The sequence below is a fragment of the Mesorhizobium sp. M1163 genome (assembly GCF_040318415.1).
Classification (GTDB): domain Bacteria; phylum Pseudomonadota; class Alphaproteobacteria; order Rhizobiales; family Rhizobiaceae; genus Mesorhizobium.
In genome coordinates this window covers 56737-141026 of the sequence record NZ_JAMYMF010000015.1, presented here as the reverse complement: position 1 = coordinate 141026, position 84290 = coordinate 56737, and the positions used below count along the sequence as shown (strand labels likewise).

At 62.5% G+C, this 84290-nt stretch carries 86 protein-coding genes, 1 tRNA gene and 2 pseudogenes (1 of these 89 running past the window's edge); 37 read left to right on the top strand and 52 right to left on the bottom strand.

Annotated elements, in window-relative coordinates; translation table 11 throughout:
* Positions 1-52: 52 nt before the first annotated feature.
* Positions 53-601, top strand: coding sequence for a three-Cys-motif partner protein TcmP (gene tcmP, locus NKH43_RS16500; protein WP_352640291.1), 549 nt, complete (start codon positions 53-55; stop codon positions 599-601).
* Here the strand turns inward: tcmP and NKH43_RS16495 are convergent.
* From NKH43_RS16495 to NKH43_RS16480, 4 genes are all read right to left on the bottom strand, one after another.
* Complete coding sequence (locus NKH43_RS16495) at positions 598-1350, bottom strand: DUF5131 family protein (protein ID WP_352859005.1); 753 nt, start codon at positions 1348-1350, stop codon at positions 598-600. The genes tcmP and NKH43_RS16495 overlap by 4 nt on opposite strands.
* Before the next feature lie 161 nt (positions 1351-1511).
* Positions 1512-2477: a substrate-binding domain-containing protein gene (locus NKH43_RS16490; RefSeq protein ID WP_023718175.1), complete on the bottom strand. Its 966-nt coding sequence runs from the start codon at positions 2475-2477 to the stop codon at positions 1512-1514.
* Positions 2474-3787: an ABC transporter permease gene (locus NKH43_RS16485; protein ID WP_352859003.1), complete on the bottom strand. Its 1314-nt coding sequence runs from the start codon at positions 3785-3787 to the stop codon at positions 2474-2476. Before NKH43_RS16485 ends, NKH43_RS16490 begins: the two co-directional genes overlap by 4 nt.
* A complete protein-coding gene (locus NKH43_RS16480; RefSeq protein ID WP_352790260.1) occupies positions 3784-5367 on the bottom strand; it encodes a sugar ABC transporter ATP-binding protein in 1584 nt (527 codons plus the stop codon). Before NKH43_RS16480 ends, NKH43_RS16485 begins: the two co-directional genes overlap by 4 nt.
* Positions 5368-5584: 217 nt before the next feature.
* Here NKH43_RS16480 and NKH43_RS16475 point away from each other — a divergent pair, with 217 nt between their 5' ends.
* The gene (locus NKH43_RS16475) at positions 5585-6604 is read left to right on the top strand and encodes a LacI family DNA-binding transcriptional regulator (protein WP_352859001.1); all 1020 of its coding nucleotides are present in this window, start codon (positions 5585-5587) and stop codon (positions 6602-6604) included.
* A gap of 254 nt (positions 6605-6858) precedes the next feature.
* A pseudogene (locus tag NKH43_RS16470) lies at positions 6859-7480 on the top strand (L,D-transpeptidase).
* 157 nt (positions 7481-7637) lie between these two features.
* Here NKH43_RS16470 and NKH43_RS16465 read toward each other — a convergent pair.
* From NKH43_RS16465 to NKH43_RS16455, 3 genes are all read right to left on the bottom strand, one after another.
* Positions 7638-8639, bottom strand: coding sequence for an LLM class flavin-dependent oxidoreductase (locus NKH43_RS16465; RefSeq protein WP_352858999.1), 1002 nt, complete (start codon positions 8637-8639; stop codon positions 7638-7640).
* A gap of 157 nt (positions 8640-8796) precedes the next feature.
* Positions 8797-9957 carry an AI-2E family transporter gene (locus NKH43_RS16460; protein ID WP_352858997.1) on the bottom strand — a complete coding sequence of 387 codons (1161 nt, stop codon included), beginning with the start codon at positions 9955-9957 and terminating at the stop codon, positions 8797-8799.
* Between the two features lie 118 nt (positions 9958-10075).
* Positions 10076-11122, bottom strand: coding sequence for an LLM class flavin-dependent oxidoreductase (locus tag NKH43_RS16455; RefSeq protein ID WP_352858995.1), 1047 nt, complete (start codon positions 11120-11122; stop codon positions 10076-10078).
* A 231-nt stretch (positions 11123-11353) separates the two neighbouring features.
* Between NKH43_RS16455 and NKH43_RS16450 the strand changes: the two genes are divergently transcribed.
* Positions 11354-11782, top strand: coding sequence for a DUF6481 family protein (locus NKH43_RS16450; protein WP_023718183.1), 429 nt, complete (start codon positions 11354-11356; stop codon positions 11780-11782).
* An 83-nt stretch (positions 11783-11865) separates the two neighbouring features.
* Here NKH43_RS16450 and sugE read toward each other — a convergent pair whose 3' ends face one another.
* Both sugE and NKH43_RS16440 read right to left on the bottom strand, forming a co-directional pair.
* Complete coding sequence (gene sugE / locus NKH43_RS16445; RefSeq protein ID WP_023718184.1) at positions 11866-12180, bottom strand: quaternary ammonium compound efflux SMR transporter SugE; 315 nt, start codon at positions 12178-12180, stop codon at positions 11866-11868.
* Between the two features lie 153 nt (positions 12181-12333).
* A complete protein-coding gene (locus tag NKH43_RS16440; RefSeq protein WP_013528464.1) occupies positions 12334-12459 on the bottom strand; it encodes a hypothetical protein in 126 nt (41 codons plus the stop codon).
* 215 nt (positions 12460-12674) lie between these two features.
* On the opposite strand from NKH43_RS16440, the gene NKH43_RS16435 reads away from it, so the two are divergent.
* From NKH43_RS16435 to NKH43_RS16425, 3 genes are all read left to right on the top strand, one after another.
* The gene (locus NKH43_RS16435; RefSeq protein WP_023718185.1) at positions 12675-13484 is read left to right on the top strand and encodes a transglutaminase-like domain-containing protein; all 810 of its coding nucleotides are present in this window, start codon (positions 12675-12677) and stop codon (positions 13482-13484) included.
* Between the two features lie 106 nt (positions 13485-13590).
* Positions 13591-14553: a cation diffusion facilitator family transporter gene (locus NKH43_RS16430; RefSeq protein WP_352548083.1), complete on the top strand. Its 963-nt coding sequence runs from the start codon at positions 13591-13593 to the stop codon at positions 14551-14553.
* A gap of 67 nt (positions 14554-14620) precedes the next feature.
* Entirely contained in the window at positions 14621-15025 is a 405-nt protein-coding gene (locus NKH43_RS16425) for a GFA family protein (protein ID WP_352484328.1), read from the top strand.
* Positions 15026-15068: 43 nt separating this feature from the next.
* On the opposite strand, the gene NKH43_RS16420 is transcribed toward NKH43_RS16425, so the two are convergent.
* Positions 15069-16331, bottom strand: a complete 1263-nt coding sequence (locus NKH43_RS16420) for a DNA recombination protein RmuC (RefSeq protein ID WP_023718188.1) — start codon at positions 16329-16331, stop codon at positions 15069-15071.
* 103 nt (positions 16332-16434) lie between these two features.
* Between NKH43_RS16420 and def the strand changes: the two genes are divergently transcribed.
* Genes def through truA form a run of 4 tightly spaced genes read left to right on the top strand, consistent with a single transcriptional unit; the run spans position 16435 to position 19191 of the window.
* Entirely contained in the window at positions 16435-16965 is a 531-nt protein-coding gene (def, locus tag NKH43_RS16415; protein ID WP_023718189.1) for a peptide deformylase, read from the top strand.
* 16 nt (positions 16966-16981) lie between these two features.
* Positions 16982-17911 (top strand): methionyl-tRNA formyltransferase, encoded by a 930-nt coding sequence (gene fmt / locus NKH43_RS16410; protein WP_352859017.1) that lies wholly within the window; start codon positions 16982-16984, stop codon positions 17909-17911.
* The gene (locus NKH43_RS16405; RefSeq protein ID WP_292662840.1) at positions 17908-18417 is read left to right on the top strand and encodes a GNAT family N-acetyltransferase; all 510 of its coding nucleotides are present in this window, start codon (positions 17908-17910) and stop codon (positions 18415-18417) included. Before fmt ends, NKH43_RS16405 begins: the two co-directional genes overlap by 4 nt.
* 18 nt (positions 18418-18435) lie before the next feature.
* Entirely contained in the window at positions 18436-19191 is a 756-nt protein-coding gene (truA, locus tag NKH43_RS16400) for a tRNA pseudouridine(38-40) synthase TruA (RefSeq protein ID WP_352640283.1), read from the top strand.
* On the opposite strand, the gene NKH43_RS16395 is transcribed toward truA, so the two are convergent.
* Positions 19173-19781: a hypothetical protein gene (locus tag NKH43_RS16395; RefSeq protein WP_023718193.1), complete on the bottom strand. Its 609-nt coding sequence runs from the start codon at positions 19779-19781 to the stop codon at positions 19173-19175. The genes truA and NKH43_RS16395 overlap by 19 nt on opposite strands.
* A 2-nt stretch (positions 19782-19783) precedes the next feature.
* Positions 19784-20983, bottom strand: a complete 1200-nt coding sequence (dapE, locus tag NKH43_RS16390; protein ID WP_352484327.1) for a succinyl-diaminopimelate desuccinylase — start codon at positions 20981-20983, stop codon at positions 19784-19786.
* Between the two features lie 129 nt (positions 20984-21112).
* On the opposite strand from dapE, the gene NKH43_RS16385 reads away from it, so the two are divergent.
* A complete protein-coding gene (locus NKH43_RS16385; RefSeq protein ID WP_352495035.1) occupies positions 21113-22144 on the top strand; it encodes a 2-dehydropantoate 2-reductase in 1032 nt (343 codons plus the stop codon).
* On the opposite strand, the gene NKH43_RS16380 is transcribed toward NKH43_RS16385, so the two are convergent.
* The 4 genes from NKH43_RS16380 to dapD form a co-directional block, all read right to left on the bottom strand.
* Positions 22134-23234, bottom strand: a complete 1101-nt coding sequence (locus tag NKH43_RS16380; protein WP_023718195.1) for a GGDEF domain-containing protein — start codon at positions 23232-23234, stop codon at positions 22134-22136. The genes NKH43_RS16385 and NKH43_RS16380 overlap by 11 nt on opposite strands.
* Before the next feature lie 233 nt (positions 23235-23467).
* Positions 23468-24256, bottom strand: coding sequence for a hypothetical protein (locus NKH43_RS16375; protein WP_352484325.1), 789 nt, complete (start codon positions 24254-24256; stop codon positions 23468-23470).
* Between the two features lie 21 nt (positions 24257-24277).
* Positions 24278-24649 (bottom strand): DUF805 domain-containing protein, encoded by a 372-nt coding sequence (locus tag NKH43_RS16370; RefSeq protein ID WP_031193743.1) that lies wholly within the window; start codon positions 24647-24649, stop codon positions 24278-24280.
* A gap of 24 nt (positions 24650-24673) precedes the next feature.
* Positions 24674-25528, bottom strand: coding sequence for a 2,3,4,5-tetrahydropyridine-2,6-dicarboxylate N-succinyltransferase (gene dapD / locus NKH43_RS16365; RefSeq protein WP_352484324.1), 855 nt, complete (start codon positions 25526-25528; stop codon positions 24674-24676).
* A 145-nt stretch (positions 25529-25673) separates the two neighbouring features.
* Between dapD and NKH43_RS16360 the strand changes: the two genes are divergently transcribed.
* Positions 25674-26513: an LOG family protein gene (locus NKH43_RS16360; RefSeq protein ID WP_023718198.1), complete on the top strand. Its 840-nt coding sequence runs from the start codon at positions 25674-25676 to the stop codon at positions 26511-26513.
* Between the two features lie 34 nt (positions 26514-26547).
* On the opposite strand, the gene NKH43_RS16355 is transcribed toward NKH43_RS16360, so the two are convergent.
* The gene (locus NKH43_RS16355; RefSeq protein WP_023677476.1) at positions 26548-27255 is read right to left on the bottom strand and encodes a pyrimidine 5'-nucleotidase; all 708 of its coding nucleotides are present in this window, start codon (positions 27253-27255) and stop codon (positions 26548-26550) included.
* Between the two features lie 161 nt (positions 27256-27416).
* On the opposite strand from NKH43_RS16355, the gene NKH43_RS16350 reads away from it, so the two are divergent.
* Complete coding sequence (locus NKH43_RS16350) at positions 27417-28178, top strand: GGDEF domain-containing protein (protein WP_352716554.1); 762 nt, start codon at positions 27417-27419, stop codon at positions 28176-28178.
* A 70-nt stretch (positions 28179-28248) separates the two neighbouring features.
* On the opposite strand, the gene NKH43_RS16345 is transcribed toward NKH43_RS16350, so the two are convergent.
* Positions 28249-28416: a hypothetical protein gene (locus NKH43_RS16345; RefSeq protein ID WP_023718200.1), complete on the bottom strand. Its 168-nt coding sequence runs from the start codon at positions 28414-28416 to the stop codon at positions 28249-28251.
* A gap of 93 nt (positions 28417-28509) precedes the next feature.
* Here NKH43_RS16345 and NKH43_RS16340 point away from each other — a divergent pair, with 93 nt between their 5' ends.
* Positions 28510-29010, top strand: a complete 501-nt coding sequence (locus tag NKH43_RS16340) for a MarR family winged helix-turn-helix transcriptional regulator (protein ID WP_352716552.1) — start codon at positions 28510-28512, stop codon at positions 29008-29010.
* Here the strand turns inward: NKH43_RS16340 and phhA are convergent.
* A complete protein-coding gene (gene phhA / locus NKH43_RS16335) occupies positions 29005-29838 on the bottom strand; it encodes a phenylalanine 4-monooxygenase (protein ID WP_352591275.1) in 834 nt (277 codons plus the stop codon). The two genes, NKH43_RS16340 and phhA, sit on opposite strands and share 6 nt — an antisense overlap.
* A gap of 140 nt (positions 29839-29978) precedes the next feature.
* On the opposite strand from phhA, the gene NKH43_RS16330 reads away from it, so the two are divergent.
* The 3 genes from NKH43_RS16330 to NKH43_RS16320 all read left to right on the top strand — a co-directional run bounded on the left by NKH43_RS16330 (position 29979) and on the right by NKH43_RS16320 (position 32725).
* Positions 29979-30455 carry an Lrp/AsnC family transcriptional regulator gene (locus NKH43_RS16330; RefSeq protein ID WP_023718203.1) on the top strand — a complete coding sequence of 159 codons (477 nt, stop codon included), beginning with the start codon at positions 29979-29981 and terminating at the stop codon, positions 30453-30455.
* 102 nt (positions 30456-30557) lie between these two features.
* On the top strand, positions 30558-32105 hold the full coding sequence (bchE, locus tag NKH43_RS16325) for a magnesium-protoporphyrin IX monomethyl ester anaerobic oxidative cyclase (protein ID WP_352591273.1): 1548 nt from the start codon (positions 30558-30560) through the stop codon (positions 32103-32105).
* Positions 32106-32326: 221 nt separating this feature from the next.
* Positions 32327-32725 carry a RidA family protein gene (locus tag NKH43_RS16320; RefSeq protein ID WP_352716549.1) on the top strand — a complete coding sequence of 133 codons (399 nt, stop codon included), beginning with the start codon at positions 32327-32329 and terminating at the stop codon, positions 32723-32725.
* Between the two features lie 132 nt (positions 32726-32857).
* Here the strand turns inward: NKH43_RS16320 and argB are convergent, their stop codons facing one another.
* Positions 32858-33751 (bottom strand): acetylglutamate kinase, encoded by an 894-nt coding sequence (gene argB / locus NKH43_RS16315; protein ID WP_023677482.1) that lies wholly within the window; start codon positions 33749-33751, stop codon positions 32858-32860.
* 96 nt (positions 33752-33847) lie between these two features.
* The gene (locus NKH43_RS16310) at positions 33848-35344 is read right to left on the bottom strand and encodes an amidase (protein ID WP_023718206.1); all 1497 of its coding nucleotides are present in this window, start codon (positions 35342-35344) and stop codon (positions 33848-33850) included.
* Positions 35345-35470: 126 nt separating this feature from the next.
* Between NKH43_RS16310 and NKH43_RS16305 the strand changes: the two genes are divergently transcribed.
* The 4 genes from NKH43_RS16305 to msrB all read left to right on the top strand — a co-directional run bounded on the left by NKH43_RS16305 (position 35471) and on the right by msrB (position 38145).
* On the top strand, positions 35471-36010 hold the full coding sequence (locus NKH43_RS16305; RefSeq protein WP_352858991.1) for a sigma-70 family RNA polymerase sigma factor: 540 nt from the start codon (positions 35471-35473) through the stop codon (positions 36008-36010).
* A complete protein-coding gene (locus tag NKH43_RS16300; RefSeq protein ID WP_352859016.1) occupies positions 36007-36711 on the top strand; it encodes an anti-sigma factor in 705 nt (234 codons plus the stop codon). Before NKH43_RS16305 ends, NKH43_RS16300 begins: the two co-directional genes overlap by 4 nt.
* Positions 36712-36915: 204 nt before the next feature.
* Positions 36916-37473 carry a fasciclin domain-containing protein gene (locus NKH43_RS16295; RefSeq protein ID WP_352858989.1) on the top strand — a complete coding sequence of 186 codons (558 nt, stop codon included), beginning with the start codon at positions 36916-36918 and terminating at the stop codon, positions 37471-37473.
* 171 nt (positions 37474-37644) lie between these two features.
* Positions 37645-38145, top strand: a complete 501-nt coding sequence (gene msrB, locus NKH43_RS16290; RefSeq protein ID WP_292655897.1) for a peptide-methionine (R)-S-oxide reductase MsrB — start codon at positions 37645-37647, stop codon at positions 38143-38145.
* A 125-nt stretch (positions 38146-38270) separates the two neighbouring features.
* Here msrB and NKH43_RS16285 read toward each other — a convergent pair whose 3' ends face one another.
* Entirely contained in the window at positions 38271-39824 is a 1554-nt protein-coding gene (locus NKH43_RS16285; RefSeq protein ID WP_352859014.1) for a DHA2 family efflux MFS transporter permease subunit, read from the bottom strand.
* A 67-nt stretch (positions 39825-39891) separates the two neighbouring features.
* A complete protein-coding gene (locus NKH43_RS16280; protein WP_352484316.1) occupies positions 39892-41070 on the bottom strand; it encodes an HlyD family secretion protein in 1179 nt (392 codons plus the stop codon).
* A gap of 143 nt (positions 41071-41213) precedes the next feature.
* Here NKH43_RS16280 and NKH43_RS16275 point away from each other — a divergent pair, with 143 nt between their 5' ends.
* Entirely contained in the window at positions 41214-41963 is a 750-nt protein-coding gene (locus tag NKH43_RS16275) for a TetR/AcrR family transcriptional regulator (protein ID WP_352858987.1), read from the top strand.
* A gap of 21 nt (positions 41964-41984) precedes the next feature.
* Here NKH43_RS16275 and yihA read toward each other — a convergent pair whose 3' ends face one another.
* The 5 genes from yihA to rpmH form a co-directional block, all read right to left on the bottom strand.
* The gene (gene yihA, locus NKH43_RS16270; protein WP_031193748.1) at positions 41985-42644 is read right to left on the bottom strand and encodes a ribosome biogenesis GTP-binding protein YihA/YsxC; all 660 of its coding nucleotides are present in this window, start codon (positions 42642-42644) and stop codon (positions 41985-41987) included.
* Positions 42641-43279, bottom strand: a complete 639-nt coding sequence (locus NKH43_RS16265) for a CatB-related O-acetyltransferase (protein WP_352490514.1) — start codon at positions 43277-43279, stop codon at positions 42641-42643. Before NKH43_RS16265 ends, yihA begins: the two co-directional genes overlap by 4 nt.
* Before the next feature lie 144 nt (positions 43280-43423).
* Positions 43424-45247, bottom strand: a complete 1824-nt coding sequence (gene yidC, locus NKH43_RS16260) for a membrane protein insertase YidC (protein WP_352495028.1) — start codon at positions 45245-45247, stop codon at positions 43424-43426.
* 13 nt (positions 45248-45260) lie between these two features.
* Complete coding sequence (gene rnpA / locus NKH43_RS16255) at positions 45261-45614, bottom strand: ribonuclease P protein component (protein WP_352495027.1); 354 nt, start codon at positions 45612-45614, stop codon at positions 45261-45263.
* Between the two features lie 23 nt (positions 45615-45637).
* A complete protein-coding gene (rpmH, locus tag NKH43_RS16250) occupies positions 45638-45772 on the bottom strand; it encodes a 50S ribosomal protein L34 (RefSeq protein ID WP_008833937.1) in 135 nt (44 codons plus the stop codon).
* 335 nt (positions 45773-46107) lie between these two features.
* On the opposite strand from rpmH, the gene NKH43_RS16245 reads away from it, so the two are divergent.
* The 4 genes from NKH43_RS16245 to NKH43_RS16230 all read left to right on the top strand — a co-directional run bounded on the left by NKH43_RS16245 (position 46108) and on the right by NKH43_RS16230 (position 50457).
* Entirely contained in the window at positions 46108-47595 is a 1488-nt protein-coding gene (locus NKH43_RS16245; RefSeq protein ID WP_352495026.1) for an ATP-binding protein, read from the top strand.
* Positions 47596-47920: 325 nt separating this feature from the next.
* Positions 47921-47997: transfer RNA gene (locus NKH43_RS16240), tRNA-Arg, on the top strand.
* 314 nt (positions 47998-48311) lie between these two features.
* Positions 48312-49214, top strand: a complete 903-nt coding sequence (locus NKH43_RS16235; protein ID WP_352859012.1) for an ankyrin repeat domain-containing protein — start codon at positions 48312-48314, stop codon at positions 49212-49214.
* A gap of 928 nt (positions 49215-50142) precedes the next feature.
* Positions 50143-50457: an antibiotic biosynthesis monooxygenase gene (locus NKH43_RS16230; RefSeq protein WP_023718222.1), complete on the top strand. Its 315-nt coding sequence runs from the start codon at positions 50143-50145 to the stop codon at positions 50455-50457.
* A 45-nt stretch (positions 50458-50502) separates the two neighbouring features.
* On the opposite strand, the gene NKH43_RS16225 is transcribed toward NKH43_RS16230, so the two are convergent.
* The gene (locus tag NKH43_RS16225) at positions 50503-51645 is read right to left on the bottom strand and encodes an alpha-hydroxy acid oxidase (RefSeq protein ID WP_352858984.1); all 1143 of its coding nucleotides are present in this window, start codon (positions 51643-51645) and stop codon (positions 50503-50505) included.
* Positions 51646-51723: 78 nt separating this feature from the next.
* On the bottom strand, positions 51724-52830 hold the full coding sequence (locus NKH43_RS16220; protein ID WP_352640269.1) for a LacI family DNA-binding transcriptional regulator: 1107 nt from the start codon (positions 52828-52830) through the stop codon (positions 51724-51726).
* Between the two features lie 456 nt (positions 52831-53286).
* Between NKH43_RS16220 and NKH43_RS16215 the strand changes: the two genes are divergently transcribed.
* From NKH43_RS16215 to NKH43_RS16200, 4 genes and pseudogenes are all read left to right on the top strand, one after another.
* Positions 53287-54249: a sugar-binding protein gene (locus NKH43_RS16215; protein ID WP_352484310.1), complete on the top strand. Its 963-nt coding sequence runs from the start codon at positions 53287-53289 to the stop codon at positions 54247-54249.
* A gap of 113 nt (positions 54250-54362) precedes the next feature.
* The gene (locus NKH43_RS16210; protein ID WP_023718225.1) at positions 54363-55907 is read left to right on the top strand and encodes a sugar ABC transporter ATP-binding protein; all 1545 of its coding nucleotides are present in this window, start codon (positions 54363-54365) and stop codon (positions 55905-55907) included.
* 23 nt (positions 55908-55930) lie between these two features.
* Positions 55931-56926, top strand: a complete 996-nt coding sequence (locus tag NKH43_RS16205; RefSeq protein WP_023677502.1) for an ABC transporter permease — start codon at positions 55931-55933, stop codon at positions 56924-56926.
* Between the two features lie 151 nt (positions 56927-57077).
* Positions 57078-57607, top strand: a pseudogene (locus NKH43_RS16200) (DUF2231 domain-containing protein).
* Positions 57608-57697: 90 nt separating this feature from the next.
* On the opposite strand, the gene phnN reads toward NKH43_RS16200, so the two are convergent.
* The 9 genes from phnN to NKH43_RS16155 all read right to left on the bottom strand — a co-directional run bounded on the left by phnN (position 57698) and on the right by NKH43_RS16155 (position 67181).
* Positions 57698-58327, bottom strand: a complete 630-nt coding sequence (gene phnN / locus NKH43_RS16195) for a phosphonate metabolism protein/1,5-bisphosphokinase (PRPP-forming) PhnN (RefSeq protein WP_023718228.1) — start codon at positions 58325-58327, stop codon at positions 57698-57700.
* Positions 58324-59463: an alpha-D-ribose 1-methylphosphonate 5-triphosphate diphosphatase gene (locus NKH43_RS16190; RefSeq protein WP_352858983.1), complete on the bottom strand. Its 1140-nt coding sequence runs from the start codon at positions 59461-59463 to the stop codon at positions 58324-58326. Before NKH43_RS16190 ends, phnN begins: the two co-directional genes overlap by 4 nt.
* A gap of 80 nt (positions 59464-59543) precedes the next feature.
* Positions 59544-60251: a DUF1045 domain-containing protein gene (locus NKH43_RS16185; RefSeq protein ID WP_352640267.1), complete on the bottom strand. Its 708-nt coding sequence runs from the start codon at positions 60249-60251 to the stop codon at positions 59544-59546.
* Positions 60252-60403: 152 nt separating this feature from the next.
* Positions 60404-61213, bottom strand: coding sequence for a 5-deoxy-glucuronate isomerase (gene iolB / locus NKH43_RS16180; protein WP_352858982.1), 810 nt, complete (start codon positions 61211-61213; stop codon positions 60404-60406).
* 2 nt (positions 61214-61215) lie between these two features.
* Positions 61216-61434, bottom strand: a complete 219-nt coding sequence (locus NKH43_RS16175) for a DUF3329 domain-containing protein (RefSeq protein ID WP_352858981.1) — start codon at positions 61432-61434, stop codon at positions 61216-61218.
* Between the two features lie 42 nt (positions 61435-61476).
* Positions 61477-62394, bottom strand: a complete 918-nt coding sequence (gene iolE, locus NKH43_RS16170; RefSeq protein ID WP_352858979.1) for a myo-inosose-2 dehydratase — start codon at positions 62392-62394, stop codon at positions 61477-61479.
* A 43-nt stretch (positions 62395-62437) separates the two neighbouring features.
* Positions 62438-64282 (bottom strand): 3D-(3,5/4)-trihydroxycyclohexane-1,2-dione acylhydrolase (decyclizing), encoded by a 1845-nt coding sequence (iolD, locus tag NKH43_RS16165; protein WP_352858978.1) that lies wholly within the window; start codon positions 64280-64282, stop codon positions 62438-62440.
* Between the two features lie 35 nt (positions 64283-64317).
* The gene (locus tag NKH43_RS16160) at positions 64318-66252 is read right to left on the bottom strand and encodes a bifunctional 5-dehydro-2-deoxygluconokinase/5-dehydro-2-deoxyphosphogluconate aldolase (protein WP_352716528.1); all 1935 of its coding nucleotides are present in this window, start codon (positions 66250-66252) and stop codon (positions 64318-64320) included.
* A 200-nt stretch (positions 66253-66452) separates the two neighbouring features.
* Entirely contained in the window at positions 66453-67181 is a 729-nt protein-coding gene (locus tag NKH43_RS16155) for an SDR family oxidoreductase (protein WP_352859011.1), read from the bottom strand.
* Positions 67182-67319: 138 nt separating this feature from the next.
* Between NKH43_RS16155 and NKH43_RS16150 the strand changes: the two genes are divergently transcribed.
* Positions 67320-68213 (top strand): AraC family transcriptional regulator, encoded by an 894-nt coding sequence (locus tag NKH43_RS16150; RefSeq protein WP_352858976.1) that lies wholly within the window; start codon positions 67320-67322, stop codon positions 68211-68213.
* On the opposite strand, the gene NKH43_RS16145 is transcribed toward NKH43_RS16150, so the two are convergent.
* Entirely contained in the window at positions 68210-69055 is an 846-nt protein-coding gene (locus NKH43_RS16145; protein ID WP_352859009.1) for a MurR/RpiR family transcriptional regulator, read from the bottom strand. The genes NKH43_RS16150 and NKH43_RS16145 overlap by 4 nt on opposite strands.
* Positions 69056-69207: 152 nt before the next feature.
* On the opposite strand from NKH43_RS16145, the gene NKH43_RS16140 reads away from it, so the two are divergent.
* Positions 69208-70317, top strand: a complete 1110-nt coding sequence (locus NKH43_RS16140) for a Gfo/Idh/MocA family protein (protein WP_352858974.1) — start codon at positions 69208-69210, stop codon at positions 70315-70317.
* 212 nt (positions 70318-70529) lie between these two features.
* Here the strand turns inward: NKH43_RS16140 and NKH43_RS16135 are convergent, their stop codons facing one another.
* The 9 genes from NKH43_RS16135 to NKH43_RS16095 form a co-directional block, all read right to left on the bottom strand.
* Positions 70530-71621: a 3-deoxy-7-phosphoheptulonate synthase gene (locus NKH43_RS16135; protein ID WP_023718240.1), complete on the bottom strand. Its 1092-nt coding sequence runs from the start codon at positions 71619-71621 to the stop codon at positions 70530-70532.
* A gap of 247 nt (positions 71622-71868) precedes the next feature.
* Complete coding sequence (locus NKH43_RS16130; protein WP_352591239.1) at positions 71869-72291, bottom strand: type II toxin-antitoxin system VapC family toxin; 423 nt, start codon at positions 72289-72291, stop codon at positions 71869-71871.
* Positions 72288-72554: a type II toxin-antitoxin system Phd/YefM family antitoxin gene (locus NKH43_RS16125; RefSeq protein ID WP_023718242.1), complete on the bottom strand. Its 267-nt coding sequence runs from the start codon at positions 72552-72554 to the stop codon at positions 72288-72290. Before NKH43_RS16125 ends, NKH43_RS16130 begins: the two co-directional genes overlap by 4 nt.
* Before the next feature lie 195 nt (positions 72555-72749).
* Positions 72750-73544, bottom strand: a complete 795-nt coding sequence (locus tag NKH43_RS16120; RefSeq protein ID WP_352858972.1) for an SDR family oxidoreductase — start codon at positions 73542-73544, stop codon at positions 72750-72752.
* Positions 73545-73567: 23 nt separating this feature from the next.
* Entirely contained in the window at positions 73568-74566 is a 999-nt protein-coding gene (gene iolG / locus NKH43_RS16115) for an inositol 2-dehydrogenase (protein WP_352858970.1), read from the bottom strand.
* Between the two features lie 66 nt (positions 74567-74632).
* Positions 74633-75400, bottom strand: coding sequence for an ATP-binding cassette domain-containing protein (locus tag NKH43_RS16110; RefSeq protein ID WP_352858968.1), 768 nt, complete (start codon positions 75398-75400; stop codon positions 74633-74635).
* A 2-nt stretch (positions 75401-75402) separates the two neighbouring features.
* The gene (locus NKH43_RS16105; protein WP_352495260.1) at positions 75403-76479 is read right to left on the bottom strand and encodes an ABC transporter permease; all 1077 of its coding nucleotides are present in this window, start codon (positions 76477-76479) and stop codon (positions 75403-75405) included.
* A gap of 114 nt (positions 76480-76593) precedes the next feature.
* Entirely contained in the window at positions 76594-77535 is a 942-nt protein-coding gene (locus NKH43_RS16100) for a sugar ABC transporter substrate-binding protein (protein WP_023718247.1), read from the bottom strand.
* Positions 77536-77844: 309 nt separating this feature from the next.
* A complete protein-coding gene (locus NKH43_RS16095) occupies positions 77845-78876 on the bottom strand; it encodes a LacI family DNA-binding transcriptional regulator (protein WP_352858966.1) in 1032 nt (343 codons plus the stop codon).
* Between the two features lie 134 nt (positions 78877-79010).
* Between NKH43_RS16095 and NKH43_RS16090 the strand changes: the two genes are divergently transcribed.
* From NKH43_RS16090 to NKH43_RS16075, 4 genes are all read left to right on the top strand, one after another.
* Positions 79011-80141, top strand: coding sequence for a fatty acid desaturase family protein (locus NKH43_RS16090; protein WP_352858965.1), 1131 nt, complete (start codon positions 79011-79013; stop codon positions 80139-80141).
* A 40-nt stretch (positions 80142-80181) separates the two neighbouring features.
* Positions 80182-80496, top strand: a complete 315-nt coding sequence (locus NKH43_RS16085; RefSeq protein WP_023718250.1) for a MocE family 2Fe-2S type ferredoxin — start codon at positions 80182-80184, stop codon at positions 80494-80496.
* Between the two features lie 2 nt (positions 80497-80498).
* Positions 80499-81728 (top strand): NAD(P)/FAD-dependent oxidoreductase, encoded by a 1230-nt coding sequence (locus NKH43_RS16080; RefSeq protein ID WP_352859007.1) that lies wholly within the window; start codon positions 80499-80501, stop codon positions 81726-81728.
* Between the two features lie 388 nt (positions 81729-82116).
* Positions 82117-82326 carry a YjiS-like domain-containing protein gene (locus NKH43_RS16075; protein WP_352495259.1) on the top strand — a complete coding sequence of 70 codons (210 nt, stop codon included), beginning with the start codon at positions 82117-82119 and terminating at the stop codon, positions 82324-82326.
* A 313-nt stretch (positions 82327-82639) separates the two neighbouring features.
* On the opposite strand, the gene NKH43_RS16070 is transcribed toward NKH43_RS16075, so the two are convergent.
* The 3 genes from NKH43_RS16070 to NKH43_RS16060 form a co-directional block, all read right to left on the bottom strand.
* Positions 82640-83287: a DUF1579 family protein gene (locus tag NKH43_RS16070; RefSeq protein ID WP_352495258.1), complete on the bottom strand. Its 648-nt coding sequence runs from the start codon at positions 83285-83287 to the stop codon at positions 82640-82642.
* A 112-nt stretch (positions 83288-83399) separates the two neighbouring features.
* Positions 83400-84002: an SDR family oxidoreductase gene (locus NKH43_RS16065; protein ID WP_352858962.1), complete on the bottom strand. Its 603-nt coding sequence runs from the start codon at positions 84000-84002 to the stop codon at positions 83400-83402.
* Between the two features lie 137 nt (positions 84003-84139).
* Positions 84140-84290 carry the end of a putative quinol monooxygenase gene (locus NKH43_RS16060; protein ID WP_023718254.1) on the bottom strand. It continues 215 nt past the right edge of the window, so only the last 151 of its 366 coding nucleotides appear in the window; its start codon lies off the right edge, out of view; its stop codon occupies positions 84140-84142.

The following is an 84290-nucleotide window of genomic DNA, read 5'->3' as shown; positions in this document are numbered from 1 at the left end:
TCCAGAAGTTCCTTCTCAATAGCCATGCGATGATTCTCTCCTTTCCATCATCATGGCCTCGCGCACAGAATTCCCGACAGTCCCGGCTTGCGAGAAACGGCTACGCGCGCTGAACGCTCCGGTCGTGGCTATCACGGGTAATGCTGTTGCCACCATCAAGACGATCGTCAGCCTTGTGAATCCTCATAGCCTGAACTTCGCATACCTGGATCCTTACAACCTGGAGACTCTCAATTTCGAGATGATTAGGACGCTGTCAGACCTCCGATACGTCGACATACTCGTACATGTCAGTCAGATGGACCTGCAGCGAAACCTCGACAAATACTCGTCGGGCGACTCGGCGGTTTTCGATGCCTTCATTCCTGGCTGGCGTAGCGCCATCAAAGCGGGAAACGCCAAGGCAACACGCCAGGCAATTTTGCGCTATTGGTCCGAGCTTGTTGGGCGACTTGGCGTGTGGCCCTCCCCGGAACCCAAGCTAATAACCGGGCCCGGCAACCAGCCGCTTTATTGGCTCCTGCTAGTCGCCAAGCATGAACTCGCTCTGGCGTTTTGGAAGGTCGCGGCTAACAAGCAGAGACAAGGCAACCTTTTCTAGGCGGTAGCTGCCGGCATTTCATCGTAGATACGACCATTGAGCGTGCGGCCGGCGGCTTTCTTGTTATTGCCTCCCCACTGCTTGAAGAAGAATGCCGTGCCCGCGCGTCGGCACATCGTTTGGATCTCGTCGACCCAGTGAGGATTCATATATCGTGCCCCTGGCCCGCTTTCACCGCCAACGATCGCCCAATGAATATCGGTGAGATTGGCACCGGCTACAGACCCGATCAACGGCTCTAGAGAAACGAACCGGATTGCTGCTGGTGCACGGCGAAGGTCATCCAGCCGACCCAGCACTCGATGATCTTCAACACTGGTCCCGAGCCAGACATTCGGCAGAACGGGAAAGTCGCCACGAGTCAGAACCTTGGCCATAACTTCCGGGCGCTTCGTCAGAATCTGATACGTATGCCGCGGCGTCTCTTCCATCACAGCCCATACCTGTCGAATGAAATCTGCCGGCACGTCGACATGAAAGAGATCAGACATCGAGTTCACGAAAACGCGGCGTGGTTTCGACCAAGTTACAGGGATCGACAGTGATTTCGGATCGGTCATTACTTTGCCGGTCCACTTCGCTCGGCCGCCCGTCTTGCGCGTCAGGCCCTGATATTTGTTCACGCCCATGGCTTCTAGCCGTGCCGCCATGCGCATCGCGTAGCAGTTCGTGCAGCCGACGGTTAGGATCGTGCAGCCGGCCACCGGGTTCCACGTCGCGTCGGTCCATTCGATTGAGGTCTCAGCCATAGGAAGATCCTCCTTCACGTTGATGGTTAATTCAAGGTGATGAAGCTTCCGTTATCGGGTTTTGACGACTGAGTAGGGTTCGGCACAGCTTTCCCACCCAAAGAGCAGGAGAGCCGTGGCCGAATCCTGAACACCGGAGCCGCCTTCTCCGGCAATAGGCTTCAGAGGCCGTTGTCCTTCAGGATCTGGGCAGCATTTTCCTTGGTGATCTTCTGCGTCGGCAGGATGATGGTCTTTTCCACCTTCTCGCCGTTCAGGAACTTGATCGCCTGCCGCAGCCCTTCGGCGCCCGGCGTCACATAAGTGAACGTCGCCGTCAGCTCGCCATTGGCGACGAGTTGCACGCCTTCATTGGGCAGGCCGTCGATGCCGATGAACTTGATGTCCTTCTCACGTCCGGCGTCCTTGGCGGCAAGATAGGCGCCATAGGCCATTGGATCATTGTGGCCGTAGACGAGATCGATCTTTTCGTTGTTGCGCAGCGCCGTGGCCATGATGTTGTAGGCCTGGTCCTGCTTCCAGTCGCCCGACTGCTGGTCGAGCAGGTTCTTGATACCCGGCTCCTTGTCGGTGAATTCATGGAAGCCGTCATGGCGGTCATGCGCCGGCTGGGTGCCCATGCCGCCCCAGATTTCGACGACGTTGCCGGCGGCCTTGCCCTTGCCGCCAAGCAGCTCGACGGCATATTCACCGGCAGCCCGGCCGATCAGCTTGTTGTCGCCGCCGACGAACTGCGTGTAGTCGTTGGTTTCGACGTTGCGGTCGAGCACGAAGACCGGGATCTTGGCATCGATCGCCTGCTGCACGACACCGGTCAGGCCGGCGGACTCTTTCGGCGACACCAAGAGCGCATCGACCTCCTGACGGATCAGGTTTTCGACATCGGCGACCTGCTTCTCGGTCTTGTCCTCGCCGTCGGTTACGATCAGCTCGACTTCCGGATGCTTGGCCGCTTCGGCCAGGATGTCCTTGTTGAACTGGGCACGCCAGGGTTCGATGGTCGTAACCTGCGAGAAGCCGATTTTCCATTTCTTGTCCTGCGCGTGGGCACCGCTGGCAAGCATCGCGGTCGTGGTCAGGAGTGCCGCTGTCAGCGCGGCAAGCTTCAACAATTCACGTCGTTTCATTTCTTGTTTCCTCCAATATTCAGAGACGCGGTCTCTTGCGACGGCCGCTTTGCCGCGGCCGTTTCCTTGTGCGCTTGCCCACCGGGCGATCGCAGATAGAAGAGAAGATCGCCGGCATTGCGCTCCTGTACGAGCACGGTACCGACGATGATCATCCCCTTCAGCACCAGCTGAAGGTTCGAATTGATGTTGTGCAGCTGCAGGATGTTAGAGAGCAGCCCGAAGATCAGCACGCCGCAGAACGTCCCGGTGAGGCTGCCGCGTCCGCCCATCAGGCTGGTGCCGCCGATGACCACGGCGGCGATCGCGTCGAGCTCCAGCCCGGCGCCGGCGTCCGGCTTGCCTTGCCGGTATTGCGCGACATAGAGCACCGCCGCGATGCCGGCCAGCAGCCCCGAAACCGCGTAGGTGGCGATCTTGACGCGGCCGGCGGCGATGCCGGACAGCCGGGCCGCTTCCTCATTGCCGCCGATGGCATAGACATAGCGGCCAAACGGCGTGAAGCGCAGCACGGCGCCGTAGATCAGGATCGCGCCGAGGAAGAACAGGCCCGGCATCGGAATCACGCCGAACACCAGCGAGCGCAGCATTTCGAAATCGGCCGTGGCGTTCGAACCGGTATAGACCGGCAGCACCGCATTGTTTTGGCCGGCGGTCAGCCGGGCGATGCCGAGCGCAGTGACCATCATCGCCAGCGTCACGATGAAGGGCTGCAGCCGCCCGGCGACGATGATGAAGCCGTTGAGCGCGCCGAACAGCAGGCCAACGCAAGGCGCCACCAGCAACACGCCGAGCACGCCGAATTTTGAACCTACCTGGGGCAGCAGGAACCACAGCACCAGACTGCACAGGATCACCCCGACAATGCCGGGGGTAACCAGCCCACGAACGCTATCCAACCTGATGTCGTGCGTGGCCTGCGCGCCGGCGCGGGATTTTTCGATGTTCAGCAGGATGAAACGAGTGACGAGAATGCCGAGGCAAAGGGCTGCCACGGCAACTGTCGGCACCCCCAGCACCACCGCCGGCGTCACGCCGGGGACCGTCAGCAGCATGGCACAGACCACCGTGCAGATCGCCATCAGCGAGCCGACGGAAAGGTCGATACCGCCAGTGATGATTACCGCCGTCATGCCAGTGGCAATCAGCCCCGTGGTCGACACCTGGCGCAGCACATCGAGCAGGTTGCCGTAGGACAGGAAGATGTTGTTGCCCTTGGAGCTGATCGGCGAGCCAAGCACGCCGATCAGGAAGATTGCGATCAGGCCCCAATAGAGCTTCGTCCGGGACAGGATATGCAAAATGCTCATGCAGCAGGCCTCGTCATGGTCCGTCGCGGCGCTGCAAGCCGCATGATGGCCTCCTCGCTGGCTTGCGCGCGGGACAGGATTCCCGTCTGGCGGCCATCGGCCATGACCAGGATACGGTCGGAAAGATGCAGCAGCTCCGGCAATTCCGAGCTGATGACGGCGATCGCCAGCCCGTCTCGCGCCAGCTTGAAGATGAGATCGTAAATTTCCCGCTTGGCGCCGACATCGATGCCGCGCGTCGGCTCGTCGAGCAGCAGCACCCGTGGCCTCGTCGCCAGCCATTTGCCGATGACGACCTTCTGCTGGTTGCCGCCGGACAGCGTGCCGGCCGGCTGCTCGACGGTTTCGCAGCGAATACCGAGCGCCTTGACGGCGTCCCGTGCCAGCCCTTGCTCGCCGGCCAGCGAGCGCAGGCCGAACCGCGCCAGCGCGCCGACCAGCGGCAGCGCGACATTGTCGGTGATCGAGGCCTCGAGATGCAGGCCTTGCGTCTTGCGGTCTTCTGTGACCAGGGCGATGCCGAGCCGGCGCGCATCGCGCGGCGAACGGATTTCTACTGCCTCGCCATCGAGCCTGATCTCACCGCCAGCACGTCCTCCGCTGGACCCGAAGATCGTTTCCAGGATTTCGGTACGGCCCGAGCCCAGCAGCCCGCCGATACCGAGGATTTCTCCTGCGGCAAGATCGAAGCTGACGCCGTCGAGCACGGTGCGCCAGCCATGGCGATTGGGCTTCGATAGCGACAGCTCGCTTACGGAAAGGATGGTGTTGCCACCGGGGATGCGGTGCTCCTGGGAGGAAGCAAGCAGGTTTCGCCCGACCATCGCCGAAATTATGGCGTCTTCGTCGAGCTTGTCCATCGTCTGCGTCAGGACGTGGCGTCCATCGCGAAACACGGTGACCCGGCTGGCCAGATGCATGACCTCGTCGATGCGGTGCGAAATGTAGACGATCGCCACGCCGCTATCGGCGAGCTGGCGGATGATGCGGAACAGCCGCTGGCATTCGGCTGGCGACAGCGCCGAGGTCGGCTCGTCCATGATCAGAATGCGCGCCGACATAGACAGCGCCTTGGCGATCTCGACCAGCTGCTGTTCGCCGACGCGCAAGGCACCGACGCGCGCATCCGGGTCGAGCTCGATGCCGAGCCTTTGCAAGAGCGCGCCGGCAGCGCGGCTGCTCGCCTTGCGGTCGACAATCAGCCCGGCGATCAGCTTCTCGCGGCCGAGAAAGATATTGTCCGCGACGCTGAGTTCGGGAACGAGGTTCAGCTCCTGATGGATGATGGCGATGCCGGCGCGCTCGGCTTCGCGGACGCCGGCAAAGCGCACCGGATGGCCATCGATACTGACCGTTCCATTATAGTCCGTATAGACGCCGGATAGTATCTTCATCAGCGTCGACTTGCCGGCGCCGTTCTCGCCCATCAGCGCATGGACCTCGCCGCGCCGCAGTTCGAAGCCGACATCGACAAGCGCGGCGATGCCGCCGAAGGACTTGGAGATGTGCTCGGCGCTCAGCACGATAGCCGAGCCGTCCGCCATAACGCCTTCCGCAGGGATGGAATTGCCGTGCTGCATGACAAGGACGGCCTCCCTCCGTCGTCACCGAACGCCTCAAACGCTAATCTAAACGTTTCGATCATGTCAAGCCAATATCTGGTGTCGAAGACTGTTCCATTTCAATTCTTGCGCAAAACCATAAGATTCCGTACGTATTGCTGCCGCGGAGTGGTGAAACGTTTCGAAAATGACAGCGTCAGGACGAAAAAAGCAGCGCAAATCCACTGCACCGACCATGCTTCACGTGGCCGAAGCGGCGCGTGTTTCCGTGGCCACCGTATCGGCGTTGATCAACGGCACCGCGACCGTCAGCCCCGAGCTCAGCCAGCGCATCGAACAGGCGATCCGCGACATCGGTTACAAGCGCAACGCCATCGCCCGCAGCCTCAAGATGGGCACCACACGCACCATCGGGCTCACCGTCCCACACATCACCAACCCGTTCTTTACCGACGTGGTTTCGGTGATCCAGCAGGCTTTCGACAGGGCCGGCTACGCCGTCATGCTGTGCTGCACCGACGAGCACCTGAACACGCAGGACGACCAGATCAGGCTGCTGCTCGACCGGATGGTCGACGGGCTGATCGTCGCGCGTGTCGGCGACGGCGCGATCCTCAAACGGATTGTCGACGACGCCAATGTGCCGGTCGTGCTACTCGACCGTATTTGCCAGGGTGTCGACACCGATGCCGTCGTTCTCGACAATCAGCGCGCGGTGTTCGACGCCATCACTTATCTGATCGATCTCGGCCATCGGCGCATCGGCTACATCTCCGGCTCGTTCGATATCTCGCCGATGCATGACCGCATGGCGGGATACCGGGAAGCCCTCCAGACCGCGGGCCTGCCGGCCGAGCCCGAGCTCGTCCGCTTCGGCAATTTCCACGAAGTCGATGGCTACAACGCCACCATGCAGCTGCTTTCGCTGCACGACCGGCCGAGCGCCATCTTTTCGGCCAACAACCCGATGGTGATCGGCACGATGAAGGCCATCCGCGATATCGGCCTGTCCTGTCCGGAGGATATTTCGGTCGCCTGCTTCGACGATTTTCCGTGGTCGGATGTGTTCCGGCCGCAATTGACCACGGTCGCACAGCCGGTGCAGGCGATTGGCGAACAGGCGGCCAATCTGCTGCTCGACCGGCTCGCCGGCAACAGGGATGCGCCGCCGCGCAAGCTGACGCTCAAGGGACGCCTGATGATCCGCAATTCATGCCGGCCACTTGGCGCGATCGCACAAAGCGTCAGCGCGTAGCGCTTGGGCTCTGTTCAGAAACGTTGTAATGCCGGACGGACAGCGCTCCCTCTGTCCTGCCGACCCCGGCCCTTCGCAGCCGCTACGGGCGTTCGTCGTTCGAAAACCGAGCAATTGAAGGACGCGGCGCCGATCGAGCCAAGTGGGCAACAATCAGCCCGCCGACAAGCAGGAAAATCTTGGCAATCGAAGCATGTCGGATTAGGAATATGACGAGATGCGGCTGATCGCCTACACGGGCGCCGGCTTGAGTCATGTGCGTGAAATCGATCCTAATCGGGCTGGTACTTGCTGGGATGGTCGCATTCTTCGGCTGCACCACCGGCGGCGCATTAAAGACTTTCCCCTCGGCCTATGGCGGCGTCACCGACGCCGGTTTTCGCGTTCCGCCGGTTCCGATCTACAAGGTTGACCAAAAGTTCCATCGGCAGACAGTGCCTTATGCGACTGAAGAGGCGCCTGGCACCATCATTGTCGATACAGGAGCGAAGTTCCTCTACTACGTGTTGGGAGACGGTCAGGCGCTGCGCTACGGAATCGGCGTTGGCAAGGCGGGCTTCGAGTGGCATGGCACTGCTCACGTTGCGAGGAAGCGCGAATGGCCGGATTGGAGCGCGCCGTCTGCGATGATCGTGCGCGAGCAGAAGCGGGGCCGCATCATACCGGCTCATATGGAGGGCGGACTCATGAACCCGCTCGGGGCGCGGGCGCTCTATCTTTTCAACGAGAAAGGTGACACTGGATCGCCTGCACGGTAGCCCTGAATGGTGGTCCATCGGCAAAGCTGTGTCGGCGGGCTGCATTCGCCTCATGAACCAGGACATCACCGATCTCTACAACCGCTCCACAATCGGCACCAAGGTGATCGTCATTTAGTAGACGCCGCGTTTCCGTCTAACAGACGAGCATGACGGATCGAAAACTCTCCGCGTAAAGCGCGCGAACTGTTCGCGATGTCTTCGCACACCTGTTCGCGATGTTCCCTGCCTAAGGCCGGCTTTGCCCGCAACAGTGCCAAGTGGCGAACCAGCTCTCAGGCAGCTTCCGACAGCGATTTGTGGGCGTCGGTCAGGATCTCGAACGAGCGCACCCGCGCCGCATGGTCGAAAATCTCCGCTGTGACCATCAGTTCGTCGGCGCCGGTGCGGCGCACGAATGCCTCGATGCCTTGCCTGACCGTTTCGGGGGAGCCGACGACGGCGCAGGAAAGCGCCTGGCCGAGCATGGTCTTGGCCATTGGATCGAGGTCGCGCTCATATCCTTCGACCGGCGGCGGCAATCGGCCGGGCCGGCCGGTGCGCAGATTGACGAAGGCTTGCTGCAGCGAGGTGAACAACAGCCGCGCCTCGGCATCGGAAGGAGCAGCGAAGACATTGAGGCCGAGCATCACATAGGGCTTGTCGAGCTGCTCCGAAGGCTGGAAGCGCGAGCGGTAGATCTCCAGCGCATGGTCGAGCTCGGCCGGCGCAAAATGCGAAGCGAAGGCGTAGGGCAGGCCGAGCGTGGCGGCAAGCTGCGCGCCGTAGAGGCTGGAGCCGAGAATCCAGATCGGCACCTTTTCGCCTTCGCCGGGCACCGCGCGGATGCGTTGGCCGTCTTCGGCTGGCTGGAAGTAACCGATCAGCTCGACGACGTCCTGCGGGAAATTGTCGGCGCCAGCGTCGAGGTTGCGGCGCAGCGCCCGTGCCGTGGGCATGTCGGTGCCGGGCGCCCGGCCGAGGCCGAGATCGATGCGGCCGGGATGCAGAGCGTTGAGCGTGCCGAATTGCTCGGCGATGACAAGTGGCGAATGATTGGGCAGCATGACGCCGCCGGCGCCGACGCGTATCGTACGGGTACCTCCGGCCACATGGGCAATGACCACCGAGGTGGCGGCGCTGGCGATGCCTGGCATGTTGTGATGCTCAGCCAGCCAGTAGCGCTTATATCCCAGCCGCTCGGCATGACGGGCGAGATCGAGCGAATTGGCGAGCGACTGCGAAGCATTGCTGCCTTCGACGATCGGCGACAGGTCGAGAACGGAAAGAGCGGTCATCGGCGGGGATTCCTGTGGACCGGACGGATGTAGGAAGCCGTTGCCGGGGCGGCAAATTCAAAATGTTGATAGAGCGCTGTGCGCCCGACGGATGTGCAACCGATGCAAGGTCGTTGATATGCACACCAATCAGTGACGCTTTTGGGCTCTTAAGCCGCTACCTTTTTGGCTCGGAAATCTCTTCATCCTCGATTACCGCCGTGTGCTGCGCCGCGAGGAAATTGCCGACATGGCTGAGACCGTCGAAATGATCGCAGAATACCTTGATGACGACCAGCAGCGGCACCGCCATCAGCGCGCCGACGAAACCCCATAGCCACGACCAGAAGGCGATGGCGATCAGGATCGCCACGGCGTTGATCTCGAGACGGCGGCCGACCACCGTCGGCGTCACGAACTGGCCTTCGACGACGTCGCATAAGAGGACGAAGGCCGGCGCCAGCAGCGCATAGGAAATCGTGTCGAAGCTGATCAGCGCGATGATCGTGACCAGCGTGATGGTGGTCAGCGCCCCGATATAGGGCAGGAAATTGAGCATGGCCGCTGCCGCGCCCCAGACCTGCGCGTTGGGCACGCCGAGTGCCCACAGGCCGAGCCCGATGACCACGCCGAGACATGTATTGATGACCGTGACAGTAAGCAGATAGTGCGAGATTTCACGCTCGACGTCATAGACTACGCGCAGCGCCCGCTTCTTTTCGCTTAGACTGGGGAAGGACTGGACGATCTTTTCATAGAACATCGTGCCCGAGGCGAGCAGGAACAGCGACAGGACGAAGACGATGGTGACGCTGGCGCTGGCCGACAGCACATTGCCGGCGGCCTGCGAGAGAATACCCGATGGCGCCATCGCCACCCTCTGAACGCCCGGCTCCTGGGACGTCTGTGTCAGGCCCTCGATCTGGCGCGAAATCTCCACGATCCGTTCGAACGGACGGCGCAGTTGTGCCAGACGTTCGGTAAGCTGCTGGCCGATCGTCGAGGTGTTGTTGATGAGGTCGATGACCGGGCCGCTGAGCAGATATCCCGCGACGGCGACGAGGCAAAACGAAAGCAGCACCAGCAGTGTCGCCGAAATGACATCGGGCATGCCATGCCTGCGCAGGAAGCGAACGATCGGCGTCAGCGTCAGCGCCAGCAGAAAAGCCAGAATGACCGGCATGAAGAAGGCGCGGGCGAAGTAAAGCGCGTAGATCGCCATGAGGATGAAGATGCCGACGAGCAGCGAACGCATCAGATGCGCATCCGCCCGCGCCTCGACGCGCGAATCCGGGCTTTCGGCAGCGCTTGCGCCCGAAGCGGCGGGTTCGGCCTTCATTCTGACCCTCGGCGGCACACCGCGATTGGTGTAGACCGTTGGCGAAAACGCCTCTGCGGCTTCAAGGTTCCGTTAGCCGGCGTCACCGGCAAGGCCGCCTCGCGGCTTTGCTGGTGAATCAGGCAACCGGCGCTGCCGCGGCGACGGCCTTCGCAGTTTCCCGGCGCACGATCGGCGCCACCTTGGTGCCGTAGAGTTCGATAGCCTTCATGACCTTGGCGTGCGGCATGGTGCCGATCGCCATTTGCAGCAGGAAGCGGTCGTTGCCGAATATCCTGTGCTGGGCAATGATCTTGTGCGCCACCTGTTCTGGATTGCCGACGAACAGGGCGCCGTTCGGGCCGCGCGATTGGTCGAAATGAGCCCGCGACGTCGGCCGCCAGCCGCGCTCGCGGCCGATGCGGTTCATCACTTCGGCCTGCGGCCTGTAGAAATCGTCGGCTGCCTGGTCGGCGATGAAGCCGTGCACGTTGAGGCTGGTGGCAAGGCTCGCCGGATCGCTGCCGGCCCGCCTGGCTGCATCCCTGTAGATGTCGAACAGTGGTGCAAACCGCGCCGGTTCGCCGCCGATGATCGCCAGAGCCAGCGGCAACCCGAGTACGCCAGCCCGCGCCGCCGATTGCGGCGTACCACCGATCGCGATCCAGATCGGCAATTTGTCCTGAAAGGGCCGGGGATAGACGCCGCGATCGTTGATCGGCGCGCGCAGACTGCCCGACCAGGTCACCTTGACATGATCACGGATGGCGAGCAGCAGGTCGAGCTTCTCGGCAAAGAGCTCGTCATAGTCGAGATTATAGCCGAACAGCGGAAAGGATTCGATGAACGAGCCGCGCCCGGCCATGATCTCGGCCCGGCCGCCGGACAGAAGATCGAGGGTGGCAAACTGCTGAAAGACGCGCACCGGATCGTCGGAGGACAAAACGGTGACCGCGCTGGTCAGCCTTATGCGCTTGGTTCGTTCGGCAGCCGCCGCCAGCGCCACCACCGGAGCGGAGGCAGCATAGTCGGGACGGTGGTGCTCGCCGAGACCAAAGACGTCCAGCCCGACCTGATCGGCGAGCTCGATCTCCTCGATCAGGTTACGCAGCCGCTCATGCGCACCGATCGCACCGGGACCCGGTTCCGGGCTGACGTCAGCGAAGGTGTGGAGACCGAGTTCCATAGTGGTGTCATCCTAGCGTTTTGTCTTGGCGCTACAGGTAGCGATCAGTCCGCTGCGCCGCCAGAGGCCTGGATGGTGAACAGTGCGGGTGGCTTTCAGCCGAATTCGATCGAAATGGCGTCTCCCGCTTGCAACAGATCAGAATTTCATGGCTGGCATACCGTTTTGGCGCTTGAACTCTCGGTTTTCACGCGTATGTAAGCCTCGCAAATTGACTCCAGGGAAGTGGACTTGGCTATCTACAGGGAAAAAGACGTTTTCGAGCGGCGCAATGCCGCAAACGAGGCAAAGAAGGCGCTTCTGGAGCGCTTCAAGGCAAAGCCGGCGGCAGATGATCCAGCGGTGCTGGCACGACAGGCCGAGCGCAAGGCAATCCTCGAGGCCCGCGCGATACGCGAGGCCGAAAAGGCCAGGCTGAAGCAGGAAAAGCTGGCGCGCGAAGCGGCCGAAAAGGCCGAGCGCGAGGCAGCTGCCGAAGCGGCACGCATTGCCGCCGAAGAGGCAGCACAGGCCGAAGCGAAGATCCGGGAAGCTGAAGAGAACGAGCGCATCGCCCGTTTTCTTGCCGACGAGGCCGAACGCAAGGCCAAGCGTGACGCACGCTATGCCGCGCGCAAGCAGCGCACCGGCAGGACGCCGCCCGGCTTCTCCGCCCGATAGCGCCTTCCGGCGCTGATCAGCCGAATTCAAGAATCAGGGCCGCCTTGCAGCGGCCCTGAAGGCGTTTGGTCTGTCGGGCCGACTTAAGCCGCGAGCTTCAGTCCCATAATGCCGCAAACGATGAGCGCGATGCAGGCCAGCCTGATCGCGGTCGCCGGCTCCCCGAGCAGCCATATCCCCAACAGCGCCGTGCCGACGGTGCCGATGCCGGTCCATACCGCATAGGCTGTGCCGACCGGCAGTGCCTTCAGCGCCAGGCCGAGCAAGGTCAGGCTGACAATCATCGAGGCTACCGTCAGGACGGTTGGCAGCGGCTTCGAGAATCCGTCGGTGTATCTTAGGCCGATCGCCCAGCCGATCTCGAACAGGCCGGCGAAGAACAGGAAAATCCACGACATCGGAACGCTCCGTTTCGATGGCTCCCGGCCGATCTCTTGAAAGCGCAAAAACTATCTTCGCCGCATCCATATGGGATGCTCGTGCGCTTAATGAACAACAATACCGGCCGCATTTGCGGCCGGTCGAAATAAGCCAAAACGGTAGCTGCGGCCCTACTTGTCCTTCAGCTTCATCGCCTTCACCGGCGGTGCCTTCAGGGCCGGCGCCGGAGCGGGTTTCTTCGCGTCCTTCTTCGGCTTGCGGGCTTCCTTGCCTGCCTTCATCGCACCTTTAGCCATGATTCGTTCCTCCGGTTGATGTCTGGCGAAGTGAAACAAGAGAAAACGCTAGACTGCAAGAGGCCGCTGCCGTGCAGTCGCCTTGGCCGATGGCTGTCAACCGGTTTCTAATTCCCTCGTAAACCGCAGCGGTCCGTGCGATGGTCCTCTTCGCACTGCAGCATCAGCCCTTGCGTTTCGCCGGCTGATGATCGCGCAGTCCGGTCAGGACGACAATGCGGATCCACATCGGTTGCCAGATGAGCTTCGACTTCCCGCAGGAAACACCGCTGATCGCGATGCTCAACGTCCATTATTCGCGCGCATCCGATCTCGAGCGGCCGGACTTCCTGACGTCGAACCCGCCGGTGCCGATCGAAAGCTATCGCGACAGTTTCGGCAATTGGTGCAACCGTCTCGTTGCGCCGGCCGGGCGCTTTGCGTTCGGCACGGACGCGGTCATCCGCGACCCCGGCTCCTTCGAGACGCGCGAGCTGACGGCATGGCAGCATGAGGTGCGCGATCTGCCGTCGGAGACGCTGCTGTTCCTGCTGCCCAGCCGCTATTGCGAGAGCGACGTGCTGGCGAACGAAGCCTGGCGGCTGTTCGGCAATACCCCGCTCGGCATCCCGCGCGTCCAGGCGGTCTGCGACTTCGTCCATAACCATATCGTCTTCAACTATTTCAATGCACGGCCGACACGCACCGCAGCCGAAGCCTATCGCGAGCAGAGTGGTGTGTGCCGCGACTTTGCCCACCTCGCAGTCGCCTTCTGCCGCGCCCTGAACATCCCGACCCGCTACTGCACCGGTTATATCAGCGATATCGGCCTGCCAAAGCCGTGGTCGGACATGGATTTCGCCGCCTGGATGGAGGTTTATCTCGGCGGCCGCTGGCACGCGTTCGACCCGCGCAACAACGCGCCGCGCATCGGCCGCATCCTGATTGCCTCCGGACGCGATGCCGCCGATGTCCCACTCACCCACATTTTTGGACCGGGCGCGCTGGCTGGCTTCAAGGTCTGGACGGAGGAGGTCATCGAATAGCCTCTCGCGCTGCCCTTTTGAACAACTCGACACTTCGGGCGTTGTTCGAGCTGTGGAGCGTGGGCGTGCTCCGCTAATCTCGGTGCATCAACCAAGGCAGCACACCATGGCGGCGCATGGCGGGTCGAAAAAAGTGATCTATGCGGCGCTCGCCGGCAATCTTGCGATCGCCCTGACCAAATTCGCCGCTGCCTTGTTCACGGGCAGCTCGGCAATGCTCTCGGAAGGCGTCCACTCGCTCGTCGATACCGGCAATGGCAGCCTGCTGCTTTACGGCATGCACCGCGCCGCCCGGCCGGCCGATCGGACGCATCCGCTAGGCCATGGTCGCGAGCTGTATTTCTGGAGCTTCATCGTCGCGCTCCTCGTCTTTGCACTGGGCGCCGGCATATCGTTCTACGAAGGCGTGACGCACATCATGGCGCCGGAGCCGATTGCCAACGCAAAGGTGAACTACGCTGTACTTGGCCTTTCCTTCCTGTTCGAAGGCACCTCCTGGCTGGTGGCGCTGAACGAGTTCCGCCACCAAAAAGGCAGCCACGGCTGGCTCGAGGCGGTGCAGCTCAGCAAGGACCCGAGTGTCTACACCGTACTCTTCGAGGACAGCGCGGCACTTCTCGGCCTCGTTGTCGCCTTCGCCGGCATATTGGCGGCGGAACTGCTGGACATGCCGAAGCTCGACGGCGCCGCGTCGATCGGCATCGCGCTGATCCTGGGCGCGACCGCGATCTTCCTGGCCCGCGAAAGCAAGAGCCTGCTGCTCGGCGAGCCGGCCTCGCCCGAGGTGCAAATGAAAGTGCTGGCCATTGTCCAGCAGGACCCGGCGGTGCAGCGGGCAAATGGCGTACTGACGCTCCATATGGGGCCTCAGGAGATCGTCGCCGCTCTGAGCATCGAGTTCGAGGACCACTTGTCGGCGCCCGAGATAGAGACCTGTGTCGAACGCCTCGAGACACGGCTGAAGGCGGAGATGCCGGAGGTCACGCGCCTGTTCGTCAAGCCGCAGACCACCGGCACCTGGGAACGGCGGAGCAAGGCCTTGGCGGCGTCCGGAGGGGAGCCGGCCTGAGGAAAATGGCTGCGCCATCGGGCAGTCCCGGTTATGATTGCGCGCAAAAGCTCCAGGAGGAACGAAGATGAAAATCGACGGCGGGTGTCATTGCGGCGCCATTACTTACGAGGCCGAGGTCGATCCGGAAAAGACCACCATTTGTCACTGCATCGATTGTCAGAAGCTAACCGGAACGGCCTTTCGCGTCACCGTGCCGGCGTCCGAGGACAATTACACGATCACCAAGGGCGCGCCGAAAATCTACATCAAGACCGGTTCGAGTGGTGCCAAGCGCGCTCAGGCATTTTGCGGTGAGTGCGGCTCGCATCTCTACGCCACGTCGGCGGGCGCGGGACCGAAGGTTTACGGCATCAGGGTCGGCACGGCATGGCAGCGCGATCAACTGGTGCCGAGAAAGCAGATCTGGCATCGCTCGGCGCTGCATTGGCTGCCGGAATTCGAAGGCACAACCATCATCGAGGAGCAGTAGCGCCAGACCGGGCGAAGCCTCGGCTCCGGTTCCGGCGTAGCTCTCAATCGTCGCCTTCGACGACCCTTAGCCTCAGCTGCCCGGTTTTCGAATCGGCAACACGCGCGCTGCTTTCCGCTTTTGCTCCGCTGCCATTCGACCCAGCGGTGTCCTCCGCCGGCTGCACGCCAAACTCCAGCGCCTCGATCTTTTGTCCGCGCCTGGTCACCTTCGATGTCGAGACGAGGATGTCCTCGATATCCTTGGCCGATTGACCGAAATGCGTCTGCAATTTGCGCACCCGCTCGTCGAGCCGAGAGACGTCTTCCATCAGCCGGATGACCTCGCCCTGGATCAGGTGCGCCTGCTCGCGCATACGGGCATCCTTGAGGATCGCCTGGATGACCTGGATCGACAGCATCAAAAGCGATGGCGAGACGATGACGATCCGCGATCGATGCGCCTTTTGGACAACGGCCTCGAAATTCTCGTGGATTTCGGCGAACACCGATTCCGAGGGCACGAACATGAAGGCAGTGTCCTGCGTCTCGCCCTGGATCAGGTATTTTTCGGAAATATCCCGGACATGCACCTCGATGTCGCGGCGGAAAGCCTGAGCGGCGGACTTCTGCAGGTCGGCGCCTTCGGCGGCACGGATGGCATTCCAGGCCTCGAGTGGAAACTTTGCATCGATGGCAAGCGACGGTGCGCCGTTCGGCATCTTCACCAGGCAGTCGGGCCGGCTGCCATTCGACAAGGTCGCCTGGAATTCATAGGCGCCGTGGGGCAATCCGTCGGCGACGATGGCTTCCATACGCGACTGGCCGAAGGCGCCGCGCGTCTGCTTGTTGGAAAGGATCGCCTGCAATTGCACGACCTGGCCGGCCAGCGACTGGATGTTGCCTTGCGCGATATCGATGACCGCCAGCCGCTCCTGCAGCTTGGCGAGGCTCTCATGCGTCGATCTCGTCTGCTCGGTCATGGTCTGGCCGAGGCGGCCGGTCATGGCGTCGAGGCGCTGGCCGATCGACTGGGTCAGTTCGGCCTGACGCGCCCCGAACACTTCGGCGATAGCGCCCATACGGCCCTGCATTTCCGCCTGGCTTGCCAAGATGCCGGCCATCCGCACCTCGGCGTCGCGGGCGTGGTCGGCGGCTTCGGCGGCCGCCATTGCACGCGCCTTGGCCGATCGCCAGAGCGCAATGACGAGCGCCACGAACAGGCCGAGGAACAGCATTGCGCCGAAACCCAGGGCATGGCCGAGCGTGATCGTGGTGGCGCCGAGGCGGGCGACAGGTTCGGACAGGATGGTGGCCAGATCGTTCATGCCGACAGCATAGATGATTCGGTCTGGCGGCACAGATCAAAACGTGAACGACCAGAAGGCGTCCCGGTTGACGCTTTTCCTGCGAGGTCTTAGGTGAGACGCCATGTCGATCAAGCCGCTTATCATCCTCCCCGATCCCGTCCTGCGTCAGGTTTCAAAACCGGTCGAGCGTGTCGACGGTGATTTGCGTAAACTGGCCGGCGACATGCTGGACACCATGTATGACGCGCCCGGCATCGGCCTCGCGGCGATCCAGGTCGGCGAACCCTTGCGCTTGCTGGTGATCGACCTCGCCAAGGAGGACGAGACGCCGGCACCGCACGTCTTCATCAATCCCGAAATCCTCGACAGCTCCGACCAGCGTTCGGTCTACGAGGAAGGCTGCCTGTCGATCCCGGATTACTATGCCGAGGTCGAGCGTCCGGCAGCGGTGCGGGTGAAGTATCTCGATCGCGACGGCAAGCTGCAGGAGATCGAGGCCGAGGGGCTGATGGCGACCTGCCTGCAGCATGAGATCGACCACCTAAACGGCGTGCTGTTCATCGACCACATCTCCAAGCTGAAGCGCGACATGGTGGTCAAGAAATTCAAGAAGCTCGCCAGGGACAAGGCGCCGGGCAAGATGGTGGGATAGGGGTCGACGAATGCCCCTGCGTGTCATCTTCATGGGTACGCCCGAATTCTCCGTGCAGACGCTGCGAGCGATCGCCGGGGCAGGGCATGAATTGGCAGCCGTCTACACGCAGCCGCCGCGCGCCGCAGGCCGGCGCGGGCTCGAGCTGACGCCGTCGCCGGTGCAGCGTGAGGCGGAGCGGCTTGGCATCGAGGTGCGGTCGCCGGTGTCGCTGAAGAGCGAGGCGGAGCAGCAGGCGTTCCGCACCTTGCGCGCCGATGTCGCCGTGGTCGTCGCCTACGGGCTGCTTCTGCCCAAACCTATTCTCGAGGCGCCGCGGCTCGGTTGCCTCAATGGCCACGCATCGCTATTGCCGCGCTGGCGCGGCGCTGGCCCTATCCAGCGCGCCATCATGGCCGGCGATACCGAGACGGGCATGATGGTGATGCGGATGGAGGAAGGCCTCGACACCGGGCCTGTGGCAATGGTTGAAAAATGCGCCATTGGACCCGACATGACGGCCGGCGATCTGCACGACCGGCTGATGATCCTGGGTGCTGCGCTGATGGTGCAAGCGCTCGAACGGCTCGAGCGGAATACGCTGACATTTACCACACAGGCGGAGGTGGGGGTGACCTACGCCAAGAAAATCGATAAATCGGAGACTCGCATAGACTGGCTGCGACCTGCCGGCGACGTGCACAACCAGATTCGCGGCCTGTCGCCCTTTCCCGGTGCATGGTGCGAGGCCGAAATCGGCGGCCGCATGGAACGGCTGAAACTGCTTCGCTCGACGCTCTCGCAAGGCGCCGGCGAACCGGGAGGAATTCTCGATGACCGGCTGACGGTTGCCTGCGGGTCAGGCGCGATCAGGCTGGTCGAAGTTCAACGTGCGGGCGGAAGGCCCATTGCCGCGCAGGAGTTTCTGCGCGGGGCCAAGCTCGAAAAAGGGATGAAATTGTCATGAGCATGATGTCCATACGCGCGGCGACGCCGCGGGACCGCGAGGCGATCCGCCTTGTCGAAGAACACGCATTCGGCCAGCAGGCGGAGGCCGGACTGGTCGACGCGCTGGTCACCGGCGGTGATGCCGTCGTCGAACTGGTGGCGGACGAAGACGGGCAAGTGGTCGGCCATATCCTGTTTTCACGGCTCTTCGTGCAGAATGGCGGCAAGAGCTTCCCGGCAGTCGCGCTGGCGCCGCTGGCAGTCGAGCCGTCGTTCCACGGCACCGGCATCGGCGGTGCCCTGGTCCGCGAGGCTCATATCCGCCTGAAAGCCGCCGGCGAGACGCTCGCTGTGGTGCTCGGCGATCCGGCCTACTATGGCCGCTTCGGCTACAGCCGCGCCCGTGCAGCGAAATTCGAGAGCGACTACCAAGGCGAGGCTTTGCAGGCGCTTGCCTGGGGCGAGGCGCCGGAGACCGGCAGGCTGGTCTACGCCTCGGCCTTCGGCTCAGCCCTCGCCGCCTGATTTCGCCTCGATCCGGGAATGCCGCGTTTTCGCCTCGACATCGAATATGACGGCAGTCTCTTCGCCGGCTGGCAACGCCAGGCCAATCAGCCTTCGGTGCAGCAGGCGATCGAGCAGGCGATCGAGAAGTTCTGCGGCGAGCAGGTCTCTCTGCGCGCCGCCGGCCGCACCGATGCCGGTGTCCATGCGACCGCTCAGGTGGCGCATGTCGATCTGGTCAAGGCATGGCCCGGCGACAAGGTGCGCGACGCCGTCAACGCGCATCTGCAAGCGGCCAAGGCGCACATCGCCATCCTGAAGGCCGCCGTCGTGCCGGATGGCTTCGATGCGCGTTTCTCGGCGATCGGCCGCCACTATCTGTACCGTATTGTCAACCGCCGCGCGCCAGCAGCGCTCGACAAGGGCAAGATCTGGTGGGTACCGAAGCAGCTCGATGCCGCCGCCATGCACGAAGCGGCAAAAGTGCTGCTTGGCCGGCATGATTTCACCACCTTCCGCTCGACCCAGTGCCAAGCCACCAGCCCGGTCCGCACGCTCGACCGGCTGGATGTCAGCCGGGCGGGCGATTTCATCGAAGTCCGCGCTTCGGCGCGGTCATTCCTGCACAACCAGGTGCGCTCGATGGTCGGCTCGCTCAAACGTGTCGGCGAAGGCGGCTGGACCATTGCCGACCTCAAGGCCGCGCTCGAGGCGCGCGACCGCGCGGCCTGCGGTCAGGTGGCGCCGCCCGACGGGCTGTTTCTAGTCGGCGTCGATTATCCGACGCCTGGCTGATCCGGCACGCTGATACCGAGCAGCGCCTGCAGGCCGAACAGGACGATCAGCGACGCCACGAACATGCCGGCAAAAACAGCGCTGCCGACAGCCGCACCCCTGCCGATGGCAACGTTGGTCATCCGCCAGGTCAATACCATTGACAGCGCGAACAGCAGCAGCGACACCAGCCCGGAGACTTCGTTGGCCGATGTCAGAAAAAGCCGGATCAACGCCGATGGCAGCATCATCCAGGCGATGATCGCCGAGGCCCAGTTGCTGGCGACGACATAATGGACGAAACGGCTGCCGACGCCGACCCGCGGCGCGACCAGGGCCAGGCCGATGAGCGGCAGCACCCAGGCGCCGATATCGACGGTGGCCAGCCGGATCAACATGCTGAAACGGCCGACGAATGCGTCGGGATCGCCGATCTCGTTGGCAATGCCGACCCAGCCGACGATCAATGCCGGCGCCGCGACGACGATGGCAAAAAAGGAGTTCCAGAAACCGTCCGCCGAAAGGTCGAGCAGGCGAAATCCATCGGCCTTGCCGAGCATCAGCCGCCAGGCGCCGGCAAGCGAAGCGTAGGTTTCATCCGCTGAAAGCATCACTAGGATATGTCCTGCGCAAACCAGTCTTCAACGAAGCGCAGATAAATCTGCGTCAGCGTCTCGAGATCGGCAATCGCCACACGTTCGTCGACCATGTGCATGGTCTTGCCGACCAGGCCGAATTCGACCACCGGACAATAATCCTTGATAAAGCGGGCATCGGAGGTGCCGCCGGAGGTGGAGAGCGCCGGCTTCCTGCCGGTCACCGCTTTGACCGAACCGCCAAGCGTCTCGATCAGCCTGTCGTCGCGTGTCAGGAAAACATGGCTCGGCCCGTCGCGCCAGACGATCTCGTAGTCGACCGGCGTCTTCTTGCCGGCGCGGTATTTCTTGCGTTTCGCCGCCCGGTCGAGGCGGTTGTGGATCTCGGCCTGGATCGTCTCGGCGGTCCATGTGTCGTTGAAGCGGATATTGAAGGTAGCTGCTGCCTTCGCCGGGATGACGTTGGTGGCGGGATTGCCGACATCGATGGAGGTCACCTCAAGGTTCGTCGGCTGGAAATCCCTTGTTCCGTTGTCGAAGACGGGGTGCAGCAAGGCGTCGACCAGCGTCACCAGGCCGCGCACCGGATTGTCGGCTAGCTGCGGATAGGCGGCGTGGCCCTGGCGGCCGTTGACGACGACCGTGCCCGATAGCGAGCCGCGCCGGCCGATCTTGATCATATCGCCAAGCGCGTCGGGATTGGTAGGCTCGCCGACGATCGAGGCATCCCATTTCTCGCCTTTGGCGGCCGCCCATTCGAGCAGCTTCGTCGTGCCGTTGATCGCCGGGCCTTCCTCATCGCCGGTTATCAGCAGCGAGACCGACCCCTTCGGGCCGCCCTTCTGCTCGACATGTCGCGCCACCGCCGCGACGAAACAAGCAATGCCGCCCTTCATGTCGACGGCGCCGCGGCCGAACATCTCGCCATTGGCGATCTCGGCGCCAAAGGGCGGGTGCGTCCAGGCTGCCTCGTCGCCCACCGGCACCACGTCGGTATGGCCGGCAAACATCAGATGCGGGCCATTGCCGGAACGCCGCGCGTAAAGGTTCTCGATGTCCGGTGTGCCGGCTTCGGAAAACACCGGTCGCTCGACCGCAAAGCCGAGCGGCTTCAACATCGCCTCCAGCGCGCGCAGCGCACCGCCTTCGGCGGGCGTCACGGAAGCACAGCGGATGAGTGCAGCGAGATTTCTAACCGGATCGGTAGGCAGCATCATGGGCAAAAGCGATAGTCGAAAGCGCAAGGTCTGTCACGGCCAGACGTGAGGGCCAGCCATGCCGCCGACATTATGGTTTTCATGTCGTATAATTGCGGCAAGGTCTCTCGACCAGAACAGGGCCATCGCATGGTCACGCGTGGCAAGACGATCGTAATCGCCGGTGCCGGCAGTATCGGCTGCTACGCCGGCGGCTGCCTGATACTTGCCGGGCGAAAGGTGTTTCTGCTGGCGCGACCGCGCGTCGAGAAGGCCCTGCAAGAAGCTGGATTGCGCATCACCGACCCTGACGGCCGCGACCGTTCTGTCAAACCGGACGCATTGTCGGTCACCGCCGATCCGGCGGTAGCATTCTCCGATGCCGATGTCATTTTGGTAACGGTCAAGAGCGGCGCGACGCAAGACATGGCCGGGCTGATTGCCGCCCATGCCCGACCGGACGTGGTGATACTCAGCCTGCAGAACGGCGTCGACAATGCCGATAAATTGCGAGCCCATCTCACCGCCCAGCCGGTGCTCGCGGGCATGGTGCCGTTCAACGTGGTCCAATCGCCGGAGGGCGAATTGCCGCTTCGCCTGCACCGCGCCAGCGGCGGCAAAGTGATGATCGAACAGGGCTCGGCGGGCCTTGACGAACTGCTTGATGTCGAGGGGTTTGCCGTCGCGACGCATGGTGACATCGACGCGGTGTTATGGGACAAGCTGCTGCTCAACCTCAACAACGCGCTGGTGGCGCTTTCCGGTCTGCCGCTGGCGGCAGAGCTTGCCGATCGCCGCTGGCGGCTGATCCTGGCCGGTCAGATCGACGAAGCATTGGCGGCAATGACGGCGACAGGCATCGAACCCGCTCGCATCGCCGGCCTGCGTCCCGCACTGCTGCCGAAAGTGCTTCGCCTGCCCGACGGGCTGTTCAAGTTCTTGGCGCGGCGGATGCTTGCCATCGATCCGGCCGCGCGTTCGTCGATGTGGGATGACCTGCGGCGCCGCCGGTCGACGGAGATCGGCGAACTGCAAGGCGCGGTCCTGCGTTTGGCCGAAAAGGCCGGCACGCCGGCGCCTTTGCTGAAGCATGTCACTGCACTGGTGCGCGCGGCCGAGCAGGAGAGGCGCGGATCGCCTTGCTTGCCGCCGGAAGCTGTCGCTGCGACCGTCAGATCGTAGCCCGCACAGGCGCCCAATAACGGCCCTTGCCGGTGCGCTTGGCTTCGTAGAGTGCATGGTCGGAACAGGTGAGCAGGATTTCCGGATCGCCGCCGTCGGCGGGTGCAAAGGCGCTGCCGACGCTCAAGCCGACATGGATGGCGGAACCGACCCCGAGGTCGAAAGGCACCGAGACCTTTTCGATGGCCCGCTTTGCCAGATAGGTGGCCTCGATCTCCGAGGTTGCGGGCAAAAGGATGACGAATTCGTCGCCGCCGATACGGAAGACCACGTCCCCCGGCCGGAAGCCGCGCTTCAATCGTTCGGCCACCTTGCGCAGCAGCACGTCGCCGACCGCATGACCAAAACGGTCGTTGACCTGTTTGAAGCCGTCGAGGTCCATGCTGAGCACGGCAAACGGCTTGCCGCCATTGGCGGCCGGCGCCGCAAGGTCGCGGCACATGTCGCGCAATTTTTCCTGCAGGAAGATGCGGTTTGGCAGGCCGGTCAGCGCGTCCTTGATCGCTAGGTCGCGATTGTCCAGCTCGGCGCGGATCATGCGGGCGTTGATTGCGTGGTTCTGAAGCAGCACGATGATGACGCCGGCCACATAGAACGGCGTTTGAATTCCGACGATCGGCATTCCGGGCGCTGCGGAAAACAATGCACCGACCACGTAAGGCAGGCTTACGGCCAACATGACGAATATGGCGAAGCGCGGGGTGGCCGCATTGCGTGACGACACCACGCCAACGACACCTGCGACATTCAAGGCGGCAAGTACGGAAAGCGCCATATTCCCGCTGGCAACACAGCCATAGCAGCCGAGGCCGAAAACGACCGACCATACACCGCTGGCTGCCATCAGGCCCGCCAGCGGCCCTTTCGAGCCGCGCCTGCGGGCCTGCTCGCATTCCCGCATCAGCAGAACGCGGACGACGAAAAGCATCAGGTCGGCTGCGATCCAGGCGTAGGGCCACCAATCCTTCGTGGCAAGTGCGGCGCTGACCGCAACCACCAAAACGCTGATGGTGCCGAACAAGACTGCGAATTTGCGGTCGAAAGTGGTGTCGAGAAGCCGGGCGCGGACGGCTTCCGGTTCCAATCTCATCGGCGAAGAGAACCAGGCAAACAGGCGAGCGGCGGCGCTCCACGTTTTGCGCGGCTCCTTGGTGGTCAGGGATAGGTCGCTTGCCAGTCGAGCGCTCCGTGCCGGTCGACACAGTTTTCGCCGGCATGCTGGGCCAGGGTGATTAACATTCGCTTAGAGCGTCCGGCGCAAAACCGGGGTTTCGGAACTCCCCGCTCTGCCGCTCTAGCGGATCTGCCGCCGGCTCGCGGGTCTTAGCTTGCCGGCCCCGGTCGTCTGCGGACTGCAGGCCGACGCGGCGGACCCGGCTCGGGATCGGTTTTCTTCGCATGTGCCGGCTGCCCATGAGGGGTTTCGATCAGCGTGATCTTCTGCCAGATCTTTCGCGACAGGTTCGACGCCAGGTTCTCGATGTCATTGACGCCATCGATGACCACGGCGTCATTGACCGACTGGGCAAACAGCGCGGCGATCTTGCCGGTGATCGACAACATTTCGGAGCAATAGTCGAGATAGCGGGCAAGGTCGGCGGCGTTGGTGATGCGGGCTGGCGAATGTGCAGTCGGCTTGAAACTGGCTGAAAGTGCTGCCGGATCCTTGGTCAGCTGGTGCATGTCGATGACGTGGATGAGCGACCGCAGCCCGTGGAGTTGGCGGAACACCCGCTTGCGCTTGATCCGCTCCTCGGAGCGGATCAGGGCCAGGAAGCCCAGCACGGCGAGGATGATCATGTTGAGGGAGGCTTCGATGCCTTGCACCGACTGGAAGGCATCGTGGTTTCCCGAGATGCGGCCGAGCGGCAGGATTGTGCCGACGAACAGGAACATCAGCGCTCCGACGACGAAAGCGGCGATGATGAGGCCGCGCAGCCACCAGATCGGCGCCTCCAGCGCCTTGGCTGCCTTTGCCAGATCGCGCGACAGCGACACGAGCTCGGCGGCGACGCCGCGCAGGCCTGCATCGGGAAAGCGCTCGGCGACGCGCTCTTCCAGCCGTTCGGCGGTTTCGAGGATCAGTTTCGAATCAAGCGAGCGGTAGCGCATGACGAAATGTCCGATTGGCGCTCAGGGTTCGGCCGGTGCGTTGGTGCGCTTGCCGTAGCGGTTGGGGCCTGGGTCACTTTTGAAAAAAGCCAGGATAAAAAGCAGGACGAAGCCGATAATGAGAGAGATCAATGCGTAATAGGCAGGCTTGCCGAAATCATGGAACCGCTTCGCCGTTAGCGCAAAGGTCGACCATGTCGAGACGAACACAGCGATCCATAAGGCGAGCGCCCAATACTGGCTCGCGGCAGTGCCTAACGGCGTTCGCGCGAACTGGTAGAGCAGAAAGAGTTGAACGATGACCGGCAAGAGGCCAGCCAAAACATAAGCGCTCGGATTCACCCGCCCAGAAAGGCTGAAGAAAAGCCATAGGAATTGAGGTTTGTCAGTCAACCCGGTGCATCCGTTCTCGGGAGATCAATCGCGCAGCAATTCGTTGATCGAGGTCTTGGAACGGGTTCTTGCGTCGACCCGCTTGACGATGACGGCGCAGTAGAGGCTGGGGCCGGGCTCGTTGTTTGGAAAAGGCTTGCCCGGCAGTGAGCCGGCGACGACGACGGAATTGGCCGGCACTTCGCCGTAGAAGATCTCGCCGGTGGCGCGGTCGACGATCTTGGTCGATTGGCCGATGAAGACACCCATGCCGAGCACTGAGCCCTCGCGAACAATGCAGCCCTCGACCACTTCGGAACGGGCGCCGATGAAGCAATTGTCCTCGATGATGGTTGGGCCGGCCTGCATCGGCTCCAGCACGCCGCCGATACCGACGCCGCCCGACAGATGCACATTCTTGCCGATCTGGGCACAGGAGCCGACCGACGCCCAGGTGTCGACCATGGTGCCGCTATCGACATAGGCGCCGACATTGACGAAGGACGGCATCAGCACGGCGCCCGGCGCGACGTAGGCAGAGCGGCGCACGATCGACGATGGCACGGCGCGGAAGCCGGCCTTCTCGAAATCGACGGCGCTCCAGCCGTCGAACTTCGAAGGCACCTTGTCCCACCATACCGCCTGACCGGGACCACCCTTGATGATCTCCATCGGGTTGAGCCGGAAAGACAGCAGCACCGCCTTCTTCAGCCACTGATTGACGTGCCATTTGCCGTCGGCCTGCCGCTCGGCGACGCGAGCGACGCCCCGGTCGAGCAGGTCGAGCGCCGATTGGATGGCCTCGCGCGTCTCGCCGCGGGTTGCGGTCGAAATGGTGTCGCGTTCCTCGAAGGCGTTCTCGATGATCTTCTCGAGACTCGCGAGATCGGGCTTCGACATGAATTCGCTCCATTACCAAGCTGTTAAGGGCCGGCGCCTTAACCTGTTTGAAAGTCGCGCGGACCCTATGTGAAGGCTTGGGGAGGGTCAATCGCGGCAGCGTCACGGGACGGCGCAAGTGAATGATTGGACGGGTAAAGCAAATATGACTCCCATGGAAAAGGCGGGGTGGACGCCGCTACCGCATTCGGACGAGGATCTGGAGCGGTCGAAAAGCGTGCCGGACACGCCGCAAACGCGCGCGGAGACATATCGGCTGGCCTGGAACGACCCCGATTTCATGACGCGGCGCGAGTTGCGCGCGGTCAGGCTGCAGCTCGAACTGCTGAAACCGGAGATGATCCTGGCCGAGCGCGGCATCCAATCGACCGTCATCCTGTTCGGCGGCGCGCGCATCCCCGAGCCCGGCGGTGAAGCCTGGGCGGCCAAGAACGAGACGCAGAAGAAGAATCTCGAGCAAAACAGCAAATACTATGAGGAGGCGCGCAAATTCGCCCGCCTCTGCTCGCAGCAGTCGGCCACTTCGTACTATCGCGAATTCGTCGTGGTGACCGGCGGCGGGCCTGGCGTCATGGAGGCCGGCAATCGCGGCGCCGACGATGTTGGCGCGCCGTCGATCGGTCTCAACATCGTGCTGCCGCACGAGCAGGCGCCAAACGCCTACGTGACGCCGGAACTCTGCTTCAACTTCCACTATTTTGCGGTCCGCAAGATGCATTTCGTCATGCGTGCCAAGGCCGTTGCGGTGTTTCCCGGCGGCTTCGGCACGATGGACGAGTTCTTCGAGACGCTGACCTTGATCCAGACCGGCCGCATGGAACGCGTGCCGGTCATCCTGTTCGGCAAGGCTTTCTGGGCAAGGGCTATCGACCTCGACTTCCTCGCCGAGCAAGGCACGATCACGCCCGGCGACCAGGATATCATCGATTTCGTCGACACCGCCGATGAGGCCTGGGGGATCGTCAGCCGCTTCTATAAACTTTGACATGCAAGCAAGGACTTGAAGCGCGCCGGCTGCCTCAAGCGGGGACTTCGACGATCGCCGTGAGAAAGCCGGCGAGATCGTCGGTGACGAAGTCCACGTCGTCCTCGTTGGCCGGGTCGCGTTCCCAGATTTCCGAGAAGGTCGGCTCGAAATTGCGCGGCACCACCAGCACCGTGGTCATGCCCAGCGATTTCGGCACCGACAGGTTGCGGGCGAGGTCTTCGAACATCACCGCATTTTGCCCGGTGACGGCATGGAGTTCGGCAAATTTCTCGTAGGATTGTCGCGCCGGCTTGGGGTTCAGCCCGGCTGCTACGATATCGAAAATGTCGTCGAAATGCTCGAGAATGCCCAGCTGCCGCGCGGTGCGTTCGGCATGCCGGCGATCGCCATTGGTGAAGATGAATTTGCGGCCGGGAAGCTGGCGTATGGCGGTGCCGAGGACGGGATCTGGCACCAGCCAGGAATAATCGATGTCGTGGACCTTCTCGAGAAAGTCGTCGGGGTCGATGCCGTGGCGCGTCATCAACCCGTTCAGTGTCGTGCCGTATTCCCGGTAGAGCTCCTTTTGCAGCTTGCGTGCTTCCTCGCGCGGCAGCGTCAGCAATTCTCCGACATAGGCGGTCATCTTCACATCAATCTGAGAGAACAGATTGGAATGGTGCGGATAGAGCGTGTTGTCGAGATCGAACACCCAGTCGGTGACATGGGCAAAGCGGGCGGGGTCGGGAAGCGTGGTCATACCGTCCTTATGGCACGAAACGATCTTTCTAACAGGAGGTTTATCCACAACCTATGCGCGCCCTGGGTGGTGAAAATGGCGCCGTGATTAAAATCTTAAGCATCGCCGAAAGGTGACATTCAGCGCTTGCTGGCACCAAGACGGACCAGTGGGAGCAAGCGATGAATCGCATATTTCTAAAGTCTGCCGCCATCGCTTTCGCCTCCGTCGCCGTCTCACTTTTGCTGACGCTGATCGTCGTGCCGGCAATGGGTTTTCCGATCAATCGCACCATCTGGTTGACGTCCACCGTATGCCCGCTGGCTCTTGCCTGGGGCGCCGGTGCCTATTCGGTCTGGCAGGGCGAAAGGTTGAAGACCGCGCATCGCGAGCTCGCCCGCGCCCATGCCCAGCTCGCCGCCGCCCACAGGCGCTTGGCGGAAAAGGCGAGCCGCGACGACATGACCGGCATGCTCAACCGCGAAAGTTTCTTTGCCGCCCTCGACGGCTCTCGGCGTAAATCCGATCGCGGGGCATTGCTGATCGTCGATGCCGACCATTTCAAGACCATCAACGACAGCTACGGCCATCTGATCGGCGACGAGGCGCTGCTCCTGATCGCAAGTGCGATAGAGCGTGGCGTGCGCAGCGGCGATGTCCTTGGCCGCATTGGCGGTGAGGAATTCTGCGCCTTTCTGATCGGCGCCACCGAACACGAAGCCAGGCGCGTCGCCGAGCGCATCCGCCGTGAAGTAGAGCGTATCCGTTTCCGGCCCGTCGACGAACGAACCGTTCCGCTGACGGTCAGTATCGGCGGGACCACCTGCGGCGAGGACGCCGCAGTGTCGGAGCTGATGCGCGCCGCCGACCAGCGGCTCTACGAGGCCAAGCATCGCGGCCGCAACCTGTCGATCATCGATCGTGACATTTCCGAAGCAGCGTGAACTCGGCCCTGAGCCTTCTGCTGGAAAAATTCCACCCTATCAGAATTCAACCGCGCCGCGGCCAGTGCTGTCAAAATCCGAAGATGGCGATGCGGAACAGCAGGGCAGCGGCCGCCAGCGCGACCAGTGCAATACCAAGGCCAATGGGAGAACCCCAGCCATACCATTCCATCGCCAGCTTTGCGTATTTGAATTCTTCGGCCGGTGTGAGTGGGCCGCGCGTCTGGTTCTGGTTCATTGTCCACTCCTTGCGTGCTGCGACAGGCCGTGCCTTGCGCCCGACGCAGCATATTACTATAATAGCCGTAATGTTAGGCAAATTGATAGTTAGATGATCGAAGTAAATTCGTCAAGCATGAATCGGGCCGACATGAAGACGGCCATCAGCCTCGCCATTATGGGCTGGCAGGACGCGACGCAGGCTTATGACGAGGCAGTAGGCGATAGGCTTGAGCTGAGTACGGCGGAACGCCATTGCCTGGCGCTGCTCTATGGCGGCCCGCAATCGGCTGGCGAGGTCGCGGCCGCAACAGGGTTGACGCCGGCCGCAGTCACCGCGCTGATCGACCGGCTGGAGGCGCGCGGCCTGCTGACACGAACGCGCAGCCTCGAGGACAGGCGCAAGGTGGTCATAGAGGCGACGGAACTCACGCGAGAACTATCGGCGCGCTATTATGGTGCGATCGCGCAGGAGGGAGAAAGGGTGATCGCCACATTTAGCGACACCGAGCTGGCCACGATCCTGCGCTTCGTCACCGCATCGCTCGACCTTCAGCGCGACCAGCTTGCCCGGCTGAAATCCGAGGCCCTGGAAACAGCCGACAGCCTATAGGCTCGCCGGGTCGAGCGCCGGCTCGCCTTTGCGGCGCGCCACGATCGCCGCAAGATCGGCGGTCTCGAAAGCATCACGCAGCACGTCGAACGACGGCAGCACGAAATAGGCACGCTGGAACTTGTCGATCTCGTAGCCGGTGCGCATTACGGTTTCCAGGTCGAAGGCGACATGGTGCGCCTCGCCGCCTTCGACCGCGAACTGAAGCTCGGTGAAGGATGACATCAGCCCGGCGCCGAAAGCCTTCAGCGGCTGGCCCGGCTCGCGTATCAGCCCGTATTCGACGGTGTACCAGTAAAGCCTGGTGATCATCTCGTCGCCGCCGACCGCAATCACGCTGTCGGCCTTCTTGCCATACATCTGCATGAAGTCGGCAAAGACCGGCTGCGTCAGGATCGGCACGTGACCGAAGAAATCGTGGAACATGTCGGGCTCGACAATGTAGTCGAGCTCCTTTTGGGTTCGCAGCCAGTTGGTGACCGGGAAGCGACGGTTGGCGAGGTGGTCGAAGAACGGCTGGGCGGGAATGAGCCCCGGCACGGCGACGATCTCCCAGCCGGTGAGCTTGCGCAGCTTCTCGCTGACCTCACCGAAATCCGGGATCTTGTCGAGAAGGCCGAGCGCCGCAACGCCATCGAGATAGGAATGGTGGGCGAGCTTCCTGGTCAGCTTCGTCTGGCGGTCGCACAGCGTGCGCCACACCGCCTGTTCTTCGTCGCTATAATTGTAGCCCTGCGCCACGGTGAAATCGGCACGGCAGACCGAATAATCGCCGCGAAGGCCTCGCGCCGCGCATTCGCGGGCGTAGTCGGCAACGTTCATCGTCATGGCTTGCTCTCCCTGGAAATCATGATCAGCGGATCGTCGGAAATTCTAGCCGGATGGCGCGAGGCAAATCAGCTTTGATGGTGGCTCAAATGCGGGGTTGGAGGTAAAAGACTCCACGATCGAGCTTTGGGAGAGTGAAAATGCCTCAGTTTGACGAATTCGAGATCAAGATGCTCGACAGCCTGCAGCGCGACGGGCGCAAGCCGGTATCCGAACTGGCGCAGGAGATCGGCCTGTCGACGACACCTTGCGCGCGGCGCTTCGAGGCGCTTCAGCAGGCGGGCATCATCAAGGGCTTCGCCGCGGTGCTCAGCCGTCGCGCCGTCGGGCTGATGGTCGAGGTGTTCATCCAGGTGCGCCTGACCAGCCACAGCGACGGCTCGCCCGAAAGCTTCATCGCCGCCGTCCAGCGGATGGACGAGGTGTCCTCATGCTGGACCATGACCGGCGATCATGATTTCCTGTTGCATGTGATGGTGCCGTCGGTCGACGAGCTCAATGCCTTCGTCATGCACCGGCTGATGCGGCTCGAAGGCGTGCGCGACGTCCACACCCAGCTTGTGCTGCAGAACATCAAGGGGCCGGGCCATGTCCCGCTTGCACATCTCAGACGGTAGGCATTTCTGCGGAAAAGCTGCACACAAACTGCTGAAGCGAGCCAATCTCCAGCGCTAGATCGCCGACTACGACATGTGGACCGCCATCGCATAAGGTCCGCCATGAAAATCGTCCTGATCAACCCGCCACATACGGCCATCGGCAGCCGTGTGCCGGACGACCATCTGCCGCCGCTCGGTTTGCTGGCACTGGGCGGTCCGCTGATCGACGCGGGACATCAAGTGCGACTTGTGGACGCCGAATTCGGGCCGATGCCGCTTGCCACGCTGGTCCGGGACGCCTTGAGCGATCATCCCGACTGTATTCTGATCGGCCATTCCGGCTCGACCTCTGCGCATCCGACAGCCCTACTGATCGCCGGCATGGTCAAACACATCGACCCGGCGACAATCCTGATTTATGGCGGCGTGTTTCCGACCTATCACTGGCGCGACATACTGGCCGAAACGGAGGCCTTCGACTTCATCGTTCGTGGCGAGGGGGAGGCGACCATCGTCGCGCTGGTCGAAGCGCTTGAAAAACGCAAGCCGCTGTCGGATGTGGCGGGCATCGCCTTTCGCGACGATTTGCGCCGGCCTTTTGCCACCAAGCCGGCAAGGACGATCGCCAATCTCGACGACTACCGCATCGGCTGGGAACTGATCGATATCACTCGCTATAGCTATTGGGGAGGCAAGCGTGCGGTGGTCATGCAGTTCTCGCGAGGCTGTCCGCATCTGTGCAACTATTGCGGCCAGCGGGGGTTCTGGACGCGCTGGCGGCACCGCGACCCCGTGAAGTTCGCGCGGGAGATTGCCTGGCTATACCGCGAGCACCGCGTCGAGCTGATCAACCTTGCCGACGAGAACCCGACCTCGTCCAAAAAAGCCTGGCGCGCCTTTCTCGATGCGATGATCGCCGAGAATGTGCCGGTGCTGATCGTCGGCTCCACCCGCGCCGACGACATCGTCCGCGACGCCGACAGCCTGCATCTCTATCGCAAGGCCGGCGTCATCCGCTGGCTGCTTGGCATGGAAAATACCGACGAGCAGACGCTCCAGTTGATCCGCAAGGGCGGCAGCACCTCATCCGACCGCGAGGCGATACGGCTGCTGCGCCTCAACGGCATCTTGTCGATGGCGACCTGGGTGGCCGGTTTCGAGGACGAAAGTTTTCGCGACCTCTGGCGCGGCTTCCGCCAGCTGATCGCTTATGACCCCGACCAGATCCAGGCGCTCTATGTGACGCCGCACCGCTGGACGCCGTTCTTCAGGATTGCCAGGGATCGCAAGGTGATCCAGCTGGACGCCCGCCTGTGGGACTACAAGCACCAGGTGCTGCAGATGACCCGCCTCAAGCCGTGGATGTTGTTCTTCGCCGTCAAGCTGATCGAACTGGCCGTGCAGTCGCGGCCCAAGGCCTTGGCGCGCATCCTGTTCCACAAGGATCCGGAGCAACGGCATTCGATGCGCTGGTACACCAAAATGGGCCGCCGCGTCTGGTTCCGCGAAGTCTGGGGCTTTCTGGTTCGCGACCGCCGCCTGAAGAATGGCCCGACGCTCGCCGAATTCTGGGGCGCGCCGCAGGACGAGGAAGAGGAATCGATGGTGGTCGCGCACCCGGCGCGCAGGCTGACACCGCCTGCGACCACGATTTCGTCGCGCGCCTGACCGGCTCGGGCAATCTTTTAACAAGCATACGCAACGTATGTATATTGACATACGGAATGTATGTACCCACTTCGGGATACGGGACGGATATCAGCGACCGCCCCGGAAAATGGAACGCAGCGATCCAAAACCCCGAAGTCTTGCGGGCGGCTCTCACCTTCTCGGAGAAGCCACATCGCGATGGTCGGGACCGGCCTGCCTTGTCTGATTGGAGTGAAACAATGACCAAACGCGATGCGATCTTCCCTGCCGGTCGGCAGGCCCTCTACGAAGTCAATCGCTATTCGGCGGCGATCCGCTCAGGCGGCTTTCTGTTCGTCTCGGGCCAAGTCGGCAGCCGCGAGGACGGATCGCCGGAGCCAGCCTTCGAAAAGCAGGTCCAGCTTGCCTTCGACAATCTCGCGGCGGTGCTGAAGGCCGCCGGTTGCACGTTTGACGACATTGTTGACGTGACCACGTTCCACACCGACCCGGCCAAACAGTGGGAGGCGATTGACGCCGTTCGACTTAGGGCGATCGGTGAACCGCCCTACCCGAACTGGACCGCGGTGGGGGTGAATTGGCTGGCGGGCTTCGATTTTGAGATAAAGGTCATCGCGCGCCTTCCTCAGTCCGGATGATCGATTGGCGGCGAGCGACGAAGGCGGAGACTACCTAGTCGCCCGTTCGCCCGCCCGCCTGTCTCGACAAGCGCTGCGATGGTGATCGGATGGTCTTCCGGTCTGTCGCGGCGTTGAACAGACTGAGGCCACTCACGGCACGATCAGCGTGCCGGCGCCGTGTTCGGTGAACAGCTCGAGCAGCACCGCATGCGGCGTCTTGCCGTTGAGGATGACGACGCCAGCGACGCCGCGCTCGATTGCCTCGATGCAGGTTTCAACCTTGGGGATCATGCCGCCCGAGACCGTTCCGTCCTTGATCAGGGCCTTGGCCTCGGCCACGGTCAACTCGTCGATCAGCTTCTTGTCCTTGTCGAGCACGCCGGGCACGTCGGTGAGAAACAGCAGGCGCGTCGCCTGGCAGGCGCCGGCGATGGCGCCGGCAAAAGTGTCGGCGTTGATGTTGTAGGTATGGCCGTCGCGGCCGGGCGCCACCGGCGCCAGCACCGGGATCATTTCGGACCGCGCCAGGAGGTCGAGCAATGTGCGGTCGACCTCGACCGGTTCACCGACGAAGCCCAGGTCGAGCACCCGCTCGATGTTGGAATCAGGATCGATCATGGTCTTGCGCGCCTTTTCGGCAAACACCATGTTGCCGTCCTTGCCGCACAGGCCGATCGCCCACTCGCCCTCGGCATTGATCAGCGCGACGATTTCCTTGTTGATCGACCCGGCCAGCACCATCTCGACAATCTCGACGGTCTTCTGGTCGGTGACACGCAAGCCGCCCTCGAATTTGGATTCGATGCCCATCTTGCTGAGCATGGCGCCGATCTGCGGCCCGCCGCCATGCACGACGATCGGGTTGACGCCGGATTGCTTGAGCAGTGCGATGTCGCGGGCGAAGGCTTTGCCGAGCGCGATGTCGCCCATCGCGTGGCCGCCATATTTCACCACGACCGTCTTGTTCTCGTAGCGCTGCATATAGGGCAGCGCCCTTGAAAGCAGCGCGGCCTGCATTTCGGCGGTGGCGGCGACATCCGTCATCGGCGTGGTTCCCAGCTTGGCATGAACGGCGGCGTCTTAGCGGGAATTGGACGAGGGGGCAAACGGCTTTGCTGTCACGATCGATCAAATCACCGCCTATGCCGGCACCTGCAGCGGCGCCCGCCGGCCCAGCCATCCCGAGATCTTTTCCATCTGCGCGGCGAACGACAAAAGCGTCTCCTCGTCACCGGGGCGGCCGGCGGCCTGGACGCCGAGCGGCAGGCCGGCATCGGTCACGTAAACCGGAAGCGTGATCGACGGTTGCCCGCTGACGTTCTGGATCGCCGGCCAGTGGGTGAACCAAAGGCTCTTGTCCATCAGCTGGCCGAATAGCGGCTTGAACTTCAGCAGGCCGGCGAGGCGCAGTCTGTCCAGGACATTCTCGATGAATTCGTCGGCGCCTTTCGGGTCCATGGTGCCGCAGGCGAGCGGCGGGTGCGCGATGACAGGCATCAGCACTGCATCATAGTGCGCGGTTTCGGTGATAAGGCGGCGCGAGGTTGCGTGCAGCCGCTGCAGGCCGGCATAGATTTCGCCGGCCGAGAGGATTTCACCGAACCGGCTCATCACGCGCGTGGCGCGTTCGATATCGCCTGAGATGGAGCGGCCGACGCGCAAGGCCTCGCCACGCATCGTGCCGGCCACCGCCGCGGCGACGGTTCTGGCGAAATCGGCGATGAAATCGCGGTCGATATAGGGCAGGTCGATCTCCTCGACGCTGTGCCCGCCTTCGCGCGCCAGCCCAATCGCCGCATCCAGAGCTTTCAAGGTTTCTTCCGAAATCGGCAGGCCGAGCGGCGATTTTCGGTAGAAGGCGAGCTTGAGCTTGCCCGGATCGCGCCCGGCGGCCGCAGTGAAACTGCCGTTCGGCGAGGGTGCCGCGTAGGGCGACAGCGGTTCGGGCCCGTGGGTCAGGTCGAGCAGCAGGGCCGTATCGCGCACCGAGCGGGCCAACGCATGGTCGACGACAAAGCCGTACCAGCTTTCAGTGACGAGCGGCGTCAAGGGCACGCGGCCGCGCGAGGTTTTCAACCCGACCAGCCCGGTACAGGCCGCAGGCACCCTGATCGAGCCGCCGCCATCCGAGGCGTGCGCCACCGGCACGACGCCGGCCGCGACCAGCGCAGCCGCGCCGCCCGAGGAACCGCCGGTCGTGTGAGCGGTGTCCCATGGATTGCGGGTGACGCCGTAAGCCACCGACTCGGTCACCAGCCTCAGCCCGTGTTCGGGTGCGGTGCTGGTGGCGATCGGGACCAGGCCGGCGGCCAGATAGCGTTCCGTCATGACCGAGTTAAAATCGGGGGTGTAGGCTGGGATGCGGCTGCCGCCATGCGTCGGCACGCCCTTCATGGCAATGCCGAGGTCCTTCAGCGCAAAGGGCACTCCGGCAAGCGGCAGCTTGTGGTCGACGGTTTTCGCTCGCGCCCGCGCCGCCTCAAAAAGCGGTTCGGCGATGGCGTTGATCTCCGGCTGGGTGGCCTCGGCCCGGGCGATCGCCGCATCGACGAGATCTTGCGGTGTGATCTCTCCCTTGTGCACGAGTGCGGCCTGGCCGGTTGCGTCATGCTCCCACAGAACCCGCTCGATCGACATGGTCGCCCTCCCGCTCATGGCAAGCTAGCGGGCGGCGATTTCCTTGGCAATCGACGCTGGCGCTGCCAGTGCGCAAGACCATTTCAGTCGTTGCAAATACATTGCAATCGCCTAATTTGGCGGCCGATGACGCCGCAGGACATCAGCAACCTGATTGTCCGGACCTCGATGAAGGACCGGGCTGCGTTCGATCTGCTGTACCGGCAGACCAGCGCGAAACTTTTCGGCGTCTGCCTTCGTGTATTGAAGGATCGGGGAGATGCAGAAGAGGCGCTTCAAGAGGTCTTCGTCAAGATATGGACGAAGGCGGACCGTTTCGCCGTTTCGGATCTGAGCCCGATCTCCTGGCTGGTGGCCATTGCGCGCAATCATGCGATCGATCGGATCAGGGCGCGGCGAGAGCCTGCCGCCTATATCGATGCCGCGCTCGACGTGGCCGATCCGGCGCCGGGGCCGGAGGCCATGGCCGTGGCGGGCGGTGAGTCCGGACGCATCTACCATTGTCTCGGGGAATTGGAGAAGGACCGGGCGGCGGCCGTCCGGGGCGCCTATCTGGATGGCAAAAGCTATGCGGAGTTGGCGGAGCGCTATGGCGTACCGCTGAACACGATGCGGACCTGGCTGCGGCGCAGCCTGTTGAAACTGAGAGAATGCCTGGAAAGATGACGCTGGCTGACGACAATGGACCGGAACGTGGGGGCGACGACCTGTTCGCCGCCGAATACGTTCTTGGCGTTCTGGCCGCCGATGAACGCGAGATCGCGTCGCGCCGCATCGATGCGGACGCCGCCTTCGCGCGCCTTGTGGATGCCTGGGAGGCGCATCTTTCGCCGATGGCCGCCGCCTATCCGGAGACAGAGCCTCCGATCAGGGTCAAGGAAGCATTGGACCGCCGGCTGTTCGCTGCAGAGCCGCGCGCCGGCCTCTGGTCGAGCCTTGGCTTCTGGCGCGGTCTTGCCGCCGCCGCCATTGCGGCGCTGGCAATCTATATTGCCTTGCCTTACGTCAATCCACCGGTCGTCGAGCCGCAAACCCGGCTTGTCGCCTCGCTGGCGGCCGAAGGCAGCGACGTCAAATATCTCGTCGTCTACGATGCCGCCCGTCACGAGATCGGTCTTTCCCACGTTTCCGGCGAGCGGGCCGCGGGCAAGGACTTCGAACTGTGGATGATCGAAGGCAAGAATGCGCCGGTGTCGATGGGTGTCATCCCGGCCGGTGCGAGCGTGCATCTGGCCGTCCCGCCCGCTGTTCAGGAAAAGTTGGCGCAAGGCGCCGTGCTTGCGGTCAGCGTCGAGCCTGCAGGTGGTTCACCGACCGGCCAGCCGACTGGACCGGTGGTCGCAGCGGGCGATCTGAAGAGCGTCTGACCGATTCTTGCCTCTGGAAGCAGACCTGAAATCTATCTTCCGCGATTTAACCGCCTGCAAAGCTTGTTGGCGGCTGTCGATCCGCGCCGGGCAAATTGTAGCGACAAATATTTTTTTGCGGAGAGGGCGAAACTCCGGCATTTCTATTGCGTATCTCCTTGCGTCCCCGAATGAGGGGAACGATAACCCGAGGAGATTGAAATCATGCGTAAATTCGCCACCCTTTTGCTTTCCGGAACGGTCGCCATTTCTGCGCTCGCCACCATTGCCTATGCCCAAAATCCGATGGTCGGCGGCGCCGCCATGTATGCCCAGAAAAACATCGTCGAAAATGCTGTCAACTCGAAGGACCACACGACGCTGGTCGCTGCCGTCAAGGCAGGCGGCCTGGTCGATACGCTGCAAAGCGCTGGCCCCTTCACCGTGTTCGCGCCGACCAACGAGGCCTTTGCGGCACTTCCAGCCGGCACGGTGGAGACGCTGCTCAAGCCTGAAAACAAGGACAAGCTCGTCAAGATCCTGACTTGCCATGTCATCGGCGCCAAGGCGATGGCCGCCGACGTCGCCAAGATGGTCAAGGATGACGGTGGCACCCACAAGGTCAAGACGGTCGGTGGTTGCGAACTGTCGCTCAAGACCGACGGCGGCAAGGTCACCGTGACCGACGAGAACGGCAATGTCGCTAATGTGACGATCGCCGATGTCGAGCAGTCCAACGGCGTCATCCACGTCGTCGACAAGGTTCTCCTGCCGAAGATGTAACAAACGCACGCTGCCGGCGAAGATATCGCTAAGGGCCTCCCTGCGCACACTCCGCGCCGTTCACGCAAGTGGATAGGCGCGGAGTCCCGCTTTGAGGACAGCGATCGTCACCGGCTTTTGATTTCCGTCTGGCGGTCGAATTTGGCACAAGCAGTAACAGGAGGAATGGGCATGAACCGTCGCGAGCTTCTTTTGAGTGGTGCGGCAGCCATTGGCGTTGTCGCAGGCGCCACCGCGCTGCGCATGGGCGGAGCCCAGGATGCACGCGCGGCCGAGACTTTCGAGGTTACCAAGACCGAGGCCGAGTGGCGCGCCATCCTGTCCGACGCGGCCTTCAATGTGCTGCGCAAGGAGGGCACGGAATACCCGGGCACCAGTCCTCTGCTCAACGAGCACCGCAAAGGCATCTTCGCTTGCGCCGGCTGCGACCTGCCGGTCTATTCGTCAGAGACCAAGTTCGATTCCGGCACCGGCTGGCCGAGCTTCTGGCAGGAAATCCCCAACGCGATCGGCAAGACCGTGGACAGGTCGTTGGGCATGACCCGCACCGAGGTCCATTGTCGCCGCTGCGGTGGCCATCTCGGCCACGTCTTCGACGACGGTCCGCCGCCGACCGGGTTGCGGCATTGCATCAACGGTGTCGCCTTGACCTTCAAGCCGGCGACGGCCTGAGGATGGCTGCGCCCCTGACTTTGTCGGAGAGCGCGAGGACTTCGTAATGGTTGATTTTGCGCATGACCCCGAAATCGCTTTTCGGGGTCATGCGCGAGGGCGCCAGGCGGGGGATCCAGCGCGCCTCAATGGCCTCCGCCACCGCCGCCCTGAGGGGCTGGCTTGCGGATCACCAGGGTGAAGAGCCCAAGCGTCGCGAACAAAACCGTCAGCATGAAGAATACGTCCATGAACGACAGCAGCGACGCCTGCTGCTGGACCATGCCTGACAGTTTGGAGATGGCCGCCTTGGAGGCGTCGAGCCCGGCGGTCTGCTCGAAGTTGAGCGTCATGTTCTGCAGCTTCTGCTGCGCAGCGGCACTTCCCCATTGCACGTGCTCGGAGAGCCTGGCGTAGTGGAAGGCATTGCGGTCGATCAGCACGGTGTTGATGACGGCCAGGCCGACGGCGCCGCCGAGATTGCGGGTCAGGTTGAACAGGCCAGACGCATTCTTCAGCCGCTCCGGCGGCAGGGTTCCGAGCGCAATGTTGTTGATCGGCACCATGCACAGCATCATCGAGCAACCGCGCAGGATCTGCGGGATCAGCAGTTCATAGAAATCCCAGTCGGCGGTGAGATGCGTCATCCACCAGGTCCCCGTGGCGAAGCCGAAGAAGCCGATCATCATCATGATGCGCGGGTCCATCTTGTTCGACAGGATGCCGGAGATCGGCGCGGTGAAGAACATGGCCAGGCCGCTGACGAACAGCGCCTCGCCGATCATCATCGAATCGTAGCCGCGGATGCGCCCCAGGAACACCGGATAAAGATAGGTCAGACCGTAGAGGCCGATGCCGACGACGAAGGAGAACAGCGAGCCGAAGGCGAAATTGATATTGCTGAAAGCCCTCAGATCGACAATCGGCTCCTCGGCGGTGAACACGCGCCAGAAGAACAGCATCGCGCCGAAGGTCATGATGACGGCGCAGACGAACACCGCCTGATCCTGCAGCCAGTCGTTATTGGGACCTTCCTCCAGCACATATTCCATGCAGCCCAGGAAGGCGGCCATACCGGCAAGCCCCCACCAGTCGAACTTGCTGAACAGCTTGAGATTGGGTTTGTCGAAGTCGATCAGCGACCAGGCGGCCGTCGTCACCAGAATGCCGGGCACGACGTTGACCAGGAACAGCCAGTGCCAGGACATGGCATGGCTGATATAGCCGCCGACTGTCGGGCCGATGGTTGGCGCCAGCGTCGCCACCAGGCCGATCATCGGCGAGACGATGGCGCGACGCGACGGTGGGAAGATGGTGAAGGCGGCTGCAAAGACGCTCGGGATCATGCCGCCGCCGATGAAGCCCTGCACGGCGCGGTAGACGATCATCTGGTCGATATTGGTTGCGGTCGCCGCCAGCGCGCTGGCCGCGGTGAACCCTGCCGCCGAGATCGTGAACAGCACTCGCGTCGACAGCATCCGGCTGAGGAAGCCCGACAGCGGGATCATCACCACCTCGGCAATCAGATAGGCCGTCTGCACCCACGGAATCTCGTCCGAACTGGCGCTCAGGCCCGCCTGGATCTCAGCCAGCGAGGCCGAGACGATCTGGATGTCCAGGATCGCCATGAACATGCCGAACACCATTGCCAGGAAGGCGATGACGCGGCGTGTCGAGATGTGGTCGACCGGCACCGGCATGGCTGGCGCCGGCGCCGATCCTGCAGTTAGGGTTGCGGTCGCCATGACCTTTGCTCCCGGTTCCGCTTTACTTCGATGCCGAAGGCGCCGTGCGGCTGTCGACGGCGACGACGACGCTCAGGCCAGCTCGCAGCTTGCCCGTCTTCAGCACATCCGCTGGCACGTCGATGCGAACCGGAACGCGCTGCACCACCTTGGTGAAATTGCCTGTGGCGTTCTCCGGCGGCAGCAGCGAGAACACTGCTCCTGAAGCCGGCGCCAGCGACGACACGGTACCCTCGATGTCCTGGCCGTCGATCGCGTCGACCGACACTCTGACCTTTTCACCAGGCACCAGCCGGGCAAGCTGCGTCTCCTTGAAATTGGCGACGATGTAGAGCTTGTCCATTGGCACGATGACGGCGAGCTTCTGTCCAGGGCTGATCAGGTCACCCTGCTCGACCGAGCGGTTGCCGACCACGCCGTCATAGGGTGCGCGCAGCACGGTGAAGGACAGGTCCCGCACCGCCTTGTCGTGGGCAAGCTGCAGCGAGGCCAGCGTGCTGGCCGATTCCGTGCGCTGCGCCTGGAGCACGCCGATATTGGCCTGAGCCGCCGCGATCTGCGCGTCGGCGCCGGCAAGTGCGGCATTGGCTTGCTCGACCGCCGTCTGGGCATCGTCCAACTGGGCCTGGGTGCCGACGCGGGTCTTGAGCAGCTGGGCGGCCCGCGCTTGGACGCGCTTGGCATTATCGGCCGCGGCCTGGTCGGCGGTCTTCTGCGCCTGCGCCTGCTTGAGCGAGGCGCGTGCCGCCTCAGTCTGGGCATCGATGCGGTCGAGCGTCTTGCTCAACGTGGCGATCTGCGCCTCGGCCTGGGCAACGGCTATCTTGTAGTCGCCGTCATCGACGATCAGCAGCGGGTCGCCGGCCTTCACTTGCTGGTTCTCGGTCACTTTGACCTGATCGACATAGCCCGAGATTTTTGGCGAGATGAACGCCGTGTCGGCCTGGACATAGGCGTCATCGGTCGTGATCATAAAGCGCCCGTCGGTCCAGTAATCATAGCCATACCAGGCGCCGGCGCCCAGCAGGGCCAGGCCGATGATGGGCAACAACATCGAGCGCATCGAGCGCTTCTTTTTGGCGGGAGCCAGCGGGGTGACGTCGGCGGGTTTGACAGGGGCTTCCGGCGCTTCGATCGCAGGCTGGACCTTGGCACTGGGGAAAGGGCGGACTTCGGCACTGGTGGGCGCGTTCGAGGACATGATATCTCTCTAAATTAACTGGCGCTGAATTTTGTCAGACTGAACCGTTCGGTTCGATCTCGACATTGACTTAGCGCTTAAAGAGGCCCATATCAAGAGCAATCGAACCGGATGGTTCGAATTATTTTACGAGGTGTGACATTATGGCCGAAGCCCCCAAGGCCGCTCCTTTGCCTGAGTCAGGCCCATTGCCCGGCGCTGGCAAGGACCAGTGCGATCTGCTGGACAGTCTGCCGCGCGGCCGCCCGGCCGCGGGGCAAGACCCAGTCAAGCGCAGCCAGATCATCGACGGTGCGCGCCGTGTCTTCATCGACAAGGGCTTCGAAGCCGCGTCGATGAACGACATCACCCGCGAGGCCGGCGTGTCCAAGGGCACCATCTATGTCTACTTCGCCAACAAGGAAGAGCTGTTCGAAGCGCTGATCGAGGAAGAACGCGGCACGATCTTCAAGAACATGTACGAAGTGCTGGACCAGATCGGCGACCTTCGCCAGACGCTGGTGAAGTTCGGCATCGTGCTGTCCATCAAGATCACCTCGGCGAGGGTCATCCTGGCGCAGCGGACGGTGATCGGCGCGTCGGAACGCATTCCGGAGCTTGGCGCGCGATTTTACGAACGCGGCCCGAAGCGCGGCCATGACCGGGTTGTCGTTTTCCTCAACATGGCTATCGAACGCGGCCTGCTGAAGATCGACGATGTCGAGCTTGCCGCCTATCAGTTCACCGAGCTGTGCCTGGCCGGTCTTTTCCGCCAGTGCATATTCGCCTATCGCACCAAAGCGCCAAGTGCGGCCGAGATCGAACATATCGTCAGGTCGGGCGTCGATGTGTTCCTGAAGGCCTACGGCACCGAACAGCTTGCAGAGCAGGAACGGACCTCCAGCCCCGCCTGACCAGCCGTCGGATTCCGTTGCCTATCCGCCGTTGGCGGCGAGCACGATCGCCGCACGCAATTCTTCGAGGCCTTCGCTCTTTTCCGACGACGTGGCGAGCACGAAGGGAAAGGCCGCCGGGCGTTTCTTGATCTTCTGCAGCGTTTCCTCGATCAGCCGTGGTACCCCCGCCGCCTTGATCTTGTCGGTCTTGGTCAGCACGATCTGATACGACACCGCCGCCTTGTCGAGCAGCGACAGCACCTCGTCGTCCTTGGCCTTGATGCCATGGCGGGCGTCGATCAGCACGTAGACGCGCTTCAGCGTCACCCGGCCCTTCAGGTAGTCGAACACGAGCTTCGTCCACTCGTCGACCTTTTCCTTCGGCGCCGTGGCGTAGCCATAGCCCGGCATATCGACCAGTGCCATCGGCGGCAGATCGGCGCCTTCTCCCGAAAATCCGCCCGGCACGAAATAGTTGAGCTCTTGCGTCCGGCCCGGCGTGTTGGAGGTGCGCGCCAGCCCCTTCTGGTTGACCAGCGCGTTGATCAGCGACGATTTGCCGACATTGGAGCGGCCGGCAAAGGCGATCTCGGGTGGACCCTCCGGTGGCAGGAATTTCATCGCCGGCACGCCGCGGATGAAGATCCAGGCTCGCGTGAACAATTCGATGCCGATCGTGGTCTTGTTCAACGCGTTCAAACCGCTGCCTCCAGAAGAAAAATGTTGCTGCCACGAATGGCATCGAGATTGCGGCTGATCTTTTCCACCGGCCAGTGCCACCACGCCAGCGCCAGCAGCCGCCGGATGGTCCTTTCGTCGAAGCGCATCTTCACCACCTTGGCCGGATTTCCGGCGACGATCGCATAGGCGGGCACATCGTGCGTCACCACTGACTTTGCCGCGACAATGGCGCCGTCGCCGATCTTCACGCCCGGCAGCATCACCGCTTCCATGCCGATCCAGACGTCGTTGCCGACGATTGTGTCGCCGCGCACCTCCTTCGACCATGTCGCCGGGTCGAAGCCTTCCTCCCAGCCGTGGCCAAAGATGTTGAACGGATAGGTCGAAAAGCCGGACATGGCGTGATTGGCGCCGTTCATGATGAAGCGTGCGCCCTCGGCGATGGCGCAGAACTTGCCGATGACCAGCCTGTCGCCGATGAACGGATAATGATGCAGCACGCATTTTTCGGCGAATTTGTCGGGTCCGTCCGGATCGTCATAATAGGTGAAGTCGCCGATCTCGATATTCGGCGCCGTCACCAGCGGTTTCAGAAAGCCGACGCGCGTGTGCAACGGGATCGGATGCTTGATCGATGGATTGGGTCCGGTCATATCGAGCTCCGTCGAGCACCTGCCAGGCAGGTCAAAATAGCGCGATCCGTCCCGCAGTACCAATCGCTTAATCCAGGCCGGCAGCTTGTGCAAAAAGCCCCGGACGAACCGGGGCTTTCTGGTTTCGCATTATCGGAGCGCCGGCTATTCCGCCGGCGACGGTTTCTTGCGGAACAGCGCGACCAGATTGTCCCACAATTCGATCTTGGCGCCCTGCCGCTTCATGATCACGCCCTGCTGCAGGATCGACAACGTGTTGTTCCAGGCCCAGTAGATGACGAGGCCGGCCGGAAAACCCGCCATCATGAAGGTGAAGATCACAGGCATCCAGGTGAAGATTGCCGCCTGCGTCGGGTCCGGCGGCGTCGGGTTCATGCGCATCTGCAGGAACATCGTCACGCCCATGATCAGAGGCCAGACGCCGATCATCAGCATGTGCGGCAAGGTGATCGGGATCAGCCCGAACAGGTTGAAGATCGATGTCGGATCCGGCGCCGCCAGATCCTGGATCCAGCCGAAGAACGGCGCGTGCCGCATCTCGATGGTGATGTAGAGCACCTTGTAGAGCGAGAAGAACACCGGGATCTGCAACGCCACCGGCCAGCAACCGGCGAGCGGATTGATCTTCTCGGTCTTGTACAGCTCCATCATCGCCTGCTGCTGCTTCATCTTGTCGTCCGCGTATTTCTCGCGGATCTCGAGCATCTTGGGCTGCACCTTCTTCATGTTCGCCATCGACGCATAGGACTTGTTGGCGAGCGGGAAGAACAGCGCTTTGACGATGACGGTGGTGGCGAGGATCGCCAGGCCGAAATTGCCGAAGAATTTGTAAAGCGTGTCGATCAGCCAGAACATCGGCTTGGTGATGAAATAGAACCAGCCCCAGTCGATCAGCAGGTCGAACTGGCGAATATGACGGTCCTTTTCATAAGCGTTGATCGTCGAAACTTCCTTGGCGCCGGCGAATATCTCCGACTCCACGGTCGTCGATTGCCCGGGAGCGACCGTGACGGGATCGGACAGGAAATCGGACTGGTAGCTGTGCGGATGGGGCCCGCTTTTGAACTCGAAATAAGAGAATTTGGGCTGAAATTCGCGGCCGCTAGGCGGCACCAGGGTCACCGCCCAATACTTATCGGTGATGCCCAGCCAGCCGTCGGTCGACTTGCCTGGCTTGTATTCCTTTTCCGATTCGACGCTGGAGTATTTGTATTCCTGCAGGCCCTCGCTTCCGGTAACGCCGATCAGGCCCTCGTGCAGCACATAGGTGCTGGCGATGGCCGGCTTGTCGAAACGCGTAACGCGGCCATAGTTCGACAACGTCGCCGGCGCCGAGCCGCCGTTCTGAACCGTGTCGGATACGGTGAACATATATTGGGCGTCGACGGAGAAGGTGCGCTTGAAGGTCAGGCCCTTGTCGTTGGTAAAGGTCAGCGTGACCGGCGTCGCCGGTGTGAGCGTCGCCTTGCCGTCGGTCTGCCAGACCGTGTCGGGGCCGGGCAGCGTGCCCACATCCGGCGCGCCAGAAAAGCCGATCTCGGCGAAATAGCCGTTCGGCAGGGACGCCGGGTTGAGCAACGCGATCTCGGGCGAGGTCTTGTCCACCGTCTCCCTGTAATGCTTGAGCCGGAGGTCATCGAGGCGCGCACCGGTGAGGTTGATCGAACCTTCGAGGCTCGGCGTGTCGATCTTGACGCGGCTGGTCGAGGCAATCGCCTGGTCGCGGCCGGCCGGCGTCACCGCGTCGCCGCCAGGCGCGCTCGGAATGGCGCCCGGCTGCACCGGTGTTTCGCTGGCGCCCGGACTGGTGCCTTGGGCGGCCTTCTTCTGCTCCGCCACGCGCTGTTCTTCGATGCGGGCGGCCTCACGCTGCATCTCGCTGCGCGGCATCACATAGAAATATTGCCAAAGCGCCAGGATCAGCACCGACAGTGCGATGGTGATAAAGAAGTTGCGGTTGTTTTCCATCGAAGCCCTTGGCCTATCGTGTTCCACGCAATCTGCGGGAGAGTTCGGCCTTCAACTGGCCAAACGGAGTGGTAAGCACGTCTTCGCGCCCGACGATGACATAATCATTGCCGGGCGCCATGTCATCCGCGGCATGCGTGCGCACGGCCTCTCTCAGCCGCCGCCGGATGCGGTTGCGAACGACGGCATTGCCGACCTTCTTGGTGACCGTATAACCGACGCGCGGCGCCTCGCCGTCGCCGCGATCCAGAACCTCGACGAGGACAAGCCGCCCGCGGCGCTTTTCGCCACGGCGGACGGCCAGGAATTCCGCGCGCTTCAGAAGCCGCTTGGGATGGGCACCCGTTGGCTTGCCGGTTGCGGGCAACGATCTTGTCTCTCGCTTGGTGCTCAGGCGCTGAGACGCTTGCGGCCGCGGTTGCGGCGGGCTGCGACGACGCCGCGGCCACCTTTGGTTGCCATGCGGGCGCGGAAACCGTGCCTGCGTTTGCGGACGAGTTTGGACGGCTGGTAAGTACGCTTCATTTGTTTAAATACCGCGGGGTGCGGCCCTTCTTGATTCTGTCACTTTGTAACAGGAGCTTTGCCGGGCCGGTTTTGGCGCGATCGAAACCGCGCCGGGACGAATGGCCCGAGCGTGAGCGGGCTTATAGAAAGAAGGGTTTTGGAAGTCAATCCAGCCTGTCGGGCCGGCGTTGTCGGACTGGCAGGGAAGTCCTTGCGGCCCTTTGTCCGGCTTCGATCAAGGATGAATTTGGCAAAAAAGCCGCAATCGCCTAATCTTGCCCGATCAAGCGATCGTGAAGACGAGCAGTCCTTAAGACAAGCAGCCGTGATGACAGGCAGCCGTGACGACGAGCATGAGTGAAGTCCCACCAACCGACGAAAGCATCGCCCGGGCGAAGGCGGCCACCCGCAGGGTGCCGCTGGCGCGCGGCCTGTCGACGAAGCTGCTGCTGCTCACCATCGTCTTCGTGCTCTTGGCCGAAATCCTCATCTTCGTGCCCTGGATCGCCAGCTACAGGCTGAGCTGGCTGAAGGAGAGGCTGAGCACCGCCGCCGCGGTTTCCATCGTCCTGGTGCAGGGCGAACCTGCCTCGCTGTCGCGTGCCGCCCAGAACGACGTACTGATGGCGATCGGCGCCAAGGCGATCGCCGTGCGCGACGGCGGCGTCTCGCGGCTGCTGGTCGTGGCCGAAATGCCGCCGCAGGTGGACGAGCATATCGATATCGCCAATGTCGGCATGATCAAGGGCATGACCGGCGCGCTGGACACGCTGTTTTTCGGCGGCAAGAGGATGCTGCGCGTTTTCGGACCGGTCGGCGACAGCGACAAGGAGTTCGAGCTGATCATGCCCGACCACCGCCTGCGCAATGCCATGCTGATCTATTCGCGCAACGTCGCCTTCGTCTCGCTGCTGATTTCGCTGTTCACCGCCATGCTGGTCTACGCCGCGATAGACCTGATCATGATCGGCCCGATCAGGACGATGACGCGCTCGATGCTGTCCTTTTCCGAGGCGCCCGACGATCCCGGTCGCATCATTCACCCCGCCGCCCGGGCCGACGAGATCGGCGTCGCCGAACGCGAGCTGTCGCAGATGCAGGAGCGGCTGCAAAAGATGCTGACCGAGCAGAAGCACCTGGCCGATCTCGGCCTGGCCGTGTCGAAGATCAACCACGACATGCGCAACATCCTTGCCTCGGCGCAGCTGATGTCGGACCGCCTGCGCCAGGTAAAGGACCCGACTGTTCAGGCCTTCGCGCCAAAACTGCTGCGCGCGCTCGATCGCGCCGTGTCCTATTCGGAAGGCGTGCTGTCCTATGGCCGCACCCAGGAGCCGCCGCCGTCGCGTCGCAGGCTGCGGCTGCGCCAGTTGGTCGAGGACGTCCAGGGCCTGCTCGACATCGAATGCGGCATCGAATTCGTCAACGCCGTCGATCCGGTGCTCGAGGTCGACGCCGATTCCGATCAGCTGTTCCGCGTGCTCACCAATCTTAGCCGCAACGCCGTGCAGGCGATGGCGGCGGACACCGAGAGCGCCGTAGTGCGCCGCCTGACCATATCGGCCGAGCGCATCGGCAGCGTCAGCCGCATCGTCGTCACCGACACCGGCCCCGGCCTGCCGCCGAAGGCGCGCGAAAACCTGTTCGCGGCGTTTCGCGGCTCGGCCCGCAGCGGCGGCACCGGCCTTGGCCTGGCGATCGCCCATGAATTGATCCGCGCCCATGGCGGCACGGTGGAGCTGGTCGAAAGCATCGGCGGCCGCACCACATTCGCCGTCACCATTCCCGACCAGCCGGTCCGGCTCGACCAAGCCCGCAACGGCCTGCGCCGCCCGGCGTAACGAACCGTTTCGTTACGGACCGTTTCAATTCGCAAATGGTTGGTCCGGGACTAAGAGTCATCGGCTCGGCCGCCGTGCAACGGCTTGTTTCGTTACGGACCGTTCCGATTGGCAAATGACCGATCCAAGACGACGACCTATCGGCTCGGCCGCCGCGTGACGCGATCTTACCTTCGCCGGCCGGCGCATGACGGCAAAACGTGACGGCAAAACTTTTGGCCAGGATCGGCTTGCTTTTCGCAAATTCAGTCGCTAGGGAACAGCTCACATTCGCGGCCGGTCGCCAGGATCGGATCGCGGGGCTATGCAAAGCATGGCCTGTTGCGCGCCCGTAGCTCAGCTGGATAGAGCACCAGACTACGAATCTGGGGGTCAGGAGTTCGAATCTCTTCGGGCGCGCCATTTGTAATGTACATCCCAATCCACCGGCATCGATGGACCGCTTAGCCGCTCATCATTGCCATCGTGGTGGCGCTTTAGCAGTTACCGGCAAATCTGCGGGATTCCCGGCGCTGAGAAACGACTTCTCCTTGGGGGATGAGCCACGGCTGGTCGGCTGATGTTTAGGACCGCCTTGCATGCAGGCGACTGCATGCGCTGCCGCCGCCCGCCACGGCGGCGGCGAACTCGATCACACGTGCGTTGCCGCTATCGAGCATTCGTACTAACCTCGCCCTTCTTGAAATCGTGCCGGGTCCTCAGGCTTGCCTTGGGAGATGCTAATGCGCGGGTTCTTGCCTTTCATTCTGTTGGTGCTTCTACACATTCCGATTGTATCGCATGCCGCCTCCATCCACGACGCCGCCATGAAGGGCGATGTCGCCGGGATCACGGCAGCGCTCGACGCTGGTGCCGGCGTCGATGAGAGCGACGGGGGCGCGACACCACTCTATCTTGCGGTTAGGGGCGGGCATTTTGCGGCGCCAAAACTGCTCATGGAACGCGGTGCCGACGTTAACGCCGCCCCGACGCCGCTTTTGGGGCCTGCGCTCATGCCGGCTTTGGCAAAACGCAGGATCGACCTGATCAATCTGTTGCTGGATGGGGGCGCAAATCCAAATTCGAAGCGCAGCCGCGAAAACGCTATCCACATCGCGGTGAATCTCGGTTGTTTCGACTGCGTGAAGGCACTCGTCGAGGCCGGCGCGGACGTGAATGCGAAGACAAAGGACGGCAAGACGCCGCTCCATCTGGCAAAATTCAAGAGGCAACGCGAAGTCGCTGACTATCTCATGTCGCACGGCGTCGTCTTGCCAACACCAGCTCCGATCTCGATGAAGTTGGCTACTGCCGATGTCGAGAAAGGCCGAACCTACTTCACCCGCCTGTGTGCCGGTTGCCACAATGCCGAGCCACAGGGAGCGACCAAGACGGGACCCAACTTGTGGAGCGTCGTCGGTCGCGACAAGGCGTCTGTGGCAAAAATGCGTTACTCCGACGCTTTGCTCGACTGGGAGGGTGTATGGACGTACGAGGATCTGAACAGATATCTCTTCGGACCCATGCTCACCACGCCGGGCGTTTACATGGAGACGCCTGGTGTCCCGGACGAGACCGAACGGGTCGACCTGATCGCGTACTTGCGCACACTCAGCGACAAGCCGATCCCGCTGCCCTGAACGTTAGCCCCAGGAGGGCCGCGGCCGGATTGCGCCCAACGCCGATGAGCGCTCGAATTCTGCATGGAGGTCACTTCGCTTCCCCTTGACGAATGACCGGTTGGATCCGATTTTGGCTGTTCAGGGGTGGCAAGGGACAGTTTATGGCGCGCAAGGCGGACCTTCGGCTCCGAGCGGTGATCTGAGAAATCGATAGGCGCAGCAATAACATACGAGTTCCCAGTTTCATCCTCTTCGGGCGCGCCATCAATCCAATGCACGGCCCGCGTCATGGGGCCTCTCGGGCGCGGTGAGCTCATAGCCGCCCGACTATGACCGTGACCGGCGCCGGTGGTCGGAGGGTCGCGAGGGCTGAGCGCCATCCCTGCCAAAAGAGGGGATGGTCTGCTGATGCCGACTCAGTCGGCCTGCTTGATCTCCGGACCCGGTTCAGTCGGCGGCGCTGGCGTGCAATCCTGGCCGGTGCATTCCTGCACGGGATCTTTCGCCGGCGGGAGACAGTTTTGGCCTTCACAATGAACGGGCGGCTGCACTGTTGCGGCTTTGTTGTTCGGCGGCACAGGCCGATCCTCAGCGCGAACGGTAGGCATTCCAAGGTCGATCATGGCCGTGCACAAGAGCGCAATCCGAAGCAAATTCATTTCCGCCTCCGCAACTGACAGCCAGATGCAGACTACACGTTTGACCTGCGGCCAACATCCTGTCACCCGCGAACGGCGTTAACAGCGCGTTTCATTGCTGGCCAGCAGGGCGCGCGATTGAGATCGAGTGTCGTCCTCTTCCTAACAAACATCGCCAGGAACAGGCGTTCGGCGTGAGATGGCTGAAGCCAACCTTCCGATTTTCCGATACGCTCGTTTGAGGGTTTGAGGTGCCTTAGGGCTTTCGCGCATTCGAGGTTCTTCAGGTCTTTCACGGGGGAACATACATGATGGCATTCAACAGCGTCCGCTTCCAGGTCAAGCCGGGAAGTGAAGACGAATTCGTCGAACTGTTCAGCAGCGCTCCGCGCAATTTCGAGGGATTGCGAAAAATGGCTCTCATCAAATCCGGAGATGGCGCCTTCTTTTCGATTGGAGAGTGGGACACTTTCCAGCACATGGTCGATGCTCGGCCCAAAATGCTAGGCAATCTTGATCGGTTCCGGCATACGTTGCAGCAGCTTGAAGGCGGATATACGGATGCTGTTTCCGGCGAGGCCGTCTTCGAAACGGACGGCAGGAGCGGCGGCAGGTCGGTGTAGTGTTCGCATTTCGACAAAGCTTATGCCGTGCGCATCTCCCGCCACTCACCTAAACCGCACATTCCCCCTGGAAAGCTCGGCCACCGACCTGCATCCCATCAGCCGCATGCCGCGTTCGATTTCGGTTCGCATCAGGCCGAGCGCCCGTTCGACGCCGGCCTGTCCGGCGGCTGCCAGCGGGAACAGATAATACCGCCCGACGCCGACGGCCTTGGCACCCAACGACAGGGCTTTCAGCACATGCGTGCCGCGCTGGACGCCGCTGTCGATGATCACGTCTACCTTGTCGCCCACCGCGTCGACGATCTCCGACAGCTGGTCGAACGGGCTGCGCGAGCCGTCCAGCTGCCTGCCGCCATGATTTGACAGAACGATGCCGGTGCAGCCGATGTCGACCGCCTTGCTGGCATCGGCAACGCTCATGATCCCCTTCAGGCAGAACTGGCCGTTCCAGAAGCGGACCATGTCTTCGACGTCCTTCCAATCCAGCGATGGATCGAGGATCTCCGTGAAATAGCGGCTGATGGAAAGCGCTCCGCCGCCGAGATCGATATGGCCGTCCAATTGCGGCAGGCTGAACTTGTCGTGCGTCAAATAGTCGATGGCCCATCTCGGCTTGATCGCGAACTGCATCATGCCGCCGAGCGTAAGCCGAAAGGGGATGGAAAAGCCGGTCCGCAGGTCACGCTCGCGGTTTCCGCCGGTGACGCTGTCGACGGTCAGCATCATCACCTCGACGCCGGACGCCTTGGCGCGCTCCATCATGGCGCGGTTCAGGCCGCGATCCTTATGGAAATAGAACTGATAAACCTGCGGCGTCCGGTGCTTGCGGACTTCCTCCAGGCTGACCGTCCCAAGCGACGAGACGCCAAACAACGTCCCGAACTTCTCCGCCGCCGCGGCGACGGCGCGCTCGCCGCTATGGTGAAACAGCCGCTGGAGAGCCGTCGGCGAGCAATAGACCGGCATCGCCAGTTTCTGGCCCATGACGGTGACCGACATGTCGATCTGCCCGACACCGGCAAGCACGTTTGGGACGAGGTCGCAGTCCTCGAACGCAGCCGTGTTGCGCCGCAGCGTCGTCTCGTCGTCCGCGCCGCCATCGATATAGTCGAAGATCGGTCCTGGCAGGCGCTGTCTGGCCAGCCTGCGAAAGTCCTGAAAATTATAGCAGCTTTGCAACCTCATAGGGCTCAATCGGATCTATGCGGGGCGCGATGTCAAGCCTATGCAATTGTCGATCGCCCACTATTCCGCCGCCTCGCGTCAGCCCGCCACCGCGCCAACCGACTCCCGCTCCACCAGCGGGCATTCGAGCTTGGTGATGGGATGGCGGCCACGACCGGGAGGGGCGGGGACTTCCAGCTGCTCGATCGCCCATTGCCCCATCGCCATATGCGGCAGGATCGACGTCGTCAGCGGGGGGAACAGATGGCGCGCGATCTCCTCGTCGTCATAGCCGACCACCGAAATATCCTGGGGGATGTGCAGGCGGGCCTCCTTCAGCGCCTCGTAGCAGCCGATCGCGGTGCGGTCGTTCTGGCAGAAGATGGCGGTCGGCCGGTCTTTCAGCGCCAGTAGCTTGATGGTCGCGGCATAGCCGGCGCTCGCCGACCAATCGCCTTCGACGACCAAGGCCGGGTCGAACGGGATGTCGGCTGTCGCCAGCGCCCGGCGGTAGCCCTTCAGCCGGTCCTGCGCCGCCTGCATCCATGGCTCGCCGGTGATGGTGGCGATACGGCGATGGCCATGGCTGATCAGGTGCCGGGTCGAGCTCTGGCCGCCGGCGATCTCGCTCGGCACCACGGCGGGGAAGGCATAGTCGGCGGTGTAGCAGTTGAGCAGGATGACCGGAATGTCGAGGCCGTAGAGATACTCCGGCGCGACGATCTCGCGGGTGAAGATGGTCATGTAGATCAGCGCCGAAATGCCCTGCTTGGTCAGCGCCGCGATGGCCCGGGGCTCCATCACCTCGTCGCCCATGGTCTGCGCCACCAAAAGTACATTGCCAGCGTTCCACGAGGCTTGCCGCGCCCCTTCAATGGCGACGACCGCCTCCGGGCTGGTCGCCAATTGGTCGACGGCGAAGCCGATCACGCCATCCAGCCCGTCAAAAGCGGCAACCGGGGCTCGCAGGGCGGAAAACACCGGCGGCGCATAACTGAGGGCCCGCGCCGCCTCTATCACCCGCTCACGAGTTTGCTGCGATAGCCTGATGCCCGGCGTGTTGTTGAGGACGAACGAAACCGTCGCCTGCGAACAACCGGCGGCCCTGGCGATGTCGGTCATGGTAACGCGGCCTCTGGGGTTTTTCCCGGACGGCTTGCGCCGCCTGGTACCCTCAAGGACGGGATCGCGCAGTGGTTCGTTCATGTCATTCGTCCCTCAAATCTCGCATTTATAAGGTAAAGCGATGCTAATAGATATAAGTGCCCTCTTAAGTGATTTAGTCGCGAATCCGACGTGACATCGCATTGGGAGGCTTCTCCTTTCTTGTGAGAATCCCGATTAAACTAATACTCTTTACTAATATCCGGCGGCCCTATAACGTCAATCCATCATGCTCGGACGAACATCGGACCCGCGCATGTTCGGAACGTAAGCCAGCCTGGTGGCGGACAGTTCCCGTCAACCGAAGCTCGCCTGCCGTTTCGAGGAAATGTCAGACAAATCGGACTATTTACGAACGACGAATGAGTCTCTAAAGTCGACGATCGCGGCTGGAATGGCGTCGTTCTTCGCTGCCGGAACCCTGAGGAGGAGGGCGTCCAAGCCGCGCCGGCACGTTCATCATCAGCGAAAATTACTGAGTCAAATGGGAGGTTGAATATGAAATCTGCGATACGAAATGCGTCCGTCGCCGCTGCGGCCCTGCTGCTCGGCCTGTCCGTCAGCGCAATTGCGCGTGCCGACGACAAGCCGACACTGGCCTTCGTCGTCAACGGCGCTTCCGATTTCTGGAAGGCTGCCGAAGCCGGGGTCAAGAAGGCTCAAGGCGAATTGCCCAATTACAATCTAGAACTCAAATATCCGGAGCAGTCCTCGGTCGCCATCCAGCAGCGCCTGATGGACGATCTGGTGACGGCCGGTGTTAAGGCGATCATGGTCTCGGCCGTCGACCCCAAGACGTCGACCGACGGGCTGAACAAGATCGCCTCGGAAACGGCGTTGTTCACCACCGACAGCGATGCACCGCAGACCAAGCGTGTCGCCTATATCGGCTCGTCCAATGTCGATGCCGGCAAGCAGGCGGCAGAGATTGCCAAGAAGGCGATGCCAGATGGCGGCAAATGCCTCGGCTTCGTCGGCCTGCTCGGCGCCGACAATGCCAAGGAACGCATCCAGGGCATGAAGGACGGCCTCGCCGGCACCAAGATCGAACTGGTCGACGTGCGTGGCGACGATATCGACCAGGCCCGCGCTAAGAAGAACGTCGAGGACGCGCTGGTCGCCAGCCCCGACGTCACCTGCATGGTCGGCTTCTATTCCTACAACACGCCGCGTATCTATGAGGCGCTGCGCGATGCCGGCAAGCTCGGCCAGATCACCGTCGTTGGCTTCGACGACGATCCGATCACGCTGGGCGGCGTCAAGGAAGGCACCGTCGCCGCCACCGTCGTGCAGCAGCCCTTCGAATGGGCCTATCAGGGCATGAAGCTGATGGCCGCCTATCTCGAAGGCAACAAGTCGGGCGTTCCCGCCGATGGACTGATCATCATCCCGACCAAGATCATCGGCAAGGACGATGTCGACGCCTACGCCGCCAGCCTCAAGGCGATGTCTGGAAACTGAGCAAACTAGGTTGCGCCGGCTCAAGGTTCGCCTTGAGCCGGCGTTCTATTGACGGGCCTCGCGAGGCCCGTCAGTCTGAGTCCAAAACGGCTCACCGGCTGCTGTCAGGCGTGATGAATTATTCCGACCCATCCATCGTTGCATCCACGGACGCTCCGTTCCTGAGCCTCAACGGTGTGCGCAAGACCTATCCCGGCGTTGTCGCGCTGGACGGGTTCTCGATCGAGGTCAGGCCCGGCGAGGTCATCGGCCTGGTCGGCGAAAACGGCGCCGGCAAATCGACGCTGATGAAGATCCTCGGCGGCGTCACCAGGCCGGACACCGGCACCATCATTGTCGATGGCGCCGCCCATGACGGGCTGACTGTCGAGGCCAGCATCGGTTCGGGCATCGCCTTCGTCCACCAGGAACTCAACCTGTTCGAAAACCTCGACGTTGCCGCCAATATCTTCTTCGGCCGCGAACCGCTGCGCGCCGGCCCGCTCAAGCTGGTCGACCGCGCCAGGCTGCGAGCGCTGGCGGCGCCGCTGCTCAAACGCGTGGGCGCCAATTTCTCGGCCGATACGCCGGTATCGGCGCTGTCGCTGGCCCAGCAGCAAATGGTCGAGATCGCCAAGGCGCTGTCGATCAAGGCAAGGCTGGTTATCCTCGACGAGCCGACCTCGAGCCTGCCGATCGCCGAAACCGACAAGCTGCTTGGTGTCATCAAGGCGCTGAAGGCAGACGGCATCAGCGTCATTTTCATCTCACACCGCCTGCACGAGGTCGAGCGCGTCGCCGACCGCGTCGTCGTGCTCAGGGACGGCATGCTCGCCGGAACTTTGCCGAAGAGCGCCATCAATCACGACCAGATGGTCAAGCTGATGATCGGCCGCATGCTCAAGGAGAGGGAGAAGGCCGCAGAATCGGCGCGCCCGCCGGGCTCTGTCGCGCTGTCGGTCAAGGCCATTCGCACCGCCGCCTATCCCGACCGGCCCGTCGACCTCGACGTCAGGCATGGCGAGATCCTCGGCCTTGCCGGTCTCGTCGGCTCCGGTCGGACGGAGCTGGCGCGCGTGCTGTTCGGCATCGACAAGAGCTTTGGCGGCTCGTTCCAACTTGACGGAAAAGATCTGGTTCTTGGTTCGGCCGCGGACGCAGTGGCCAACGGTATTTTCCTCGTCCCGGAAGACCGCAAGCTGACCGGCATCCTGCTCGATCTGTCGATTGCCCAGAACATCTCGCTGCCCAATCTGCCGGCGCATTCGCGGCGCTCGCTGGTCTCGGCCAGCGCCGAGGCCGCCACCGCCGAGAAACAGAAGACCGATCTGGGCATCAGGGCGCCCTCCGTGCAGACGCGTACCGGCACGCTGTCGGGCGGCAACCAGCAAAAGGTCGTGCTGGCCAAATGGCTGGCGATGAAGCCGAAGGTGATGATCCTCGACGAGCCGACACGCGGCATCGACATTGGCGCCAAGGCCGAGATCTACGGGCTGATGCGGGCGCTGGCCGATGCCGGCGTCGCCGTGCTGATGATCTCCAGCGACATGGAGGAGGTGATCGGTGTTTCCGACCGCATCGCCGTCATGCATGAAGGCCAGATCTCCGGCATTCTCGACAAGGAACGGTTCAGCCAGGAAAACGTGCTGCTGCTGGCGGTCGGCAAGCAGCCGAAATAGTTCGCCGGCATTGGGAGACGACGATGAGCAAGAAAGATCTCGGCCTGCTGATCCTGATCCTGGTGGTCGGCGCGGTGGTAGCGATCATCAACCCGCGCTTCCTGCTGCCGATCAATCTCGCCAACACCTCGAACCTGATCGGGTTGTTCGGCATCCTGTCGATCGGCCAGGCTTTCGTCATCATCACCGGCGGCATCGAATTGTCGGTCGGCTCGGTGGTTGCGCTGCTCGGCGTGCTGTTCATCGACTTCATCGCCACGCGCGGCATGGCCTGGCCGGTCGCCCTGCCGCTGATCCTGGTGCTCGGCGGCATCATCGGGCTGGCGCATGGCTGGCTGATCACCCGGCTCAAATTGCAGCCTTTCGTGGTGACCTTGTGCGGCCTGCTGATCTATCGCGGCGTGGCGCGCTTCTATACCGCCGACGGCACCGCCGGCTTTGCCTTCGGACAGAACTTCCCGGAACTCGAGTTCCTGACGGCGGGGCGGTCCTGGGGCGTGCCGAACAGTTTCATCGCGCTGATCGTCATCGCCGTCGTCATGTGGGTGGTGCTGCACCGTTCGGTGTTCGGGCGATATCTCTACGCCATCGGCAAGAACGAGGAAGCGGCGAAATATTCAGGCATCCGCACCGGCCGCATCGTCATGGCCGCCTATGTCATCTGCGGCGTGCTGACGGCGCTGTCGGCTATCTATTTCGCCATGTACACACGCTCGATCTCGCCGGCGAGCCACGGCCAGTTCTACGAGCTCTACGCCATCGCGGCAGCGGTGCTCGGCGGCTTCTCGCTGCGCGGCGGCGAAGGCTCGCTGATCGGCGTCCTGCTCGGCACGGTGCTGCTGCAGGAGCTGCAGAACCTCGTCAACCTGCTCGGTATCCCGTCCTCGCTCAACTTCGCCGTGATGGGCGGGGTGATCCTCATCGGCGTTCTGGTCGACCAGCAATGGGGCGTGTTCAGGGCGCGGCGGCGGATGCTGGAAGCCACCCGCAAGGGCGTGGCGGGTGCTGCCGCGGAATGACGCAAAAATAGCTGGATGAAATACGCCGACTGCCATTGGCAGGCATGAAAAGGTCAGCCTGAGCTTCGCGACAGCAGTTCAGGTTAATCTCTATTTGGAACGAAACCCGTATCTGAGCGTTTATTTAAGCTTTGCTACGCGGAGGCGTCCCATGCCCATGAATCCAGTAAGTACCGCAAAGGTAGGAACTCACCCCCTCCACCCGATGCTGATACCTTTTCCTGTCGCGTTTCTTGTCGGTGCCTTTGTCACCGACCTGGTTTTCTGGGGACTGCCGACGCCTTCTGGGCACGGGCATCGATGTGGCTGATCGGGGCAGCTATCGTAATGGCGCTTCTCGCTGCGACAGCCGGTTTTATCGACTTCCTCAACGAGCCGCGCATTCGCGCCTTGTCCGACGCCTGGTACCACATGCTGGGCAACTTGACCGCGGTCGTTGTGGCTCTGATCAATTTCTACCTTCGCTATGCTCAAGGCGCCGAGGCCGCGGTCCGACCGTGGGGCGCGCTGTTGTCGTTCATAGTGGTCTGCATACTGCTGTTCACCGGCTGGAAGGGCTGGGAGATGGTCTATCGGCATCACGTTGCAGTTCTGGATACACCGGCGGATGCACCAGCGAAGCCTTCGACAACCACTAGCACGGATACTCATCACGCTGGTCGGGACCGGCACGCCGCATGAGGCCATGATCCCGAACAGTGGATACCGGTTTCCAAAAAGATATGGGTTAGACAAGTAGCGCCCATCCCGAATGCATCGGATGGGCGCGCCTTAGATGAGGCCCGACATGTCGGAGAAGGCCATGGCCTTGCGCAGCACCTCGGTGAAGCGCTCGCCGGCGGCTTCACGAGGGCCGCTATTGTCGATGGAGGTGACGCCCGGTCCGGACAGCGCCACATTGGCGCTGCGCGCCAGCCGTGCCAGCACTTCGCCGCGCGACTCGCGCCCGCGCAAGGCCAGCCGCTCGGCCAGGATCTCCGGTGCAGCCGTGATCTCGACGATAGCCAGATTGGCGTAGCGGTCCCGCAGCGTCGGGATGATCGCGCGCGAGACGTTGGCGATCGCGACACGGCCGTTGGAGACTGACCAGTCGACTTCGGCCGGGATGCCATAGCGCAGGCCATGCGCCTCCCAGGAAATCGCGAAGGCGCCATCCGCTTCGGCCTCGACGAAGGCAGCGTCGGCTAGCGTATCGTGATCCTCGGTGGCCGCATCGCTCGGCCGGGTGATCACCCGGCGAACGAACTCCAGTCGGCTCTCGTCGGCAAACATGGCGCGCGCATAGCCGATCACCGTGTCCTTGCCGGCACCGCTCGGTCCGACGACGGCGACGAAGACGCCGTCGCGGATTGGAAATCCCGCGGCGGACAATTCACGCTCGACCGATGCCGACACCATCATGCGACCCGCCGTCCCTGCCGCCACACCATGCGGACAACCGGGACGTGATCGTCGACGCGCACGCGAACCAGATCGGCGCGCCGGCCGGGCTCGATGACACCGCGATCGGTGAGGCCGACCGCCTCGGCCGGGTTCTTCGACACCATCGCCACTGCCTGAGGCAACGAGATGCCCTCGACCACGTCGCCGAGGAAAAAGGCCGACTGGATCAGGCTGAACGGAATGTAGTCCGATGACAGGATATCGAGCAGGCCGTCGCCGGCCAGTGTGCGGGCCGAGACATTGCCCGAATGCGAAGCGCCGCGCATGACGTTCGGCGCGCCCATCAAAACGCCGAGCCCTGCCTCTTTCGAAGCCCGAGCCGCCTCCTCGGTGGTCGGGAACTCGGCGACACGGACGCCTTGCTCGATCGCTTCATCGACATGGCTGACGGTTGCGTCGTCATGGCTGGCGAGCACGATACCGCGCTCTTTGCAGGCAGCGGCGATGAAGCTGCGGTTCGGGCTCGAGTTCTTCGCCGATTCCGCCATCCGCTTTTCGCAGAATTTCTGGAAATCGCGATCGGTCAGCTTCAGCTTGCGCTGGTAGTAATACGCATAGGTTTCGAGATCGACGAATTGCCGCTGTCCCGGCGCGTGGTCCATCAGCGACGCCAGCCTGACCCGCTCGTCGCCGTCGAAATTGGCGAAGGCTGTGAGGCAGTCCGGCGCCGAAACCTCGCAGCGCAGATGGATGAAATGGTCGGCCCTGAGCCGGTCCTGCTGGACGCTGTCCTCAATCGCCTCGGCCAGCTTGCGTATGTCGGCCGCTGTCAGGTCGGCGTCCTCGTCCATGCCGACGCGCAAGGCGTCGAGCACGGTGGTGATGCCGGCGGTTGCCACCTGCGCGTCATGGGCGAGCACCGCGGCGATCGGGTTCCAGCGCACTTTCGGCCGTGGCGCGTAATGGCCTTCGAGATGGTCGGTGTGGAGCTCGACCAGCCCAGGGATGATGAAGTCGCCGCCCATGTCCTTGCCGCTGCGGCCAGCGCCGGGAGCAATGTCGGCGATCACGCCGTCGCGCAGCACGATCGACCCTTCGACGATCTGGTCGGCAAGCACGATGCGGGCGTTGTCAAGAACGGTCTCGGCGGTCATTTCAGGCAGTCCTCGGAGCATTTTGCAGCCAACTGAAAATGGATTGGCGTCGCACAATGCGGTTAAAGCAAATAGTCATCTCAGGCAGTTCTTCTGGCCGGGCGGCGCCCGAGCGCGTGATGGGACAGCACCATGAACGGCGCACCCGGCTCAGTTTCGACAAACAGCGTCAGCGCGTCCACCGGCACCGGCCGTTGCAGCACGTCCGCAAACAGGCTGTCGATTGCTCGGCGAAGACGAGGGCTTTCCTGTGACGACACCCGGCCGGACAGGGTCATATGGAAACGAAACGTCTCGAAGACATAGGGGTAGCCCCATTGGCAGAGATTGCGGAACTCATCGGGCTTCAGCGAGTCGGGGCTGCGGCGTTCAATCTCCGCGTCTGTCAGCGGCGCGCGAAAGCGGTCGAAGCCGCGCACCACATCATCGGCGAAACGGTTGAGCCCCGGCAGCGGTGCTTCCGGCACGAGCGCGAAAAAGCTGTCGATCTGGCTGACGACGAGACGCGGGACCGTCACCACCGGCGTCGCCTCGGCAAAATCGTCGAGTGCGGCGCGAAGCGAGGCCTCCGTCTCGTTTGAAGCCAGCCGGAAGGGCGCCTTCAGCGTCGCATGAAAGCCGTAGCGGCGCGCCGAGGCGGTATGGAAGGCAACTTCCGCTGCCGACAACTCGCCCACCGCCTCGACCGGCCTCGTGGCGGCACCGAAGGGATCACGGCCGAGCCAATTGGCGGCGATCCGCGCCAGCGGTTCGTCCTGCAGGGGGGTGAAATAGATCGCGTAGCGCATCGAAGTTCCTCGTCAGCCCCGCTGCCATAGGCGATTTGCATGACGAAATGACGAAGCTTTGCAGCGTTTTCGGTAACAAAACGACACAGCCTGGTCATTAGCCGACGATTTTTTCGGCTTGGACCAGCGGTTGAGAAGCGAAGGGGAAACGGTCAGGCCATCAGCCATTCGTGCTCGGGCGCGTTGTGGAATTTCCACGTCCGCTTCGGTCCGGCCATGACGTTGAGATAATAGAGATCATAGCCGTGGCAGGCGGCGCAGGGGTGATAACCCTTGGGTACCAGCACGACGTCGCCGTCCTCGATCGCCATCGCCTCGTCGAGCGAACGAGAGCCGTTCTGGTCGGCATCGGTGTAGACGCGCTGGAAAGCAAAGCCCTGCGGCGGGTTGAGGCGGTGGTAATAGGTCTCTTCGAGATAGGATTCGGCCGGCAGATTGTCCTGGTCGTGCTTGTGCGGCGGATAGCTCGATGTGTGGCCGCCGGGCGTGATGACCTCGACCACCAGCAGGGAATCGGCCGGCTCGCCCTCCGGCAGGACGTTGGTGACGTAGCGCGTGTTGGTGCCTTTGCCGCGGGTCTCCTGGCCGAGATCCTTCGGCGCAATGATGCGGACCGGCAGACCGCCGCCAAGCCCCGGCGCCGAGCACACGGCGAGTTCGAGATCGGTATCGGCGCTCACCGACCACTCCGAGCCCTGCGGCACATAGACCGACCACGGCTTGCCCTCGAACGGCGACATGCGTTCGCCCAGGAGCCCGAGATCCTTGCCGCCGGCCTTGATCTTGCCCTTGCCGGTGACGAATACCAGACAGACCTCACGATCCGCGGTTTGCCCGGAAGCGGTGTCGCCGGGCCTCAGCCGATGCAGATCGAAGCCGACATAGGTCCAGCCGGCGTTTTGCGGCGTCACATGGGCTATGCGGCCGTGGCCCTTATTGGCTTTGACGAGCAGCTTCGACATGGTCATTCCTTCGGTTTGGCGTTTGCCGATGGCTTGTCTTCGTCGGCCGGTTTGTAGAGGTAGAAAAACTGCCAGACCGCATAGCCGGCGAAGCCGAGCGCGATCATGCCCCAGAACGGCGTGCCGGTGGCGAATTCGATCGCCGACCAGACCAGGCAGACCGCGACAATGACAACGCGCCGCCACAAAGGCCGGAAAAACGGGTGCTCGGAGTCTTTCATCGGATAAACGCCGGCATCGGGTCAGCCCTTCCTCGCGAACTCTCAAGCATTGGGAAAGCCCTGTGTCTCCACCGTATAGCCGGCCGCCGTCATCACCCGCATCAATTCCTTGTAGCCGACCTGCGCCATCTTGAGCGGCGGGTTCTTCTTCGGATCCTGCTCGGCCTCGACCACGAACCAGCCTTCATAGCCGTGGTTGGCGAGCCTCTGGACGATGGCGCCAAAATCCAGCGATCCATCTCCCGGCACGGTGAAGGCACCAAGTGCCACCGCGTCGAGGAAGGATTGCTTGTTGCGATCCAGCTTTTGGATCACCTGCATGCGTACGTCCTTGACATGCACGTGGTTGATGCGCCGGTGGTGGTTGTCTATCGCGCGCAGCACATCGCCGCCGGCAAAGGCCAGGTGACCGGCATCGAGCAGCAGCGGAATGCCTTCGCCCGAATAGCGCATGAAAGCGTCGAGCTCCGGCTCGGTCTCGATCACCGCCGCCATATGATGATGGTAGGAGAGTGGCATTCCTTGTCCGGCACACCATTCGCCGAACTCGGTTAGCCGCTTGGCGTAGGTTTTCATCTCATCGTCCGAAAGCCTCGGTTTGGTGGCGAGCGGCTTGGAGCGGTCGCCCTGGATGGAGCGGCCGACTTCACCATAGACGATGCAAGGCGCGTTCACCGCCTTGAACAGGTCGATCATCGGCTGGATGCGATCCTTGTTCTTCGCCATGTCTTCATCGACCAGCGTCCCGGAGAACCAGCCGCCGCAAAGCGTCACGTCGGCCTCTTTCAGGATCGGCAGCATGATCTCCGGATCGTTGGGAAAGCGGCGGCCCATTTCCATGCCGGTAAAGCCGGCCGAACGCGACTGGCGCAGGCACTCCTCCAGCGACACATCATCGCTGAGTTCCGCAAGATCGTCGTTCCACCATGCAATGGGGGACATGCCCAGTTTGGCTTTCAAGTCGTCACTCCAATTTCTGACATTCGAGGCGTTGGCGGGCGCGTTAAAATCGCCGCCCGCTCAGCGCTTCCTCATATTTCTTGCGCGCCGCATTCACTTGCGGCCGTGCCGAGACTTCCGGCACTGCGACATCCCACCAGCTTCCACCGGCGTCGGTCGAAACCAGCGGGTCGGTGTCGATGACCAGCACGGTCGTTCGCGTATTCTTCTTCGCTTGCGCCAGGGCCGTTTCCAGCCCGGCGATCGACGCCACTTTTTCGGCAATCGCACCCATGCTTGCAGCATGCGCGGCGAAGTCGATCTCGGGCAAGGTCTCGTGACGAGCGTCCTTCAGCAAATTGTTGAAGTTGGCGCCGCCGGTCGCCATCTGCAGCCGGTTGATGCAGCCATAGCCGCGGTTGTCGAGCAGCACGATGGTCAGCTTGAGGCCGAGCATCACCGACGTAGCGACCTCGGAATTGAGCATCAGGTAGGAGCCGTCGCCGATCATCACCACAACCTCCTCATCGGGCTTGGCCATCTTGACGCCAAGCCCGCCGGCGATTTCGTAGCCCATGGTCGAGAAGCCGTATTCGGCATGATAGGAGCCGGGCGCGCCCGCCTGCCATAGCTTGTGCAATTCGCCGGGCAAGCCGCCGGCGGCATGGAGCAGTACCACGCCGGAGCCCATGGCGCGCTGTACGGCGCCGATCACCTGTGCATCGGACGGATAGGCGGCATTAGTCGACGCGGTCACCTTGCCGGCATCCGCCTGCCAGTCCTTTTTGCCGCTGATCGCATTGCCGGTCCAGCCTGAAGGAGCTTTCCAGTCTTTCAGCGCCCCAGCGAGTTCGGCGAGCCCTTCAGCCGCATCGGCGACCAGCGGCAGCGCCTGGTGCTTTCCGGCATCGAAAGGCTGGACGTTGAGCCCGATCATGGTCTTGCCGGAATTCTTGAACAACGCCCAGGAGCCAGTGGTGAAATCCTGCAGCCTGGTGCCGACGGCAAGCACGACGTCGGCCTCTTCGGCCAGCCTGTTGGCAGCCGAAGTGCCGGTAACGCCGACCGCCGCCATGTTCAGCGGATGATCGTCGGGCAGCGAGGATTTGCCGCCTTGCGTCTCGCACACCGGAATGCCAGCGTCTTGCGCCAGCTTCGCCAATTCATCCGACGCTTGCGAATAGAGCACGCCACCGCCGGCAATCACCAATGGCTTCTTCGCGCTCTTCAGCGCCGCCACTGCAGCTGCTAACTCTTGGCGGTCCGGGCGCGCTCGCCGCTGGGTCCAGAGCCGCTCGGCAAAGAAACTCTCGGGATAATCATAGGCCTCGGCCTGCACGTCCTGGCACAGCGCCAGCGTTACCGGGCCACACTCAGCCGGATCGGTCAGCACCTGCATGGCGCGGTTGAGCGCCGGCATGATCTGCTCCGGCCGGGTGATGCGGTCGAAATAGCGCGACACCGGCCGGAGGCAGTCATTGACCGTCGCCGTACCGTCGGAAAAATCCTCGGCTTGCTGCAGGACGGGATCGGGAATGCGATTGGCGAAGACGTCGCCGGGCAGAAACAGGACAGGCAACCTGTTTACATGCGCAAGTGCTGCCGCCGTCACCATATTCAGCGCGCCAGGGCCGATCGAACTGGTCGCCGCCATGAAGCGGCGGCGGAAATTGGCCTTGGCATAGGCGATCGCCGCATGCGCCATCGCTTGCTCGTTATGGGCACGGAACGTCGGCAATTCGTCGCGGACCTGGTAGAGCGCCTCGCCGACGCCGGCGACATTGCCGTGGCCGAAGATTGCCCAGACGCCGCCGAAGATCGGCACTTTCTTGCCGTCGATCTCGGCCATCTGTTGGGCAAGAAAGCGGGTCAGCGCCTGCGCCATCGTCAGGCGGATTGTCTTGGTCATGTCGTTTTCCTCCGCAGTCCTTATGCCGCGCCTTCTTATGCTGCTTTGCGGCCGCGCACGGCAAGCCATGCCTCGGTCAGCCTCTCGAAGCGCGACGCCATGTCGGCAACCGCCTCATCGTCCGACATCTTGCCGGCAAGCCATTGTTCGGCCGCGTTGATGAAGATGGTACGGCCGACAGCGAAACCCTTGACGATGGGCGCCTTGGCGGTGGCGGCGAAGGCCGCTTCCAATTCGTCCTGCGGTGCTTCCAAACCCAGCAGTACAATCCCGCGGCACCACGGATCGTTCTTCAGGATCACCGCCTCGATCTTTGCCCATGCGCCGGTCGATGCCTGCGGTTCGAGCTTCCACCAGTCGGGCTTGATGCCGAGTGCGTAGAGTTCCTCAAGCGCCCGCGGGATGGTCATGTCGTCGAGCTTGCCGTGCTTGCCGGCGATGATCTCGACCAGAAGTTCTCTCCCCACTTTCCGCGCGGCCTCGAACAAAGCGCGCAGTTTCTGCTGCTGTTCGCTCTTCAGCGCCGCGGGATCGTCGGGATGATAGAAGCACAGGCATTTGATGCAGTGGTCGACCGGCCATTCGGTCAGTTGCGAGCCTATGTCTTGCGAGAACTCGAAGCGAAGCGGCCGCGAACCCGGCAACTCGACCGGCCGGCCGAGCCAGGCGAAGGAATGGTGGGCGAATTCGAACATCGCCTCGCGCCCGTATTTTTCGTCGAGCAGCATGCCATAGCCGCCGCGGCCAGCCGCGACCTTTGCCGCAGCCTTGACCGTCAGCACCTTGAAAGCCGGGATTCGCGACGGATCGGCGCCGGCCTTTGCCGCGACGTCCTCCAGCTGGACGCGGTGGTCGCAGGCGAACGCCATCAGAGAGGGGATGTCGCGCCGGCGCGTGGTCGCCCAATGGATGTGGTTGATCGCCTCGTCCTTGCGCAGCGCCAGATGCTTGCTGCCGTTTTTCAGGAAGAACTGCAATTCCTCGAAAGTCGGGTATTCAGGTGCGCAGAGCAGCCGCGATACGGCAAAGGCGCCGCAGGCATTGGCCCAGGTCGCGGCCGTCGCCAGGCTTTCCTCGCCGAGCCAGCCGCGCAGGAAGCCCGACATGAAAGCGTCGCCGGCGCCGAGCACATTGTAGACCTCGATCGGAAACCCCTTGCCGACGATACCGTCCTCGAGATCGTCGCTGATCGGCCCGTCATAGACGATGCAGCCCATGGCACCGCGCTTCAGCACTATGGTCGCCGTCGACAGCGAGCGGATGGTTTTCAGCGCGCTCAGGCAATCGTCTGCGCCGGAGGCGATCATGATCTCCTCTTCGGTGCCGACGATGAGATCGCAGTCGGGCAGCACCGTCTTCAACTGCGCCGAGACGCGGTCGGATTTCACATAGCGCTCGAAGCCTTCGGCATGGCCGGCGAGGCCCCACAGGTTAGGGCGGTAGTCGATGTCGAAGACCACCTTGCCGCCCTTGGCCTTCATGACACGGATCGCCTTGCGTTGCGCGGCGTCGCTGTTGGGCCGTGAAAAATGCGTGCCGGTGACGACGACCGCGCGTGCTGAAGCAATGAAGGCCTCATCGATATCGTCTTCCGAAAGCGCCATGTCGGCGCAATCGCTGCGATAGAAGATCATCGGCGAGACGCCCTCATCCTCGACCGACAGCAGCACCAGGGCGGTCAGCCGCTCCGGATCGGTCTTGAGGCCTTGGACCGAAACGCCCTCGCGGGTCAGCTGCTCGCGGATGAAGCGGCCCATCTGCTCATTGCCGACGCGGGTGAGCAACGCCGAGCGCAGGCCGAGCCTGGCAGTGCCGACCGCGATATTGGCTGGACAGCCGCCGACCGACTTGGCAAGCGAAGTAATGTCCTCGAGGCGCGAGCCGATCTGCTGGCCATAGAGATCGACGGAAGCGCGGCCGATCGTTATGATGTCGAGCGGCGCATGTCTCGCTTCCACGGCTTCGCCCATTCGAACCTCCCATCGGCTTTGTTGTCTTGGGTAACACGCGCGAGCGGCAGCGTGGCGCCGGTAATATGAAATAATAATTCCAATCCATAGTCAATATGGAACGAGCATTCCCTAGGCTGAAAAGTGCTGTGCAAGGCTCGCGCGTTCAGAAACTTTGAAGTCAGACGAACGTCAAGGGTCTACCACTGAAACCAGCTGATTTACCAAGGAAGCGGGCCGTCATCGTTGAAGTATCCGGCGGTCGGGCCATCGGCGTCCAGGGTCGCCAGGTGAATGACGATCTCGGCCGCCTGCTGCACCGTGCGGTGACCTTTATACCCGTTGAGATCGGTGGCGGTATAGCCGGGCGCCGCGGCGTTGACCTTGATGCCTCGGGGCGCGAGTTCCCTGGCGAAGGCCACGGTGATGGCGTTCAAGGCTGTTTTGGAGCTACCGTAGCCCATCATATTGACGGCGTGGTTCGCGGTGGCGGGATCGAGCGCCCGGCCGATTGAGCCGGTGGAGCTGCTCACCATCACGATACGGGCAGCAGGTGCTGCCAGCAGCAGCGGCAGGAATGCCTGTGTCACGCGGATCGGGCCGAAGACATTGACGTCGTAGGTGGCCTGGATGTCGGCGACCCGCTGCTGGCTCGGCGGCAGGTCGTAGTTGATGGCGACGCCGGCGTTGTTCACCAGCACGTCGAGGCAGGGGCTGGCCTGCCCGAGCGCCTTGGCTGCCGCCTTCACACTGTCATCCCTCGTGACGTCCAGCTCAAGCCACTCTGCGTCGAGGCCTTCCGCGCACAATGCCTGCGCCGCCGCCATGCCGCGTTCGGCGCTCCTGGCGCCGAGCCAGACCTTGAAGCCCATGGTCGCCAGTCGCCGGGCGATTTCGCGGCCTATACCCTTGTTGGCGCCGGTCACCAGCGCGGTCTTTGATGTTCTCATATCGGTGTCTTCATGTTGCTTGTGGAAGACCCCACAAATGGCGCGACGCAGCGGACGCCGCGCGCCGGAAACTCTCCAGCTCTTGCCTAATCCTCTCACGCTGTTGCTCAGCCACCGCGAATGCGCGATGCTGGCGCGATGAGCGAGGCGCTGCAGGAGTTGATCGAGATCGCCGGCCGCCATGCGCGCGGGCGACGAACAAGAACGGCGGTTCCCCGCGTTTCGATCGGCCGCAGCGAAGTCGCCACGGCACCATTGCCGGGTGTGTGGGGGTCGGGGATCTTATTCGTATTGCAGGGCGCAAAGACGGTCCTGATCGGCTCCCGGGCTCTTCGTTACAAGCCGGCCAGCTATTTCATCTACACTGTCGAGACGCCCACTATCAGCCAGATAGTCGAAGCGAGCGCGGCGCGTCCTTATCTGGCCATTGGCTTGACCCTTGACCTGCAAGCCGTCGCCGCGCTCCTCGTCGAGCACGCGCCAGCCCTCGGTGGCGACAGTTTCTTCTCCACCACTCCCGTTGATGACGATCTGCTCGACGCGTTGCGTCGAATGATGCGGTTGCTTGACCGGCCAGCGGAGATTCCCGTGCTCGCGACCATGCTCGAGCGGGAGATGCTGTTTCGGCTCCTGCAAGGCCCCCAGGGCGGAAAGCTTCGTGAACTTGCGCGCGCCGATGGCCATCTGTCCCGGATTGGCCAGGCCATCGCCTGGATCCGTTCGCATTCCCATCAGCCGGTTCGGGTCGGGGATCTGGCCGAGATCGCCCATATGAGCAGTGCTGCGTTTTATCGTCACTTCAAGGCGGCGACGGCCATGAGCCCAATCCAGTATCAAAAGCAAATCCGCTTGCTGGAAGCCCGTCATCTGCTGATTGCCCAGCCGGGCAACGTGGCGAGTGTCGCCTTCGCTGTCGGCTATGAGAGTGCTTCCCAGTTCAGCCGGGAGTATGCCCGCCAGTTCGGGTCACCGCCTGCCCGCGACGCAGCGCGGCTTTTGGCAGAAGGCGAAACGGCAATAGAGGTGGTCTAGGCCTTGCGCTTGCGGCCGCTATCGCGCCGCTTCTCGCCGACGGCAACGGTCAGCGCCGTGGCCAAAGCCATCGTCGCCGACAGCGAGCGGAAGCCGGCGAAATCGGCCTCGGCGACCTCGAACCAGACTCTGGCGAATTGGGCGAGCGGCGAAAAGGAACTGTCGGTAATCGCCACGATCGGCACGCCTTGCTCCGAAATGACGCGCGCCTCCTCGATGGTGGTGGGGGCATAGGGCGAAAAGCTGATGGCGATCACGGCATCCCTTGGAGAGGCAAAGCCGATCATCTCCGCGTTCAGGCCGGCGGCCGATTCGATCAGCTGGTTGCGGATCTTGAGCTTGCCCAATGCATAGGCGATGTAGGAGGCGACCGGGTAGGAGCGCCGCTTGGCCAGCACATAAATGGTTTCCGCCTTGGCCAGAACGGCGATTGCGTCTTCGAAATGGTCTTCATTCAGCGTGCGCGAAATGTCGTTGAGCGAGGTGCTGGCTGCGGCGACGAAGCCGTCGAAGATCGCCCGGTGGCCGGCGCCTTCCTCGGCCTTGGCGCGCAACGCCGCCAGCCTTTCATCATAGGACGAATTGCGTTCGCGCAGGCGCTCGCGAAATACCAGCTGCAGGCTGGTGAAACCATCAAAGCCGAGCTGCTGGGCAAAGCGGATCAGGGTCGAAGGCTGGACACCGGCCGAAGCGGCGATGCTGGCAGCGGTGCCGAAGGCGATATCGTCAGGGTTGTCGAGCGCATAGGCGGCGATCTGGGCGATGCGTTTCGGCAGGCTCTGGCGCCGCTCCAGGATCGTCGCCCGCAGCGTCTCGAAATCGCGGGGCACCCGTTCGTCCATCGTCGCTCCGCCCAGGCTCATCGTCGGTTCCCTCTGTGCCCCATCATAGCGGGCCTGTGCAAGAACACCATAAAAAATGAGGCAAGCGTTCCATTTGCAAACGAAATGGACTAATTCATCCACATAAATTTGCACACAGGGAGACAAGGCAAATGGTCGGGGTAGGTCTTATCGGCACGGGCTTCATGGGCAAGTGCCACGCCATTGCCTGGAACGCCGTCGGCACCGTCTTTCCCGATGTGGACAAGCCAAGGCTGGTCCATCTGGGCGAGGTCAACGAGGACCTTGCCAAACGCCGTGCCAGCGAATTCGGCTTCGCCAAGGCGTCCGGTGACTGGCGCGCCGTCGTCGACGACCCGGATGTCGATGTCATCTCGCTGACCACGCCGAACCAGTTCCACCCGGAAATGGCCATCGCCATCCTCGAAGCCGGCAAGCATCTGTGGTGTGAAAAACCGATGGCGCCGAGTTTTGCGGAGGCGCAAGCGATGGCTGCGGCCGCGCGAAAATCCGGCAAGGTTGCCGCGCTGGGCTATAACTATATTCAGAACCCGGCGATCCGCCACATCGGTGCGCTGCTCGATGAGAAGATCATCGGCGAGGTCAACCATCTGCGTATAGAGATGGACGAGGACTTCATGGCCGATCCGGAGGCGCTGTTCTTCTGGAAGCACGAGGCGGCGTCCGGTTACGGCGCGCTCGACGATTTCGCCGTACATCCGCTGTCGCTCATCGCCGTACTGTTCGGTCGCGTTGCCCGCGTCATGTGCGACATGGCCAAACCCTATGCCGACCGCCGCGTCGCCTCGGGCGGGCGCCGCGCGGTCGAGACCTACGACATCGCCAGTATCCTGATGCATCTCGAAAACGGCATCGCCGGCACGCTACTGGTCAACCGTTCGGCCTGGGGCCGCAAGGGCCGGATCGCCATCCAGATTTTTGGTTCGAAGGGCTCGATCCTGTACGACCAGGAGCGGATGAACGAGTTCCAGCTCTATCTGACAGCCGACCGACCGACGGAGCAAGGCTATCGGACAGTCCTGGTTGCCCCGCACCACAGGCCTTACGACGCCTTCCTGCCGGCGCCCGGCCACGGCCTTGGCTTTAATGACCTCAAGATCATCGAATGCCGGGAACTGTTGACGCGGCTTGCCGGCAAGCCGGCGCGGATCATCGACTTCGACGAAGGCCTGGAGATCGAGCGCACCGTGCATGCGATGGCGCGCTCGTTCGCGGAACAGCGCTGGATCGCTGTGCGGTAGTAAGCCCGGCGCTGGCTTCCCCTTCTCCCCTTGAGGGATGAAGGTGGCCGAGCGAAGCTCGGTCGGATGAGGGGTGTTGGACGGATCGCTACAGCGAAGAAATAAGCGCTTAAAATCCCTCAATATTTTACGCCGAGTTTCTTCCAGCACCTCATCCGGCTCGGCGCTGCGTGCCGATCCACCTTCTCCCACAAGGGGAGAAGGAGAAGTGCTCAGGCGGCGCCTGAACGGCTTGATATCATGCTTCGGCGCACCGACCGGCGCCGCTCGACGGCGTCGGCAAGGCCGTGAAGCACCGTCTCGGTGGCTGCCCAGTCGATGCAGCCATCGGTGATGCTCTGGCCATAGACGAGCGGCTTGCCCGGCACGACGTCCTGCCGGCCGGCGACGAGGTTGCTCTCGATCATGACGCCGATGATGCGCTCGTCGCCTGCCGCGACCTGGCCAGCCACGTCAGCCGCCACCCCTGGCTGGTTTTCCGGCTTCTTGCTGCTGTTGGCGTGGCTGACATCGATCATCAGCCGCGGCGCCACGCCGATCCGGCCGAGTTCCGCGCAGGCAGCCGCGACGCTTGTTGCGTCATAATTGGGCTGAATGCCGCCGCGCAGGATGACGTGGCAGTCCTCGTTGCCGGTGGTCGTCGCGATGGCGCTGCGTCCGCCCTTCGTCACCGCCATGAAATGATGCGGTTGGGCGGCCGATTTCACCGCCTCGGCGGCGATCCGCAGATTGCCGTCAGTGCCGTTCTTGAAGCCGACCGGGCAGGACAGGCCCGATGCCAGTTCGCGATGGATCTGGCTCTCGGTCGTGCGCGCGCCGATCGCGCCCCAGGCGACGAGGTCGGCGATATATTGCGGGGTGGCCATGTCGAGGAATTCGGTCGCCGCCGGCAGGCCGAGATTATTGACGGCGGCGAGCACGTTGCGGGCCATCCGCAGCCCCTTGTCGATGTTGAAGCTGCCGTCCAGGTCGGGATCGTTGATCAGGCCCTTCCAGCCGACCGTCGTGCGCGGCTTCTCGAAATACACCCGCATCACGATCTCCAGCCGGTCCGACAGGCTCTCTCGCAGTGATGCCAAGCGGCTGGCATAGTCTACGGCAGCGGCCGGGTCGTGGATCGAACAGGGGCCGACGACGACCACCAGCCGGTCGTCGGTGCCGGTCAGCACGGCATGGATAGCATTACGTGACGCGGCAACGGTCCGCGTCGCCGTCAGTGTGCGCGGTATCTCCCGCATCACCTCGTCCGGCGTACTCAATTCCCTTATTTCCTTGACCCGAAGATCGTCTGTGGTGGTCAACACGGCTTTCTACTCCTGATTGGGAGACCTGCCGGCTGAAACAAAAAAGCCGCCAGGTCTGGCGGCTGTTCGGATCTTGCTGCTGCAATCTTCAGATCGAGCGCAATCCTCCCGCCGCCAGCGAGCTGCTAAAGTACCAATAGGTGGCGGTCAGGTTGATCATGAGGCTCATATAGTCGAAGCCGAGGCGATTGTCACGTGTCTGATGATGCTACTGACGTAGTGGCCCAGCATGCAGCGCCGAGCGGGTTCATGCAGTCCAGGGATCGACGAGTTCAATTCCGAAGTCTTCGAAATCCTTCGTGTTACGCGTTGCCAAGGTGAGTTCCTGCGCAATCGCCGTGGCTGCAATCAGGCCGTCCATCGACGACAGACCGCGACCGCGGCGCTTCGCAAGGCCCATCAGGTCGCCCCACGCCAAGGCAACCGGTTCGTCCACCGGAAGAACTCTCTGCTCGAAGCGCTGCGGCAGGTCCCGTGCGAGCCATTCGGCCAGTGCCTCGCGTTTCCGGCCCTCGTCCATGAGGGCGACGCCGCGCCGGATCTCCGCGATCGACACGACGCTAATGAATGAGCGGTCCTCATCAAGCCCGCCCAGCCAGTCCAGAACGCGCACATCCGGCGCCGGCCTTGTCACCTCGGACAGGACATTCGTATCGAGCAGAAGCCTCACAGCGGCAGATCACGCGGTTCGTCGCGCTGGCGCTCAAGGTTGAGATCGGCGCCGCGCAGCGGCGACTCCAGCAGGAACTCCGCAAGCGTACCCTTGCGCGCGGTCTTCCGCTGCCATTCCTCGGCCGAGACGACAACCACGCTTGGCTTACCGTTTCTGGTGATCGTCTGCGGCGAAGATTGCGCGCGCTCGATAACCTCCGAGAGCCGGGCCTTTGCCCCAGCGACCGTCCAGTTAGTATCCTCTCTGGGCGCAGACGGCATTTCGACCTCCCATGACCATTCTGACTATCTTGACTATACGGGAATGGCGATACGGCGGCAACAGGGAAGGAGAGGGTTTCAGAGCCCGTGTGCCTGAGTGAGGTCGATCGGAACCGATTATGCCGGCTTTGATATTTTGGGGCATCTCGGCCACTCATGGCAAACTGCTTCTGACGCAAGGCTACACGGCTGATCCTATTCCGGTGACGCCCCCGCGATGCTCTGGTCGTAGTCGACCAGCGACCCGGTCATGACGCCGGACTGCGGGCTGATCATATAGCTGATCAATCGGGCAAGTTGCGCCGGCTTCACCAATTGGCCCATCGGCTGCGCGGCCTCGGCTTTTTCAAGCCAGTCGTCCGGCGCGTCATGCCATTTCTTCTGCACGATTGCCTCGCCCTCGGTGTCCATCCAGCCGGGCAGCACCGCGTTGCAGCGGATGCGATTGCCGCGATGGGCATTGGCGACATTCTTGGTCAGCGTCGCCAGCGCTCCCTTGCTCGATGAATAGGGCGCCAGGAACGACTGGCCGCAATGCGCCGACATCGACAGTACGTTGACGATCGAGCCCGGTGCCTGGCGCGCCAGCAGATGCGCCACCACGCCCTGCATCAGAAAAAACGGCCCGCGCACATTGGTCTGGAATATCTGGTCGAATAGATCCTCTGAGGTCTCGACCAGTGAGCCGCGAGCCGAGGTGGCGGCGGCGTTGACCAGCGCGTTGACGGTGCCGCAATGGCCAATCGCCGTTTCGACCGCACGCTTGCAGTCGGCCACTTTTGAGACATCGGCGCTGATGAAGATGGCATCGACGCCTGCCCCCTTGAGGATGGCGACAGCCTTGTCGCCCTTCTCCTTCGAGCGGCCGATCAGCGCTAGCGCCCGGCAGCCCTCATCGGCCAGCGCTTCGGCGACGGCAAAGCCGATGCCTTGTGCGCCGCCGGTGACGATGGCGCGTGTTTCGGAATTGCGACCGGCTGAACCGTTCATCGCCTTGCTCCTGTGCTTGATAGTCAGATTGTTTTGTCGAGGCGGACGGTCTTGCCTTCCTTGGCCGATTTCAGCGCCGCATCTGCCAGCCTGAGCGCCACCAGCCCGTCCTTGCCGCTCGGCGCCGCCTTCTTGCCTGACGTCGCTGCCGCGATGAAGGCAGCGATCTCGTTGGCATAAGCGTCGAGATAACGAGTCATGAAGAAATCGTGCAGCGGCGGCCGCGTATAGCCTTTCTCATTGGCGAGTTCGATCGACACCGGCCGCTGGTTCTCGGCCGCAATCATGCCTTTCGAGCCATGCACCTCGATGCGTTGGTCGTAGCCATAGGTGGCTCGGCGCGAGTTGGAGATGACGCATTGCTTGCCGGAGGCAGTTTCGAGGATGATGCTGACGCTGTCGAAGTCGCCGGCCTCGCCGATCTTTTTGTCGACCAGCACCGAAGCGTGCGCGCTGACCGCCACCGGCTCCTCGCCGAGCAGGAAGCGCGCCATGTCGAAATCATGGATGGTCATGTCGCGGAAGATGCCGCCCGAGCGGCCGATATAGTCGAGCGGCGGTGGACCGGGATCGCGCGAGGTGATGGTCACCATTTCGACTGTGCCAATCGCACCGTCGTCGATCGTCTTGCGCACGGCGGCAAAATGCGGATCGAAGCGGCGGTTGAAGCCGACCATCAGGGTGGCGCCGGCCTTGTCGACGACGGCCAGGCATTGTTCCACCCTGCCGGCGTCGAGATCGATCGGCTTCTCGCAGAAGATCGCCTTGCCCGCCCTGGCGAAGCGTTCGATCAGATCGGCATGGGTGTCGGTCGGCGTGCAGATGACGACCGCATCGATATCGCTGGCAGTTTCGATGGCATCGATGCTGCGCACTTCGGCGCCATAGGCAGAGGCCAAATCGGTCGCCGCCTTCTCGAAGGCGTCGGCAACCGCAACCAGCCTGGCCTGCGGGTTGGAGCCCACCGCACGGGCGTGGACCTTGCCGATACGGCCGGCACCGAGAAGAGCAAAGCGAAGCATGAAGAATTTCCTTTGAGAATGGTTGGAAAGAGAAGGCGTGTCAGCCCCCGTAACACGACGTTGGCCTTACGCCGCAAGTTCCGCCTGCCCGGTCTTGGCGCCGGTGATGTAGGAGACGATATCGTTGCCATCGGTATCTTGCTTGCGCAAATTGGCGACGATGCGGCCGCGCCGGAAAACGACGATGCGGTCGACCAGATCGAACACCTGACGCATGTTGTGAGAGATCAGGATCAGCGGCTCGCCATTTTCCTTCAGCGTGCGGATGATATTTTCGACCTGCATCGTCTCCTGCACGCCGAGCGCCGCCGTCGGCTCATCCATGATGATGAGCTTGGAAGCAAAGGTCGCGGTCCTGGCGATCGCCACGCACTGGCGCTGGCCGCCCGACATGTGCCGAATGGTGTTGGAAAGGTTCGGGATCTTGACGGCGGTGCGGACTAACGCCGCCTCGGTCGCCTTGCGCATGAACTTGCGATCGAGGATCGAGAAGGGCCCGAGATTGAAAAGCACCCTCTCGCGGCCGAGGAACAGGTTCGACGGCACGTCGAGGTCGTCGGCGAGCGCCAGGTTCTGGAACACCGTCTCGATGCCCGCCTCGCGGGCTTCGATCGGCCCGGCGAAATTCACTTCCTTGCCGTCGAACCACATCCTGCCGCTGGTTCGCTGCTCGACGCCGGTGATCTGGCGCACGAAGGTCGATTTGCCGGCACCGTTGTCGCCCATGATGGCGACATGCTCGCGCTTGCGCAGCTCGAAGTTGGCACCCTCCAGCGCATGGACGCCGCCATAGTACTTGGTCAGGTTTTCGGTTTTCAGGACGATGTCCGACATGATCAAGCCCTCATTGCCCGCAGGCGTTGGCGCCACTGGTCGAGAACGACTGCGCCGACGATGATCACGCCCTTGACCATCTCCTGATAATAGGCGTCGAGGCGCAAAAAGGTGAAGCCGGAGATGATGACGCCGAAGATCAGCGAGCCGATCACCGTCCCGATAATCGAGCCGCGGCCGCCCGACAGCGACACGCCACCGATGACCGCCATGGCGATCGCATCGAGCTCGTACATCACACCCATGCCGGCCTGGGCAGTGAGATTCTTCGAGCTCAACACCACGGCGGCGAGCGCGGCAAGGATGCCGGCAATGACGTAGACGAGGATCTTGTGGTTGGCGATGTTGATGCCGGACATGCGCGCGGCATCCTCATTGGAGCCGATTGCATAACAGTGCTTGCCATATTTGGTGTAGCTCAGGATCAGCTGGAACAGCACCGCCAGCGAAATGAAAATGATGACCGGCATCAGCCCCTTGCCGATGGCGGCGAAACTCTCGGTCGGAAACGAGATCGGCTGCCCCTTCGACCACCATTTGGCGATGCCGCGCGCGGTGACCATCATGCCAAGCGTGGCGATGAACGGCGGGATGCGCGTGTAGGCGATCAAGGCACCGTTGACCAGGCCGGCCAGCAGGCCGCAGCCGATTGCGACGAGCACCGGCACGATCACCGGCAGGTCGGTCCAGCCCTGGGCAATGAACATCGCCTTGGGGTTCGGGTTGCCGTTGACCGTCGCCACTTGGGCGAAGCTCATGGCTATCATCGCCGTGGCGCCGACGATCGAGCCCGAGGACAGGTCGATGCCGCCGGTAATGATCACCTGCGTCACGCCGATGGCAATGATGCCGACGATCGACACCTGCAGGATGATGATCTGCAGGCGCGCTTCGTTGAAGATCGCATCGATATTGTCGCGGGTATTGAACAGGAAGCTGTCGCCCAGGAAAACCCGGCCGATCAGCTCGAAAGCGCCGACCAGGATGACGAGCGCCAGGAAGACGTTGAATTCGGCCGGCCATGCGCGCCGCTTCGCATCATAGCTGAGCCCGCCGACGCCGTGAGATGTCTGTGCCAATCGTGCTTCCTCCGTCAGCCACGGTCTCCACTCGGCGCTGTTCAGGCCGAGGGGGAAAAAGCGGAGCGGCGCTGTCTTACTTTGGCGCGCCGCTCCGTATCGGACAGGTCCGCCTCAGTTCTTCTTCAGGAACTTGTCGATATTTGCCGGCGTGACCAGCTGGAACGGGATGTAGACCTTGTGCTCGACCTTCTCGCCCTTCGCTAGCTTGAGCGCAGCATCAAGCGCGCCAGCGCCCTGGCCGGCTGCGTCCTGGAACACCGTCGCATCGAGGTCGCCCGCCTGCATCGCCGCTAGCGCGTCCTGGGTAGCGTCGACGCCGCCGACGACAACCGACTTCATGTCGATATTGGCGGCCTTCATCGCCTGGATAGCGCCGATGGCGCTCTCGTCATTGTTGGCGATGACGCCGTCGAACGGCTTGCCGGTCGACAGCCAGTTGGTCATCAGGTTCTGCGCTTCTTCGCGCTTCCAGTTCGACGTCTGCTTGTCGATGATCTTGATGAAGCTGCAATCCGGCGTGGCAATCACATCATCGATGTCCTTGGTGCGCTGCACCGCGGCCTGGTTCGACAGCTCGCCCATGATCACATAGACATTGGCCTCTTTCTTGCCGGCTTCCTTGAACAGGCGGCAGACCTCCTTGGTCTCGAGCGTGCCAGAGTCGGCTTCGTTCGAGGCGACGAAAGCCTGGTTTTCCGGCAGCGTGTCGACGTTGACCGGCTCGCGATTGACATAGACCAGCGGAATTTTGGCAGCGGCGGCTGCGTCCGACATCGCCTGGGTGGCCGAGGTGTCGACCGGGTTGACGATGATTGCGTCGACGCCCGAGGCGGCGAAGTTCTTGATCTGGTCGAGCTGCTTGGCAACGTCGTTCTGCGCGTCCTCCACCTGCAGCTCGACGCCGTCCATGCCCTTGGCCTGCTCGATCATGCCGTTGCGCAGCACGGTGAGAAAATTGTCGTCGAACAACGCCATCGACACGCCGATCTTGGCAGCAAAGGCGGACGAACTCATCAGCGCCGCGAACGCGACGCCCAAAAGCAGTTTTTTCATTTTATTTCTCCTCCACATTGGTGTCCGGCTGCACCGATCTACCCGGAATCCCCGATCTCGCAGGGAATTCTCTCCCGATTGCCATTTTAGTTCCGGAGGCATTTGCCTGAAACAGATCTTCCGGAACGAAAGAACCAAAATGTTCAGTTGGTGAAATATTTATTCCATTTCGCGTGGGCGTCAAGCGAGATTTCGCCATGAGGAATGGATTTTCGGCATTTCGAGCTCTTTTAGACGAACGCTCAGGCAAGCCAGGCCTGAAAGCGTTCTGATAGATTACATCATTTCTGCCGCCAAATGACCGCGACGTCAGATGTTTTCCGGCAGATAAACGTCGAAGGGCAGAAAGGTCTGACCCGGCGCATTCGCGGCGCCGGTCTCGATGGCATGCGCCATCAGCCCGACAAGCTCGCGGCAAAGCGGTGCCAGAGGCGTCGAGATCACCATCGTCAGCAAATTATCCGCCAGCGCCGCGCGGGAGTCAGGCGTGATCTCGTTGCAGACGACCGCTGGCATCTCTGCCGGCTTTGCCTCCCTCAGCGCCGAGATCGCGCCTTCCATGCCGCCACCGGCGACATAGCAGCCGGCAAGATCGGGGTGGCGGGCCAGAAGCTCGATCATTGCATCATGCGTGATCTGGTTCGCTTCCAGATTGACCAACGTCTCAAGGAGAGTGAATTCCGGCGCTTGCTCGCGAAAAAAGGAGCGAAAACCGATCTCGCGAAGCTCGTGGCCGTGGAAGCGATGGCTGCCGACGAAGAGGGCGACCTTGCCAGGTCTCGTCGCGGCCTTCGAGATCATCCAGGCAGCGGTGCGGCCGACCTTGCGATTGTCGAGGCCGACATAGCCCTCGCGAATACCGGACGCAAAGTCGGAAAGCAGGGAAAACACCGGTACGCCATTAGCTTTGAGCGCCTCGACGGCGACCGTCAGCGTCGGGTGATCAGGCCCGACCAGGGCGACGGCCCTGGATTTGGCGGCCAGCTTGCGCATCCGCTCGACGATCTCGTCCGGCGCCAGCGAAGCGGCAAAGTCGATGGTCGCCACGCCGCGAAAGCGCGGCGACTGCGATACCGCCAGTTCAAGCTCGCGGGCAAATTCTCTGTAGAAGACGTCCTCCCGCCGCAGCAGCAGGAACCCGAGCCGGTATTCGGGCAATTCATGGCGCATCCGCTGCTTGATCAGCCCGGCCGCGTGATAGCCGATACTGGTCGCGGCTTCATAGACGCGGCGCGCGGTTTCCTCGCGCACCGGCAAGCGGTTGTTCAGCACCCGGTCGACGGTGGCAACGCTGACCCCCGAAATGCGTGCCAGGTCGGTGATCGTCGGCCGTTTCGCCATCGCTGCCTCGCTCCAATTATCCGATTCTTTTAAACCATTCTGATAGAAAATGATAGAAACTATCTTTGTGATATTGAGCCTATCAGGGCCCGGCGCTATTTTGAACATGGCAGAACACAATCGAGGCCTCCGCCATGGTGGATATTGGGCTCCAAACCGGGAACGTAACCTCCGCAGCGGCGTCCCGACGCGACTACAGCCTGATCGGCCGCGACGCGAAGCTTGCCGTCGAGAGCGGGCTGGCGGCGGCCGAGTGGTACCATACCGACGTGCCGCGCAAGCAGATGAAGGAACTGATGCAGCGTTCCGACGGCCCGGCGATCCGCGATACCATCATCTGGCTCGGTGCCATGATCCTCAGCGGCGCCGGCGCCGCCTGGTTCTGGGGCAGTTGGTGGTGCGTGCCGTTCTTCTTCGTCTACGGCGTCCTCTACGGTTCCTCCACCGATTCACGCTGGCACGAATGTGGCCACGGCACCGCCTTCCGGACGCAGTGGATGAACGACGTGGTCTATCAGATCGCCTGCTTCATGATCATGCGCAACCCGGTGACCTGGCGCTGGAGCCACACGCGCCACCATACCGATACCATCATCGTCGGCCGCGATCCGGAGATCTCCGTCATGCGCCCGCCCGATCTGCTGCGCGTCCTGCTCAATTTCGTCGGCATTCTCGATGCCTGGCACGCGATGAGCGACATGCTTCGCAATGCGGCCGGCATCATCAGCCCGGCCGAAAGAACCTTCATTCCCGACCAGGAGCGGCCGAAGGCAATCCGCATTGCTCGCATCTGGACGGCGATCTATGCCGCGACCGTCGCGCTGGCGCTTCATACCGGCTCGTTCCTGCCGCTGATGCTGGTCGGTCTGCCCAGGCTTTACGGTGCCTGGCATCATGTCATGGTCGGCCTGCTGCAGCATGGCGGCCTGGCTGAAAACGTCACCGATCACCGGCTCAACAGCCGCACGGTCTACATGAACCCGATAAGCCGTTTCATCTACTGGAACATGAACTACCACGTCGAGCATCACATGTTCCCCATGGTGCCCTATCATGCGCTGCCCAGGCTGCATGAGCTGATCAAGCACGATCTGCCGGCGCCGACGCCGTCCATCCTGGCCGGCTATCGCGAGATGATACCGGCTTTCCTGCGCCAGCTGCGCAATGAGGATTATTTCATCAAGCGCGAACTGCCGCCGACGGCGAGGCCCTATCGCGAGGATTTCCACAACGATAACGCTGCTGTTGCGGTGGCTGCTGAATGACAAGCCTACGCCGGGGCACCAAGAATCGGGGAAGGCGCAAATGAGCGACTGGGTCGAGGCTTGTGACGCCGAGGACATCGACGAGGAGGATGTGATGCGGTTCGACCATGGCGGTCGCACCTTCGCCATCTACCGCAGCCCCGAGGACGGGTATTTCGCCACCGACGGGCTTTGCACGCATGAGAAGGTGCATCTGGCCGACGGGCTGGTGATGGACGATATCATCGAATGCCCGAAGCATAATGGCCGCTTCAATTACAAGACTGGGGCTGCCAGGGGCGCGCCGGTCTGCGTCGATCTCAGGACCTATCCGGTCAAAGTCGACGCCGGCAAAGTCCTTGTCCGGATCGGTTGATGATGACGAAGGGAATGGTCATCATTGGCGCCGGCGAATGCGGCGGGCGCGCCGCCCTTGCGCTGCGCGAGCTCGGCTATGATGGCCCGGTGACGTTGGTCGGCGACGAGCCGCATCTGCCCTATGAGCGGCCACCGCTGTCGAAAGACGCGATGGTCGCCGACGCGCCCCTGATCAAGGCGATCGCCAGTGAGGCGGTCCTGGCCGAAAGATCGATCAGGCATATCCATTCGGTTCAGGCGATGGCGATCGACCGCGTGGCGCATGTCGTGCGCCTGTCGGACGGCTCGGTCCTGGCCTACGACAAGCTCCTGCTGGCGACAGGGTCGCTGCCGCGCAAGCTGCCGATTCCGGGCCTTGGCGGGCGCTGCGTCTATCTGCGGACCTTCAACGACGCACTGGCCATTCGCGCTCATCTCAGCGCCGGAAATCGCGTCGCCATCATCGGCGGCGGCTTCATCGGGCTCGAGCTCGCCACGGCGGCACGCAGGCTCGGCGCCACTGTTGCCGTTATCGAGGCGCAGCCGCGCATTCTGATGCGCGGCGTGCCGGCCGAGATCGCGCAGGTTATCCATCAGGCGCATGAAGCCGAAGGCGTAAAAATCCTGTGCGGCGAGGGCATCGACGCCATTGCCGATGACGGCGCCGAAGTGCGCATCGTGCTTGCCGGTGGACACGACATTGTCGCCGATCTTGCCGTGATCGGCATCGGCGCCGTGCCGGTGACCGGACTTGCCGCGGAGGCAGGGCTGACGATTGACAATGGTATCGCCGTCGACGCCGAGCTTCGCACCAGCGCCCCGGACATCTTTGCCGCCGGCGATTGCTGCTCGTTTCCGCTCGCCATCTATGGCGGCCGGCGCGTGCGGCTGGAAGCCTGGCGCAATGCGCAGGAGCAGGGCGCGCTTGCGGCCAGGAACATGCTTGGCGCCGGCGAGGCCCACGCGGCGGTGCCATGGTTCTGGTCGGATCAGTACGGCCTGACCTTGCAGATCGCCGGCCTGTCGGACGAAGGCCGCAGCATTGTGCGTCGCGAGCTCGGCGACGGCGCCTTCATTCTGTTCCATCTCGCCGAGGACGGCAGGCTGGTTGCGGCAAGTGGCATCGGCCCCGGCAACGCGGTCGCCCGCGACATAAGGCTGGCCGAGATGCTGATCGCGAAAAGGGCAAAGCCGGCGCCGGAAGCGCTAGGCTCGCAAACGATCAAGCTGAAGTCGCTGCTGGCGACATGAGCCAGCGCGGGTTCCAGAGCCATTTGAAAGAACTTGCGGAGCGCTTGCCGTTCTGGTGGTGACAATCCTGCACCTGATGGCGGGAGACGACCCTGACCGGTCGTTCCTGCCCGCGATGGAAACGTCTCATGAGGGTTGGAACGGGGTCGTTCGCGCGACTTTGCGCCGAAAGGTTGCCATGAGGCGAATGATCCGATCTCGATCCCAGATGTCAGCTAAGCGCTTGCCGTCACGGCCGAGACGACCCCTTCCAGCCAACCGAGTTTCAGATGTAACCGAATTTCCTCCTTCTGAAATCGCAGCGCGACCCTCTCTCCTCAGTAGACGGGCTGACCACAGCCCGCCGCCCTGCCCGTATACGGCCGGGGCTCTGTGAAAAGAGGCTATCATGACGCCTCCAGTCCAGTGTGTTCTCCGTGTTATGCACCTGGTCATCGCCCGATCCCTTAGGGCCGCAGCGCAACGGCGTGAGCTGGCTCAACTTAGCGACCGCCAGCTACGCGATGCCGGAATCGATCCCGCATTGGCAGGCCGTGGCAAGGCGGCCGCCGTCGATAGAACCAGCCTGCTTCGACTGCCGACCCTGTCGTCCGGCTGAGCGAGTTGATAGAGGAGCTAGCGATGGCCGGTCTCTCCACCGCGATCGGCGCAGAAGTCGGAGAGGTGTGCCTGCTCGGGGCAATGTTCGCTGGACTGATCCTCATCTCAGCTCCGAGAACGCGCTTCGTTCAGAGTCCGATCTCTGACTTGCCGGGCGCTCAGCGTCCGGTCGTCTTTCAAAGCAGTTCCAGGCGCCGAACTGGACGCTTTGAGATCGTCGGAACTGAACTCGACCTTCCCGGCATATCCCGGCCGAGCGATGGAACCCGCGCAAGCTACTTACAACGTCCGAGCCACCCTTGAGCGATCGCTCACGCCTTCAGTCGCGTATAGACGGCGCGCGTTGCCAGTGTTTCTTGCTGTCCGGGACGCGTGAAATAGAGCTCAATGATGTGGCGATCGTTGTTCTCGATTTTGATTACAGTGCGCATGCCGACCTGCTTGCCGACTGTTTCTTCGCCCGCCACGCCCTGGTCGGTAAAGGTGCCGGACATGCTGATCGGCCTTTGATCCCCCGAATTAGGGACGCCTTTAAAATACATCATGGTTGTGTTGACAGGATCGATCGTGACCCACTCGTAACGTCCGTCCATGATGCTGTAGCCGAGCCATCCTTTGCGCCAGACCGGCGCTCCATCCAGCGTTCCCTCCATTATGTCTTCGATGTAACGGCCGCCCGCCAACCACTGACGATGGCTAATGAGATCGTCCGTCACGAGCGGCGGCTGATCGGGGCTACGGCCGAGTGTGCCGTAGAAGCTCATCTGGACGCGCCAGGTGCCGATCATTGGCGCCAGGACCTCATGCCCCGGGCCCGGCAATCCACGGCGAAGCCAATTCGGCAACTCCGACTGGGTCGGGGGCTCGGCTGCAGCCGAGCTGCCTTGAGCCAATGCGCCGAAAGGAATGGGGAGGACGAACGCAACGACGAATAGGGCAACGTGTAGTGTCTTGATCATACTTTATCTCCAGCTCATCGCTCGCCCGGGAATTGCTATGACGCGCTCAGTTGGGGCAATCGTTGCGAATTTTGTCGGGTGAACTCGTGGATACTCATCTCATACCTCTCCGTCATTCGATGCTGACCAGCGTTTCACCACCGGAAACTTCGATAACGGCGCCGGTCACGAAGTCATTGGCCATCAGGAAAAGTGCGGCCTTGCCGATATCGTCGATTTTTCCGACGCGTCCTGCCGGGAAGCGCTGACGCACCAGCGCGAAAAACGCCGCGCGCTTCGCCTGCGGCATGCCGGCCCACATTTCGCTGTCTATGACGCCTGGTCGGATTGTGTTGACGCGGATCGGACCGAGTTCGAGCGCAAGGGCTCGCGTCAGCGCCTCCAGACCAGCAAAGGCGACCATCATCATCGATGCGCCCATGCGAGGCTTGGTCACCAAGCCACCGGTCGTGAATGTGATCGAACCACCTTTCGGCATCCTAGGCGCTGCGTGCCGCGCGCAAGACCAACTGCCCAAGAGCTTGCCGTGCAGAACGGCCTGCGCGTTGGCCATCGTCTGGGAGAGGAAGGGACCTCCCGGACTCGGCGGGGTCGCGGTGATGAGAAGGTGGTCGAGCGTCCCTAGTGTTTCGAACATTTGCTCGACCGCTGTATCATCGGTCATGTCCAGCGACTGGAACGTGATCGAACCGTGGACCCTTTGCTCTGCAACCATTCTCACTCAAGGGCGCCGCCCGAGCGCAATGACGTCGGCGCCTGCTTGACAGGCTGCGCGGGCCGCACCCATGCCCATGCCGCTTGTCCCGCCGACGATCACGACACGCTGATTCGAAAGAGACTGCTCGTCACCGTTCATCCTGGATCTCTGCCGCTGGCATACGGACTCAGCATCTCCAGCCACTGCGTCTCCATGTCGCCCGGTTCGAGCTCACCAGCATCTACGACGAAGCTCTGGACATAGGCTTCGCCGAAGTGGCTCTTGAGTGCATCGATACTGCGCCAG

What these genes read in the sequence shown, in the direction of transcription:
- tcmP (WP_352640291.1), top strand. Translation starts at nt 53, where the DNA reads ATGGCCTCGCGCACAGAATTCCCGACAGTCCCGGCTTGCGAGAAACGG.
- NKH43_RS16495 (WP_352859005.1), bottom strand. Translation starts at nt 1,350, where the DNA reads ATGGCTGAGACCTCAATCGAATGGACCGACGCGACGTGGAACCCGGTG.
- NKH43_RS16490 (WP_023718175.1), bottom strand. Translation starts at nt 2,477, where the DNA reads ATGAAACGACGTGAATTGTTGAAGCTTGCCGCGCTGACAGCGGCACTC.
- NKH43_RS16485 (WP_352859003.1), bottom strand. Translation starts at nt 3,787, where the DNA reads ATGAGCATTTTGCATATCCTGTCCCGGACGAAGCTCTATTGGGGCCTG.
- NKH43_RS16480 (WP_352790260.1), bottom strand. Translation starts at nt 5,367, where the DNA reads ATGCAGCACGGCAATTCCATCCCTGCGGAAGGCGTTATGGCGGACGGC.
- NKH43_RS16475 (WP_352859001.1), top strand. Translation starts at nt 5,585, where the DNA reads ATGCTTCACGTGGCCGAAGCGGCGCGTGTTTCCGTGGCCACCGTATCG.
- NKH43_RS16465 (WP_352858999.1), bottom strand. Translation starts at nt 8,639, where the DNA reads ATGACCGCTCTTTCCGTTCTCGACCTGTCGCCGATCGTCGAAGGCAGC.
- NKH43_RS16460 (WP_352858997.1), bottom strand. Translation starts at nt 9,957, where the DNA reads ATGAAGGCCGAACCCGCCGCTTCGGGCGCAAGCGCTGCCGAAAGCCCG.
- NKH43_RS16455 (WP_352858995.1), bottom strand. Translation starts at nt 11,122, where the DNA reads ATGGAACTCGGTCTCCACACCTTCGCTGACGTCAGCCCGGAACCGGGT.
- sugE (WP_023718184.1), bottom strand. Translation starts at nt 12,180, where the DNA reads ATGTCGTGGATTTTCCTGTTCTTCGCCGGCCTGTTCGAGATCGGCTGG.
- NKH43_RS16440 (WP_013528464.1), bottom strand. Translation starts at nt 12,459, where the DNA reads ATGGCTAAAGGTGCGATGAAGGCAGGCAAGGAAGCCCGCAAGCCGAAG.
- NKH43_RS16435 (WP_023718185.1), top strand. Translation starts at nt 12,675, where the DNA reads ATGCGGATCCACATCGGTTGCCAGATGAGCTTCGACTTCCCGCAGGAA.
- NKH43_RS16430 (WP_352548083.1), top strand. Translation starts at nt 13,591, where the DNA reads ATGGCGGCGCATGGCGGGTCGAAAAAAGTGATCTATGCGGCGCTCGCC.
- NKH43_RS16425 (WP_352484328.1), top strand. Translation starts at nt 14,621, where the DNA reads ATGAAAATCGACGGCGGGTGTCATTGCGGCGCCATTACTTACGAGGCC.
- NKH43_RS16420 (WP_023718188.1), bottom strand. Translation starts at nt 16,331, where the DNA reads ATGAACGATCTGGCCACCATCCTGTCCGAACCTGTCGCCCGCCTCGGC.
- def (WP_023718189.1), top strand. Translation starts at nt 16,435, where the DNA reads ATGTCGATCAAGCCGCTTATCATCCTCCCCGATCCCGTCCTGCGTCAG.
- NKH43_RS16405 (WP_292662840.1), top strand. Translation starts at nt 17,908, where the DNA reads ATGAGCATGATGTCCATACGCGCGGCGACGCCGCGGGACCGCGAGGCG.
- truA (WP_352640283.1), top strand. Translation starts at nt 18,436, where the DNA reads ATGCCGCGTTTTCGCCTCGACATCGAATATGACGGCAGTCTCTTCGCC.
- NKH43_RS16395 (WP_023718193.1), bottom strand. Translation starts at nt 19,781, where the DNA reads ATGCTTTCAGCGGATGAAACCTACGCTTCGCTTGCCGGCGCCTGGCGG.
- dapE (WP_352484327.1), bottom strand. Translation starts at nt 20,983, where the DNA reads ATGATGCTGCCTACCGATCCGGTTAGAAATCTCGCTGCACTCATCCGC.
- NKH43_RS16385 (WP_352495035.1), top strand. Translation starts at nt 21,113, where the DNA reads ATGGTCACGCGTGGCAAGACGATCGTAATCGCCGGTGCCGGCAGTATC.
- NKH43_RS16380 (WP_023718195.1), bottom strand. Translation starts at nt 23,234, where the DNA reads ATGAGATTGGAACCGGAAGCCGTCCGCGCCCGGCTTCTCGACACCACT.
- NKH43_RS16375 (WP_352484325.1), bottom strand. Translation starts at nt 24,256, where the DNA reads ATGCGCTACCGCTCGCTTGATTCGAAACTGATCCTCGAAACCGCCGAA.
- dapD (WP_352484324.1), bottom strand. Translation starts at nt 25,528, where the DNA reads ATGTCGAAGCCCGATCTCGCGAGTCTCGAGAAGATCATCGAGAACGCC.
- NKH43_RS16360 (WP_023718198.1), top strand. Translation starts at nt 25,674, where the DNA reads ATGACTCCCATGGAAAAGGCGGGGTGGACGCCGCTACCGCATTCGGAC.
- NKH43_RS16355 (WP_023677476.1), bottom strand. Translation starts at nt 27,255, where the DNA reads ATGACCACGCTTCCCGACCCCGCCCGCTTTGCCCATGTCACCGACTGG.
- NKH43_RS16350 (WP_352716554.1), top strand. Translation starts at nt 27,417, where the DNA reads ATGAATCGCATATTTCTAAAGTCTGCCGCCATCGCTTTCGCCTCCGTC.
- NKH43_RS16345 (WP_023718200.1), bottom strand. Translation starts at nt 28,416, where the DNA reads ATGAACCAGAACCAGACGCGCGGCCCACTCACACCGGCCGAAGAATTC.
- NKH43_RS16340 (WP_352716552.1), top strand. Translation starts at nt 28,510, where the DNA reads ATGATCGAAGTAAATTCGTCAAGCATGAATCGGGCCGACATGAAGACG.
- phhA (WP_352591275.1), bottom strand. Translation starts at nt 29,838, where the DNA reads ATGACGATGAACGTTGCCGACTACGCCCGCGAATGCGCGGCGCGAGGC.
- NKH43_RS16330 (WP_023718203.1), top strand. Translation starts at nt 29,979, where the DNA reads ATGCCTCAGTTTGACGAATTCGAGATCAAGATGCTCGACAGCCTGCAG.
- bchE (WP_352591273.1), top strand. Translation starts at nt 30,558, where the DNA reads ATGAAAATCGTCCTGATCAACCCGCCACATACGGCCATCGGCAGCCGT.
- NKH43_RS16320 (WP_352716549.1), top strand. Translation starts at nt 32,327, where the DNA reads ATGACCAAACGCGATGCGATCTTCCCTGCCGGTCGGCAGGCCCTCTAC.
- argB (WP_023677482.1), bottom strand. Translation starts at nt 33,751, where the DNA reads ATGACGGATGTCGCCGCCACCGCCGAAATGCAGGCCGCGCTGCTTTCA.
- NKH43_RS16310 (WP_023718206.1), bottom strand. Translation starts at nt 35,344, where the DNA reads ATGTCGATCGAGCGGGTTCTGTGGGAGCATGACGCAACCGGCCAGGCC.
- NKH43_RS16305 (WP_352858991.1), top strand. Translation starts at nt 35,471, where the DNA reads ATGACGCCGCAGGACATCAGCAACCTGATTGTCCGGACCTCGATGAAG.
- NKH43_RS16300 (WP_352859016.1), top strand. Translation starts at nt 36,007, where the DNA reads ATGACGCTGGCTGACGACAATGGACCGGAACGTGGGGGCGACGACCTG.
- NKH43_RS16295 (WP_352858989.1), top strand. Translation starts at nt 36,916, where the DNA reads ATGCGTAAATTCGCCACCCTTTTGCTTTCCGGAACGGTCGCCATTTCT.
- msrB (WP_292655897.1), top strand. Translation starts at nt 37,645, where the DNA reads ATGAACCGTCGCGAGCTTCTTTTGAGTGGTGCGGCAGCCATTGGCGTT.
- NKH43_RS16285 (WP_352859014.1), bottom strand. Translation starts at nt 39,824, where the DNA reads ATGCCGGTGCCGGTCGACCACATCTCGACACGCCGCGTCATCGCCTTC.
- NKH43_RS16280 (WP_352484316.1), bottom strand. Translation starts at nt 41,070, where the DNA reads ATGTCCTCGAACGCGCCCACCAGTGCCGAAGTCCGCCCTTTCCCCAGT.
- NKH43_RS16275 (WP_352858987.1), top strand. Translation starts at nt 41,214, where the DNA reads ATGGCCGAAGCCCCCAAGGCCGCTCCTTTGCCTGAGTCAGGCCCATTG.
- NKH43_RS16265 (WP_352490514.1), bottom strand. Translation starts at nt 43,279, where the DNA reads ATGACCGGACCCAATCCATCGATCAAGCATCCGATCCCGTTGCACACG.
- yidC (WP_352495028.1), bottom strand. Translation starts at nt 45,247, where the DNA reads ATGGAAAACAACCGCAACTTCTTTATCACCATCGCACTGTCGGTGCTG.
- rpmH (WP_008833937.1), bottom strand. Translation starts at nt 45,772, where the DNA reads ATGAAGCGTACTTACCAGCCGTCCAAACTCGTCCGCAAACGCAGGCAC.
- NKH43_RS16245 (WP_352495026.1), top strand. Translation starts at nt 46,108, where the DNA reads ATGAGTGAAGTCCCACCAACCGACGAAAGCATCGCCCGGGCGAAGGCG.
- NKH43_RS16235 (WP_352859012.1), top strand. Translation starts at nt 48,312, where the DNA reads ATGCTAATGCGCGGGTTCTTGCCTTTCATTCTGTTGGTGCTTCTACAC.
- NKH43_RS16230 (WP_023718222.1), top strand. Translation starts at nt 50,143, where the DNA reads ATGATGGCATTCAACAGCGTCCGCTTCCAGGTCAAGCCGGGAAGTGAA.
- NKH43_RS16225 (WP_352858984.1), bottom strand. Translation starts at nt 51,645, where the DNA reads ATGAGGTTGCAAAGCTGCTATAATTTTCAGGACTTTCGCAGGCTGGCC.
- NKH43_RS16220 (WP_352640269.1), bottom strand. Translation starts at nt 52,830, where the DNA reads ATGAACGAACCACTGCGCGATCCCGTCCTTGAGGGTACCAGGCGGCGC.
- NKH43_RS16215 (WP_352484310.1), top strand. Translation starts at nt 53,287, where the DNA reads ATGAAATCTGCGATACGAAATGCGTCCGTCGCCGCTGCGGCCCTGCTG.
- NKH43_RS16210 (WP_023718225.1), top strand. Translation starts at nt 54,363, where the DNA reads ATGAATTATTCCGACCCATCCATCGTTGCATCCACGGACGCTCCGTTC.
- NKH43_RS16205 (WP_023677502.1), top strand. Translation starts at nt 55,931, where the DNA reads ATGAGCAAGAAAGATCTCGGCCTGCTGATCCTGATCCTGGTGGTCGGC.
- phnN (WP_023718228.1), bottom strand. Translation starts at nt 58,327, where the DNA reads ATGATGGTGTCGGCATCGGTCGAGCGTGAATTGTCCGCCGCGGGATTT.
- NKH43_RS16190 (WP_352858983.1), bottom strand. Translation starts at nt 59,463, where the DNA reads ATGACCGCCGAGACCGTTCTTGACAACGCCCGCATCGTGCTTGCCGAC.
- NKH43_RS16185 (WP_352640267.1), bottom strand. Translation starts at nt 60,251, where the DNA reads ATGCGCTACGCGATCTATTTCACCCCCCTGCAGGACGAACCGCTGGCG.
- iolB (WP_352858982.1), bottom strand. Translation starts at nt 61,213, where the DNA reads ATGTCGAAGCTGCTCGTCAAAGCCAATAAGGGCCACGGCCGCATAGCC.
- NKH43_RS16175 (WP_352858981.1), bottom strand. Translation starts at nt 61,434, where the DNA reads ATGAAAGACTCCGAGCACCCGTTTTTCCGGCCTTTGTGGCGGCGCGTT.
- iolD (WP_352858978.1), bottom strand. Translation starts at nt 64,282, where the DNA reads ATGACCAAGACAATCCGCCTGACGATGGCGCAGGCGCTGACCCGCTTT.
- NKH43_RS16160 (WP_352716528.1), bottom strand. Translation starts at nt 66,252, where the DNA reads ATGGGCGAAGCCGTGGAAGCGAGACATGCGCCGCTCGACATCATAACG.
- NKH43_RS16155 (WP_352859011.1), bottom strand. Translation starts at nt 67,181, where the DNA reads ATGAGAACATCAAAGACCGCGCTGGTGACCGGCGCCAACAAGGGTATA.
- NKH43_RS16150 (WP_352858976.1), top strand. Translation starts at nt 67,320, where the DNA reads ATGAGCGAGGCGCTGCAGGAGTTGATCGAGATCGCCGGCCGCCATGCG.
- NKH43_RS16145 (WP_352859009.1), bottom strand. Translation starts at nt 69,055, where the DNA reads ATGGACGAACGGGTGCCCCGCGATTTCGAGACGCTGCGGGCGACGATC.
- NKH43_RS16140 (WP_352858974.1), top strand. Translation starts at nt 69,208, where the DNA reads ATGGTCGGGGTAGGTCTTATCGGCACGGGCTTCATGGGCAAGTGCCAC.
- NKH43_RS16125 (WP_023718242.1), bottom strand. Translation starts at nt 72,554, where the DNA reads ATGCCGTCTGCGCCCAGAGAGGATACTAACTGGACGGTCGCTGGGGCA.
- NKH43_RS16120 (WP_352858972.1), bottom strand. Translation starts at nt 73,544, where the DNA reads ATGAACGGTTCAGCCGGTCGCAATTCCGAAACACGCGCCATCGTCACC.
- iolG (WP_352858970.1), bottom strand. Translation starts at nt 74,566, where the DNA reads ATGCTTCGCTTTGCTCTTCTCGGTGCCGGCCGTATCGGCAAGGTCCAC.
- NKH43_RS16110 (WP_352858968.1), bottom strand. Translation starts at nt 75,400, where the DNA reads ATGTCGGACATCGTCCTGAAAACCGAAAACCTGACCAAGTACTATGGC.
- NKH43_RS16100 (WP_023718247.1), bottom strand. Translation starts at nt 77,535, where the DNA reads ATGAAAAAACTGCTTTTGGGCGTCGCGTTCGCGGCGCTGATGAGTTCG.
- NKH43_RS16095 (WP_352858966.1), bottom strand. Translation starts at nt 78,876, where the DNA reads ATGGCGAAACGGCCGACGATCACCGACCTGGCACGCATTTCGGGGGTC.
- NKH43_RS16090 (WP_352858965.1), top strand. Translation starts at nt 79,011, where the DNA reads ATGGTGGATATTGGGCTCCAAACCGGGAACGTAACCTCCGCAGCGGCG.
- NKH43_RS16085 (WP_023718250.1), top strand. Translation starts at nt 80,182, where the DNA reads ATGAGCGACTGGGTCGAGGCTTGTGACGCCGAGGACATCGACGAGGAG.
- NKH43_RS16080 (WP_352859007.1), top strand. Translation starts at nt 80,499, where the DNA reads ATGACGAAGGGAATGGTCATCATTGGCGCCGGCGAATGCGGCGGGCGC.
- NKH43_RS16075 (WP_352495259.1), top strand. Translation starts at nt 82,117, where the DNA reads ATGACGCCTCCAGTCCAGTGTGTTCTCCGTGTTATGCACCTGGTCATC.
- NKH43_RS16070 (WP_352495258.1), bottom strand. Translation starts at nt 83,287, where the DNA reads ATGATCAAGACACTACACGTTGCCCTATTCGTCGTTGCGTTCGTCCTC.
- NKH43_RS16065 (WP_352858962.1), bottom strand. Translation starts at nt 84,002, where the DNA reads ATGGTTGCAGAGCAAAGGGTCCACGGTTCGATCACGTTCCAGTCGCTG.